A 115343-nucleotide genomic window follows, 5' to 3' on the forward strand; every position below is an offset into this window, starting at 1 on the left:
GAAGAAAAGATAGACGGCGGTGAAGTGGTTGAAACTGAACCCGAGTATTCACCTGAAAATGCAGTAAAGCTTTTAAATATGGGTGATATTGGTGTATCAATCTGGCTTTATATAAGACAAGAAGCAGAAACTATCCAAAAGGAGGCGGATTCATATAAGGAAGAAGTTGTGGGAAAGTCCTCAAGCTCTACAACTGGTCCAAGTTCAACTCAGAAGAAGAAGCGAGCGACTACAGCCAGAAGCAAGCCGCAATCGCCAAAGCCTTAAATCTAAAAAAGCCTCAAGAGTTTGAGAAGCCTGAATATTCGTTTACCTCTCATGCAATACTATCTGCGTACAACGTGATTTCACGTTCAAGACGCTATGAGCAGGGAATTCCTTTAGCTTTGGATATCTCATCAATATCTGCGTACTGTGAACATTACGAATTGCCAGTTGAAAGAGATATCTTTAATGACTGTATTTTTGCGATGGATAATATTTTTCTTGATGATTCGCATAAAAAAATGAAGAAACCCATTAAAAAATAACCCTAGAGGTATTTACTTAAAATAACTCTAGGGTTATAATTGTCTCATCAAGTTAACAAGGTGGTAGTGTGAAAAGTCTGGATTTAATCAAAATGATTGAAGCAGACGGTTGGTATCAAGTTAGGGTTACAGGAAGTCATCATCACTTTAAACACCCTACTAAGAAGGGACTGGTTACAGTTCCACATCCTAAAAAGGATTTACCAAGCGGAACTGTTAAAAGCATTTTGAAACAAGCAGGTCTTAATTGACCTGCTGTTTTCCGACTTTAGGATTATCAATCTAAAAAACAAACCGCATAGGGCGATTTGGTAAGAGCCTACGGCTTGGAGTACATGAGATGTTATATCCGATTGCAATTGAAATGGGAACAGATACCGAGGCATTTGGTGTCATCGTTCCTGATATACCCGGTTGCCACAGCGCCGGTGATACCCTTGAAGAAGCTCTCGATAATATTAAAGAAGCGATTGCAGGGCATTTAGAGATTCTTGCTGAAGAGGGTGAAGAGATTCCTTTAGCTTCATCGGTAAGAAAATTTATGGAACTTCCTGAATTTGATGGAATGGTTTGGTTCGTAACTGAGGTTGATTTAGGTCGTTATCTTGGAACCCCTGAAAAAATCAACGTATCTTTGCCTAGTCGTTTGATTCGTAAGATTGATGATAGCGTGGGTAAAGATAAGCAGTATAAAACCCGATCAGCATTTTTGGCAGCTGGTGCTGAAAAGCTACTACATGCTTAAAATAGAGAAGCCACTCGGTTGAGTGGCTTTTTTATTTCCCACCTGTTAAATTTTATCCATTAAAAATGATGGGTAATTTCATGAAAAAGATTATTTTATTGGGCTTAGTTTTTGGTCTTGGTGGTTGTGCAGCTACAACTGATATGATGAACAATCAATACATGTCTGTTATTCCGACTGCAACGGATCTAAACGGATACTGGTCGGGCAACAATGGTCCATATGCTGTGACTTATTCCTTCAAAAAAGACGGTACAGGGCTTATGTGTTCTAGTTGGAACGGTAAAGATTCTGTCGAAAAATTAAAAGTAAGTGGGAATGAAGTCATCGTTCAATCAGGTTTGAAGCAAACTATCAAAAGTAAAACAGACTCTAAACTTGAGTTAAAAGCTAACTACTATGGTGGAGCTAGTTACCAGTACAGCCCAGATCCAAACTTACAAAATGCATCGCCATATTGTGAGAAAGCACTGAGAAATTAATTCAAATTGAACAATTAACCCGCGAAAGCGGGTTTTTTATTGCCTAGAGGAAAGTTAAAGATGACTCAAGAATCACGTTTAGTCATTACTATTGATTCGAAAAATGCGGAACGAAACGCTAGAAATCTAGGCAATGAACTCGACAACATAGAAAAGAAAGGTGATTTCGCCTCAAAGTCTATGGACAGTGTTTCAGTGGCTACTCGAGCTTTAGCTGGACATATGGCAGGACTAGTAACAATTGGTGCTGCTGTCTCAAAAATGGATACTTATACGGGATTACAAAACCGGCTTAAATTAGTAACTAACAATCAAATTGAACTTAATAAAGCAACTGAAGATACTTTCAGAATTGCACAAAAAACATATTCAGCTTGGGATTCTGTTCTTCAGGTGTACCAACGCTTTAGTGATAATGCGAAAACGCTCAATTTAAATATGGATGAAACAGCTCGTCTAACTGAAACAGTATCGAAAGCTGTTGCAATTAGTGGAGCTAGTGCTCAAGCAGCAGATGCTGCATTGGTGCAATTTGGGCAGGCTTTGGCAAGCGGAACATTGCGAGGTGAAGAGCTTAACTCAGTAATGGAGCAAACACCAGCACTTGCAAAAGCGATCGCACAAGGGATGGGCATTACTGTAGGTCAACTTCGTTCAGTTGCTGCTGAAGGGAAGATTACTTCAAAAGAAATCGTTAAGGCCCTTAAAAATGTTCAAGATGACGTTGATGCTCTTTTTGCAAAAACAGATATCACTATCGGTCAATCACTCACTCTTTTAAATAACGAGATCACAAAATTTGTCGGCGAGTCAGGAAAGGGAAGCGGTGCGGCTCATGTGCTTGCTGATTCGATTCAGCTTCTTGCATCAAATTTAAAGTTGATTTCTGATGGAGCACTGGTGTTAGGGATTGGACTTGTAACTAAGGCAATCGCTACTAAAACCGTTGCGGTATATGCCGATGTTGCAGCAACTGCCGCAAATGTAAAAGCAAGCAAAGAAAAGGTTATTGCAGACGCAGCTGAAGCAGCCGCTGCTGTAAAAACAGCACAGGCGCAAATAGCAAATTCACAAGCAACATTGCAGGTTCTAGCCAGTGAAAAAGCATTAGAAGTTGAAAGACTAAAAGCTCAAATGAATGCGGTCGGTCGCACACAATCAATTACGCGTATGGCCGAATTAAAGAAAATTGAGGCTCAGGTAACGCGAGAATTAGCTGCTGCAGAAACAGCATTAGCAGCTGCACAAACTAAGGCCAATGCTACAAAAGTGACAGCATTAACAACATTAGGGCGACTTGGAAAAGGAGCTTTAGGGCTGGTAGGTGGACCTATTGGTGCACTCGCTTTGGGAGTTTCAGCACTTGCTGCCACATACACTTATTTTAAGGACAAGGCAGAGGAAGCTAATAAGAAGCTTGAGGAGCAAGCTAAGGTTGCTAATCGATCTGCAACGGAATTAAAAAATTTAAAAGGTCAAGCCAAAACAGATGCAATTAATGACTTAACTACTGCATTCAAGGCTCAAAATGATGAGCTTACAAAAATGGAATATCGAGTAGGTGCTGCGTTAATTGATATCCAGAATTATGCACAAGGAAATGCTGAAGTAGCTCGGATTTCAAATGAAGCTCGCTTAGGAACCATTAGTTATCAAGAAGCTTTGCAACAACTAGCAAAAGTGAAATTACCGCCTAGTTTAAGACAAGCGCTTGAGGAACAAATTGAAAAATACAAGGATGCATATGACAAAGCTGATAAGACAAAAACAGCTATTAAGCTATTTGGTATTGAAGTATTCGTAGCTGGAAATAAAGCCCAGAATGCTGCTATTGAACAGCAAAAACATGCTGATGCAATACAAAACACCAAGCAAGCAGCAGATGAGGCACAAAAGTCCTTACAGAAAATGTATCAAGATAAATTGTGGGATTCTCAATTTGTCGAGATAGTTATGAAAAAAGGTTTTTCTGAGTCTCAAGCTAATGATTTACTGAAGCTTTATAAAGATTCTTTAGCTAAGGGTCTTAAGTCAGTAGACCGAGAGGCTCTAAAATCATTAACGGATACTTGGAAATCTGAAGAATCAATCAAAGCTATGACCGATGCTAGAACTGATTCTATACGTGAGCAAAACAAGGAGCTAAAAAATCAGCAAAAAGTACTAAGTGTAAATGCGAAAGTCCTAGCCAATGCTTCAAAATTCGGATTTTCAGATCTAGAGTCTAAATATGAGTTATTGCCAGGCTTACTATCAGCAATCAACATGCAAGAAAGCAAAGGTGATGCAAACGCTATTGGTCCGCATACTAAATACGGGAAAGCCAAAGGTGGTTTCCAGATGCTGGATGATACTGCCAAGCGCTGGGGGTTGGTTGGTAAAGAAGTTTTTGATACTGGTAAAGCTGCAGAAGCAGCTGCGAAATATCTAAACTTTTTGTTTAAAAAGTTCGGTAATTGGGATCAAGCAATTTCTGCCTATCATGCTGGAGAAGGTAACGTAGAAAAAGGTACCAATATTGGTCCAGTTAATAGGCAGTACGTTAAAAACGTAAAAGGATATGTTGCTGGATATAATGGTTTTGATATGAAGGGAGTCTCTGAAAAAGATTTCGATTCATACCTTAATCAATTTCTGAAAACTCAAGAGGAGACCGAAAAGTTACGTGATCAGTATCGAGATAAAGATACGCTTGCTGAGAAAGAATATTTAAAAAGAATTGGTGAGTTAAAATTGCATTTTAAAGATGCAGAGTTAAAGCAGCTCACTGATAAAGAGACAGCACGTTTCAATGCTCAAAAGGAGTTAAACACTGAACAACTTGAATTTGAATTAAACGAGTTCCGTTTAAATGAAGTTCAAAAGCTGGAAAAACAAAAGCAGATTAAATTACTGCAAATCAAAGCATCAACTGATTACTCTGAAACTGAAAAAGAAATTCGAATCAAAGCTGTTAATACAATGTTTGATTATGAAATTTCTGAGTACAGAAAACTCCAAAAGCAAAAATTGGAGGAGTATCGAAAAACAATGTATGAGCAAGCCTCAATACCACAATCAGATGTTATTAATTTACTAGCTAAAAAGAACCTAACTTCTTCGCAATATGATTCATGGAATCTACAGAATCAATATAGTGATGAAATGCAGAATGCTAATGATACATATTCCTCAAATGTTAAAGCAGTTTCAGAAGATAAAACAATCGTTGACGAAGAGAAGCGCTTCCAGGCCTTATTAGATGCTGAAGAGCTATTCCGTCAGCAAAAGTTTGCTATTAATGAAAAATATACGCTTATGGAGCAAGACTTACAGAAATCGGCAAGAGAACGAGAACTCGAAGGCTACGGGCAATTGATGTCTCAAGCATCTACTGTTTGGGGAAATTTGACTGCCATGGTCAGAGAGTCAGCTGGAGAGCAAAGTGGCGCTTATAAAGCAATGTTTTTGGCTCAGCAAGGTATTGCCATAGCTCAAGCTATGATTAATACAGAATTAGCAGCAACCGAAGCTTTAAAGTTAGGTCCGATTCTAGGTATTCCAGCTGCCGCGGTTGTGCGTGGTTTGGGCTATGCCTCTGTAGGCTTAATTGCAGCACAGACAATCGCTGGTTTCTCAGACGGTGGTTATACCGGTAATGGCCTTAAACATACTCCAGCAGGAATTGTGCATAAAGGTGAGGTTGTTTGGTCGCAAGAAGATATCAAACGATGGGGCGGTGTAAGCGTTGTTGAAAGCATGCGTCAAAGCAAGCCAAGTGGTTATGCAAATGGAGGTTATGTTTCTAACAACACAACTGACGTTATAGCAACACGACGGGAGGCACGACAGTTTGATGCTATTAACTCTGGAAGAACTGAGAAGTCTCAACCTAATGTAATTATTAATAATTACAGCACTGAAAAGGTTGAAACTTCGACAAATTCAGATGGAGATCTACTAGTTACTATTGGTAAGATGGTTAAAGAAGTGGCACGTTCTGAAGTGGAGAATCGTTTCAGAATGGCTGCTCGTCAAGGTGGTGAATTTACTAAAATGAGGTAATAAATAAATTATGGATAAAATGCTAGAAAAGTTGGCAGTACAATCAACAGATTTAACAATGGAAGCTTGGGCCAGCGACCGACTTTTAATTGGTTCTTTGGTTATGTATTTAGTCGATAAGGGTGTCATTGATCATGCTGACTATATTCAACATACAAATAAAGTTAGAGATCATCTATTGCTTAACCGAGAATTTTCAAATGATAGAGAACAAAATTTAGTTACTGGAACTTTTGATGCTCATTTAAGTGACATTACTGAACCAGAATGATATTTCCGCTTTTGCGTTAATTACGGTATAGTTTTATTAATCTGGTCATATTTTAAATATGACCCTTAAAAGCTCGCTCAATGCGAGCTTTTTTTGTGAGAAAAATTTATGAGCGATCTTAAATTCACATTTGAATGTGACTTAGATGGGAATAGTAATACTCAACGTTTTAATACTTTGTCATCTAAATTTGGTGATGGTTATGAACAAAACATTGCTGTAGGTATCAATAACCGAGCTGGTGAATGGACTTATCAAAGAACGGCTTATAAAGCCGAAATTATGCAAATCAAAGCATTCTTCGATCAGCACAAGGGCGCAGACTCATTTCTTTGGGATTCGCCGTTAGACGGCGAAGTTCGGGTAAAAACTAGCCCTGAATATCAACCTCGCCAAATTGGCGGTCATACATGGCAAATCTCTACGACATTCACCCAAGTCTTTTACCCTTAATTTAAACCCTTTTGAAGCCCCTTTTTAGGGGCTTTTTTTATGCGAGTAAGAAAATGACGATTCAAACTGTTAATCTTGGTTCAGCTCCGACTGGCGCAGGCGGCGACACATTTCGCTCAACTGGCGCAAAAATGAATGAAAACTTTACAAACAACACTCATGCAGCTAGCCGATATGTGGGTACTGCTGCTGGGAATGTGATGGAAGTTGGTGCATTTGGTTTGGGAAAATCAATTCGACTTGGAACTCAAAAATTATCAACATTGAGGGGAGTTGGTAATGCTTTGTACTGGCAAAATAATGGAGCTAATATTTCAAGTGCTGGAGATTATCCCGATAGCAATTCGCAAGCAATTATTAATTTAGATATTAACGATTCAACTGATGCTTGTGCACAATTAAGCATAACGCATAACTCTGATTTTTATATTAGATCTGTAAACTGGAATGTAAATACTTTTCAGCCATGGCGTAAAATCTTGTCATCAAAAAATACAACTGTGGATGCAAATGGTTTCATCAAGTCAGCATCTCCGGTTGTTAAGCTATTTGCAGATAAAATTGAACCTAACGATGAAGCCGCAGAACAGCCTCTCTCTTTTGAAAAACAAGGCATTGGTCATTACGTTGTTAAAGGATCATCTGGTTTTGCTAAAGAAGGCTGGTGGATAGAAATTCCGACTGACACACATGGCAACAAGATTTGCGCTGTTGAATATCAAACTTTAGAAAACGGTGATCTTGAAATTAAGACCTTCAAGAAAAAGCTAAATGAAGAGGGTGACATTGTTGCCAATCTTGATGCACCAATCGATATTCCGAACAATGCAAATGGTGAGCCACGCTGGATCGATATTCGTTTAAACAGTATCAAGAAGACAATCGTCAGAAAAATTCCACGTACTGAAAAACAACCGCGTATGGTTCAGCAAGTAAAGTATGCTCCTCAGCTTACTTACATCACTAAATATGAAGATCTATTTGATGATGAAGGAAAAGCTGTAATTGTGGATGGCAAGAACTATAAAAAACCAGTGACACATATTCAAACAGATCAAAACGGTACGCCTATTTTGTCGAATCAACCAGTCATTAATGAAAATGGTGAGCCAGTATTCGAATGGGTTCAAGCTGTTGACAGTGAAGGTAAACCAATTTTTGATGAGGTGCCTGTCTTAGACAAAGATGGAAATCCAATCTATGACGAGGTGACTTATGACCCTGAATAGTGATTTCCAGAAGCTTTATGTAGATGGATTAATCCATTTGTATGAACTAGATGCCAGCAGTTTAGGTGCTGGCATTTTACGTTTTCATGGACATATATCATTTCAGGACTGGGAAAAAATTTACTCATCCATTGGATCTGAAGGATTGATCGGTGCCGATTCTGGCAGCATTGGAAAGATATTCGATGTTGGTGACCAGAAGGTATGGAACCGCAATATTATCTGGCAAGGACAAGTTTTTGAGCCGATGGCACTTGAAGTATCTGGTCTTGAAATGCGTTCAGATGGTAAAGCTTCGGCACCCACTTTAAGCATGGCCAACAACATAAATGGCATCCAGAATGCAGTATCTGCTTATTGTTTGCAATTTAAGGACTTTGCCGGAGCTAAGCTTAAAGTCATTACAACACTTGCCAAATATATTGACGCTGAGAACTTTACAGAAGGTAATCCTACTGCATCGAATCAATCAAAAGAGCAAATCTGGTACATCGAACAGAAAACCTCTGAAAATGCCCAACAGGTAACTTTCGAGCTGTCCAATCCAATCGATTTTGAAGGTTTGAAAATCCCAGTTCGCCAAATTACTTCACTTTGTCATTGGTGCATGGTTGGCAAGTATCGTGGTGAGGAATGTGGTTACACAGGTGTGGCAATGTTCACAGATAAAGATGAGCCAACTGATAATCCGGCACTCGATCGATGCGGTGGACGTTTACGTTCTTGCCGCTTGCGGTTCGGTGAAAATAAACCTTTGCCTTTCGGCGGTTTCCCAGCTTCAAGCTTATTGTGAGGTCTAATGAAACTTACAGCAAAAACTAAAAAGGCAATCATGGCGCATGCTGATGAATGCTATCCACTTGAATGCTGTGGTGTGATTGTTGATAAGCAATATATCCCTTGCCGCAATATCTCAGAAAAGCAAGATCAGTTTGAAATTCATCCTGAGGATTTAGCTAATGCTGAAGATCAAGGTGAAATTTCGGCATATGTGCATAGTCACCCAGATGGCACTACACGCGCATCGGAACTAGACTTAATTCAGATTGAGTTACATCAAAAGCCGTGGGTAATTTGTTCATATCCGGATCTGGATTTTCAAGTTTATGAACCTTGTGGTTATCGCGCCCCCTTAGTGGGGCGTAATTATTTTCACGGTTGGCAAGATTGCTATGCACTGATTCGTGATTTTTATAGTCGTGAATTGGGAGTAGAACTTATGGATTTCGAGCGTAAAGATGCATGGTGGGAAGATAAGGACCATCCATCACTTTACCTTGAGAATTATGAAAAAGCTGGGTTTTACGAAGTCGAGAGTCCCCAGTATGGCGATATGCTTGTTTGTCGTGTTGGGCGTACAGAGCATCCTAATCATGCGGTAGTCTGGCTTGGGGATAATGGGCAGCTTAAATCGGAACAAACTGAGCAATGTATAGGTTCAAGTTTAATCCTTCATCATCCGTATAACCGAAAGTCAGTACGCGAAATCTACGGCCAGCAGTGGCATGAACGTACTGTGAAAATCTTGAGGCATAGAGATGTTAAAAACAATTAAACTGTATGGCATCTTGGGTCAAAAGTTCGGTCGTGAATTTAAGCTCGATGTCGCAAATACTCGCGAAGCCATGCGTGCATTATCTGTTCAGATTGTTGGGTTTGAACATTTTATGTTGCATGCACATGAGCAAGGCCTACGCTTTGCCGTGTTTTTAAAATCAAAGAACTCAAGTAATAAGCGAGGCAAGAAACGCCCAGCGATTTATGACCACGAAACTAAGCGGCTCATTACCGGCGATAACATCGGTGAAGAACAGCTTGATATGAATACTGAAGCTGAGGTTATTCATATTGTTCCACGTGTAGTTGGTGCAGGCGGTAATGGAATATTACAGACAGTATTAGGCGCTGTTTTAATCGTCGTAGGTGTTTTGGTGACGGTAGGTACATTGGGCGGTGGTGCCCCACTAGGAGCTGCTTTGATTGGCTCGGGTATTGGGATGATGCTCGGGGGAGTTGCCATGATGTTAATGCCTAAAATCGATAATACTCAAGATCAAAACCAAGATGGAAACAGAGCGAATAAAGGCTTTGGCGGAGCCGTAACAACGGTTGCTCAAGGTAACCCTGTACCGCTTTTATATGGGCAACGTGAGATTGGTGGATTTATTGTGAGTGCTGGTCAATATCCAGAAGATCAGATGTAAATTCAAATTATTAATTAGGCGCTTTCTAGCGCCTTTTTTTATTGCGTGAGATTTCTTATGAATGCAGTAGTAGGCGCAAAAAAGGGAAGTAAAAAACAACGGCAACCCGTAATTTCTCCAGATTCTGCACAGTCGAAAACATATATTAAAGTCCTTTATGGATTAGCTGAAGGAGAAATTGAGGGGCTAGCAAATGGCCTCCAGTCAATTTATTTAGAAGAAACTCCACTTCAAAATGCAGACGGAAGTTTTAACTTTGAAAATGTAAAAGTTGATTTTCGAAGAGGAACTAATGATCAGGAATACATTGAGGGCTTTCCAGCAGTTGAAAGTGAAACCGCCATCGATGTGGAGTTGAAGTCCGAAACGCCATGGGTCCGCGCTTTTAGTAATCTTGATCTTGATGCGGTTCGCTTACGCTTGAAATGGGGGCCATTACGAAGTCAAGATGCCACAAATGGTGATGTATCAGGTGTAACAATTGAATATGCAATTGACTTACAGACTGACGGGGGAATCTGGACTGAAGTTCTAAAAACAAAGATTTCAGATAAAACATCTGCTAATTACGAACGAGCACACCGCATTGATTTGCCTCGAGCTGATTCTGGATGGCTAGTTCGTGTGCGCCGTCTTACTCCTAATTCTACTTCTGAATTTATCAGCGACAAGATGTATATTTCCGCTGTAACCGAAGTTATTGATGCAAAATTAAGTTACCCCAATACAGCATTATTGGGCCTTCAATATGATGCTGAAACTTTTGGAAACGTTGCCAAAATTGCAGCAGATACAAAGGGAAGAATTCTAAAAGTTCCTACAAACTATAATCCCATTACTCGCCAGTATGTGGGTATATGGGATGGTACTTTCAAAGAAACTTATTCTAATAATCCCGCGTGGATTTATTACGATATATGCACTGCTGACCGTTATGCTTTGGGTGACCGCTTAACCCCATTCATGGTTGATAAATGGTCTTTATATCGCTTGGCACAATACTGTGACCAAATGGTGCCAGATGGACTTGGCGGACAGGAACCACGCTTTACTTGTAATGTTTATCTTCAGAGTGCTGAAGGCGCTTTTGAGATTTTAACAAAGCTAGCTGGTGTATTTCGTGCGATAACATTCTGGGATGGGATGAGCATTATTTGTGATGCGGATATTCCACAAGATACTTATTTCACATATACGCGTGCCAATGTCATTGATGGTAATTTTGAGTACGCGGGAACCCGTGCTCGAGATAGACATAATGTCGTTAAAGTTGCGTGGGATAATCCTGCGAATCACTATAAAACAGAATATGAATTTGTTCGCGATGAAAAGGCGATTACTGAAGCTGGCCAAGTTCGTATCTTAGAAATTGATGCTTGGGGATGTACTTCACGTGGACAAGCGCAGCGAGCAGGTTGGTGGGCTTTAAAGTCTGAGCAGTTAGAAACCCGAACCGTTAGTTTCAAAGTTGGTCTTGATGGACATATTCCTTTACCTGGCAAAGTGATTGAAATTGCAGATCCTCTATTTGCTGGTCGAGCAAACGGTGGACGTGTTTCTAAAATCTCTGCAGATCGTAAAAGCATTACGCTTGATCGTGACGATGTTGTTGCAGTTGCCGGTGACAGACTTATTATTAATGGCGAGGATGGAAAGGCTCAAGCGCGTATTGTTCAATCTATCTCTGGTCGAGTTGTTAATGTTACTCATGAGTTTGATGCTATTGCTACTCAAAATGTGTGGGTGATGGATGCTCAAGACTTAGCAACAATGAAGTTTCGAGTGATCTCGATTACTCAAGACGAAATTCATCAATTTTCAGTAACTGCACTTCAATATAATCCAGCCAAGTTTGATGCCATTGACAAGGGTGCTTATTTTGATGAGGTTCCGATTTCGATTGTGAACCCAACAATTCAGGATCCTGTAAGTGATATCGTAATTACTAGTGAAAGCCGTATTGATCAGGGGATCAATGTGGCGACAATGATTGTGTCTTGGGCGCAGGCTAAGGGCGCGGTTAAATATCAAGTTGAGTGGCGTAAAGATGACGGTAGTTGGATCAAGCTGCCAATTATCGGTAATAATTCAGTAGAAGTTCCTGGTATTTATGCCGGTCAATATCAAGCACGTGTAACTGCGATTTCAGCATTTGAGATCGCTTCTTTACCTGTTTATTCAACTTTGACTGAACTTTCTGGAAAGCAAGGTTTACCGCCAAAATTGGCATTTATCCAAGCGACAGGAATCTTATTTGGTATAAAACTTAACTGGGGCTTTCCTGCAACTGGTGCTCTAGATACAGCTTATACCGAGATTCAAGTTTCTCCGGATGGTACCAGCAACATTGCTCAATTGGGCTTATTCGCTTATCCAACGACGACTCATACGATTCAAGGCTTGCAGTCAAATCTGACTCAATTTTATCGTGGCCGCTTGATCGACAGGATCGGGAATATAGGACCTTGGTCGGACTGGACTCATGCGACAACTTCTGCCGATGCTACAGACGTTCTTGAGCTTTTAAATGATCAAATCAGTGAGTCTCAGCTCAACCAGGATCTTAAAACCAAGATTGATCATATTGAGACTATTGATGCTGAAATAGGTCCACTTAAGCAAGATATTCAGAATACGAAAGATCGGATTACACAAGAAGTCATTGATCGTCAAAACGCTATTCAGCAAGCTTCAGATGGCCTTTCACAGCAAATTATTGATGGTGATGAAAGTGTTCTTGAAGTTGTGGAAACGGTCAAGAAATCAAGTGATGATGGTCTTGCGGCGGTTCAGGAAGATATTCGTGTTGTTGCAGATGATCTTTCATTAGTTGCTGAAAAAACAGATGGTGTGTATGCACAACTGAATCCTGCATTGATTGGCTCTGAATCAGATCTAATTGGTAACGATCAAGGTTTTGCTGGCACATGGTCTGTTCAATCGGCAATGATCGAAGGGGATTTAGCACTTAGTAAGCGTATTGATACAACGGCAGTTGAGTTAAATAACTTACAGGCTTATGCACAACGAGAAGTACAAGCGCGAATTGAAGGCGATAAAGTAACTGTTCAAAAGATTGATACGTATATCGCAAGCAATGATAGTGCTCTTGCAACTGTACGCCAGTCGGCACAGGTAGCAGTTGAGCAGGCATCGGCAAATGCCGAAGCGATTGATTCCATTAATCTTGAGCTTGACGATAAAGCTTCAACTGGTGCACTTGAGCAAGTTAAGTCTGATATTAAGAATGTAGATGACAAAGTTATTGCCCAAACTACAAGGATTGATGGAGTTTACGCGCAAATCAATCCTCCGTTGATCGGGTCAGAATCTGACTTAATCGGAAATGAAGGAGGTTATGCAGGCGTATGGACCGAGCAATCTGCTCGTATCGAAGGTGATTTGGCTCAAGCTAAACTTACTGAACAGCTTTCTGCTCAGATGAATGAGAACAATGCCGTATTCAAGCGCCAGCTCGAGGCAAATTCAAGTGCTATTTCTTCAACGATAAAAGTAACGGAAACGTTGCAAACTAAAGTCGGTAAGAATAGTTCGTCTATTCAAAATGTCAGTGAAAGTGTAGATGGCATCTATGCTCAGCAGTTTATCAAGTTCGATGTAAATGGTCATGTTTCAGGCCATGGATCAATGAATGATGGAACTACTTCAACTTTCATTTTTAACTATGACCGTATTCAATTTGGTACTCCAGTGGGTATAGATGGTATTGAGCCAAAACCCTTAATGACATTGCAAAATAAGCCTGTGACTTTGCCAAACGGTACTGTTATTCCGCGTGGTTTGTATGTCGATAATGGTAGTTTTGGATATATCAATGCTAATCGAATTTGGGCAGAAAACTTAAGTGTTATCACTGCAAATCTTGGCACTTTTACCTCACTTGCAGATGAAAACAAACCTAACGGTGCTAGAACTGTTATTAGCGGCAAAAAGATTGAAGTCTATGACGAATTGAATCAAGTCCGAGTAAAAATCGGTATTTTCTAAGGAGAAAAGTTAGTGGATGCTCAGTTCTTGGCTTCTATTGATGGAGCTCAATTAATACCATTCAAGCAAACCTTGCCAATTTCTCATATGGTTGGAGAGGTTATAAATCCAACAGATATTAACTCTTATCAAGATAGCGCTTCATGGCAATTTACCATTCCTGATGGTCTTGCCAAGCCTATTTTGATTGGTGAGATAAAAGGGTGCCGATGTGCCTTTGAGCAAATTTCTACTTCACCTAATACTTGGAGATTTCAAGCTATGGGTTTGTGGTTTCGACATAAACAGTATTCATATTTAGATCAAAAACAGTGGAAAGAACCCATGATTCCAGCAGGATTTAAAATTCGTTATGGTGGATATCGTGGCTAGTTATTTTGAACTTAAAAACGATAACTTCAATGTTGTTATTGATGATACATATAACTCAGCTAAGTTCTTAGGAAAGTATGACGTAACTTTAAATACTTTTATTGATCGTAATACTAGTTCTTATTATGTGGAAGGATCCGATTATACATGGTCGGGTACCGTTACAGCAGCGACAGGCAATACTTTAAGAGAGCTAGGTTTTGACTATGATGAACCAGGTGATGCTGACTATGAAAAATTCTTAGCTAGTTTAAATAGTCAAATTCTTTCTTTTGCTCGGACGCTTTCAGGGCGTCCAATTCGATCAAATTCAATATTAACTAGAATTAATGGTGTATGGAGGTTCAACTTCAATCTCTTTGGTTACCAGCAAGGAGATGTAGGAACAGTTGTAAGCTATACCATTGCTAAAATGATGCCGAGTAAATTTGGCCTACAGGTTTTTAATGCTGAAGGTACCTTAGTATTTGATGCTCTTAAAGGATATTTGCAATTGGCAGGAATCATGACCGGAGGAGTAAACACCTATAATAATCCCGCCGCTACTTATACGATTACTTTGCCTGAGCAGTTATCAAGTGAATATTTGTACATATCTGATACCTTATCTTACCCATGGCGGTGCGGAATGAAATTTTCAGGAGGTGGAGTTACTTATGGTGAAGCAAACTTTTATCCAGTAATGTCTTTTCCAAGCCTAAATACTATCGAAGTTAAACTTGTCCAATGGGGGAATATACCAGGAACAACTGGCGCAAGAAGCTTTAATTATTTTTATGAGGCAGTTATTTATTGCCCATATCCCAAAAATTTCTACACAGGTAAACAGTAATTCAAGACTAAATCTAATTTTTTGAACTTTATAGCACCCATTTGGGTGCTTTTTTATTGTTGCTCCAATGATGGATTGGACAACGAAAGACTACCGCTTCCTAGCGGTCTTTTTATTTCTGGAGATATCAATGGAACCAGTTTCCACTAGCGGCTTAACAGCAATTTTAAAATTTTACGGTGCAGCAATTATGGTGACTTTAGCAGTTGCTTTAGTTGCAGCAGTTGTATTGATGACTCGTATGCCGCGCTCACCTCAAGAGTGGGCAGTTGGTTTGATCTGTACGGTTGTATCAAGTTTGGCTGGCGGCTCATTCATTATTGTGAAGTGGGGACTTCATGAATGGGTTACTGATGTATGGGGGATGATTGCTCTAGGTGGGTTCTTCTTTGTTTGTGGTTTACCCGGTTGGGCTTTAGTCCGTTGGATTTTTAATTTTATAGATAAACAGGAAGGTAAAACGATCGTTGAAGTGATCAAAGAGTTTAAGAATGCCAGAAAAGACATTGAAAACAGCTAATGCCGCCTTCGGGCGGTTTTTTATTACCTAAGGAAAAGTTAAATGAACATTGAACAATATCTTGACGAACTCATTAAGCGTGAAGGCGGGTATGTAAATAATCCCGCAGATCGGGGTGGTGCAACCAAATACGGTATTACTCAATCTGTAGCTCGTGAAAACGGCTATAGAGGCAATATGAAAGATTTACCTCTTGATGTGGCCAAAGTAATTTATCGGAAACAGTACTGGATAGAACCACGTTTTGATCAGGTGAATACTCTTAGCTCTGCTGTAGCTGAAGAACTTTTAGATACTGGTGTGAACTGTGGTATCAACTTTGCAAAACCACTTTTACAGCGTGCTTTGAACTTGCTTAACAACCAAGGTAAAGCTGGGTACGCCGATTTGAAGGTTGATGGTGTTTATGGTTCTAACACTTTAGGAGCTTTAAAAACCTATCTAGCCAAACGTGGGAAAGAAGGTGAGAAGGTTCTAGTGCGAGTGCTCAACATTATGCAAGGCCAGCGTTACATTGAAATCTGTGAGCGTAATAAAAGCCAAGAGCAGTTTTTCTATGGCTGGATCGCTAATCGGGTTGTTATATGAAAGTCTTTCATTGCAGACGTTCAAAGATAGCTTTGACAATCACAGTGCTGTGCATTCTATTATCAGGATGCACAGCTCATACGATCAATAGCAATGTGAGTGTAGGTATTTGTGTGAAAGCTCTCTGAGGAGGGCTTTAAAATTATATAGTTGGCTGTTTGTGGTAAGATGACTGTTTTCCAATATGTATACTAAGGGTAGAAATTAACTCGCTTTCCCATAGTTTAAAAGTTGGAATTTTATCTACAATCTTTTTATGCATTGAATGTTCCCGTAACATATTACTTTTAAATTCAGTTTTATTTCTAACGTTAAATAATTCCCTGAATTTTGATAATCCCATATTGTTACTTTTCATAATCTCATCTTCAAAATCTGCATCTTGCTGTAAAAGTTTTAATTTAAATCCTGATCTTTCTAAATAGGTTAAATTTTGAAGAAAGTTTGTTAGCTTTGCTGGATCATTTTTTAATACATCAGTATCAAAGACTATATAAAGAAAAAGTTTTTTCTTGTTACCTGATAGTCTTATAGTTCTTGCTTTTAATTTATTTAAGGGTAGTTCGCACAAATCTACTTTCTCAGCTTTACCTAACAATGGAGATGACTTAATAAAAGTCATCTCACATTCTCCTTCAACCCAATATAGATTAATATCATTCTTCATAATATTAATCTTCCATCATAAGTTCATCAATTAAATATGTATCTGGTAAAGTGCATAACACATCATTTTTTACATAATTAATAATGGACCTATCATTTTTATTAAAATGATCTTCAGCTTTAATGAAAACTGAATTGTGATTACTATCTCGTTTTATAAATAAATAACTGTGGATAGGTAAATTCATATCTAAAATATCATAATTATGAGTAGTATAGAAAAATTGACTATATTTATTCATCTTTTCTATGATTAAAGCAATAATAGCTCTTTCAATTTCTGATTGAACATGAGACATACCTTCATCTAAAAAGAATGTGCAACCATTTACACCTTTAGTTTTCGTTATACTAGATATAAAACTGGCTATTTTTGTAGCTTCATATGTTCCTAACGAAAGTAAATGTCTTTTATCAGTAGCAATTTTCCCATCATTGCTTATATAAATCTTATCTTTATTATGAAAATTAATAAAAAATCCATTTGTTTCATTTTCACCTTTTTCGATTGCTTCATTGATAGATGTAATACTTGGGTCAAAAGTTTTCAAAACAGCACTAAGAATTTCTTTATTGTATGATTCTCTAAATTTCAACTTATAATCATCTGATAAATCATTATAAAGAAAACTCCAGCCAGAACTGTGATCTAAATTTGAAAATTTGAATAGAGCATCTTTAAACTCATTACTAGAGTACTCATAGTCATAATTACTTATATAGTGTGTATCTCTACCCTTTAAAATAGAATTACAATCCAATTTTTCTAATAATTCTCTCAACTTGATGATATTGTCAGATTTTTTAATTTCAATAGCTTTATATGTGAAATGAAATCCTACTCTTTCATCTTCTTTTAAGAAAACTACCTTGGCTTTTAAATGATGGATATGACTATAATAATTATCCATTATTACAGGATCTGAGTTAGGTATTTTATCTATAAACTCTATGGTGAAATCTAACTCATTTTTATCAGGATGCATTCCTTCCTTAAAAAAGGAATTTAAATTTTTTTTATTAAGAAAAGCTCTAATAGCAAGTATGATTTTAGCTAAAGAAGTTTTACCACTGGCATTAGCTCCAGTTAATATTACTACTCGCTTGTATCTTATATTTTCGAAATTAGGTAAATACTCATATGAAATTGTTGAGTCATTAATCTTTCTTGAATAAGTTAAATCAAGTTCACAATCAACAAAGCTATACCAGTTATTAACATATAGTTTAGTGATGATCATTTTGTTAAATTCCACTTTTTGGAAGATAGAATTATACACTATTTGTGTATAAAAAAGTTCATTTCTTTTTGTAAAAGTATAAGTTTATATCAATGAAAATTATATCTTTATCAATACTTTATATTTAATTTTTATTTAGTCATTGTATCACTTATTTTTCTTCTGTTTTTTATCATTGACAATTGATACCTAACCCAAGCATCTGAAACTTGATGTCGACTTCAAAAAAAAGACGTGTAAGTAAGATTAAATGTTATTTAAGCTTATGTTTTTAATTTTTTTGTGAAAAACGTTTAGCTTAAGCACTTTTCATAATTATTCGTTTTCTACTCTTATAAGTTTTAAGTGCAAGCTACTTTAAAAATTATTTAACGATTGTTAGCTGATCCCACTTAAATGGATTTTTACTCAACTTATCCTGCGACATCGACCAGTTCCGACCCGGCACATAGCATGGACCAACACCGAGTTTTTTCTTTCCAAATTTGTTGTGCACGTTATCCAGTGCTTTCATCAATTGTTCTTTTCTCTCTATGACTTCAAAATCGGTTAATAGGTCATAAGTATGACCAGCTTTAGGTTCTAAGCCTGTTAATATGACACCGCATTTTTTATATTTGATACCTTCTTTATAAATATCAGACACCATCCTTACTGCTGCTTTTACGAAGTCCAGCGCGCTATCCGTAGGCTCAGAAAATGCGCCAGTAATAGACCTATTATAAAATGGAGCGCTTTCATCAAATGGGCTTGATTGAACAAATACAAGTAGACAACCACATAGCGACTCTTCATCACGTAACCGCTTACATGCTTCTTGTGCATGCATGGCTATTGCTTCTTGTAGGTCAATAAGTTCGGTAACTTTCGCACCAAAAGAACATGACTTAATAATTTGCTTTTTAGATGGCGGAGTGTCTTCAATCTCAATACATGAGATGCCTTGTAGCTCGTTAATAGTACGAGCCATAACAATAGAAAAGCGTTTTCGCATTTCACGTGGTTCAGCACAAGCTAGATCAAGCACTGTATTAATTCCCAGGCTTTGCAACTTTTTTGCATGTTTACTGCCGACCCCCCAGACTTCACTCACATCTATTTGAGCAAAGTAATATTCTTTATTGCACGGATCCATGTTTACGAGATCGCAAACGCCGTTAAAGCCTTGATTTTTCTTAGCTATATGATTGGATATCTTTGCCTCCGTCTTGCTGCGACCAATACCTACGCACACGGGCAAACCAATCCATTTCCAAATCTTCGCTCGCATATCGTGACCGACTTTTTCTAAATCAAAGTTTTTCTCATAAGCGGTGAAATCAACAAAACATTCGTCTATAGAGTAAGGTTCAACTTCTTCATCAGTAACGTAAGATGCAAGAATCGTATGAAAGCGCCGTGACATTTCTGCATACATTGCATAATTACTAGAAAGTACGATTACGTTATGCTGCTGAACAATGTCTTTGATCTGAAATAGTGGCACACCCATTTTTATGTTTAGAGCTTTTGACTCATTGCTACGTGCCACGGCGCACCCATCGTTATTTGACAAAACAATAACCGGTCTATCATTCAAAGACGGATCAAAGACTCGCTCACATGAAACGTACATGTTATTTACATCGATGAGAAAAAATACTTTGTTCTCATGTTTCATGACTTAATGCCGTGTCATTTTAATGATATGAGTGACAACGCCCCAGATAATCAGTTCTTGGCCGTCCGCTAAATAAATATTTTTATATTCAGGATTTTCAGCTTTAAGCCATTGACCTTTTTCATCGATCATTAAACGTTTAACTGTGAATTCATTGTCAATTAGTGCAATAACGATATCGCCGTGCTTTGCATCAAGACTACGATCCACAATCAATTCATCATCAATATCTATACCCGCATTGAGCATTGATAGTGATGCAACTTTGACAATAAACGTTGAAGTTGCATTTTTGATTAAGTGCTCATTCATATCGAGCGCTTTATCGATGTAATCTTGAGCCGGAGAGGGGAAACCTGCATTGATTTTTTCTAATGCGTAAGGGATGAGTAGATGAGTTGATGGTACAACTTGTTTGATAGATAAGGCCTCAGATAAAACAATACCTTGTGTAAGATAAGGCTTTATCTGAATGATGGACGGTACAATTTCGCTCATGTGCTTCCCCTAACTTGAATATGTAACATATTCAAGATGATATTCTAGAGATGAGCATAAATTCAAATTTAAAAAGCTGTGGATAAACAAGTAGAAGTCAAAAATTGACGCAGTATCTGGCGCATTTGGTCGGAAATTCTGCAATTCTAAAAGGGTAAACCCTAATTATTGGTTAGAGACTTTAATTTATCCAACCACTTTGCATATGCTTCTGTTTGCTGAGGTAAATATTCATAATAATCATAAGTACCTTGTTCACCAGACATTACATGACCAATCATGAGTTGTGCAACATCACGCGATGTAAATGCACTGAAATTAGTACGAGCAGTTCTTCGTAGATCATGAAGCGACCAATGTTTCATGTGATAATCATGATGTCTTCTAAGGCGTTCCATTACATAACCAGGCAATGAATTTGAAGAACCATGGCTCATAGGGGTTGCTTCACTGTCATTAGTTAAGAAGTACTCACAAGTGCTGTATTCAAAAGCCTCGACAATTAATGCCTCCATTTCAGGCAAAATAGGGCGAATGATTTCACGACCAGTTTTCTTGCCGGTCTTATTGTTTACTACAGGAACAATCCAGACCTTTCTATTTAAATCGAAATCAGTCTTTTTGGCTTTTCTGAGTTCGCCATTTCTACAACCAAACATTAAACATAGTTTTAAGAAAATTTTGTTTTTAGGCAAAATGTTTGATTCTTCAATAGCCAGCCATACCATTTTAATTTCTTCATCAGAAAGAAATCTGGTACCTCTATTTCGTTCAATTCCTAGATCTTCTTTAGCATAGATATCGGATAAGACATTCACTTCAAGCAATTGTCTCTTTTTAGCCCACTTAAGGACCTGTTTTGCATTCGTTAATACCCGATCTGCGATCGAAGGTACATCATCAGCTAATTCTTCAAGTAAGGCCAACCATTGTTGCAGAGTAATGCGGTCAACTGGTAAATCACCAATTTCAGGGATGACATGTTGTTCAAAGGTGTTTTTAATTTGCTGTGCAGAAGTCTTTTTCTTTAGACAATAACTTTCATACCAGTCATTAAAGACATCTTCAAATGTGCTTGCATCGATATATTTTTGCTGCTGTACCCGAACCTCAACTTTAGGATTCATTCCCTTATCTAATAGTGAACGCATTTCACTAGCTTTTATACGTGCATCTTTGAGAGAAATATGAGGGTAGGTGCCAAGGTCTAAACGTTCAGCTTTACCAGCAAAACGATATCTAAGCTGAAAAACTATTTTACCTTTAGGTGAGACTCGAACACTCATTGAGTCTCGATCTGCTATTTCTTCAACCTTATCACGTGCCTTGCCGTTATTAGCTTTCAGCCACACTTCAGTTAAAGCCATAGTCCACCTGTGTACATAATTTTAGTTGAGCGAGAGGTAAGTGCAAATATGTACACCAATGTGTACATAATTAATGAGACTTATTCTGTCCTAAAATGTCTTAGTATGTCTATATTAAAAACGAGGGAAATATTGAGAAATAAGGCTTTTATTATTGTTTTTGTCTTAGTGTGTCTTAGAGTGGCTAAATGGCATTAATTCTTTTGAACGATTAATGCCATAGTTGTTCCATATAAGCCATGACCCTGAGAGGCTTTTCAGGGTCAGTTACACAAAAAGTGAAGTCTTATTTTTGTTCAAGCCATGCAGGCAATGCTGCGATCACTTGTCCAAACTTCTCGTTAAGTGGCGCGCCACCTTGTGCTAAGTCAGGTTTACCACCACCTTTACCACCTAGTTCAGTTGCTAGATGTTTGATGATGTCACCTGCTTTTAGATTTGCAGTGTATTGTGACGCGACTGATGCAAGCAGGCTGACTTTGTCACCCTCTACACCTGCTAACACAATCACTGCGTTCTCTAATTTTGATTTTACACTGTCATGTAAGTTGCGAAGCGCTTTGGCATCAACCCCTTGAACAGTAGTAATAAGCGTTTGACGACCAGCAATGGTTTGAACTTGGTCAATCAAATCAGCCGCTTGGAAGTTTGCCAATTTCTGGTTGAGCTGTTCAATCTGCTTTTGTAATGCAGAAACCAATTCTACATTGGCTTGTACACGCTCAACTGTTTGGTCTTTCTGTGCTTTTAGTAAGCTATTAATGTGCTGAATATCATGATCAGCTTTTTGTACCACTTCTAATGCTTTAGTGCCAGTCACTGCTTCAATACGACGTACACCAGCAGCTACACCACCTTCAGAAGTGATTTTGAATAAACCAATATCACCTGTACGTTTTACGTGAATACCGCCACAAAGTTCGATTGAGAAGTTTTTCTCATCAATAACTGAACCCATAGAAAGTACACGAACTTCATCGCCGTATTTTTCACCGAACAGCATCATTGCGCCTTTTGCTTTTGCTGCTTCAATGTCGAGAAGCTCAGTCGTCACTGGAGTATTGGCAATGATTTCAGCATTTACGAGACGTTCAACTTGTTGTAATTGTTCAAATGAAACAGGTTGGTCATTTGCAAAGTCAAAACGTAAGATATCACTTGCAACTAAAGAACCTTTTTGTTGTACATGAGAACCTAAAATTTGACGAAGGGCAGCATGTAACAAGTGGGTTGCTGAGTGGTTACGCGCAGTAGCTTCACGAATGTCTGCTTTAACAATCGCTTCTACATTTTGATTTGCTTTGAGGTTACCAACAGTCACAATACCTTGATGAACAAAGGCACCACCAGACTTTTTAGTGTCTTGAACTTCAAAAATACCTGTTTCATTTTTGAAGATACCAGTATCACCAATCTGACCACCACTTTCAGCATAGAAAGGAGTTTGGTTTAAAACGATAAGTGCTTCGTCGCCTTCAGAAACTTCGTCAACTTGTACGCCATCTTTATAGATCGCTACAATCTGACCTTGACCAGTTGTGTTGATATAACCGTCAAACTGAGTTTCGCCTTCGACTTTTACAATGCTGTTATAGTCAACTGCAAACTTACCAGCATCACGTGCACGTTGACGCTGTGCAGCCATTTCAACTTCAAAACCGGCTTCATCAATAATAAAGCCACGTTCACGTGCAATATCAGCCGTTAAGTCTGTCGGGAAGCCATAAGTGTCGTAAAGTTTAAATACAGTCGCACCCGGAATAGTTTTATCTTTTAACTGAGCAAGTTCACCTTCGAGAAGTTTTAAGCCTTGCTCAAGTGTTTTAGCAAACTGTTCTTCTTCACGAATTAAAGTTGCTTCAATCACATCACGACGAGCTTCTAACTCAGGGTAAGCCTGACCCATCACTTCAATTAATGGTTGCAACATTTTGTAGAAGAACGTACCTGTTGCACCAAGCTTGTTACCATGACGAACAGCACGGCGAATAATACGACGTAATACATAACCACGACCTTCATTGCTTGGGTTTACACCATCAGCAATTAAGAAGCAGCAAGAACGCGCATGGTCTGCAACGACACGTAAAGAAGGCTGACCTTCATCTTCAATACCAATAATGTTTGCAGCAGCTTTTAATAAGTGTTGGAACAGGTCAATGTCATAGTTTGAATTAACATGTTGCAATACTGCAGAAATACGCTCTAAGCCCATACCTGTATCTACAGATGGCGCTGGAAGAGGGTGAAGTACGCCATCAGCAGTACGGTTAAACTGCATGAAAACGTTATTCCAGATTTCAATGAAACGGTCGCCATCTTCTTCAGGAGAACCAGGTAAGCCACCCCAAATGTGGTCACCGTGGTCAAAGAAAATTTCAGAACATGGACCACAAGGACCTGTATCACCCATTGCCCAGAAGTTATCTGATGCGTATTTTTCGCCTTTGTTATCACCAATACGGATAATACGCTCTGGAGCTAAACCAATTTCTTTATTCCAGATGTCATAAGCTTCGTCATCTGTATGATAAACCGTTACATATAAGCGATCTTTCGGTAAAGCTAGCCATTGTTCGCTGGTTAAAAACTCCCAAGCAAACTTAAGTGCATCACGTTTGAAATAGTCACCAAATGAGAAGTTACCTAACATTTCAAAGAATGTATGGTGACGAGCTGTATAGCCGACGTTATCTAAATCGTTGTGTTTACCGCCTGCACGTACACATTTTTGTGATGTTGTTGCACGTACATAATCACGTTTTTCAAGACCTAAAAAACAGTCTTTAAACTGGTTCATCCCAGCATTTGTAAATAATAAAGTTGGGTCGTTGGCAGGAACAAGAGAACTCGATGCAACACGTGTATGCCCTTGCGTTTCAAAGTAGCGCAAAAATGCTTCACGAATTTCAGCAGATGTCATTAAACGAGTACTCACAACCAAGTCACTCCATATTTTCGAATTTGGCTAAAAGCATCACCACAAGTTTATTTGTTCACAAATCTTGCATGTGATACGGGGCTTATTTTTAAAAAACGCTAAATTGTAACGGAAAAACCCCACCGAACCAACGATTTTAGAGGGAATATCTTACAAAACTGTGATTTGGCTAAAAATCTATATTCAATTGGCCTTCACGTGTTTTACTATATGCCTTCTTTCGTTTCTGGTTTTGTAGATAAGGATAGGTCATGCAACGTATCGCCATTAATGGGTTTGGCCGGATTGGACGTAATGTTTTACGTGCATGGTTTGAAAGCCCGAAACAATTTCATTTTGAAATCGTGGCGATTAACGATATAGCAGATGTACAGACACTAGTGCATTTATTTAAATATGATTCAACTCATGGTCGTTTTAATGGCAAAGTTGACATAGCGATTGAAAATGAAAAGATTTATTTAAATATTCAATCTAACCAAAGAAATTTGAAAGTTGAAGTTTTACAGCAAAAACAGCCAGAACTTTTACCGTGGGCAAGCTTGCAAATTGATGTTGTACTCGAATGTACAGGCTTGTTCCGTTCTCATGCTGATGCAACCCGCCACTTAGAAGCTGGGGCAAAAAGAGTCATTATTGGGGCTGCACCTTTTGACCATGTCGATGCTGCAATTGTCTATGGCGTTAACCATGCCGATGTGAAAGCGTCTGATCAAATCATATCAAGTGTGTCATGTACGACACAGGCTTTAGTGCCGTTAGTAAAAATCATTGATGACGCATTTGGGATTGAAACTGCGCTCATGACAGAAATTCATGCCGTAACAGCAGATCAGTCTGTGCTTGACCATGCGCACCGTGATTTACGTCGTGCCAGAGCTTCTGGTCAAAATATTATTCCAACTACGTCTAGTGCACTGGGTGCATTAAAACGTGTAATGCCTAAAATGGAAGACCGTATTGATGGTTATTCAATTCGAGTTCCCACCATTAATGTGGCTGCCATTGATTTAACTTTTATCGCACAATCACCAATTACTGTTCATCATATTAATAAATTGTTGATTAAGGCGTCTCAAACAGATTATGCGGAAATTATGGCAGTGACTGATGAGCCACTCGTTTCAAGTGATTTTAATCATTCGCCTTATTCACTTATTGTTGATTTAACTCAAACTATGGTTGTTGGGCATCAAGCTAAAGTATTTGCTTGGTACGATAATGAATGGGGCTATGCAAATCGATTATTAGACTTGTGTGATTCTTTCTAAATTTGAAATAACTTAGGAAAGTTGTTCAGCAGTTAAGGTTGGTTAACTGGAAACAAGGTGATAGTTCAGATATTGGCCCATTCTTTGGTCGAACAAGCTCTATTAATAACTAAAGTGAATAAGAGTAAAGTATTGAATAATATTGTTAATTGTTAATCTCTTCTTTTTGACTTTAGAGTTTATTAAGAAAGATTTATGCAAATTGTCAGGTGCATGGCACAAAGTATCATGCTACACTAAGAGAAATCGGGTGTGTTCCCGATTTTTTTATGTGGGGTCGTTCCACGTTGATCAGATTTTAGGCTTGAAATATGACCATTTCAGAGACATGGTTGCTGCCTGACGGGGTAGCAGATGTATTGCCGGAACAGGCGCAAGTCATTGAAAAACTTCGCCGTGAAGCTATAGATTTCCTCTCAGTAAGAGGTTATCAACTGGTATATACACCATTTATCGAATACATCGAATCGTTGTCTTCATTATCAGAATCAAATCAAGACCTGGATTTAGTAACTTTTAAGGTGATTGATCAGCTTTCAGGCCGTTTACTCGGTATCCGTGCTGATATGACGCCTCAAGTTGCACGTATTGATGCACATGTAAGACCTGTTGAAGGGGTTGCACGTTACTGTTATGCAGGGACTGTATTACATACAAAACCACAAAATTTCAATGCGACTCGCGCACCTTTACAATTAGGTGCAGAGCTATATGGCCACGATAGTATTGAAGCTGATGTTGAAATGGTCGATGTAATGCTTGGGCTCATTGAAAATGCTTATACATTGCAAGGTGCACATTTAGACCTAGGGCATGTAGGCTTATTTCGTAGCTTAGTAAAATATGCCGGACTTTCTAAAAATGAAGAGCATGAGTTATCTGATCTTTATCAAAGAAAAGCATTACCTGAGTTAGCTGAATTTACTCAAAATTTAAATATGGGTTCAGACTTCTATGCACTTGGTCGCTATGCAAGTGATTTAGAAGCATTACAAACTCATTTAAGTACAGATATTTTAAAAGATGTTGAATTTGATGCTGCATTAAATGCGCTCAAAACTACACTTGAACAAATTAAAAACCGTTGGCCAGCACTGAATGTTGGGATTGATGTTGTCGAACTTCGCAGTTACCACTATCACACTGGTTTGATGTATGCAGTTTATGCACCGAACCGTGCTGCACCTTTAGCGCAAGGTGGCCGTTACGATGGTATTGGTGAACACTTCGGTCGTGCACGTCCTGCTACTGGTTTCAGTTGTGATTTATATGCCTTAGGTGCAAATCAGTTTGCCGAAATTGAAACTGTAGTAGCGCCTAAAGGTACTGATGCAGATTTACTTAAGGCAATTGCAAATGCACGTTTACAAGGCTTACGTGTAGTCCAATTGTTAGGTAATGATAATTTAGGTTCTATTCCTTATGCGACGCATCAGCTTGTATCGCAAAACGGTCAATGGAATATTGAAAAGATTTAAACGCCAGCAGTAAGTTTTTACTGATGGTTTCCAATTTTAACAGCATGATGTAATGAGGCTATTATGGGCAAAAATGTTGTGGTACTTGGTACCCAATGGGGCGACGAAGGTAAAGGTAAAATCGTCGACCTGCTCACAGATCAAGCGGCTGCGGTAGTACGTTATCAAGGCGGACATAACGCAGGTCATACTCTTGTCGTAGGTGGTAAAAAGACTGTATTACACCTCATTCCATCAGGTATTTTACGTGAAAACGTATTGTGCTTAATTGGTAATGGTGTGGTGCTTTCACCAGCAGCATTAATTGAAGAAATGGGAATTTTGGAAGCTGAGGGTGTTCCAGTTAAGGAACGTCTACGTATTTCTCCAAACTGTCCTCTTATTTTACCTAACCACATTGCTCTTGATCAGGCTCGTGAGAAGAAACGTGGTAACGCTAAAATCGGTACTACAGGTCGTGGTATTGGCCCTGCTTACGAAGATAAAGTAGCTCGCCGTGCAGTGCGTGTTGCTGACCTTGTTCGTGGTGGTGCAGCGTTAGAAGAAAAACTCCAAGAAATGCTTGAGTTACATAACTTCCAATTAACCCAGTTCTACGGTGTAGAAGCAGTTAAATTTGAAGACGTGTTGGCTCTTTGCAACGAATGGCGTGAAGTGCTTGCTCCGTTAGTGATTGACGTGACTAAAGTATTACATGACTACCGCAAAGAAGGTAAGCCTGTAATGTTTGAAGGCGCTCAAGGCTCACTTTTAGACATCGACCACGGTACTTACCCGTATGTGACTAGCTCAAATACAACTGCTGGTGGCGTAAGCTCTGGTTCTGGTATGGGGCCTTTACATCTTGATTATGTATTAGGTATCACTAAAGCTTATACAACACGTGTAGGTGCAGGTCCATTCCCAACAGAATTAGTTTACGATGCAGCAACTGATTCTGGTGACCCAATTGGTAAACACTTGGGTACAGTAGGTCATGAATTTGGTGCTTCTACTGGTCGTCAACGTCGTTGTGGTTGGTTTGATGCTGAAATCTTACGCCGTTCTGTAGATGTTAACTCACTTTCAGGTATTTGCTTGACTAAACTTGACGTTTTAGACGGTTTAGAAGAAGTGAAAATCTGTGTAGGTTATGAAAATACTGATTCAGGTTGTGTAGGTTCTTCTGATGCGGTTTCTTTTGAATGTTTGAAACCAATTTATGAAACTATGCCAGGTTGGAGCGAGTCAACTGTTGGTTTAACGAGCATTGACCAATTACCTGCAAATGCTTTGGCTTATGTAAAACGTATTGAACAATTAATCGAATGTCCGATTGATATCGTTTCAACTGGTCCAGACCGTGCAGAAACAATTGTTTTACGTCACCCATTCTCTGCTTAATTTGCAAAGATGATAAAAGCCTCCTGAAAAAGGGGGCTTTTTTATATCCGACTAAAGTGCAGTTTCTGTTTTGTCTAATTCAGATTAAAACAGAAATATAAGTGATGTCATGGATGATGAACTAAAATGAAATTGCAACCCACTATTTCAAAAACCATTTTTTATTCTTTTTTGTTTGCGATCGGTGGTTCGCCAACGTTAGCTATGCTAGTCATTTATGGCCAAAATTATAACCCTGACTTCTTCATGACAGCATTTATGAGTCTTTCTGTTTTGATTGCTTGTGTCTTAATCCCGGTCGTTTTTATACAAAACAGTTATCTCTTATGGAAAAGGACAAGTCCCTCTCTTGAAGAGAAAGTTAAGCCTTTAAGCCATGTCTATCTTGTCCTAAATATAATATGTTTACTGTTCTGGATTTATTTGATGACTTTATCTGCTTGATCGTTACATAAATACTATGATCGTGAAGAAATGAGAGATTCAAAGCTTATGTGCTATTTCTTATAATAAGTGCAAAAGAATAAACAGTTTTTTTAAGATTTAGGTGACCCATGTTGATGAATAAGAAACTTTTTTTAAGCTTGTGTGCTGCAGGTGTTGTAACAATCTCTGGTTGCGCAACAATGGCTGACATGGCTGGTGCAGATACAGCAACATTAAATGCGCAGTCTGCACAAGGTTTTACTAAAATGGTGCAGGAAGCACGTGCTAAAGGGACTTTAGATACAAGTTCAAGTACCTATAGCCGTATTAATGCTGTTTTCAACCGTTTAAAACCTTATGCTGATCAAGTAAATCAAACAGGGCAGCCATTTAGCTGGCAGTTGGCTGTACTGAAATCAGATACTGTTAACGCCTACGTTGCACCAGGTGGTAAGGTCGTGTTCTACACAGGTATTGTGAATAAGCTCAACCTAACGGATGCTGAAATTGCAGCTGTTATGGGCCACGAAATGACGCACGCTTTAGAAGAGCATGCTAAAAGTAAAATTGGCGCACAGGCTTTAACTGATTTGGCATTAAATATTGGCTTAAGCTATGCAGGTGGCGGTAACGTTAACCAATTAGGTGCGGCTGCTGCACAACTAGGTTCGCAAGTAGGGGTGGGCTTACCATATTCGCGTAGTTTAGAGAGCCGTGCTGACCAAGGGGGCTTAATGTTAATGGCACGTGCAGGTTATAACCCAAATGCTGCTATTACCCTCTGGGAAAAAATGAACAAACTTGAAGGTGCTGGTGGTTCATCTTTCTTGTCTACTCACCCATCTAACGCTCAGCGTATTAATGATATGCGTAAAAACTTACCTGCAGCATTAGCTATTTATAATGGCCGTAGATAAGTTTTAAAACTTTAATATAAGTATAAAAACGGATGCTTAAGCATCCGTTTTTTTGTTTTTAAGGGGCAGGATTAGGCTGTTGTACATGAATAGCTTCTATGCCTTGTAAAATTTCTGGTGAAAGCTCAATTTCAAAAGCCTGAATATTCTCTTTGAGCTGATCTAAGCTAGTCGCACCAATAATTGTACTCGTCACAAAGAATTGCTGTTTAATAAAGGCTAGAGCCAATTGAGTCAGGCTTAAACCATGCTTTTCAGCGAGCTGTGCATATTGTTCCGTTGCCCATTCACTTTGTGGATTGCTATAGCGACTAAAGCGTGGAAATAGAGTAACGCGAGCATTCGCAGGACGTGCCCCATTTCTAAACTTACCAGTTAAGTAACCAAAAGCAAGAGGAGAGTATGCAAGTAATCCTACACCTTCATATTTAGCAATCTCAGACATACCGATTTCATAAGTACGATTAAGCAGGCTATAGGGGTTTTGCACACTCACAAATTTACTTACACCTAAATTTTCAGCAAGCTGTAAAAACTTCATAGTGCCCCAAGGCGTTTCATTAGATAAGCCGATATAACGAATACGTCCTCGATTAATCTCTTTTTGAAGAGCAAGTAATGTCTCTTCTAAAGGCGTAGTGTTGTAATTATTGTGGGCCTGCTGATTACCATAAGCGAGCGTGCCAAAAAAGTTGGTATGACGTTCTGGCCAGTGTAATTGGTAGAGATCAATATAGTCTGTTTGGAGGCGTTTAAGAGAACCATCAATCGCTTGTGAAATATGTTCACTATTAAACTTGGTATGACCTTCTCGAATATGAGTTCCACCAAAGCCAGGACCTGCAATTTTTGAAGCAAGGAATACTTTGTCACGTTGACCATGTTGTGCAAACCAATTGCCTAAAATGGTTTCAGTCGCACCATATGTTTCTGGTTTAGGGGGTACGGAATACATCTCTGCTGTATCCCAAAAATATAAACCGTGCTCTAAAGCGTAATTGAGTTGTTCGAAAGCTTCTTGTTGAGTGTTTTGCTCACCAAATGTCATAGTACCTAAGCAAATTTCTGGAAGGTTAATGCCAGTGTGACCAAGTGGTTTGAATTGCATACTGCGAAATCCTTGAGAAATTTTAAGTTAGCCTAACGGAAAATATGTATTCAACTTAAATCATAAAAATAGAATAGTTTGTAAGCTTTATGTATTAACTCATTGTTGCATATAAAAAAAGCAAACCGAAGTTTGCTCTTTATTAAATCATTACGAATAATTATTCTTCGTCATCATAGTCTTCGTCAGTGACAGGAGTTTCTTCTAATGATGCATCAAAAATAAGAATAGCCTTACCATCTGTCTGGATCATACCTTGATCTTCTAAGGTCTTTAATACACGGCCAACCATTTCTCGTGAACAACCGACAATACGTCCAATTTCTTGACGGGTAATACGAATTTGACGACCATTCGGCAAGATCATTGCCTCTGGTTGTGAAGATAAGTCGATTAAGCAACGCGCAATACGACCAGACACATCAATGAAGGCAAGGTCAGTCATTTTACGAGTTGTATTTTTTAAACGACGAACAAGTTGCGCGAAAACGGCATAGCTGAGATCTGGATACTGTTTGCTCAGTTCATGGAAGTTGTCATATGAAATTTCTGCAATTTCACAGACATCACGGGTACGAACTTCAGCTGTACGTTGAGGGTTCGGTTCGAAAAGCCCCATTTCCCCAAAGAAGTCACCAGGATTCAAATATGCCACAACAATTTCACGCTCATCATCTTCACGTAAAATAATTGAAACTGAGCCTTTTAAAATTAAATATAAAGATTTTGACTCTGTTCCGGCATCAACAATTGTGGTTCGTTTTGGATATCTGTTGATGTGAGCACGCTTTAACAATGCTTTAACGGATTCAGGTAGTTGCCCCGGAGATAAAGCATCTGTGCTGAGTTGTGAAAAATTTGAAGTCATGCTTGATATGTTCCGAATAGGGTAAACAATTCACACAAGCTCGAGATGAGCTATTACACAGAAGAGATGAAATTCCTTATCAACTCATTTTATGTTAGTGTACAAAACAAGGGCCTGTTGACATTTCACAGATGGTTGCGACATAAGACGATTTTTCTAGACGTTACGAAGCAAGAACTATGGAATTTAGTCATTCTAAATAAATAGAGCTTAACAACGAAACGCACAAAAAAATCTGGTCTTGCGCTGCACCTAAGATGCTTAAATCGCACCTCAGATTTTGGCTGAAATTTAACAAACTTTTTTACAAAACGGGACAAAGGATTGCCCTTGTCTGTGTTTTGCGTTTTTATTTGGATTAATTTTTAGCTATTACGCAATCCATAGATGAAATGTCAACAGACCCTGCTTAAATTTATAATTTTTTTTGGGTAGTTGCAATGCAAACAAGTGTACATTGGCTAGAGAATGTTGCTTTTGAAGCGAAATCAGAGAGTGGTCATAGTGTAGTGATGGATGGCTCACCTGAGTATGGTGGCGAAAACCGTGGACCACGTCCTATGGAATTGATATTAATGGGACTTGGTGGGTGTGCTTCGTTTGATATTGTGACTATTTTAAAAAAATCTCGTCAAGATGTGACGAATGTCGTATGTCAGCTTAAAGCTGAGCGAGCAGATGCAATTCCAGCTGTTTTCACCAAGATCCATTTACACTTTGTAGTGACAGGTAAAGCCGTAAAAGAAAAACAGGTTGCAAAAGCAGTAGAGCTATCAGCTGAAAAATATTGTTCAGCAAGTAAAATGCTTTCTGATGGTGGCGTAGAAATTACCCACGATTTTGAGATTATTGAAGCTGCATAATTTTATATGAATAGCTGAAAAGAAAAGCTAACAGTCATGTTGGCTTTTTTTATGATAAGAACAATTCAAAAAATAAAAGGAGAATGTTGGGTGAATATCCGTTTAGCTCAATCAAAAGATACCGAATTTATATGTCACTTACTGAAACAAATGGGATATTCACAGCCATTAAGATTGATTGAGGAACAATTCCAAAGATTAAGTAAAGATTCTAACGCAATTACATTGGTCGCAGCTGACGATTTAAATGTATATGGAGTTTTATCACTTTATTTTATTCCGCAAATTGCCTTAAAAGGGGACTTTGCCAAAATATGTTATTTGTATGTTGACGAGAATATGCGTAGTAAAGGAGTGGGGCATTTGCTTGTACAAGAAGCAGAACGGTTGGCAAGGGAACGTGGTTGTGACCGGATGGAACTGCACTCAGGATTGCAAAGGCCTTTAGCGCATCAATTTTACCTAAGAGAAGGTTATGTCGAGGCGCCAAAGTACTTTCGTAAAGCTTTAAATTAATGAGCTGGGTTTAGAAAAAGTTGAGGGTCTACCCGAGCATTGTTAAGGCTCATTCCCCAATGTAAATGTGGCCCTGTTACACGGCCTGTTTTACCGACTAAGCCGAGTACTTCACCTTGATGGATACGCTGGCCCTTTTCTACTTTTATCTCGCTTAAATGGCAAAACATGCTAATTAAACCTTGGCCGTGATCAATTAATACAGTTTGTCCATTAAAGAAATAGTGTCCTGTTTGAACGACTACACCATCTGCTGGAGCAACTACTTTTTGACCTATTGGTGCTGGAATATCCAGACCTGAATGAGGTGCACGTTCTTCACCATTGAAGAAACGTTTTCTTCCAAAAGAGTTGGTAAATTTTCCCGAAGTTGGACGTATAAATTTAGGCAAGCTTTGCCATGAACTTGTTGTGAAAGAACTATAAACCTCATTTTGTTCTTTCGCTTCTTGAGCATAGCGGTCTAATTGACTTTGGTTGGGGTTCACATAGTCTTGATTGGTAACTTTAATCCTTTGCTCAGCATAAGGATAAGACTTAACTTCTATTTGAATAGGCGCTTTATTGGTATCAAGCTGAATGCTGCCGAGTGGTGTAGATAATGGAATACCTACTACAGCATAACGTTGATGGCCTTCTTGACTGATTAAAACGGGTTTGTGTTGAAAAGTGACTTGAGTAATATCGGTCGATAATGAAACGACTGCAATTCCACCGGATCTTCTTGAGTCTTGGGGTAACTCTGCTATTGCTAGAGTCGAGCTAAAAAGACAAGTTGTTAATATAATATGTTTTAAACGCATTTTAATTTCAAAAACAGGATGGAATTAGCCTAATAAATTAATTCCTATTTTTGGAATTCTCAATGAAGACTTTGTGAAAAGAGTGGAACAGACGAAACCAAATATAAATATTTAAGCGATTTAATAAAATGTAGCTGAAGTGTACTTGAAATATATACAAAACAAACCCATATTATAATCGAGTTTTACTCATAGTATTTTTTATAAGATCATGAAAAATATATAAAAAATTATTTGAAATCCGAAAAAGTGTTCCCATCTATTACACAAGTACGAATTTGTTGTGAGGAATAACAAGAATGCGATTTGAAAAATTTACGAACCGCTTGCAGCAAGCCCTCTCAGATGCTCAATCCTTAGCAATGGGTAAAGACCATACGGCTATAGCAGGTATTCATATTTTGAGTACTTTATTGGAAGAGCCGTCTAATATTAGTTTGTTGCAACAAGCAGGTGCACGGTTACCTGAACTTAAACAAAAGCTAGAGCAGGCTTTAAAAGATGCTCCGACTATTGCTAACCCGACGGGTGATGTCAATTTAAACCCTGAAGCAGTTAAAGCACTTAATTTGGCAGATCGATATGCGCAAAAAGCTGGCGATGAATTTTTGTCGACTGACTGGGTTTTATTGGGCTTAGCAGAAACTGGCGAAACAAAAAATATTTTAAGTGCCGTAGGTGTAACTCCCGACAGCTTACGCAAAGTAATTGAACATATTCGAGGTAGTGACAAAGTCATGAGTAATAATCACGAAGACCAACGTGACTCACTTAATAAATATACAATTGATTTAACTGAGCGGGCTTTATCGGGGAAACTTGATCCGGTCATTGGACGTGATGATGAAATTCGACGCACTATTCAGGTCTTGTCACGTCGTACAAAAAACAACCCTGTACTCATCGGTGAGCCGGGTGTTGGTAAAACCGCTATTGTTGAAGGCTTAGCACAGCGTATTGTCAATGGTGAAGTGCCAGAAGGCTTAAAGAATAAACGTGTTTTATCACTAGATTTAGGCTCATTACTTGCAGGTGCTAAGTATCGTGGTGAGTTTGAAGAACGTTTAAAAGCTGTTTTAAAAGATTTGGCGAAACACGAAGGCGAAATCATCTTATTCATTGACGAGTTACATACACTCGTTGGTGCTGGTAAAGGTGACGGCGCGATGGATGCAGGGAATATGTTAAAACCTGCGTTGGCTCGTGGTGAGTTGCGCTGTGTGGGTGCAACAACCTTAGATGAATATCGTCAATACATTGAAAAAGATGCCGCTTTAGAACGTCGTTTCCAGAAAGTTCTGGTGGATGAACCAAGCGTTGAAGATACCATTGCGATTTTACGTGGTCTAAAAGAAAAGTATGCTACTCACCATGGTGTACAAATTTTAGACTCAGCGATTATTGCAGCAGCGAAAATGTCTCATCGTTATATTACAGACCGTCAATTACCAGACAAGGCGATTGACCTGATTGATGAGGCAGCTTCTCGTATCAAAATGGAGATTGACTCTAAACCTGAAGCACTTGATAAACTTGATCGCCGTTTAATCCAGTTGAAAATGCAGTTGGAAGCGGTGAAAAAAGATGAAGATGCAGGCAGTAAGGCCGAAGTTACTCATCTTGAAAAACAGATCGCTGAAGTTCAGAAAGAATATAACGATCTCGAAGAAGTGTGGAAATCTGAAAAAACTTTGGTAGAAGGCACTAAACAAGCTCAGGTTGAACTTGATAAAGCACGTATTGCTTTTGAGAAAGCTCAGCGTGAAGGTGATTTAGCCGAAGCAGCACGTTTACAATATGGCGTTATTCCAGAGCTTCAAAAACAGCTTGAGCAAGATGAAGTTGCTGAAGAAAACGAAGAGCCAAAACTCATTCGTACTAAAGTAACTGAAAATGAAATTGCCGAAGTCGTTAGTGCTGCAACGGGTATTCCGGTTGCTAAAATGATGCAAGGCGAGCGTGAAAAACTCCTTCATATGGAAGAGTTCTTGCATGACCGTGTTGTAGGACAAGATGAAGCAGTTGTTGCGGTATCGAATGCAGTACGTCGTTCGCGTGCCGGTTTGTCTGACCCGAATCGTCCTAGCGGATCATTCTTGTTCTTAGGACCAACGGGTGTTGGTAAAACTGAGTTAACTAAAGCTTTAGCTAACTTCTTGTTTGATAGTGATGATGCCATGATTCGTATCGATATGAGTGAATTCATGGAGAAACATTCTGTCAGCCGTTTAGTTGGTGCGCCTCCGGGCTATGTGGGTTACGAAGAGGGCGGTGTTTTAACCGAAGCTGTTCGCCGTAAACCATATAGCGTGGTGTTGTTTGATGAGGTTGAAAAAGCGCATCCAGATGTTTTCAATATCTTGCTCCAAGTGTTGGATGACGGGCGCTTAACCGACTCACAAGGTCGAGTAGTGGACTTTAAAAACACGGTTATTGTGATGACATCAAACTTGGGTTCACAAGATGTACGTGAGCTTGGCGAAGGTGCCACTGATGATGAAGTGCGTACAGTCGTGATGAATGCGGTAAGTCAGCATTTCCGTCCGGAATTTATTAACCGGATTGATGAGCTTGTAATTTTCCATTCACTCAAGAAAGCGCAGATTCGTGGTATTGCGGATATTCAGTTAGATCGTTTACGTTCACGTCTTGTTGATCGTGATATGAGCTTAACTGTAGATGACAGTGCATTTGACTTATTGATTGATGCTGGTTTCGATCCTGTATACGGAGCACGTCCATTAAAACGTGCAATTCAACAACAGGTTGAAAACACTTTGGCTCAAAAAATCTTGTCAGGTGAGTTTGTTGCAGGTGATACCATTTTAGTTAAAGGTGAGCATGGTCACTTGGTCTTTGATAAAATGAAACTCAGCTAAGTTTGTTCTGCTAAAACCGAAAAGAGAATATGGAAACATATTCTCTTTTTTTATATTTAACTTTTATGCTGATTGGAAGATATAAGCGCAATAATTGAGTCTGCCACTTTTTGCGTGAGAGTTTTAAGTTTTTGTTCGGCATGTCCTGATAAAAAATAATGGTAATGATAAATACGTCCTAGATAAGAAATACAAATAAAAAAAGTACCTACAGGTTTTTCCGTGGTTTCACTTCCGCCATGTTTGAGTAAACCTGTACAACTTACAATAATATCGGCTTGTTGAAATAGAGTTTGACCAAGCCTGCACATTTCTTCAGTTACTTGTGGTGATTCTGCTGTGTAGGTTTCGATTAACTTTGGTTCAACTTTTAAAACACTGATTTTAATACTGGGGTCATAACTCACTAATCCGCCCAGTAAAATATCAGCGCCACTATTTTTATGAATCGAAAACTGACTGGTTAAGTAACCTGAACTGGCACTTTCAATAAATGCAACTTTAAGTTGAAGATCTTCTAATAATTGACAGCATTGCTGAAGCATTATTCCACCTCGTATGGTGTTTATTTATGAATAAATCTAAATGCAAATACATTATAAAATCACAGTAAGTGATCTGGAGTTATGGTGCAAGTCTGAGATAACAATCTATAAAACTACTTGAATATTCACGAAAGGCCTGTGAAGAATTTCAGATTTTAAAATGATCAATGCTAATTATCGGGAAGTTTCTTTATAACATTGCGACAAGGTTAAAAAGTTGCTAGTTTGATTTCATATAACGAACAATAACAATTTTAGGAAGTAGGTAATGAATAATAAGCAAGGGTATATGCTGGGAGTTTTGAGCGGTGTGTTTGTATTATTATCAAATGCCTGGGCAGCACAACCAATGACAGAAAGTGCGCTAGCCACTCAAACAGGTGCGGTAACCACATCTTTACCCGTCATTATTGCTAAGGCTCAAGATGATGCACAAAAACCTGAAATAGAGCAGCACCAAGCTCGCAAAGAATTAGGAGATAATTATTTACAAGAAGTTCGCTGGAACTCATTAAGATCGAGTGTGTTATCACCTTATCAAGAACAAAAACAAAATCAGGTGATAGATATTAAAGAAAAGAAAAAATTAGAAATGGTGGCGCTACCAGACCGAGCGGACCGTTTTACACGTTATGAGTTTGAACCGAAAAATGTACATGGCGAAGTTATCATTACCGTAAAGTAATGATAACTTCTCGCCAAATTTATATCAGTTCAATCCTAAATGCTGAATTTTCCATGCACGGTGGATTTTTTGATTACGTTTAAAATCGGGTCCAATTGTTTCAGACGTAATTTCTTCAACGTCGTATAGCGCTTCAATTTCTTCATCCATTTCAAAGCCGCGGTAGTTATTTGAGAAGTAAAGCGTACCTTCACTTGTTAAACGGTTCATAGCACGTTTAATAAGAGACACATGGTCGCGTTGTACGTCGAAAGTACCGTAGAACTTTTTAGAGTTAGAGAAAGTAGGTGGGTCAATAAAGATAAGATCGTATTGTTCGTGACCTTCTTTTAGCCATTCAAAACAGTCACTTGCAAAGAACATGTGTTGTTCATCTGCATGATCTACAGTTAAACCATTTAAAACGAAGTTTTCTTTAGACCAGCTCAAGTACGTGTTCGATAAGTCGACACTTGTAGTACTTGCAGCACCGCCTAAAGCCGCATGTAAGCTGGCTGTAGAGGTATAACTATATAAGTTAAGGAAGTGTTTACCACGAGCTTCTTGAGCAATACGTAAACGCATTTGACGATGGTCAAGAAATAAACCTGTATCAAGATAGTCAGTCAGGTTTACTAAAATCTTAGCTTTACCTTCTTGAACGATAAAACGTTTTGAAGCTGTGCTTTGTTTCGTATATTGGTTAGTACCTGTTTGGCGAGCACGCGTTTTAATAAAAATAGCGTCGCGGTTTAAACCGGTAACAGCACGAATTACAGCAAGTGCTAAATTAAAACGTTTTTTTGCTTTTTCAGGATCGATTGTTTTTGGTGGTGCATATTCCTGAACATGTAAACGGTCACCATATAAATCGACAGCGACATTAAAGTCAGGTAAGTCGGCATCGTATAATCGTAAGCAGTAAATATTTTCTTTAGTGGCCCATTTTTTCAAGGCAGTCATATTTTTTTGCAAACGGTTCGCAAAGTCTTGAGCTTCTTCCATTTCAACAGGTTGAGCTTGCCAAGTTGCTAAAAATGGCTGTGTTACTTTTTCTGGTTTGATTGCACCAAAACGAATGTAAATTGGTAACTTACCATTCATTAAACGTAAAGTTTCAGGTGCTTCAAAAGCTAAAACATCTGCTTGTTCAATTTGAGCTGCAATAATGGCTGCATATTGATTTGGGAAATGTTTTTGTAAAAGTGCCGATAACCCTAAGTAAAGAGAACGGTTTGATGCTTTATCACCTAAACGTTCGCCATATGGAGGGTTAGTCACAATAAAAGCTGTTTTCTTTTCAGCAGCAAAATCTGGCCAGTCAGCTAAAGTACGTTCTTCAATTTGAATTTGGCTTAATAGCTTTTCAAAGCCTGCTGCAATAATGTTTTCACGAGTTGCTTTTACAGCTTCCCAGTCAGCATCAAACGCATAGAACTTAGGTAGTGGTTGCTCAAGCGCTTTTTCATGACGTTCTGCTGCTTCAGCTTTGAGTGAAAGCCAAAGTTCACGGTCATGACCATGCCAACCATTAAAGCCAAAACGGCGAACAAGACCAGGTGCGCGGTCAGTTAAAATCATTAATGCTTCAATGATAAAAGTACCTGAACCACACATTGGGTCGAAGACAAGCTCTGGATTACGTTCTTTGAGCTTAGCTTTTTGTAAAATTGCTGCAGCAAGGTTTTCTTTAATCGGTGCATCCGTCATATAACGACGGTAGCCACGTTTATGTAATGAGTCACCAGATAAATCTAGGCAATAAGTATGTTCAGTCTTGCCAGCAAGTACATATAACGTAATTTCTGGTTGTTTAGTATCAATACTTGGACGACGGCCGACAGCTTCCATAAAGGAATCGACTACACCGTCTTTTGCTCTAAGCGTTGCAAATTGGGTATTAACTTTAATTTCACGTTCTGCATGTAAGCGAATAGCAAAGGTACTTTGTGGTGCAAAAATAAGTGACCAGTCAAAGCTCATTGCACCTTCGTAAAGCTCTTCCGCTACATCACGTGCATCATGTGTATGTTCAAGTTCATACGTATGGATTGGAAGTAAAACACGAGAGGCAAGACGGGACCACATGCAAATGCGATAAGCATGTTCAAGTGTCCCTTCAATGATTAAACGTCCAGCTTTACGTTCTGTCACTTTGGTGCCAAGCTGTTCTATTTCTTCTTGTAAGAGGCTTTCTAAACCATCAGCACAAGTAATCCAATAGTGGTTTAAACGTAAAGAGGTATTCATAAACTCGATTGACCAAAACATATAAATATTAACGATGCAAAGTTTAACTTATTTTGATGTGTAAAGGTTTTTAAATTATTGCAACCTATCACTTGGCAACCAATAAACTGATTTTTAAAGCTTAAATCCTATAAACTGGTATGTATTTTGCTAAACCTCTATGAGTAAAGCTTATTTATTAAATGGTTTTTAACCAATTTTATGATTTGAAAGCATAGGGGAATATAAATGAAAGATATGATGGGGAATGGTTTTGTAGCCAATGCGGAAGCTTTTTCAGTGTCCACACAAATATATGTGCGTATGCGTAGGATCACAGGGCGGGTCATAGATGCATTGTATGTGGTCCAAAATAAAGATTACGCAAAGTATGTAATAGCGCTGGCTTTGGAAACAGATGACGATGAATTAAAACGTTATGTTGAACGATTAAACTCATTGACTGACTCCATACCAGAGCTTCCTCAAAAACAAATCGCGGAAAATGTTCAGTTAAACGAAGAAAAAGAAATCACGGCTGAAGACATTTATCGGGCACAAGTTCCGCACCATTATATTGGTGCTTTAAGGTAATATCGGCATGGCCCTAAATTTTCTGGTCAATTTAGGGTCTTATTCTGTAAAGTTCTTCTGCGAAAAAGCTGGAATTCAGCTACACTATGCACGTTTTCGCGATTCGACCCATAGGAATCCATTATGCATATTGCAGCATTGCATCAACCGAGCCAGGTTCAGCTCAATCAAGACGGAAATTTAAAACATTTTTTAACGATTGAGGGCCTTTCAAAAGAAAACCTCACTAAGATTTTAGATACCGCTCAAAGCTTTTTAGACGATAATAATAATTTAATTAACCGCCCGCTTTTAGAAGGACGGACGGTGATGAATCTCTTCTTTGAAAACTCCACACGTACCCGTACTACTTTTGAAGCAGCAGCAAAACGTTTGTCTGCCAATGTATTAAACATTGATATAGCACGTTCAAGCACGTCAAAAGGTGAGACTTTACGAGATACACTTTGGAACCTCGAAGCAATGGCTGCCGATATTTTTGTAGTTCGCCATTCATCTTCGGGTGCTGCACATTTCATTGCTAAAGATGTATGTCCAAAAGTCGCAATTATTAATGCCGGAGATGGACGTCATGCCCATCCAACGCAAGCGATGCTCGATATGCTCACAATTCGCCGTGAGACGAAAAAACCATTTGAAGATTTGAGTGTTGCGATTATTGGTGACATTAAACATTCTCGTGTGGCACGTTCAGATGTGGCTGCACTTCAAACTCTTGGATGTAAAGACATTCGTGTAATTGCACCAAATACATTATTACCAGTTGGCTTTTCAGAATACGGTGACTATGTTCGTTTGTTCAATAACATGGATGAAGGCGTCACTGGTTGTGATGTGATTATTGCGCTACGTATTCAAAATGAGCGTATTGATTCACCAGCGTTATCTTCGCAATCTGAATTTTATAGAATGTATGGCTTAAACAAAGAGCGCCTAAGTTTAGCTAAACCGGATTGTATTGTTATGCATCCGGGACCAATGAACCGCGGTGTAGAAATTGATTCGAGTATTGCCGATGGTGACCAGTCTGTGATTTTAAAACAGGTTACTAACGGTATTGCAGTTCGTATGGCTGTACTGGCGTTGTCTATGCAAGGGCAACTTCAAGAACAAGGTTTAATTGAAGCGATTGCGTTGTAAGGAATGGATCACATGAGTATTGTAAAAATTGAAAATGTACGTGTGTTAGACCCAATCCAAAAAACAGACAGCGTACAAACTGTATATATTCAAGACGGTAAGCTCGTTGCTCCAGTCGAACAAGTTGAACAAACCATTGATGGGCAAGGCAAATGGTTAATGCCGACCATGGTTGATTTGTGTGCACGTTTACGTGAACCGGGTCAACAGCAGCATGGTACGCTTAAGTCTGAGGGAAAAGCTGCACGTGCCAATGGTATTTTGCACGTGATTACCCCACCAGACTCAAAGCCAATTGTACAAGACAATGGTGCCCTCATTCATGGCTTGATTGAAAAGGCTTGGCATGACGGCGGTATTCATCTGCATATTATTGGTGCCCAGACTCAAGGCCTAAATGGTAAGCAACCAGCAAATATGGCAGGTCTTAAAAAGGGTGGGTGTACTGCTGTTTCAAATGCAAATGCTGCTTTTGAAAATGATGATGTTGTTGTCCGCACGCTTGAGTATGCTGCGGGTCTTGGTCTAACAGTCGTGTTCTATGCTGAAGAGCCGCAACTTGCTAAAGATGGCTGTGCTCATGAAGGCTTTATCGCATCGCGTCAAGGTTTGCCAATGATTCCTGCAATTGCTGAAACTGTAGCGATTGCAAAATATCTACTTATGATTGAAGCGACAGGTGTCAAAGCTCACTTTGGCTTGTTGTCTTGCGGTGCATCGGTTGAATTAATTCGTGCAGCAAAAGCGAAAGGTTTACCTGTTACTGCCGACGTCGCAATGCACCAGTTACATTTAACTGAACAATTAACGGATGGCTTTAACTCACTTGCACATGTTCGTCCACCATTACGTTCTGAGCAAGATAAAGAGCTTTTACGCCAAGGTTTAAAACAAGGTGTAATTGATGCAATTTGTACGCATCACGAACCATTAAGCAGTTCAGCGAAAATGGCTCCATTTGCTGAAACCCAACCGGGTATTACTGCATTTGATACTTATGTAGCTCTAGGTATCCAACTCATTAATGAAGGCTTATTTGAGCCACTTGAGTGGGTTACTAAAGTAACAAGTGCTCCTGCACAGGTAGCAAACATGACTGCGCGTTGGCAAGCTGAAGCTGGGTGGGTGTTGGTAGATCCTGAACTAAGCTGGACGTTAACTAAAGACACTATCTTGTCTCAAGGAAAAAACACGCCATTACTGGGTCAAAACCTTACTGGTAAAGTAGTACAGACTTTTGCTGTATAGTTTTTAATAGTTAAAAGCTTATTCAAAATATAAACAGGCAGATCATAATGATTTGCCTGTTTTGTAAATACTAGATGGAAAATTGTATATAAATTATTTAAAAGACAACAAAAGATTTCGAGCGCATTAGAATAAAAAACTATCAGCAAAGAGAAGTATTTGAATAATCAAAAAATTGCTGGTTACGACGTATAAGATTCGGGAGAATAAACAATGTCGATAAACCCTATAGAACTGCTTAAAGAAAAAGTATCATCAACAATATTGAATAATCAGGATGGATTCCTAGGCGAAAAAACTAACGCGCTCTCTAAGTTTTATCCAATTCTACTTTCATTATTAGCTGCTAAACCTGATCTTATTGGACAGTTAAAAAACAGTTTAGCTCCATCATTATCCGATCTTTTTTCTCATAATGACCAAATTAAAAATACGGTACTAACACACCTAAGTGGCACTGCACCATCTGCCGAGATTGAAAGTACACTCAATAGTGCGATCAAACCCAGTCTTAATACGATTTCTGAAGTCGCTGGAAGCGATCAACAAAGCATTGTGAACTATTTACGTCAACATGCGGAAACGATTCGTTCATATTTACCAGGGTGGGCAGTCGGCTTATTAGCTCCATTGGGTATTGGTGCGGGTTTATCATCAGTAACAACATCAACTGCACCTCCGCTTGCAGCGGCAACGGAAACGACTGGTAAATCTCGTGGTTTTTTACCGATTATTGCGCTTATTATTCTTGGTTTATTAATTGCTTGGTTATGGCGCTCTTGCCAGCATAAAGAAGCTACACCTGTACCCGAGACTACTCCTGCAAGTGGTGTAGCGGCCGCAGCAGCTGCACCGGCTACTTTAACTTTAAGTACGGACGATAAAGGGGCAGTAAGTCAATGTCAGGCAGGCATTGGTGATCAGGGCTTCTTGGCAACTTTACAAACGCAAGTTAAAAAAGTTCTTTCAGGGACTAAAGACTGTAATGTTGATACCAGTCAAACTTATGCTGCTGCATTTACCGATAAAGATGCGTTAGCAGGTGTGCTCGGTGCCTTAAAAGGAGTTCCAAACGCGTCTTTAGAATGGGTTGGTGACAAAATCACTTTGAAAGCAGGTGATGCCGCAGCTTTAGAAGCTTTAACTGCAAAAGTAAAAGCACTCGTTCCTCATACTGAAGTTGTTTCAGCTGCACCACAAACAGCTGAGCAATCTGTAAGTAATAGCTTAACTGCTTCACAAACTGCTTTAGGCTCAATTGACCCGAACAATGTAGATGTAAATGCTTTGGTTAAAGCGCTTAACCTACAAATTATTAACTTCGCGAGTGGTTCAAGTGAAATTCCTGCAGATAACAAAGCCATTCTTGACCAAGCTGCAACACTGTTAAATAAAGTGACTAGTGTGAAATTAAACGTAGGCGGTCACACTGACTCAACAGGTAATGCTGCTGCCAATAAAGCCCTTTCTCAACGCCGTGCTCAAGCCGTTGTAGATTACTTGGTTTCTAAAGGCGTAGATGCATCTAAACTTGTTGCCCAAGGCCATGGTTCAGAAAACCCTGTTGCAGAAAACACAACTGAAGAAGGACGCTTTAAAAACCGTCGTATTGAGTTTTCAGTAGCTCAATAATCAATAGATTCACAAAAAAGTTTGATTTTATTGAATTCTGATTTGAAAAAAGCTTCTCATTTTGAGAAGCTTTTTTTATAAACATCAATATTGTTGGGTTGGTATGAAAATCAGTTTGTTAGGAAGTGGCCGTGTTGCTTTTCATTTGGCAAAGGCACTTTTGGCTAAGGGGCATAACATCGCACAAGTCTATGCGCGTGATTTTGAGAAAACCCAGAAATTTGCAGAACAAATTCAAGCAAAAGCATGTCAGTTTCTTCAAGAGTTTCAAGCGAGTGACTTAATTATTTTAGCTGTTTCAGACAGTGCTATTAGTGAACTTGCAATGCAAGTACACGCGTTATTTCCAGAAACGCTTATGGTTCATACTTCGGGTAGTACCAATATTGAAGTTATTAGTAATATTCATAAAAAAGCTGGGGTATTTTATCCTTTGCAGACTTTTAGTTTTGAAAGAGACGTCGATTGGCAAGCCACACCATTATTTGTAGAGGCGACTAATAAAAACGATTTAGTCATACTTTCTGATTTAGCAAATAGCCTAAGTAATCGAGTATATCAATACACCTCAAAACAGCGTTTAACTTTACATTTGGCGGCTGTATTTGTTTGTAATTTTAGTAACTACTGTTTTGATATGGCTAAACAGATTGTAGATGCAGAACAAGTCGACTTTAGCTTGCTTTATCCATTAATGGTAGAAACAGCAAAAAAAGCCACTGAAAATGATCCGAAACAAATGCAAACTGGGCCTGCGGTAAGGGGAGATGAAAATATCTTGGCAATGCATGAGGGTCTATTAACTCAAGCAAATAGGGATGACTTAAAACAGGTCTATCAACTTTTAAGTGATGGCATCGTGAAGCGCCATCACTCGGCTTAAAACTTATTTAAAAATTAAGGTTCGCCGTTATTGCCCCATTTTAAGAAGCCAGCACGCTGATTTAATAGTTCAAAATATTGGTCGACATGTTTAAGTGTTGGATGGTCAAAAGGAGTGGCCTTCCAGCGTTGTACAGATAGACCAATTGGAATATCCGCTAGAGTAAACTCAGTACCTGCAACATAGGCTTGAGTTTTTGCAAGTTGTTGGTCAAGAATCTGCATATGATGATTCCAGTTCTCAATACCTTGTTGCAATAAGTTAGGGTCTTGATGATCTGGTGAATGTCTAAGAAGAGACATAATCGTATAAGTCCAGCTGTTATTTAGCTCGATCGCTTGCCAATCAAGCCACTGGTCAACAAAGAACCTATCTTTTGCTTGAGTAGGGTAAAGCTTATGCTCTTTATCGTAAGCATTGGCGAGATAACGGATAATACTGTTGGACTGCCAAAGGACTAAATCGCCATCTAAAACAACAGGAATTTGACCATTTGGATTTAATTGTAAATATTCAGGTGATTGAGCAGAGCGAAAGCCTCGTCCCCAATCTTCTCTCTCATATTCAAGATTTAATTCTTCACACAGCCATAAGACTTTGCGAACATTAATGGAGTTATCACGCCCTAAAATTTTTAACATGGGTTTTCCTTAGTATTTTTTAGTATGGCAAGTACCAGTCTCTATAAATAGCTAGATTCGTTTAGATTGGCAATCATTAATTAATAAGTGGAAATAGAATATATAAGATATATGTTTATTTTTGATATTAAAAAGAAAAGGCCTAGTTTATTACTAAGCCTTTTTTATTATTTACTTAATCTTTTTAAAGATAAAGTCATTAATCTTATGACCCGACTCAATACCACGGCGTTCAAACTTAGTCACTGGGCGCCAGTCTGGACGAGGGTAGCTATTGCCTTTACCCGCCAAGTTTTCAAGGTTTGGACGGTTGTCTAGTACATCAAGCATCCATTCTGCATACGGTTCCCAGTCTGTTGCTGCATGGAAGGTACCACCAAGCTCAAGCTTCTGTTCGACCAGTTGCATACGCTCATGAATAACAAAACGGCGTTTGAAATGACGTTTCTTTTGCCAAGGGTCTGGGAAGTAAAGTTGTACGCAGTTGATACTGTTGTCTGGCATTTCACGTAAAACTTGAATCGCGTCTGCATCGAGTACACGTAAGTTTTTAAGTTCCGCTATACCTGCTTCATATAAACATTGGGCAATACCAGGTACGTGTACTTCAATGCCTACATAGTTGCGTTCAGGATTTGCTTTAGCCATAAGAACTAAAGAGCGGCCCATCCCAAAACCGATTTCAACAGTTAAAGGGCGCTCTGGATATTCAAAGTGTTGACGTAAGTCACCAACAGGATATTCCAAAATTAAATCGCGATGTTGTTCTAATGCCGTGCGTTGAGACGTATTAAGTGGTGCTGAACGACGCATAAACGTCACAATTTCACGGTGTTCAGGCAAATTGTCTAAGTCTGCAATTTGCGTTTCTAACTGATCGATCGACATAACCTTGGCAATATTGAAATTCAAATGCGGTATTTTAAGTCTTCAGGTGGTCAAGTCAAATATTTCGGTGTTTTTCTTCATGTAGATGTCATGATCAATATTTAATCTAAGAGACTAATTAAAACTCACATGAACAATTTTACTCATGAAAACTTTTCAGTTAAGAACACTTTCGGTTTTTTTAAGTGCATTTGGTGCATTTTCATATAGCTCTGTTGCTCAGGCGCAGCTTATGTTTAGTCAGTATGTTGATGGCAGTAGTAATAAAAAGGGTTTAGAAATTTATAACCCAGATGGTACTACAGTTAACTTAGCCGATTATGAGATTCAACAGTTTAATAATGGTGGCACTGCAAAGACAGCGACTTTCCGTTTACAAGGTACGCTTCCAAGTAAACAGAAGTTTTTAGTAGGTCGCTCAGAGTTGCAAACTGAGCTTGGTAGTAAAGTAAATCAGGTTGCTGCATTATCTTTTAATGGTGATGATGCAGTTGTGCTGGTTTATAAAGGCACACCTGTCGATCGTTTTGGGCGTATTGGTGAACGACCAGAGGCAGGTTGGGGAACAGCCGTTTCAAGTTTAGGAAATAGTTTTAAGCGTATTGAAACGGAAAACCCAGCTTTGAGTATCGATCCAACCGCAGCATTTGATTTGGACCACTCGTGGTCAGCATGGGCAAACCGAAATGATTTCTCAAATCTATCGGGTTCGACTACTCAACCGCCTGTGCAAACGGTCAGTTGTTCAAGCTCAGATACACCAATTGCCGATTTAGCATCTTCCACACAAAATCAAACTTATACAGTACGTGGCGTAATTACTGCTGACTATCGTTATGCTAATGGTTTTTCAGGCTTTTATGTTCAAACACCTGACACTAAAGCACGTGCAAATGTAAGCAATGCCATTTTTGTTTATATACCAAATAGCAGCATGGTAAAAGGTGGGCAAGTTGGTGATGAAGTCATCTTACGTGGTCGTTTAACAAGCTATCAAAATCAACTACAGATCGACCAATTACAACAAGATATTCAGACCTGTAATACTAATATGGCAAATCAGGTTCAGCCAATTAGTTTAGAGTTACCATTTACCAGCTTAACAGGCGGTTCAACCAATTCTCCACAGCGCTATCAAGGAATGTTGGTTAAATTACCTCAGACTTTAACGGTGAGTGAAAACTATAATTATGGTCGTTATGGTGAGTTATCGTTAAGTTTAGGCCGTTTATATATTCCAACCAACTTATATCCTGCCTTGTCGCCAGAAGCAAAAGCTTTAGCTCAGAAAAATTTATTATCGAAAATTATCTTTGATGATGGTTATAACAATCAAAACCGTACGCCATGGTTACCAACAAATTTTAGTGCTGCTAATACATTGCGTTCTGGCTATCAGCTTAAAAATGTTGAAGGGATTTTAGAGTATCGTTTTAATGGTTGGCGAGTACAGCCAGTGCTTGGACGTACGCAACCAGAAGTTGTTACTCAAACAAATCCACGCCAGAGTGTCATTACAAAAAATGCCAATCATATTCGTGTAGCTTCATTTAACGTTTTGAACTATGACAATGGTGCAACAGGTTTCCCAACAGAGCGTGGTGCAAACACACAAGCAGAGTTTGATAAACAGCACCGTAAAATTGTGAGTGCATTAAAAGCGATTGATGCTGACGTATACGGTTTGATGGAAATTGCAAACAATGGTTATGGTCCAAACAGCGCAATTGCTCATTTAACCAGTGCATTAGGTCCTGATTGGAAATATGTTATTCCTGAAAATTTGGATCGTTTAGGTGGCGATGTTATTGCTGTTGCGATTATTTATAACAGCAAGCGTGTTAAGCCTTTAAACAAACCTGTTGTGCTTGATTTGGGTGATAAAAACCGAACAACCTTAGCACAAACTTTCCAAGCTGTTCGTGGTAATAAAACGTTTACCGTTATTCCAAACCATTTAAAGTCAAAAGGTTGTACTGGAGTAGATGCGAACTCTACTGACGCTGATCAAAATGATGGTCAAGGATGTTGGAATCCAACCCGTGTGAAAGCAGTTGACCAAATTGTGCAGTGGCTAGCGAAAAATCCAACTCAAGTTCCTAAGCAAAATGCTTTACTCGTTGGAGATATGAATAGCTATGCAAAAGAAGCACCAATTTTAGCTTTTGAAAAAGCTAACTATAAGGTTCTCCTCAATGATGCTAAGGTTGGACAAGGCGCTCAGGCATATAGCTATGTGTTTGGTGTGGCAAGTGATGCAAATGGTAATGGGGGAGCGGGTAACTTAGACCATGCAATTGCCGATGCAGATTTATATCCAAAAGTAGTGCGTACTTTTGCTTGGCATATCAATGCAGATGAACCAACTGTTCTAGATTACAACGAAGAATATAAAACTGATGAGCAAAAGGCTCTGTTTTATGGTGAAGATGCTTATCGTTCTTCGGACCATGATCCTGTCATTGTCGATCTAGATTTAAATGGTAAAGATTCAAGTCATCCTGATAATGGCAACAAAAATCCTATTTTGGATTTCCTAAACCAATTAGTGGAATGGATTAGCCAACTTTTTAAACGTAATTAACGGTAAAAAATGCGTGATAGGAATGTGTTTTATCATATTTTAAACAATCGTCACGCAAGACAACTTGCAAGGTCAAACTTTTTCAAGAATATTAGGTAGTGTAAGTAATTTATAAATTTACGCTTTTTTACAATTAAGGAATTGTACAAACCTTGCAGGTTTTTTAGAAGCAATTTAAAACGTTAATGTAAGATAAGAAGGATCAGATATGAAATTATATTATTCGCCAGGCGCATGTTCTTTAGCTGCACATATTATTTTAAATGAAATTAATGTTGATTTTGATTTAGAACGAGTAAATTTAAAAACACATAAAACAGAAAAAGGTGCAGATTATTACGAAATTAATCCAAAGGGCTATGTACCAGCTTTAGAAATTAACCCAGGTTTGATTTTGACGGAAAACGTGGCGATTTTACCGTTTCTTGCTCAGCATGATCCTAAACAAGATTTGATTCCTCCTTCAGGCTTAGGCCGTGCGAAAGTGTTGGAATGGTTGGGTTATTTGAACTCTGAATTACATGACGCCTATGCAGTATTTTTTGGCGCACCGTTAACAAGCGAAGAAAAAACCAAAGCTTACGCTGAAATAGACCGTCTTTTAAAATATATCGATAATTATCTGGCTGAGTCAGATTATGACTATTTGGTAAATGATAATTTTGGTCCAGCTGATGCATACTTATTTGTGTTAACAAATTGGTCAAATTCAATTGAGCATGATCTAACGCCATATAAAAATATTATTGCACTACGTAATAAAGTTGCAGAACGTCAATCTGTACAAATCGCGATGCGTGATGAAGGTTTAATTTCATAAGCTTTTAGATGCATTAAAAAAGCCCCTAATCAATAGGGGCTTTTTTAATATTGAATATAACTTAGTGTTGAGCTTTTTCTTTTACATCAGCAGCTGCATGTTCAACAGCTTGAGCTGTATCAGCAGTTGCTTTACGCGCAGTCGCTTCAGTTTGTGCAGCAGCATTTGCAGTAGTATCGGCAGCATGGTCAGCAGCAGCATCAATCTTAGCTGTAGCGTTGTCTGTAGCAGTTGCAATATCGCTCGCAGCTTTGTCACCAGCAGATTTAATATCTGCTGTTGCTTGTTTAGCAGCATTTTCTAAATGTTCACCTGTAGTCGCACCAGTTTCTGGAGCTTTCTCTTTATTACAACCAACAAGGGCAACAGTCGCAGCAAGACCTAAAGCAACAAGTAATTTATTCATTGTGTTTTTCCTTCTAATTCATGGCATCCAAAATTATGGATGTCTAAAATATAAACATAAAGTAACTGATTAATAAAGATCAAAAATTGTTAAAAAGTTGTAACTTCAACATTAAAAAAGCCTAGCATTTTGCAATGCTAGGCTTTCGCTCAATAACAGGATTTAACCAGTTTTATTGCCCAGAACGGATGATGTAATCAAACGCAGAGAGTGATGCTTTAGCGCCTTCACCTGTGGCAATAATGATTTGTTTGTAAGGTACAGTTGTACAGTCACCTGCAGCGAATACACCTTTTACATTGGTTTCGTTGCGGTCATTGACAATAATCTCGCCACGGTTGGTTAACTCAACCTCACTGTCTTTTAAGAAGTCAGTGTTTGGTAATAAACCAATCTGTACAAAGATCCCTGCAAGCTCTACCACATGCTCTTCATCAGTCGCACGGTCTTTATATTTAAGACCGGTTACTTGTGAACCGTCACCCAATACTTCTGTACTTAACGCATTCATAATTACTGTGGTGTTTGGCAAGCTGTTTAACTTGTTTTGCAACACTTGGTCTGCACGAAGTTTAGTGTCAAACTCAACCAGAGTTACATGCTCAACAATACCTGCAAGGTCAATTGCCGCTTCCACACCTGAGTTACCACCACCAATCACGGCAACACGTTTACCTTTGAACAGTGGACCATCACAGTGCGGGCAGTACGCTACACCACGGGTACGGTATTCAGCTTCACCCGGTACATTCATTTCTCTCCAACGTGCACCTGTTGAAAGGATCACAGTTTTCGATTCAAGTTTTGCACCGTTTTCAAGTTCAACTTCAACCAGACCATTTGCTGTTTGGTTGGCACCCGTGATTTTGCTGACACGTTGCAGGTTCATGATATCAACATCATATTCACGAACGTGTGCTTCCATCTCGGCTGCAAACTTAGGACCTTGAGTCTTTTGCACAGAAGTGAAGTTTTCAATGTCCATGGTATCCATGACCTGACCACCAAAGCGTTCAGCTACAATACCGGTGTTAATACCTTTACGTGCTGCATAGATTGCTGCTGTTGCACCCGCAGGTCCACCACCAATCACCAATACATCAAATGCATCTTTGGCATTGAGTGCTGCTGCATCTTTTTCAGCCGAGTTGGTATCAAGTTTTGCCACAATCTCTTCAAGCGTCATACGACCTTGACCAATGTGTTCGTTGTCCTGAAATACCATCGGCACAGCCATGATTTTGCGTTGTTCCACTTCGTCTTGGAAGAAAGCACCATCAATCATGGTTGCTGTAGTGTTCGGGTTATAAATGGCAATCAGGTTAAGCGCCTGTACCACGTCCGGACAGTTATGACAGCTTAATGATACGAATACATCAAAGTTAGCTTTTAGGTTTAAGCCTTTAATTTGATTTAAAACTTCATCCGACACTTTAGGTGCATAGCCAGACACTTGTAACAGAGCCAAGATCAAAGACGTAAACTCATGTCCCATTGGTAAGCCTGCAAAGAACACACGCGGTTGTTCACCTGCTTTAGCCACACCAAAGCTTGGACGACGTGTATTGTTACCGTCAAAACGGGCTGTTACTTTTTCAGAAAGCTCAGCGATTTCAGTTACTAATTCTTTAATTTGGGCAGCTTTATCTGATTCATCCAAAGCAGCAACTAATTCGATTGGACTTTCTAAACGTTCTAGGTAAGCTTTTAATTGAGTTTTAATGTTTTGATCTAACATCTGTTTTTACTCCAATGCATCCAAATTCTTTCAATAGATGCATAGTACGTGAAAACAATGAATAGGTAAAACAGTATGTTTTTATGTATTTGATCGGTTTTTTGAATGTTTGTTTGATTTAGGCATGAGTTGAAAATATTAAAAAGAGAATCCCAATCTCATTTTTACTTTTGCGGTATTTTAAAGTGAAAGTGTTTGAAAATTTATATATGTTATATGGCTGTAAAGATTTTATGTCATAACATTAAAAGGTAGTTTCATGTCATTGCAACGCGGTATTTATCAGCATTATAAAGGTAATCTCTATCAGGTTTTTTCTGTAGCAAAACACAGTGAAACTGAAGAGGAATTGGTCATTTATCAATGTTTATATGGTGATTATTCAACTTGGGTTCGACCACTTGATATGTTTACTGAAACCGTCCAAATGAGTGATGGTAGTGTCGTACCGCGTTTTAAATTAATCCAAAGTACTTAACTAAAACAGCTGTCATATAAAGAAGGAGTAAAATAGATGCCAAATACTATTTTCTTACAAAGAGTTGCTGATTTATATGACACCTTTAAACAGCATGACTCACAGCAGCCTGATCGTTTACAGCGATATCGCAATATTGAAGTAGAGTCTGCAAAATTACTCTCACAATTTATTCGTATGCAGCAAGCCAAAACTATTTTAGAAATTGGCACTTCGACAGGTTATTCAACTTTATGGTTAGCTGAAGCTGCACAGGCAACGGAAGGGCAGGTGACCACAGTTGAAATCGATGAAAAACGAAGTGCAGAGGCAAAACGCCATGTAGCTGAGTTAGAGCTCAGTGAAATTGTTCAATTTTGGGTAGGAGATGCAGCCGATTACTTAAAAGAGGCAAAAGAAACATTCGATTTTATTTTGTTAGATGCTGAACGTGATGTATATGAAAGTTATTGGCCAGATTTAAAACGATTAATTAAGGCTAAAGGTGGTGTTTTAGTGGTTGATAATGTGATATCTCATGCAGCAGAAGTAAATCCTTTTTTATCTTTGATTAAAAAGGATGCAGATTTTATGAGTAGTATTTTGCCTGTAGGTGCAGGTTTATGTTTAGTGGTCACAAAATAGTTTTACTGAAATAATTTCATATTCCAGTCGCGGCCTGTTTTGAGCAGGTCTTTTTTATAGTTGTTATGAGGCAATCACCAAAGAAAGTCGAGTAAAGTGCAAATTAAATTCTAAATATTTATGTACAAAAGCAGCTTTGTCTGTTGAACGTAATAAGTTGTCATAAACAAACTCAGGGACAGGATGATATAGATCTCCAGAACCGTCGCTATAAAAGATTTTTAAATGACGCGATGTAGCATTATATTTCCATGAAGTGACGACCGCTGTATTCACCATAAATGCACCCCTTTATTTCATATCAAACTTACTCAAAAATTAACCAGTTGTTTATTTGACATTACTCAATGTTTAAGTAACGGGGAAGGGCAGAATTGTAAAAGTATCAGTAGAAAATGTGATGTGCTTATTCAAAACAAAAGAACCATCCGATAAAGGATGGTTCTTCGAGTTTTTAAAATCTAAGAGAGATTAGATTTTACCAACTAGGTCGATAGATGGAGCAAGAGTAGCTTCACCTTCTTTCCATTTAGCTGGGCAAACTTCACCTGGGTGAGAGTGTACGTATTGAGCAGCTTTTACTTTGCGAAGAAGTTCAGATGCGTCACGACCGATACCGCCGGCGTTGATTTCAACGATTTGGATTTTACCTTCTGGATCGATAACGAAAGTACCACGGTCAGCTAAACCTTCAGACTCAATTAAAACGTCGAAGTTTTTAGAAAGAGTCCAAGTTGGATCGCCAACTAATGGGTATTGAATTTTCTTGATCGCGTCTGAAGTGTCGTGCCAAGCTTTGTGAGTGAAGTGAGTGTCAGTAGAAACACCGTAGATTTCCACGCCTAATTTTTGGAATTCAGCATAGTTGTCAGCTAAGTCTTCAAGCTCAGTAGGACAAACGAAAGTAAAGTCAGCTGGATAGAAGAATACAACAGACCATTTACCTTTAAGGTTAGTTTCGTTAACTTCAACAAATTGGCCGTTGTGGTAAGCAGTTGCTTGGAATGGTTTAACTTCAGTATTAATCAAGCTCATCATTGTCTCCATGATTGAGGTTTATATTTAAACTTGTTTACGAGATGTAGAATAAATAAAAATTCTTTATTGGGGAAATAGTATTTTTACATGACTAAAATCGGAAAATTGAATAATTGGAAAATTTCCGATTTTTAAGTCCCCAAATACTGTATTCGATTTGACTGCAAAAACATGTAAATCAAATGACAGTTATAGTAAAAGAAACTTGCCTAACAACATGAAGTCTATCTAGATAAAATTCAAGGGTAAAATTTTAAAAAATTAAAAATATATAAAAAACCAACTGTTTTACCTGAGGGGCATTAAAGCGTAAAATAGAGGATTGTTGAATTTTCAGGAAAATTTATCTGTGCTGAATGGTTTAAATATAGATCAATGGGTGATGGCGAGAGATCGTTACCGTTTAAATCGTTTGCGTAAAGATAAAAAAGCCGATACTTCAGAGATTGAAAAATTATTTGAACAGTCTAATGCAAAAGTTAGACAGCGTTTTGAACGTCTCCCTAAAATTAAACTGAATCAGGATTTACCTGTTTCGCAATATGCTGACCGTTTAATTGAAGCGATTCAAAAGCATCAAGTTATTATTGTGGCAGGTGAAACAGGCTCGGGTAAAACTACTCAGCTTCCTCAAATTGCCATGTTAGCGGGTCGTGGCTTAACGGGCATGATTGGTCATACGCAGCCACGTCGTTTAGCTGCACGTAGTGTTTCTCAGCGTATTGCAGAAGAAGTCGGCGAAAAGCTTGGCGAGTCAATTGGTTTTAAAATCCGTTTCAATGAACAAGGTTCACAAGATTCGATTGTAAGGTTAATGACTGACGGTATTTTACTTGCCGAGTTAGGCAATGACCGTTTTCTGTCCAAATATGACACCATCATTATTGATGAAGCGCACGAGCGCTCACTCAATATTGATTTTATTATGGGCTATTTAAAGCAATTGTTGCCAAAACGCCCAGATTTAAAAGTCATCGTGACCTCGGCAACTTTAGATGTAAATCGTTTTAGTAATTACTTTAATGATGCGCCTATTTTTGAGGTAGAAGGTCGTAGCTATCCGGTCGAAGTACGTTATCGCCCAATTTCAGAGATGAATATTGGCGGTAGTGATGATGACGAGTTCGACGATTTTGAAGAAAACCTTCCGCGTGCCGTCGTACAAGCTGTAGAAGAATGCTTTGCCGATGCAGAAGAAAAAGGCCATCCAGAACATGCAGATATTCTGATTTTCTCAAGTACTGAACAAGAAATTCGAGAATTACAGGAAACTTTGCAAAAATATGGGCCAAGGCATACCGAAATTTTACCTTTGTATGCACGCTTAGCCGTTTCCGAGCAACAAAAGATTTTTAGCCCAAGTGGAAAGGGCCGCCGTATTATTATTGCCACGAACGTTGCAGAAACTGCGCTGACTGTTCCAAATATTCGTTATGTAATTGATAGCGGTTTTGCACGTATATCTCGTTATAACTACCGCTCACGTGTGCAACGCTTACCAATTGAGGCAATTTCGCAGGCTGCGGCCAATCAACGTAAAGGGCGTTGTGGTCGTATTGCTCCGGGTGTGTGTATTCGTTTATATAGCGAAGAAGATTTTTTAAGCCGTCCCGAATTTACCGAACCTGAAATTAAGCGAACCAATTTGGCATCGGTAATTCTGCAAATGCAGAGCTTAGGCTTAGGTGAGCTAGAAAACTTCGATTTCATTGAGCCGCCAGATTTCCGTCTAGTTAATGATGGTCGTAAGCTACTCATTGAATTAGGTGCGCTAAACGAGAAGAAAAACGAACTGACTAAAGTCGGTCAAATGATGGCCCGTATGCCGATTGACCCTCGACTCGCGCGTATGATTGTGGGCGGTGCTCATTTTGGTGTGCTCAAGGAAATTTTGGTGGTGGTGAGTGCACTTGCAGTGCAAGACCCACGTGAGCGCCCAGCTGATAAACAGATGCAGGCTGACCAAAAGCATGCCTTATTTAAAGAGGCAGATTCAGATTTTCTGTTTTATTTAAAACTTTGGGATACTTTAAATCCTAAAGGTGAAGTAGGAATGTCGGAAAACAAGCGTCGTCAATTTGCTAAGCAGCATTTCTTAAGCTGGTTACGGTTACGTGAATGGAAACAGACGCACCAGCAGTTAGTTGAGCTGGCTGAAGGTTTAAAACTTAGTTTTAATGAAAAACCTGCAAATTATGAAAACTTGCATCGTGCGTTGCTGACTGGTTTATTATCGTTCATTGCCAATAAAACTGATGAACGTAATACCTTTATGGCAGTGCGTCAGCAAAAGGCTAAAGTTTTCCCTGCGAGTACGTTGCATAAAACCAATACTGCGTGGGTGATGGCTTTTGAGATGGTGGAAACATCTCAAGTTTATTTGCGTACATTAGCAAAAATTGATCCTGAATGGATTTTACTTGCTGCACGCGACTTATTGAAATATCACTATTTCGAGCCGCATTGGTCTAAAAAAGCCGGTATTGTAAATGCTTATGCACAAATCTCATTGTTTGGTTTAATTATTGAACCGAAGCGTTTGGTTAATTTTGAGAAAGTTGACCAACCTGCTGCCCATGAGATTTTCTTACGTGATGCATTAACCACAGGAAATCTGGGGACAGTTCCACCATTTTTAAAACATAACTTGCTTAAACTTGAAGAAGTAGAGCGAGTTGAAGATAAATTGCGTCGCCGCGATTTAGTGGTCGATGAAGAAACGATTTATCAGTTCTATGCCTCTAAAATTCCTGAAGAAATTGCGAGTCGTCGTAGTTTTGAAGATTGGCGTGCAACTGTAGAAGCAAAAAATCCGCGTTATTTATATGTAGAAGATGATGCGCTTTGGCTCAATGATCGTCCGACCACGCAGCAATTCCCTGATCATTTACATAATGGTCAGTTACGTTTGGCAACGACATATCGATTTGACCCAAGTCATGATGAAGATGGAGCAACGGTTCAAATTCCGGTACAGGCATTGCCGCAAGTGGATGAAAACATCTGGTCTTGGGGTATTCCAGGCTGGCGTTTAGATTTAATTGAAGCGCTATTAAAAGCTCTACCAAAAGATAAACGTCGTAATATAGTGCCTATTCCTGACACAGCTCGTAAGCTAATGCAGGGCATAGATGCGGTACATTTGCGACAGCATATTTTTAGCTATCTTGCATTTGCTTTACGCGGTGAGCAAATTACCGATAAAGATTTTTCATTTGAACGAATAGATCCGTATTTGGTGCCTTTTATTAAGGTCATTGATGAAAAAGGTAAATTAATTGCCAAAGGCCGTGATTTAGCTGAGTTGAAAGCTCGCTGTCGTGTTGAAACTCATCGTCCAGTAAAACAGCAAAAAGGCGAGTTTAAAACTTTCCCTGAAAACTTTACCTTTGAAGCTTCACAAAAGGTGACAGGTGTTGTTGTTAAACAATATCAAGCTTTAGTACCGACCAAAACTTTTGCTGAACTTGAAGCGAAAGATGAGTCCGGTGTGGTTATACAAACCTTTAATGATCAGGCTGAAGCCATTAAGCAGCATCGTGAAGGGATTATCCGTCTGGTCCATATGCAACTAGGTGACTTGATTCGCCAGTTGAAAAAGCAGATTTCAAAACCGCTTGCTTTGGCATATTCACCTTTGGGTGATAAAGCTAAGCTTGAGCAGATGCTGGTCTATGCTACGTTGCAAATGGCAATTACAACTTTGCCAATTAATGCTGATGAATTTAATAAGCTGCTAGATCAGGTCAAAAAGCAATTTTTGAGTTATGGTCAGCAAGCACTTGAGCAATTAAGTGATATTTACATTCAATGGCAGCAAATTCGTCGTCAGCTTTTAGTACTTGATCCGGATGTGTTTGGACGCAGTATTGATGATATTGAAGATCAGTTAGATCTCATGTCACTTGGTAACTTTGTTTACTGCCAACCAGTCGATCTTTGGCAGGAATATCCGCGTTATTTAAAAGCGCTGCTATTGCGTTTAGATCGATTGCCAAATAATCTACAGCGAGATCATGCCGCTATTGATGATGTCGATCCATGGATGGACAAGGTATTTAAATTCAAAAACGATCCAAGAATCAAAGAATTGTATTTGATGTTGGAAGAATTTCGCATTTCTTTATTTTCTCAGCCGATGAAAACCAAGATGCCTATTTCACCAACTCGACTGCAAAAGTTATGGGATCGTTTGGGAATCAGTTAAGATAGATCGGGGTTTGTTTATGCGTTTGTTTAGCCTACAACGCAATTTATAAATGAAAGATTAACAGACCCTATTCATTTTTTTAGGAGTTTTACATGGGCATTCGTATCACAGGTACTGGGTTATTTCACCCAACAGAAATCATTTCTAATGAAGAACTGGCCGACAGTTTAAATGCTTATGTGGAACAATATAACCAAGAGAATGCAGAGGAAATTGCAGCAGGTGAACTCGAAGAATTACGTGGTTCTAGTGCTGAATTTATTGAAAAAGCTTCTGGTATTAAGCGCCGCTACGTTGTTGAGAAATCAGGTATCCTCGATCCAACGCGTTTACGTCCGCGTTTGTCTGAACGTTCAAATGACGAACTTTCACTTCAAGCTGAATGGGGTGTAATTGCTGCAAAACAGGCAATGGAAAATGCAGGGGTAACTGTTGAAGATATCGATGTTGTGATTTTGGCATGTTCAAATATGCAGCGCGCTTATCCGGCTGTAGCAATTGAAATCCAGTCGGCACTTGGTATTCAAGGTTATGCCTATGACATGAACGTGGCATGTTCAGCTGCTACTTTTGGTTTGAAACAAGCAGCAGATGCAATTCGTTCAGGCGCTCGCCGTGTTTTATTGGTGAATGTCGAGATTACATCTGGTCACCTAGACTACCGTAACCGTGATTGTCACTTCATTTTTGGTGATGTTGCGACCGCTTCTATTATTGAAGAAACCACTACTAAAACTGGTTTTGAAATTTTAGATATTCATTTATTTACTCAATTTTCAAACAACATTCGCAATAACTTCGGTTTCTTAAACCGTAGCGAAGATGCAGTGGTTGACGACAAGTTATTCCGTCAAGATGGCCGCAAAGTCTTTAAAGATGTTTGTCCGTTGGTGGCAAAAATCATTAATGCCCAGTTGGAAAAAATGCAGTTAACTGCAAACGATATTAAGCGTTTCTGGTTACACCAAGCTAATGCCAACATGAATGAATTAATCTTGAAATATGTGGCTGGTAAAGATGCAGATCTAAGCCGTGCACCAATTATTCTAGATGAGTTTGCCAATACCTCTTCAGCAGGTGTAATTATTGCTTTACACCGTACAGGCCACGAAGTAGATGATGGTGAGTATGGCGTGATTTCATCTTTCGGCGCTGGTTATTCAGTAGGCTCGATTGTTGTACAAAAGCACGTTGCTTAAGTTACTAGATTAATTAAAAAACGCTCGTAAGAGCGTTTTTTTATGGCTCAAAAATAATAAAGCGGACCAAAAGTGGCCCGCTTAAGTTAAATCAAAATGATTAAAACTTTTTAGTGTAGTTTACAAACAGACGATCTTCACCAAAGTCATTGCCATGTTTTACGTTGTAATCAATTCGAATGTATTGCAGGGCAAGACCTTTTAAGAAAGGCTGCTGAAATGCATAGTTTAAAATCACATTCGACTCGGTTTCGTGGTTTTTCTCGCCATTGGCTGCTTTAAAGTCATGGCCATAGACATATTTCACCATCGCGTTTAAGCCCGGCACGTAATCTTTAAAGTCGTAGCCGTACATAACGTGGTAAGACTTTTCTTCTTTTTTAAAGAATCCCGTGGCATTCCAGTTAATGAAATAAGTCTCTGGTAAAAAGCCATCCGGTAAGGGATAAGCCGACTCGCCGATAATTTGTTGGTACCCCAAACCAAAGGTATGATTTTTCACTTTAAGTGTCTCTAATACCCCAATGTTTTGCGCATCAATATCAAAAGCATTACCGTCATTTTTTGCATTGAAGTATTTAAACTTAGAGGTGAGGGCAAAATTAGGTTGTTTCCAATTATGCTCAAGTCCTACATAGTGTTTATTGTAGAGATCTTCCAAATTACCAAAGTAATATTCACCCTTGAGTGTCGGCGTAAATTGATAGCGCAGGTCAATGTAGTTCAGGCCATCAGATTCTTTGGTAATGCCATTTGAAGTGAACGAAAACTTTTTAAAATCCTCTTCATTTCGTGGCGACACTTTTTCAACCCGACCAATTTCAGCATAAAGCTGATCTGAAAGTTGTGACTTAAGATTGGTTCCCCAATAAGAGGCAAGTAATTGTCGGCTGGCATCGACAGCCGTTACAGGTAAATCCAACCAGAGTTCACCCACACTTAAAAGGGTTTTGTCATAGCCTAGTTTTAAGGTTGCACCGTATTTTAAAAAGTCGGATGCTTGTGATTGAGTTTCTTTATTAAAAGGCAAAACCGTGTCCGCAACGTGTTTGTCTGAACTTAAACGCACGGCATATTGAACAGAAGCATCAGCTCCAATGGTTATAGGCTTATCTGCTATGACTAGTGGAGTGTCATGCATTTTTGACTTATAAAATAATGACGCTGCTTGAGACCAGCTACCTGTGTCTTTGAGAGTGTCATTGTCAAAATTACGGTTGATATAGGCATTTTTTAGCGTGAACTTCCATTCATCTTCACTTTGTTGAGTGGTGTCTGCTGCCCATAAACTTGAGCTAGTCAATAAACCTAATAATGTGGCTATTGCTAAATTACATGGTTTAAAGCGGTGTAATAATTCCATAATCCATTTCCAAAAAGATGCGCCAATCCTCGGCGCATTTGTGTTTACTGCTGGGTAAGCGTGTTTTGAGGGTTAAAAGTTGATGGCGTTTGTGCGGTAACAGAGGCTTTTAGATTGACCATAAATATTGCAAGTGCAGCAATCACACCCGGAATTGCAATTGCTAAGAAATTCATTTGGTGAGGAAGCTCAAGTGTGAGTAGCGCTCCAGTTAAAACTGGTCCAATAATCGCACCGATACGGCCAATTCCAGAGGCCCAGCCCATGCCAGTTGAACGAAGTGCCGTCGGATAGAACTGGGCAACGAAAGTGTAGAGTAAGATTTGAGAACCAATTGTGGCAGCACCAGCAATCGCAATCAGGCTATATAAAATAAATTGTGGACTATTAATGCCAAGCAGAATTAAAGCTGCCGATCCCACAATAAACATAATGGTAATGACAGGTTTTAGATGGAATCTGTCCGCTAAAGCACCGCCACCAATTGCACCGACCATGCCGCCAATATTAAGTGCAAACAGGAATAACATGCTTGCACCTAACGAGTAGCCCGCTTGCAGCATGAGTTTAGGTAACCAGCTTCCTAAGGCATACACCATGAGTAAGCACATAAAGAAAGCAATCCAGAACATAAATGTGCTGAAGGTACGACCTTGTTGGAAAAGCGCACGGACAGGGGCATCGGTTGTGGTGCTTTCGTTTAACACCAGTTGTGTATTGGCGTTTACCTGCATTTCTGGCGCAATTTTACAAACAATACTTTTTGCCTGTTCGCTATGGTTCGATTTCACTAAAAAGGCGAGAGACTCTGGCAAAAATTTCCAGATTAACGGGAGTAGTAAAAGAGGAATACCCGCAATTAAAAACATGATTTGCCAGCCCATGTCTTTCACGAGCCATGCACCAAGTAGCGCTGATGTCATGCCGCCAATTGCGTAACCGCTAAACATGATTGCGACCAATGTACTGCGGATTTTTTTCGGTGCGTATTCGGTCATAAGTGCTACAACGTTTGGCATAACGCCACCAATTCCTAGACCTGCAATAAAGCGCAAAATGGCAAACTCAGTTGGTCCTTTGGCAAAGGCACCTATAAAGGTAAATCCGCTAAATAAGGTGACACAAATCAGGATGGTTTTTTTACGTCCAAGTTTGTCTGAAAGTGTGCCGAAAATCATGGCACCAAACATCATGCCGAATAGAGCGGCACTGGCGAGTAAACCAGCTTCAACAGCAGTTAACGACCATTGCTGCATTAATAGAGGAAGAGCAACCCCATAAATAACTAAATCATACCCATCAAAAATAATAATAAGTAAGCACCAGATTAAAACTTTCCAATGAAAAGGTGTAAAACGGGCTTTATCAATTAACTCATTAATATTAACCTTGCTCATATCCATTTTCTTCACCTCCAATTTGTGAAGCATCGCGTTATTTTTTAATAAACTATTTTGTTATTGGAATAGAGTCAAAAACCTAATTGATATATCTTTATGTCTTTAAGGTATTGTGTTTTTAATAAAGTAATATATTGAAATTTATAATTTATTTTAATAATTTTGGTTGTTGCTTCTTTTGTTTTTAAAATGGGGTCAAATATTATATTGTGAGAATTTTAAGGTTTTTATAGATATCTTTTTACAGATTTTATTGCTGAGAATCACAGCTAGAAATATAGCTAAATTTATATTAAGGGTTGAAGTGGAAATAAATAAAAATATTAAAGTCAATTATTTTAGAAACTCATCTTAAAAATGAAATTTAATTTATATTAAATGAAAATTGCCAAATCAGGAATAGCGGATTATTTGCATCCTGATTTGGCATTTGAAGCTTTATTTTAGTGCTGGGCGTTTAGATAAAAATTTAATTTGTGGCTGGATTTGAGCGTGGGGTAAGAATGAAATGGGCGATTACACCAATACAAATGCCCCAAAAAACTGAACTTAATCCAAGAAAATGCATACCTGATGCGGTAGCTAAAAAGGTAATAAGTGCAGCATCACGTTGACCATCATTTTTCATGGCAACAGAAATATTGGTGGCAATAGCACCTAACAAAGCTAAACCTGCCAGTGCTGCCACCAGCTCTTTAGGTAGTAAGCTAAAGAGCATGACAATACTGCCAGCAAATAAGCCTCCTAAAATATAAAAAATTCCGTTGGCAATCCCTGCGATATATCTTTTTTCTTTCAGTTCATGTGCATCTTTACCCATACATAAAGCAGCGGTAATTGAGGCAAGCACAATGGTAATACCACCGACACAGGCAACGGCTAACGAGGCAATACTGGTGGCCGTAATAATGGGTTTGGCTGGCGTGTCATAACCGCTGAGTTTCATAATCGCCATACCCGGTAAAAATTGGCCGGTTAGACTAACTAAAATAAGAGGAACGGCGAGATTGAGTGTTGAATTCCAAGTCCATTCTGGGCTAATCCACTGCGGGATTGCTAAATTAAAACTTACATCAACCGGATTCATCTTGCCTAAAATAAGGCTTAATAAAACTCCGGCAGCTAACACCCAAATCATGGTGTAGCGCGGCATTAAACGTTTGGCAATTAAAAAGACAATGAGCATGCTAAATACAATAAAAGGCATGCTATCAGATGCAGTAAATAGGTTAATACCGAACTGAAAAAGAATACCTGCCATCATGCCCGCAGCGACGTCTTGCGGAATCCATTTTAGTAATTTGTCGAAGTAACCTGTAATACCAATTAAAAAAATAACGATGGCAGAAGTAATATAGGCGGCTACTGCTTCATTCAAGGAGATATTGGGAAATAGGGTAACTAACAGGGCAGTGCCCGGTGCAGACCACGCGGTGATGACAGGAGTTTTATATTTAATCGAAAGATAAATACCTGAAACGGCAGCACCAATTGAAATTCCCCAAATCCATGACACCATCATATCGGTGGACACATGGGCACGCTGAGCAGCTTGGAAAAAAATAATCAGTGGGCCTGAGTAAGAAATTAAAACTGCAAGAAAGCCAGCAACTGTTGCTGATATGGACCAGTCATTTTTTAATGTCTTGAACAGGGTTGCCATGTGTGATTGCCTCCATGCAAATCATGTTATTTACCCAAACATATAAAAAGATCAGGATTAACCCTGATCTCCACCTCCGACCGGAATGACCGATCCCGTCATATACGATGCGTCGTCTGATGCAAGAAATAAAATTGCATTGACTTGTTCTTGAATTGTGCCATAACGGCCCATAAATGTTCGATCTTTTGTTTGATCAACTACTTGTTGCATCCAGTCTTTTTCATTTTGACTTAACGGGTTGGTATTACGTGGTACTTTGCGAGGCGGTGCTTCGGTTCCACCCGTCGCAACGGCATTGACTCGAATTCCGTCTTTGGCATGTTCAAAAGCAAGCGATGCTGTTAAAGCATTTACCCCACCTTTAGATGCCGAGTAGGGAATACGATTAATACCACGGGTTGCAATGGAAGATACATTTACAATAACACCCGCTTGTTGCTTAATCATGGTCGGTAACACAGCGCGGCAGCACCATAAAGTTGGAAACAATGAGCGATTCACTTCCTTAATGATTTCTTCTTCGGAAAACTCTTCAAAAGGTTTCATCCAGATCGCGCCACCTACATTATTAATCAGGACATCGACCCGACCATAGTGTTCAATGGCTTTTACAACTACCGCTTGCGCGCCTGCATAGGTTTCTAGGTCAGCATTAATCGTGACAGCATCGCCACCTGCACGCTGAATTTCTTTGAGAACGTCTTCAACATATTCAGAGCGGTCAGCCATGACGACTTGTCCACCTTCAGCTGCAACTTGTAGTGCCACACCACGACCAATGCCTTGGGCACTACCCGTAACAATCACGACCTTATCGATAAATCTTTGACGGTTTGACATAGATAATTTCTCCACCTGTTAATTCGCAGAGAATTTTTCAAACAAGAAATTTGCTGGTTTGATATTTTCAGTTTCTAACCAACCACGTACAGCCTCTACCATCGGTACCGGGCCACATAGATAAACATCGACGTCGCCACCGTTTAACCATTCACTTTCAATATGACCAGTGACATAGCCTTTACGTTCATGGTTGCTCTCAGGGCTTGCGACCACAGTGCGGTATTCAAACCACGGGAACTTTTCCTGCAACTCGTTGAGCTTTTCTAAAGCAACCAAATCAAAGTCATTGGTTACGCCAAAAACCAAGCGAACAGGCTGTTCTGAACCTTTCTCTTCGAGTACTTGTAACATTGACATAAATGGGGCAATGCCAGTACCACCTGCCAGCATAAGCACTGGACGCACTACATTACGCAAATAGAAGCTGCCGAATGGTCCGGTAAAAGTCATTTTGTCGCCAGTTTTGGCATTCTTACTTAAGAATTCGCTCATTTTGCCATTTGGTACATTACGTACCACAAAGCCCGTTAAGCGATTGCCCGGTTTTGAGCTAAATGAATATGAACGGGTTTCGCCAGTTTCTGGAATGGCAACATTCACATACTGACCTGCAAGGAAATGAATATCCGGTTGGCCTTCATTAAGCTGAATATCAAATGTGATGGTTGAGTCTGATAAGTTTTCAACGCGGGCTAAAGTACCTTGGAAGCTATGAATTTCTGTTTTGCAAACATCTGACGACGCTTGAATCTGGAATACGGCGTCTGAAGTTGGTCGACATTGGCAAGCAAGAATATAGCCTTGTTCAGCTTCTTCCGGGGTTAATGCATCTTCAATATAGCTTTCTTCTGGCATGTCATAACTACCGGACTCGCAAAATGCGCGGCAAGTTCCACATGCACCATCACGACAATCCAAAGGAATATTAATTTTTTGGCGATAGGCTGCGTCAGATAGGGTTTCGCCTTGAGCTACGTTAATGAAACGTGTAACACCATCTTCAAATTGAAGTGCAACATTGTGGTTTGACATGGCATGTATCCTACAAAATATTTGAAACTTTTACCCTCAGCCAACAGTCCGGATAACTGAGGGGGTATGTCTTAAAGGTGGTAAATATCAATCACTTGATTGATATAGTCGTTTTTCAAAACGACATACTTGCTCAAGATTTTTGGTTGATCACCTGAAAAATCGATCACATAACGTGACATACCGAAATAGCTGTAATTTGTCTTGTAACGGAAACTCAAGGTATTCCAGTTAAAGCGAACAGTAACTTTGTCGCCGTCGCGATCGAGAACTTCAACGTTGGCAATATTGTGGCTTGTACGTGTGTCCGGCATGGTTGCGGATGAGCGCTCGGTTTTAATACGGAACACTCGATCTTCTAAACCTTGACGGTCTGGATAATAAATAAGTGAAATTTCAGATTGCGGATCTTCAGTTAATCTATCGTCGTCGTCCCAAGCTGGCATCCAGAAAGAAGCTTCTGGCGCATAGCATTCAAGCCAGTCATCCCATTGTTCATCATCTAAAAAGCGTGCTTCACGATAAAGAAACTGAGCAATATTTTCTAAAGTTGCTTTGTCTTGAGTACTCATGCTGTTTCTCCCTGATCAGCAATTTCTTTCTCTGATGCAATCGCATGTTTCATGGTTTTTAACCAATATTGATGCTGGGCCAGATACAGGCCTTCATCTTCAGTTTTGATACCACTTAACATCGGTTTTAAACCAATTTCGTTTGCTGCATCGTCCGGTCCATAAATCCAGTGTTTTGAACCGCGGCACATGTCATTCCATTCAAGTGCAATACCGGCGTAGCCTGCCTGACAAGCACGGAATTCTTCTAAATCGTCTGGTGTTGCCATACCTGAGGCATTAAAGAAATCTTCATATTGGCGGATACGGCGTGCACGAGCTTCAGGTGCTTCACCTTTAGGCGCGATACAGTAAATGGTGACTTCGGTTCGATTAACCGAAAGTGGGCGAAGTACACGAATTTGCGAACCGAATTGATCCATCAAATAAACATTTGGATACAGACAAAGATTACGTGAACGCTCAATCATCCATTTCGACATCGCTTCACCGTATTTTTCGGTATATTCATCTGCTTTTGGGAAGTTAGGACGGTCTTCTGGGTTTGCCCATTGTGTCCAAAGCAACATGTGGCCATTTTCAAAGCCATAAGAGCCACCGCCTTGTTTACCCCAAGAACCTGCACTCATTGCGCGAATGTTATCGGCAGCTTGAGTTTCTTTACGGTGTTGAGTCGTTGCTGCATAGTTCCAGTGAACAGCAGAAACATGGTAACCATCGGCACCATTTTCAGCGGTGAGTTTCCAGTTACCTTCGTAGGTATAGGTAGATGAACCACGTAAAACTTCCAAACCATGTTCAGATTGGTCAACAATCATGTCGATGATTTTGGTGGTTTCACCTAAGAATTCTTCAAGTGAAGGAACATCGGGATTTAAGCTACCAAATAAGAAGCCTTTGTAGCTCTCAAAACGAGCTACTTTTTTAAGATCGTGTGAGCCGTCTTGGTTAAAACAGTCAGAGTAACCTGCGTCAGTTGGGTCTTTTACTTTGAGTAATTTACCTGAGTTATTAAACGTCCAGCCGTGGAAAGGGCAAGTATACGTTGCTTTGTTACCACGCTTGTAACGGCAAAGTTGTGCTCCGCGGTGTGAACATGCATTGATCATGGCATTAAGTTCGCCGTTACGGTTACGGGCAATGATAATCGGCTGACGACCAATATAAGTCGTATAGTAGTCATTATTATTTGGAATTTGGCTCTCGTGTGCCAAGTAAACCCAGTTACCTTCGAAGATGTATTTCATTTCGAGGTCAAATAAGGCTTCATCAGTAAAAACTGAGCGGTGAAGTTTAAATTCACCTGTATCGATATTGTCTACAAGTAATTCATCAATACGGTCAAGATGGCTGGTATTGATTACAGGAATACGTGGCATGTCCGTTCTCCGACTTTCCAAAGGGTGGAAGTCATCAAGACCTTCGCTACGATTTAAAAGGTCTTGATATCCTAATATGTCAATGAAGCGCATAAACGCGTCGGGTGTTTAACCGCGAATGGATAAAGATAGATAGATCGAATGTTGGCCAGTATGATTTCAATCGGTGCTATACAAGTGATCTATAACTTCATCGGGTTATTGCTTGTATATACCTTAAAAGAATGGTTAAACTGTGTCTAAGACTGAATTTGCATTTTAATATATCTTAAAGGTATGGAAACCTGATGGAACTAAGACATTTACGGTATTTTGTGGCTGTTGTAGAAGAACAGAGCTTCACCAAGGCAGCCGAAAAACTATTTATTGCTCAACCGCCTTTGAGTCGGCAAATCCAAAATTTGGAAAGTGAGCTTGGCATTCAACTGTTTGAGCGTGGAAGCCGCCCTTTACAAACCACACCAGCAGGGCATTTCTTTTACCAGCATGCCGTTAAACTTTTGTCGAATGCTGAAGAAATAAAAAGTATGACCAAGCGTATTGGTCTCATCGAAAGAAGCATGACCATTGGTTTTGTCGGGTCTTTACTCTATGGTTTGCTGCCTCGAATCATTTATTTATTTCGTCAGCAGCAACCCCATCTGAATATTCAGCTCATGGAATTAAGTACTACTGAACAGTTACAGGCATTAAAAGAAGGCCGTATTGATGTTGGATTTGGACGTTTAAGAATTAGTGATCCCGCCGTGAGGCGTATCCTTTTACGTAAAGAGCGTTTGGTCGTTGCCGCGCATACCAGCCATCCAATTGCTCAGCGTACGGAAGGGGTATATCTGGCCGACCTCATTGATGAAAAGATGTTTATGTATCCCACCTCGCCAAAACCTAACTTTTCAACCCAGCTTTTGAACATCTTTGCCGAGCATAGTTTGGTTCCAAAAAATATGCATGAGATACGAGAAATTCAATTGGCTCTGGGCTTAGTCGCAGCGGGAGAAGGGATCTGTATTATTCCAGCAAGTGCCGATACCATTCGATTTCCACACTTAAACTATATTCCGATTTTAGATAACGGCGCGGTCAGTCCAATTTTTATTACTGCACGGGCAATGGACAGAAGTGAAGACTTACAATCATTGTTCGATTGTATTTATCAGGTTTATGACTTAGAAGGGATACCTTATCAACGGACTGTTTTTACACTCGACCAGAACCCGATAGATGATTCAAATGGTATCGACTCTTAAATAAGGGAGGTGCATAGCCTCAAGGTTGAAGCTATGCGTTAAATGGTTCTAGAAAGCCCAAATCAGTTTTAGCCAGCTGGTATGGCCTTCGGGACGATATTCGACTTCGGTTTCTTTTAAAAATTTGGCTTCGATAGACCAGTTCTTATCGGCATATTGAATGCCTGGTCCAATTGCAAAAGCCTGTCCTTTAAAACCAATGTCATTTCCGTTTACTTTGTCATCTGTGATTTGTTTAAAAGCATAGCCTTCAACTGCAAGTTTGAGTTTGGGGTTAATGCGGTAACCTAAGCTATAGTCACCTGCAATGTATTGTCCAGACTGGTAGTCGGTTGCATCGTTACGTGTATTCCAGCTATAAGACAATTTAGTTGAAAGATCTAAACCTGCCGCATTGGCATAACTATAGGCAAGAATAGGTCGAATGGTGTGATAGTTTTTCCCGAGATTAGCTTCAACTGGATGTGTCTCACTTGGAGTTTCATATTCACCTGTCCCCAGTACGGTTTCTAAAGCTGCAATCCAGTGATGATTTCCTTGATGCCAGCCGAGCATACCACCCAAAATCAAGTCTCCGAGTCCTTGGTTTGAGTCAGCCATTCCATTTATTTTGAGTCTTAGATCAACCAATGGCTGGGCTGCATAAAGCCCGAGTTGTCCATCCAGAATTTTTTGATCGGTCATCCAGACCAAACGAGGAACCACAGCATTGACATCAACATGGAACTGATCGGGACCATTTTGAAACTCTGATGCGTGGTAATTTTGATAATAACTGAGTAAGTAGACACCAACAGGTGGTAAGGCACCCGCCATCATACCTTCGGCACCTAATGCAAAAGAGTCTGAGCCATTTTCTGTCGCAAATGCAGAGGGAAGGTAAAGGGCACTGATTACACCACATATGATTGCAGCAATTTTGTTATTCATAGAATGTCCTATTCTGTGTTGTTTGGCTTGTCACTAAAAAACGTTATTCCTTAACGATTTTTAAAAATCTAAGTCTGTTTAACCTAAAAATTTGGGATGCAAACTCCTGTGAGCTTTGTATTTTCTTTCTAAATTACAAATACAAAGCTCATTTGAAAAAGTGGATTGTTGAATGATTTATTTTTAAATATGTTTGAATAAAGCAGAACGCGATTGTCCAGCAGCACCATCGGCTGCACTTAAGAAGCGCTCAGTGTGAATGTCCCGTTCGAATAAGCGACTTTGCATGAGTGTTGAAATTGCAGAGTCGATCATGATTGGTGGGCCGCACAAATAGGCTTTGTGTCCACCACATCGATTTTCAAAATAATCTGCAACGGCCTCGTGCACAAATCCGGTAAATCCAGTCCATTGGTCTTCTGCTTTTGGTGCATTCAGGGCAGGGATATAGCGGAAGTTCGGATAGTCTTTTACGAGCTGTTCAAACAATTCTCGGTTGTATAGTTCTGCCAAGTCTCGTGCTCCTTGGAAGAGGTAAATTGTGCGACTATCTCCAGACTCAAGCAAATCTAAAATCATTGATTGTGGACTTGACAGACCTGAACCACCTGCAATGAAAATAGCATTTTGATCATCTGACTTGCGTACGAAAAATTGACCATAAGGGCCTGAAATATCAAGCTGATCGCCCGTGGCAAGTTGTCCATGTACATAAGTCGTCGCTGCACCGCCTTCAACTTTACGAATATGCAGCTCAACGATGCCAACTTCACTTGGTGAATTGGCAATTGAAAATGCACGAGTTCCTTCAATGTCTGGGAACTGGACATTGATATATTGGCCAGCTTGGAATTCGATTGGGCGATCTAGTTGTAGTCGGATTCCTTTAATGGTTGGCGACAGGTCTTTTATTTCAATGACAGTTGCTTGATAGTCTTGAACCAAATGACCTAAGAAATCTGGGTCTTCATCGACATCGGCCTCAATAACCATGTCAGACTGTGGTTTGCAGCAGCAGGCAAGCACCTTATTTTCATCGCGTTCAATATCCATGAGCGCAAATGGTGAAGCTTCACCAACATCGTAAAAACCGTCGGTGACTTGAACCTTGCATGTCCCGCAAGTACCGTGACCACAAGCAAAGGGTAACCAAACGCCTTGACGTAAAGCGGCGTCTAAAATGGTCTGGTCTTCTTCTACTTCAATCGTTGTTCCGATCGGTTCAATGGTGACTTGATAACTCATGACACACCTCCGAATTAAACGTAGCTGTCGTTATAGCCATTTAACTCTGGCGTAACGAAACGAAGTAATGACTTATGCCCAAAACCAAGCTCTACCAAAGTTTTTGTACTCTCAGGACTAATTGTTTGACTATCTAAGGTGTATTGCACTTTTGACCAATCAATTTTGGAAAAATCTGGATGTTGGGCAAAACCACCTGTAATTTGTTGCTCAATCAACTGTCCAAAAGTTTGTTGAGGCGAGGCAAGCATGGCATGTGCCGAGCAAAAAAGGGTGTGATGATCCCAACCCACGTAAAGTAAGAATTGATCGCCATAATTTTTTTGCAGATCAAGCGGTTCAAATTGATAGTTGTTGTGTATCGCGCGAACAGTCATGTTCAATCTCCTTATTTCCTATCAGGCAGCTTGATGACTGCCTGAACAATTCCTTGTGCTTAAGCTGCGTTGCCTTTCCATTTTTTCCAGCGCTGTTGGTCTGGAGAACCTTCAATATCCAGATTGTCGGCACCGACATTCATGCGGTAATAATCGCGGAGCATGGTTTCGAGGTCACCGCCACCACAGTTACCTTGCAAAATTTGATTTACAGGTAGCCATGCTTGTATATATTTCTCAGGCTCGCGTTCGAAAATGTCATGACAACCATCTGAACAGGTGTGGTAGCGTTCGCCTTGGTAGATGCTATGGCGATAACTAAACTGAGTTGGGTCATCGCCCATTTCGGTAAAGGTCATTGGAATCTGACAAACCTGACAAAGCTGTGGTAAACCTGCGCTATAGAAGCGTTTACCTTCAGCTTCCATTTTGCGAGCCAACTCCCATTTTGGACGGTAGTATTTATCGAAAGTGTCTGGATATTTAGCAGATAACCAATCCATTTCTTCGTCGGTTGGAATCCAAGTATGGAAACCGGCAGCATGACCAAAGTTATAGAAAATCCACCATGCTTGATGTGAGACATGCTCTTTTTCTTTCACAATCACATCGCTATATTTCGGCATACGAATGCCATAACGGCTTAAATCTTTAAATAACGCACCGCCTGCCTGTTCAAAATAAACTTCCCAAGCTTCTTTCCACGACATCACTTTATTTGGCAGCATGTAATCCATCATCATGCCCACAATTGAAAGCAAACGCGTCCCACGCCAGAACCATTTATCAATCCATTCCTGCACAATCGGTACATTGTCTTCATGCTGTTCGAGCAAGAATTTTACGATTTCAAGACCAAGCGTCATATGACGCGCTTCATCTGACTGCGCACTAAAACCAAAGGTCACGGTTGCCATATCGCCGTTATAAGCTGCTCCCGACATAAACGGCACAAACAGTAAGTTGGTAAGTACATATTCAAAAGCAAAACTAATCGCTAATAAAAATTCGAAAGGTCCGGCAGAACGGGCATCTTCAAAAAATGATTTAGGCACAGACAAATACCAAACACGGTCATGCATATGTGCCCAGTCCTGAAAACCATCAAAGAACTTGTTGTAATGGCTCATGGCATGAATTTGGGTCTGTACATGACGCAGCTCATCAATCGACTGCATCTGAGAAGCAATACGTGCTCCAATACCACTAAACTGGCGACCTACATGGGCATAGCCTTGATAGGCCTGATATTCAAGTGGAGTCACCGCCGTTAAAAAGAGTTTGATCGCATTTAAGTAGCGTTCATTGCTGACATTCATCTGACCGTTGTTTTGAGCAAACGCATCAAAAATGGCATAAAGTTTTTTCTCTTTTTCTGCCTGATATTTCCAGTAAGCATCCATGGTTAAACGGAATGGATCTTCCCATTTAGACCAGTCCGTAATTTTGATGCCTTCAAATTCCTCATAAGGGAAGGCGTCTTTACGGTCAGCATAGGAAAAGTCCCAGTCCAGATCACGGGTTAATGCGCGGTAACGATCTTTAGCATTTAACTTTTTGCTGGTTTCTTTCGTTTGAGTTGTCATGATTGATCATCCTTAAATCTTTGTTAAACAACGTCTATGTTGTGATTAATTCCAGTGAAGGCGGAAAGTATCGTCATCTTCTTCGACGTTGCCGCCCAGCGTAATCATGTTGAGTTGTAACGATTGGATGTCCCAATCTTGGCCTAGTTTTTCAGATACAGTTTCGGCTTTAATGACCAAATCAGTTTCACTTTCAATTCGGATCATGGCGGGTAAATACTGAATTGAAGCTTCAGGGTTATCTTCTTCAATCGCTTCGATGATGTAGCGTGAAGTATCGTTATCTTGTAATGCGAGATAGACTTTAGACATGTTGCTTCTCCTTAAGCATTTGTAAGTGGTTGTAGGCCGAGTTTTTTTGCGCGTTCAATAACGGCATGTTCTGCTTGATTGACTGCATCTGCTGATAAGGCTGCTGTTGCCCACGGTGTAAAAGCTGCTTTTACTTGAGTTAAAGACTGAGTGAACCATTCATTTAATAGCTGTTTGTTGTGATCGGATTCTGCTGCCGCAGTTTTAATGACGGTGTCTGACCACTTACGTAAATCACCTAAAGTGTCTTTCATAAACTCAGTCAGCATGGCTAAGTCGCGAGCATTTTGAGTGACTAACCACTGATCAAACTGTTGATAGACAAGCTCTGTCACAAAGCCGTCAATCACAAGGTTCTGTAATAAAAAGAGTTTGAAGTAGTCTTGCTCGGTGAGGCTTTCTTCACACAGACGGCGTAAGCCTTGCCATGCAGGATGTTGCATCCAAGCCTGTTTTGCCTGCTGTAGTGAGTCGCCGCTGTTGCCATCTAAAGCTAAGCCAATACGCGAGATGTACTGTGCAATTCCTAAATGATCCATCGCGGCATAAATACAAGCTTGGGTTAGCACGGTGCCATATCCATAGGCACTGCCAGACATCATGTGTAAGTTTGCAGTTTGTTCAACGTGGCGAAATGGCAATAGGTACTCGATGACTTTAGCTTTGACTTCATCAGACAAATGTTCTGCAAGCTGACGTTTTTCAAAAAAAGCAAAATTACTTTCGGCGGTGTCTTGTAAACGTGCACGGTGTTGAACATAAGTTCCATAATAGAATTGACGTGGATCTTTAAATGCATACCAATCTTGCATTTGCAGAGCAGTATGGGTTTTATCATTTAAAGTCTTTTCAGGTTTCCACAAAGGACGATAGTGGAAGTTAGTTTCAGCTTGTACATCGAAGCTTACTTCTTGATATCGAGTTGCTGGCTTACTACCAAATCGTCTTTCGATATAGGCGTAGTTCTGGCGGATAGGTTCGACATTTGACGTTTTGATTTCTAAAGTCATGGCTTTATCTCCTTATATTTTTTACATCTGATCATCGTGATCGTTGCTATTACGTTGCGTGCCGACTAAGGTTGCTTCAGTGCCATAGCGCCATTTTTCTTCCTGAGCGTCATTAAAAGCTTGTTGCTCTTGGGTCATTTCAACCACTTGATTGGTCTTACAAAAATCATTAAATGCATGTTTAGGCAAAACCAGTTCCACAAATAGACTTGGGTCATGAATGGCAAAATCGAATTCGATAAACTCTGCGTTTAAGTCGCCAGTGACCCGAATATATTTGGTTAATGCTTCGACTTGAGGTTGCGTCATGCTGTACTCCATCAAGACATGGTCTTGAAATTGATGAATGCTCCTTGCTCTCGCTATAAGCTTTACAAAAGCTATGCCAACTTTATTTTTATAATTAAAAACAATTGTTTAGTATTTTTATTAAAAGTACAGCATTTTTAAAATTCACCATTTCATGAATTTTTTTGAATGGTGAAATAGAGATATTCATGATTTGATGAAGTGGGTCGTAAAAATTTCTTTTTAGATTGTTTGGGGCTTTAAAAGGAGAGATTTAGAAATACTTTTTTAGTATGAAGTTATGTCTTTAAGGTACTAGGACATTTATCTGGTTCTTCGATAAGATGAGATAAAACCAAAATGTGTTTAATGGATTAAAACAGATCACTCATGGCTCGAGTAAAATACGATAAAACGGGACGATACGCAGATCATCCGCAAGAAATTCACGATTTGCTCTCTAAACTGCACTTTGATACTGCCCACGGCCAAATCTGGTTTGATGAATATCGAATGCTGCTTTTACACACCAGCATTATGGGATATTTGCGTAAAGACTTAGCGCACATGATTGGGCTTGAGCGAACCAAGCGTTTTTTTATTCGTTTAGGGTATCAAGCTGGGTTAAAGGATGCAGAAGTTACAACAAAAATGCGTCCCGATTTAAATGAACACGATGCTTTTATGGCAGGCCCACAAATGCATGCGATTCGTGGAATGGTGCAAGTACAGGCCAACCAGCTCAATTTAAGCCACGATAAAAAACAGTTTTATGCCGATTTAAATTGGCTTAACTCTTTTGAAGCCGATGTGCATTTAGAGCATTTTGGCCCAAGTGATGAACCTGCGTGTTGGATGCTTCTGGGTTATGCATGCGGATACAGCAGTTTTGCGACAGGCATGACCATTATTTATCAAGAAATAGAGTGTAAAGCTTGCGGCGATGAGCATTGCCGTATTATTGGTAAGCCTTTAGAAGAGTGGGAAAATGCAGATGAGCTGATTCAATTCATGTCACCGGAACCCATGGAGAAAGAACTGATTGCGTTGCAGGCTGAACTTTTTGAACTAAAAAAATCAATTTATAGCGACAGTGAAGCCGATTACCAATTATTTAGTTCTGTGGGTAAGTCAGCATCTTATAAACAGGTCTGTGCATTATTAACCAAAGCAGCAGGTTCGAAAGTTACCATTTTATTACAAGGTGAAACCGGCGTTGGTAAAGAAGCTTTTGCACGAGGAGTTCATGCAAATAGCCAAAGAAAAGACCAACCTTTTATTGCGGTAAACTGTGCAGCGATTCCACCAGAGTTAATTGAGTCTGAGCTATTTGGGGTAGAAAAGGGTGCTTATACAGGAGCACATCAGTCTCGCTTGGGTAAGTTTGAGCGAGCCAATGGCGGTACGATTTTTTTAGATGAAGTGATTGAGCTTTCTCCTCGTGCACAAGCAGCACTATTACGCATTTTGCAGGAAGGTGAATTTGAGCGAGTAGGAGATTCACAGACACGTATTTTAGATGTCCGTGTAATTACAGCCACCAATGAAGACCTTGAACAAGCTGTGAAAACAGGACGATTTCGGGCAGATTTGTACTATCGCTTAAATATTTTTCCAGTTCAGATTCCGCCTTTGCGGGAGCGCCGTGAAGACATTCCTTTACTGGTTGAACACTTTCTTCATCGCTTTGAAAAAATGTACGGTAAAACCATTCAGGGTGTAAGTGATAAGACCAAAGTTTTTATGCAGCAATATGAATGGCCGGGCAATATTCGTGAGTTGGAAAACTTATTAGAAAGGGCGGTTTTATTAACGGACGATCAGCAGTTGATTAAGTTAAATGCCATTTTCCCACAGATTAAGCATGACCCAGAGCAGGCTGTAGCTGTTAAAACTGACTTTGAACAACTGTTGCAGGCAGAGTTTAATTTAGAAGAACACGAGAAGCAGTTAATTTTAACAGCTTTAAAAAAGGCAAATCATAAGGTGTCTGAAGCGGCACGCTTATTGGGACTAACTCGGGCAGCACTGGATTATCGAATTAAAAAATTTCAGCTTTGAGTCAATATCAACAAGCTAAAAAATAAAGGCCTAACTTTAAAAGTTAGGCCTTATTCACTATTGCACTTTCGCTGGGAAACCATCTTCTTCAAGTGCTTCGGTAATTTTATCGACACTTTCACTACTTTCAACAGTTACGATTTTAGTCGCTAAGTCTACATCTACTTTTGCATTTGGATCGACATCTTGAATCGTTGCAGTCACACCACGCGCGCAGCCACCACACGTCATATTTTCAATAAGTAGTTTCATCTTCATACTCCATCAAGAATGAGATATTTGTTTGGATAACACTGAGTCTAAACCTTGTCATGATTGTAAGGTCAAGACCAAATTTTTAAAAAAATATGCTTGACCTTCCCATGATGGGAATCTGTATGCTCAATACAGAATATTAAATTTTGCAGATTTGCAGAGGTGTTTGATGGACTCAAAAACCACAAAATTGCCAGCATATAGTGAAACACTTCCAATCGAAGGCATGACCTGTGCCTCGTGTGTAGGTCGTGTCGAAAAAGCACTTAAGAAAGTTGAAAATATTGAGATTGCCAATGTTAATTTGGCAACAGAAAAAGCTGTTGTTTATTCAAGTCAACCGATTCAGCGTGAAGCACTGGTTAAAGCAGTTGAACGTGCGGGGTATGATGTTCCAAAAGCTGCGCCAGTGGAGTTGTCTATTGAGGGCATGACCTGTGCATCTTGTGTTGCACGTGTAGAAAAAGCCCTAAAAAAAGTAGACGGCGTTCAAGAGGCAACCGTCAACTTAGCAACAGAGCAAGCTTGGGTGCAGGCAGATAATTCAGTCAATGTTGAAGACCTAATTCGTGCTGTTAAAAAAGCAGGTTACGACGCGAAAGCATCTGAAAAAAATCAAGATGTACAACTCGATAAAAAAGCTTCAGAGTTAGATCAGCTTAAAAAAGATTTGATCATTTCGATTGTATTGGCCTTACCTGTGTTTATTTTGGAAATGGGTTCACATCTCATTCCAGCTTTTCACATGTGGGTCATGAACACGATTGGTCAATACAATAGCTGGCTTTTACAGTTTGTTTTGACCACATTAGTTCTCATTTTTCCTGGTCGCCGTTTTTACCAAAAAGGGATTCCAGCTTTATGGCGTTTAGCACCAGATATGAACTCGTTGGTCGCTGTTGGAACCTTGGCTGCCTACAGTTTCTCAGTCGTAGCTACCTTTATGCCGCAGGTTTTACCACAAGGTACCGTCAATGTTTACTTTGAAGCGGCTGCTGTTATTGTCAGTTTAATTTTACTCGGACGTTATTTCGAAGCCAAAGCTAAAGGACGTACTTCACAAGCCATTCAACACCTAGTGGGAATGCAGCCTAAAACGGCTCGTATCCAGCGTGGTGGTCAAGTGGTGGAAGTTGCAGTTGCCGAAGTGGTCAATGGAACTATTGTAGAAATTCGCCCAGGTGAACGTGTACCTGTCGATGGTGAAGTGGTTGAAGGGCACAGCTACATTGATGAATCTATGATTACGGGGGAACCTGTCCCTGTTGAAAAAATAGTAGGGCAACAAGTAGTTGGGGGTACAGTCAATCAAAACGGTACTCTAAACATTCGGGCAACCGCCGTTGGTTCTTCGTCTGTACTTTCACAAATTATTCGCATGGTTGAGCAAGCCCAAGGTTCTAAACTTCCGATTCAGGGGTTGGTCGATAAAGTCACTATGTGGTTTGTACCGGTAGTGATGTTAATTGCTGCAATTACTTTCTTGGTTTGGTTTATTTGGGGGCCAGAGCCTGCGCTCACTTTTGGTTTGGTGAATGCTGTTGCGGTACTGATTATTGCTTGTCCTTGTGCGATGGGGCTTGCAACACCAACCTCAATTATGGTCGGTACTGGGCGTGGTGCTGAGCTAGGTGTCTTGTTTCGTAAAGGTGAAGCTTTGCAGCTTTTACAAGAAGCGCAGGTTGTTGCAGTTGATAAAACTGGAACACTCACCGAAGGTAAACCGACACTCACTGACTTTAATGTGCTATCTGGCTTTGAACGTAAACAAGTGCTGACTTTAGTTGCCTCAGTCGAAGCTAAGTCTGAACATCCAATCGCTTTAGCTATTGTTCAAGCAGCAGAAAGTGAAGGCCTAAACTTATTACCAGTAACAGCATTTAACTCGATTACGGGTTCAGGTATTGAAGCAGAAGTTTCAGGCCAAAAAGTACAAATTGGCGCAGATCGTTATATGCACCAACTTGGTTTAGATACCAGCTCATTCCAAACGATTGCAGCTCAGTTAGGTGAAGAGGGCAAAACACCGCTGTATGTTGCTATCGATCAACAACTTGCTGCAATTATCGCCGTTGCAGACCCAATTAAAGAAACAACCTATGCTGCGATTGAAGCCTTACATCAATTAGGGCTCAAGGTTGCCATGATTACAGGAGACAATCGTCATACGGCGCAAGCGATTGCTAAAAAGCTGAATATTGATGAAGTTGTAGCCGAGGTTTTACCAGAAGGTAAAGTAGACACAGTTCGCCAATTGCAAAAACAATATGGTCGCTTAGCTTTTGTTGGTGATGGTATTAACGATGCGCCAGCCTTAGCGCAAGCAGATATCGGTTTAGCCATTGGTACTGGAACTGATGTTGCTATTGAAGCTGCCGATGTTGTGCTGATGTCTGGTAGTTTAAAAGGTGTACCGAACGCAATTGCGTTAAGTAAAGCAACCATGCGAAACATTCGTCAAAACCTGTTCTGGGCATTTGTATATAACGTAGCGCTGATTCCAATTGCAGCAGGTGCCCTATATCCAGCATTTGGTGTGTTACTTTCACCTATGTTTGCAGCAGGCGCGATGGCACTTTCTTCAGTCTTTGTTTTAGGCAATGCGTTACGCTTAAAACGTTTTCATGCGCCAGTAGAGTAAGCGTGCTGAAAATCAACTTTTAGTTTAAGATCATGACAGCAGGTCTTAAACCAAATTTAATATTTGAGGTGTGAGATGAATATCGGTCAGGCATCCAAACATTCGGGCATTTCGGCGAAAATGATTCGCTACTATGAAGAAATCGGTTTACTTGAAGCAGCTCAGCGTTCAGCTTCTGGCTATCGCATTTATTCAGAAACAGACCTTAAAACTTTAAACTTTTTAAAGCATGCTCGAGAGTTAGGTTTTTCATCTGAACAGATGAAAGAGCTTATTTCACTTTGGAAAAATACCGATCGGCATAGTGCAGAGGTGAAAGCCTTAACAGTAAAACACATTGCTGAATTAAAGCAAAAAATTTCTCATTTACAAGAAATGGTTAATATTTTGCAGGCTTCTGCCGATGATTGCTGTGGTGACCAGCAGGCTTCGTGTGCGATTTTAGACCACATTGAAAAAGGTGTAGGTGTAAGTTAAACCTTATAAAAATAAAAAAGGAAAAATCATGGCTTATACAGCTTCTTGTCTTTGTAATGGCATTCAACTCCGTATTAATGCCGAATTAGAACCCATTATGGTTTGTCATTGTAAACAATGCCAAAAAGCCCAAGGCGCTGCTTTTGCGGCCATCACTCAAGTACAAAAAAGTGACTTAAATGTGGTACAGGGTGAAAACCTTTTACAGGCTTATTTTGCATCGCATAATAAAAAAAGAGTATTTTGTAAAACTTGTGGCTCGCCTGTCTGGAGTGAACGTTTAGATAAACCAGAAGTGGTGCGTTTAAGAGTAGGGCTCATTAATGAAGATATATCGACGCGAGTTATCTCTCATGCTTTTGTTGCTTCAAAAGTGAAGTGGTATCCCATATGCGATAATGCCCGCCAATACCCAAATGCGGTAGAAAACCCTTGAAATATGAAGGTTTGAAAGTATTTTGTTTATTTGTAAAAAAACGTGAATAAGACTAGTCATGAATAAATAATGTGCTATAACTGTACCTAAGGTAATCGTAATATCTCCTCGATCCACAGGGAAACTTGGGACAGGGCAAAAGATACGATAAGACCTTACATATAGCTAGCAAAGAGCATGTAAGAGATGGATAGACACAAATCTTAGATTGCTCACCGTTGCAGAAAAGCCCGTGAAACGGGCTTTTTTAATGCTTGTAAAAACTATTTCTTATTTGGAAAGATTATAGTTTTTTAAACTATTTATGAAAAAGTAATGTAAAAATAACAAAATATTTTAAATATACAGACTATTCTGTATTGCAATTTGTTTTTATTAAGGGTACATTTAGTCAACGGTTTAAAGTTCAAGCTTAATAATGAACTCATGGTCGTTGTGGGAGATCTAAGAGCCTGCATTTTCCCCAAGATGCGGGTTTTTTTATGCCTAAAGAAAAGTAGTTTTTCATCTCATCTAAAAACTTTAATTTTCTAATTGTTTGTTCTTTAAATATTAAAAACCCACGAGCCTAATAGGCCGTAGGTTTCTACAATAAAACTAGAAGTTAAGCACGATATGCCAGACAAGCTTTAGCACATGCTAAACAAGCTTTGGCACAAATCTGGCAATGCTCATGTTCGTGTTTGCTACATTCAGCTGCACAAAGTTGGCACGCGCTGGCACATAATTGCATGGCTTGTTCAGCAAGCTCTGAATGTCTTAATTCTAAAGATGTGCAAAGCTGACAGGTTTCGACACAGGTTAAACAATGTTTAATACATTCACGCATCATATGCACATGTTCTTCTTGCAAACATGCTGAGGCACAATGTTTACAAGCAAACATGCATTCAATGCAGGCTTGAACTGAAGTAGATGCTTGATTAAACAGAGATTGATTTGGTTCTTGCGAGCTATTCATTTTAATATTCTCCTTTTGAAAGGCTATTATTAAAAAACCGAATATTGTTATCTTTTTTCATTTTATAAAATCATTTTTCCTATTGGGCACTTTGAAATGAAAGGTCTACAAATGCTCAATAAGGAATTAACCTCGTATAAGAATGTTACAAGTGTTTTTCTAATTAAATTTTTTAAAAGGTAAAAAATAGATTGCTCAAGACAAACTACAAAATTTATTTTCATATAATACTTTTGGCTAATTTTTTTATGGATGAAAATTAGGCAAATTATCAGTGTGAACTTTAAGGGCACACGTAATGGAAAACATTGAACAGTACGCTCACGGAGCTGAGCATGAAGTCCACGTACACTGCAAACGATCATTAAGCACATTAATACTGAGCCTGTTTGTATTAATCGCAACTGGTCGTTAAAAGAAAAAGCACCCACGGGTGCTTTTTCTGTATCTATTGACTATTGATAGTTTTGTTTAAGAGCCTGTAAAGCCGCGCCGTTTTTTATAGGCTTTACGATCATAAGAGGGAATATTGGACTTTTGAAGATCAATAGACAGTTGTTTTTTGCGTTGAAATTGCACTTCACTTAAAAGTGCATCATAAATTTTGGGACGATCAGTTTTAAACTTTTCTACATCCAATGGAATTTTACTTTCCTGTTTAACAATATACAAAACAGAACCATTGGCATTAGTTTCATATATTGTCCAACCAACTCTTACCATGTAGAGACCGGTTTTTGCATCCTTTCCTAAATAAGCTTTAAAACCATCGGGATGAGGGCGAACATAAGCATTCATCATGCATCCTCCATCAACTATTTAATTCGATGAAAGCGGCGATTAATGAATTGATGGGGAACGATACATCTATTCAGTAAAATCACGATTTTCATGTGTATATATATTGATCAATTTGGTAATTTCAAGGCGTGTGATATTTGTTTTTTTGCTATTTAAGAAGTGGGAAAAATGGCCTAAAAAATATATAAATAATCACTTATTTTAAAAAAAATATATGATTTTGGAGTTTAATATCTTTTTAAGTTAATGCAGTGTTTTTTTATAAATGTGTGACGCATTTTGCAAATTTAAAATTGGAACAAATTTTAATGAATATAAATTCACTTTTTATTAAATTATTAATTTTAAAAAATAAAAAGTATTTGTAATATTTCTTGTTACAACGATTTTGTCGACAATAGATGCTCATTTTTGACATATTTCGCCTAGCGTAATCAATCGAGTTTTTGGCCTATGGTGTCATTTTTATTTATTGGACTTGTGGTCACTATTTTGTTGACTCCAGGACCAACAAATACATTATTAGCCTCGGCTGGCTTGCAAGCAGGGCTAAAGCACTCTCTTAAGCTAATTCCGGCAGAGGTAATAGGTTATCTGATCGCGATTACCTCATGGGGTGTTTTACTTGAGTCGGTATCTCATTTTATTCCATGGCTTCCTGCTATATTAAAATTGATGAGTGCGAGTTTCATTCTTTATCTCGCTTTTAAACTTTGGATCACTTCAACCGAAGATATTAAGTTAGATCGCCCACTGATTACGCCAAAAGCTTTATTTCTTGCAACACTTTTAAACCCGAAAGCTTTGCTCTTTGCTTCGGCGATTTTTCCACATGCAGCGTGGGAAGTTCCGCATTTGTATTTTATTCACATTGTTGTCTTTTTATCTTTAATTACCCCAATTGCTTTTTTATGGATTATGTTTGGAACTGTCCTCATTTCAAATAAAGTAACTTGGTTAAATCAACGCAATTTACAACGTACAGCTGCATTTATTTTAACTTTTTTTGCTATGCCAATCGGCTATTCTGCGATTAGCTCATTTTAAACTTAACCCATTATTTATATTAAAAATTTATTTTTCAGGAGATTTTTATGAAAAGATTAAAAGTAATTATCAAGGACCAGTTTGATAAAGAATCAATCGCTTTGGCAAAAGTTAGACCAATGAATGACCATGCACTTGAACTTCATAAAAGTGTTGAACATATTGAAATTAATGACGATATCATTTTACCAAACATGGATTTGTTATATGAGAATCCTAAAGACGGCAAAATTTATCAATTAATTGGTCCATGCAGTGAGGAATAACTCTTAAATTAAATTTAAAAATAAGCATCAGCAGAGTTTGTGTTTCTTACGGTCTTAGATGGTGGAAATTAAGCCAAACTAACGTATAGACACAATTAAAATATTGAACATCGCAGGTCGTTATGGGACTATGTTTTTGCAAAAATGTGACCTAATCCTCATTTTTGCATTTCAGGACTAAGTGGTGTTCACTAAGCCCATTTCTTCAATGAGAAGTAGAAATGGGCTTTTTTTATGGAAATTTTATTCTTTAAAAGTCTCATCTAAAGCTTGTTGGACAGCTTCAATTCGAGATTTGCAAGCTTTATAAGCGCTAATAGACTCTTCAACAATTTTCATTAAATTATCTATATCAGGACTTTCCTGTGATTCTAACAATTCAGCATTTTTCTTCAAAATGTCATGGCCATCCTTAAAGGTTAACTCTTCATTCTTCATTTGGGATTACCTGTGTAATGTTGGCTTCAACTACGCCATCTTGCATTTCAATGGCAATGGAGGGGCTTGAAATTTGGTGTATAGAGCGAATCGCTTTTCCTTCGGATCTGACAATTGCATAGCCTTTAGCTTGAACCTGTTTAGGGTTTTGCAAAAGGATTTCTTTCATTAATGACTCGATTTGAGCTAAGGAAAATTTAACTTGTTGCTGTGAGCTGAACTGAATACGTTCTTTCATCTGGTCAAGTAGACGATGCGCCGAGTTAAGTTGATTTTGTGCAGAAGAATTAATGTGATGAAGCAATTGATCATTTTTGCTTTGATAAGTCGTGATTTGATGCTGAGAAAGCAGTTTAATCGTTTGTAGACTATCTACCGCTTCTTGTACATGTTCAACAATATGATTACGAATACCAGCAATCACTTTACTTGGAGTATCAAACGAACGATGTGCGATCTCATCAAGGATGGTACGGTCTTTTTCATGCCCGATACCGACCCAAATCGGAACGCTGCGTTTACAGAGAAGTGCGGCAAGCTCATAATCATTTAAGTAAGCTAAGTCATTTACAGCACCACCACCACGAATAATTACAATCAGATCTGGTGGAAAGTTATAACGATTTGCCCATTGCTTTAAACCTGTTGCCAAGGACTCCATAAGGCTAACAGCAGCAGTATTCCCCTGAAAGGTCGCACTTTGATAAACAAAATGACAAACCTTATTTCTTTCTAAAGCATCTGCATCTTTTTTAAAGTCACCCAAACCTGCAGCATTTTGAGGAGCAATCACTAAAACATTTGCAATATCAAAAGGGGTAGGGAGAAGTTTATTTTTATGAATCAAACCTTCTTGGGTTAAACGCTCTACAATTTGTTGATAACGTTTTGCAATTTCCCCAAGTGTAAAACTTGAGTCAATTTCTTCGATATTGACTGAAAATCCGTATTGTGGATCAAAACGCGCTCTAATTTTAATTAAAACGTTTAAATCACTTGCTAACTCAATTCCTGTTTCACGTTCAAACTTTAAAACAATTTTACTCGCTGAAAATTTCCAGATGGTTGCCTTACAACTGGCAATCACTTTATCGGTGTCAACATCTTTCTCTGCAAGTTCTAAATAGTAATGTCCACCTTTAATATTTAAATTCCGAATCTCTGCTCTAACCCATACCGGTTCGTCAAAGGTCAGGCGTATGACTTCCTGCACAGTGCCGAGATATTCGCTTAGAGAGAACTGAGGATCAGACATATAAACTATTAATAATGGGATGAAACTAGATAGTATAAAAGCTATCCAAGCAAGGCAATTGATGTCTATGAATATCGCGTTCTATTTAAAATAAATACAACAATTTAAAGAAACAAAAATTAGAAATTACGATGTCGATTTGGACTGAATGGTAAAAATAAAAATTAATAAAAAGATAATTGTTAATAATTACAACCGATTAAAAAATAAAGTTTGCTTTATAAAATATATAGGCGTATAAAGCATACTTCCAATTGCGGGGTGGAGCAGTCTGGTAGCTCGTCGGGCTCATAACCCGAAGGTCGTTGGTTCAAATCCGACTCCCGCATCCAAAAAATATTATGCTCTGTGATGTACTACTTTTCATGATACGAACTCATGAAAAGCAATTAGCTTATAAATAACCCTATATCAAGCTAAATATTAAATTCTAGACGAACTGTCCATACCTTAAATCTAGCGTTCTAATTAAATACCGTTAAATCACATGAGCTCAGTAATGAGTGAATACGATTGTGAATATAGTAAATGAGTGGCACATTGCCACAGCCGTAAATGGCAATGAAATCAATGTGAGGATTATTCCTCATGTGCGTAAGCAAAATTCGCTTGATGGATATCGTTGGGTAGAAGTTGGAAAGAAAATTCAGCTTCAAACTGGTGAAGAAATTGAGCTAAACCAAGATGGAAAAAGCTTTTATGCTGGTTTTAATCAACTTTATCGTTTAAATACATATTGTTGATAACATCATGGTACTAAAGCAAGAAAACCTATCTCTTTTAAAGGAGATAGGTTTTTTTATATCTATAAGTCATATAAATAATTAAAATTATAAAAAAGTAAGAAATTTGAAAATGATAGAATTATTATTTTAGCTATATTTAATAACTCATTTAACCTGCTCGCCAGAACTGACGGCCCATTACTTTAAAGTTTTTCCCGTTCTCTTCAGTTACACGGCGGTCTCTAAATTTTTCATTTAAACTATGCAAAATTAAAGAGCCATCAGCTTCTTTAAAAATTTGTTTAATCATTCCCTCGCCAGCGAAATAAACAGCATAGATTTCTCCATCAATTACTTCTGTCTGAGAAATATCAATGCCGACCAAATCTCCATCTTTGATGTAGTCAGTCATGCTATCGCCCTTAGCTTTAATAATGCGCATACATTCCTGAGGAACGCGCTTTTCTTTAAAGAAAGAAGCAGGGAAAGGAATTTTTCCATTAATTGCATCAAAATGAAATTCGATTGATTCACCTGTACCACAAGAAAAACTTGCTTCAACTACTTCAATCCAGACATATTGATCTACTACATCACTGCTGACAACGGTGGGACTAAATACATCACTTTCTCTAAAAGAGTCTTCTGTGTTACCAGTAGTAAGCCAATAAGCGTCTACACCTAAAAACTGTGCAATGAGTGGAAGAAAAGCAGATTTTAAATTCTTTCCCGATTCTAAAGCTTGATAGGCAGGCTGAGACATTTTTACTGCTTCAGCAACTTCTGCCTGAGTTTTCTTAGCTTTAATCCTTGAATCTTTTAAACGGTCTTTAAGAGCCATAATGATCGCACCAGCTAACTTATCACAAATATATAACTAAAGTTATATCTAGTAAAACAACTATAGTTATTGACTAATAATAACTATAGTTATAATATCAATTATAAGAGCTCATTGATAGAACTAATGCAATATTTTTACTAAAACATATTTTTATTTTGTATCAATGGCTTGGTAAGTAGTGATCAGTATTCTGCCTCAATGGACGACAGAATATAAAATGGCGATAGTAAATCAGTGGTAGAGATCGGCTATCAAAAAATAAAAAATGAATAAAAAAAGCCCGATTCCGTGGATCAGGCTTAATGTTCGTCGATAAAGGGTATCAAGAACATGAAGAATCTAACAAAGAATTTAATGGCTCACAAAAGTTTCCGATATACGGCAGCGTGTTATCTCAACTTTTTGGTCAAAAAAGATAAGTCATATATGTATGCCAGTTTTAAAAGAAAAAAGAACGGCTAGGCTAAGCACGGGTGTATAGCAATTTTTTATAAAAATATGAGAAATAACAATGTAGTAAGTACGATTATTTTTCAAATTTTAAGTATGAGACAGGATTGTATTATGGAAAATTTTTTAACATTAAATGGACTAGCTTCTATTTTTAAGCTGTATGGTACGGTCATGATGATCGCTTTAGCAGTAAGCTTAGTCGTAGCGGTGGTTTTAATCATGCGTTTCCCACGTTCGCCTCAAGAATGGGTAGTAGGTTTGATTTGTACTATTGTCTCAAGCTTGACTGGTGGTTCATTCATTATCATGAAATGGGACTTACATGAATGGGTGACTGATATATGGGGCATGATCACTTTAGGTGGATTCTTCTTTATTTGTGGCTTACCTGGTTGGGCAATTGTGAGGTGGATATTTAACTTCATTAATAAACAAGAAGGAAAAACTATTGTTGAAGTAATGAAAGACTTAAAAAAAGCAAAAGATGATATTCAAAGTTAATAGCTATCAGCGAGTTATATAAATGAGGACAGGCCCATGAAGGTTGAACAATATCTAGATGCACTTATAAAACGTGAAGGTGGTTATGTAAATGATACGCTTGACTCTGGACATGCCACCAAATTTGGAATTACTCAAGCAGTTGCACGTAGCTATGGATATCAAGGTGAAATGGAGGATTTACCTTTAGAAACTGCAAGAGATATTTATAAAAAGCAATATTGGCTTGAGCCGCGATTTGATCAAATTAATTTGATTAGTCCAATCATTGCTGAAGAACTGCTCGATACAGGAGTAAATTGTGGTCTTGGTTTTACAAAACCACTTCTACAACGTGCTTTGAATTTGTTAAACAGACAAGGAAAAGAGGGATGGAGCGATCTTAAATTAGATGGTCAATATGGGACTTCTACCTTACAGGCTTTATCACTCTATATTAAAAATCGCGGTCAAGAAGGGGAAAGAGTGATGGTACGTCTTCTAAATATTATGCAAGGCCAACGCTATATTGAAATTACAGAGAAAAATCCAAAGTATGAACAATTCTTTTACGGATGGCTTGCTAACCGTGTGAGTTTTTAAAAAGACCAACTTGCTTGAGCTGAATACATATAGCAAGTTGATCCATTCTTCTTTTTATAATACAAATTCTTTATTGAGTAATAAGTAAAATGGCGAGAAGAAAGAAAATACAACCACTCACTTTATTCAGTTTTGCAAAATTATTTCCGGCAAGCATTTTCTCTTTAAAAATTGAAGAAAAATTAGCATAAACTAAATGAATTAAAAATCCGATAAAGCAAAAGGTTAAAGATAAAATGAGAAATTGATTTAATATTTCTTTTTTAATATCAATAAACTGAGGAAAAAGTGCAATAAAAAAGACAATCGTTTTCGGATTAAGTAATGAAGCAAATAGCCCCTGATAAAAAAGTTTTGATTTCTTCACGATTTTATCGTTGTGTTCAGTTTCTAGTAAATCTTGAGTAGGAGATTTGTTTATAAAGTTTTTATAACCTAAATACATAAGATAAAAGGCCCCAATAAACTTTAAAACAGTAAAGATGGTGGGGTTACTGGTAATAATGAGACCAACACCACTTGCAGAAATCACAGCGATAATGAACATACCAATGATTAAACCGCTAATACCGAATAAAGCGGTACGAACACCGTAATTTATTGAATTTGTTACTGTAAATAAAACGCCTGGTCCAGGGCTAGATAAGGTAAGAAAAGCAATGGTTATAAAAACTAAGAGACCGTTCACGTGGCTACTTCCTGTTTATCATCAATATGTTAAGCTGCACACGTACTTTAAATCAGAATACATAAAGTGTATATATACAGGTCTGTATATTTTATAAAAAAGTAAAATATTTTAGTAAGATATTAAAGTAGTTTTAGAGCGTAAAGAGAGGCTTAATAATTTTCAAAAGATAAAATTTTATAGTATAAAAATAAGATATATTTAATTAATATATTGAAGTTAAAACAATTAACTAAATTAAAAAATAGCATTTAAAATCAATAGATAAGTGATCGTTAGAGACGCACAAATTGTGTGGAAAATCAATTAATCAAGATAGAGATTGCAATTCGTTAAGAAGCGTGTATAGTCGACATTAACTACAAAAATATTCATGTTACCCTAAATCTCTCTTTTCGTAGTTTTATTTATAATCCTCCGTATATTATTAGATATTTAAGTAGAGTGTATATTTTTTAGTTCAATTGGAATACCCAATAACAAATGATAATGTTTTTAAAATTAGGATTAATTTATGTCTAATGCTACTGGTACAGTAAAATGGTTTAATGAAACTAAAGGTTTTGGTTTTATTCAAACTGATGAAGGTAAAGATGTTTTTGCACATTTTTCTGAGATTCAAACACAAGGCTTTAAAGTTCTTCTAGAAGGCCAGCGTGTTCAGTTTACTGTGACACAGGGTAAAAAAGGCCCTCAAGCTTCGAATATCACAATTGTGACGAATGCTTAAATAACATAATTTGATGATTTTATTTGATTTATTTTTTGGCCATTTGCTCAATTAAATAACATGAAATCATCTACGTAGTTAAAAAACCCACTTCTTCCTTTGTGGGTTTTTTATATAAAATATTAAATAAGTTGATTATTTGTTTTATATAATATAAAAATTAAATTTGTGTTGTATAAGTTAACATTATAACTGGTATAAAAATGGATATTTGTATTGGCGGTATTTTAAACGGTAAAGTAAGAAAAATTAATGAAGATAGTTTCTGTGTTGGAAACCCTCATTCAGATGATATAAATGAGTACTATAAGCAATACTTTCATTTAGGTGGAAAGCTTTTGTCATTTTGGGTATACAGCGAAATAAATTATCAGGAAGCATCACGAATAGCGGAAAGTTTCTTAAAAAAAGAACAAAGATCTTTAAGTGGATGTTAAATAAAACCACTTTAAGTCTGGCAAGTATATTGCTTAAATCAGATAAGCTATAATTAATTTTTAATTACATATTTTTAACAATTTAGTTTAATTTGTTATTCATAACGTCATAAGTAATAGAGTAATCTTAGCTCAAAATAGAGTTTAGTTGTAAAATTAAACTTAACATTCATAAAAATTTATTAAATTTTTATTGTATTAACGGTCCATGACTTAAGTCATAAATAATATTTCTTTTTGTAGTATATCTAAAGGAAGGAAATAATTCTAAATGTTGAATATAGTACAACCAAATATTTGCTTCATCGGTAGTAGTAATTTGTCTTTAGCTTTAATTGGAGGTTTGGTTTTAAAAGGATTTCAAAAAGAAAAAATTAATCTTATAGAGGAAGGAAAGTTTGATAATGAAATCATTCTAAAGCAAAAGCAGCATGAGGTAAAAAAGGCTGATATCGTTGTTCTATTAGTAGACCCAAAAAATCTAAAAGTCATCTTAGCACCATTAAAAAAATGGTTAGCTGATAAAACTATTCTATCGATGATGGCTGGAATTAATATCAAACAACTCATGAATATTACGGGTTCAAAAAAGGTTATAAGAATCATATCTAACCCACCAGTATTAACTTATACAGGTACTCATGTGTTGATTGGTTCAGAATATCTAGAACCTTTAGATAAAGAGTTAGTTGAGACAATTTATTCAGCCACAGGGCAGACCTATTGGGCAAATTCAGAATCAGAAAGTGATGCCATTATCGCGTTATCGGGTTCAGGCCCAGCGTACTTCTTTTATATCCTCGACAGTATGGTAAAAACTGGTGTTTCTATGGGGCTAGATAAGCAGTTTGCTTTAGATCTGGCACTTCAAGCAGCGTCAGGTGCTGTAGACATGGTGCGTAAAAGTAATGTTCAGCCAAGTGAGTTATGTGGCAAGGTCACATTAGCTAATGGCATTACTGAATCTGCATTACGAATGTTTGAGCTAGGCAATCTTTCCGATGATATTCGACTGGCTTTAAAAGCAGCTTATCATCGCAGTAAAGAAATAAGTCTAGAGATTAATGCTGAAATTGCCAGACATAGCGTTAACTGATGGCTAAGTACCTTTCAATCTTGAGATAACTTAAATTTTGAAAGGTACTTTTCATGCTTAATAATTCATGGAATTTGTAGGAAATATTCCCAAATAACATAGCCTAAGCCAAACCCTAACATTGAATAGAGAGTGATAATAAATAATACAAAACTAGCTTTATTTTTCTTTCTTAAAAAATTCATGTTAGCTACCTCGTGTCTAGATAGTTACTATCATGAAGAAATACAATGTGTAATCATAGATACAGAATTTTTTCAAAAAAATATAACAGATAGATCAGTGTTATAAATTTATCTTTAATTAAGTTTTTTTAAATTATCAACTTAAAGAAAGACAATCTCGATATTGAGTTTTATCATAGAAAAAGCAATTTAAAAAATAAGTTTCTCATTGATTTATAAAACTATTATCTTAGAAGAGTATGTCTAAAAAATAATCATTTACAATTGAAAGAAAACATTTCTAATTAGTTAAAATTATTAAATAAAATTGTGGACCAGTTAACGTAATATGAATTTTTTTGTGGTTCATTCTGGTGCAATTTTACATAATATTGGTAATTTTTACATTGAAAGCTAATTTGATTTCACTCAATTACAATTAATTCTTCATAATCAAAATATGAATTTTTTTATTTTCAATTATTTATAAAAAATTGAGGAGGAAGAAATGCCAAAGTATTTAGCTATAGCGGATAAAGTATATAAGGAAATTAAAAAAGACAATTTATTTACGGATGATATGATTCAAAATTTGAATTGTTTAATTAGCCTGATTCGTAAAGCAATTAAAGGTACTGAGTTCAAACTTAAGTATAATTTTATAAATTTTGAAGAATGCCTAAATCAATTTAATAAAGAAAAATCAGTCCATATAGATTTAAGTTTGATGCCTAAGTTTAAAAATGAAGGCGAGTTTATTTTATGGTTGGCTGGTTTTATTGAACGAATGACGGTAGGCGGAAAGGAAAAGCTGCCTCCAATTTCAAACTATATTCCGAAAGACTTTAAAATGGATAAGATCGAGATTCCAGCTGCTGCTGATCCAAGTAGAGAAGAAAATGCAGAGATGATTATTAATTACTTTAAATCTGAGGACTATATTAAAAATAGTAAACTGTCTTCATAAAATATAGAAGTATTCATCCACCATACTTCTATATCTCGCTGATAGAATTCAGCTACCGCTTTCTGGGGCGGTTTTTTCTGTTAAAACCGTTAATGGTACATATTTATGCCAATTAAAAATGTCAGAAAATATGGAAATGTTTTATGAGAAAATATTAATGATATAAAAAATAGTAGGTTAAGCAATGAATTGTTATTTTTATTAAAATATTTTTCACATAAAAATACGCTTAAATTACGTATAGAAACATTTACTCGTACATAATTTCCAAAAAAATAGGAAGATAACGAGATGAATGAGAATGCTGAACTCATTAAATATTTAGATATTGCTGAAAATGTATACGCCAATATTTATGAAAAGTACCAGATTACTGATAATCCGGTGACTAATCTTAATAGAGTCATGGCTGAAATTAGAAAAGAAGCTGAGCAAATCAATTTAAAACTAAAATATAGCAAAATTGATTTTGAAGAATGTTTAAGTAAGCCTCTTTCTGAAAGAGAGATAAAAGTTGACTTGAGCTTACTTCCGCGCTTTGAGTATCGTGATGAATTTATTTTATGGTTGGCCAATTTTATTGGAAACATTAGCGTTCAGAAAAAATTTATAAAACAAAATTACCAGTTTAATTAGCTTTTCAAATTTTTAGTTCCTTAAAATTTCTACAGATCAGCGATATAAAAAAAATAATAAAGTGCGCTTTTTAGAGGTAACTTTCATGAAGAATATTACTGAAAAATCGCTTTTTGATGTCTTCACACAACATCAAGCCTATCTTTATCGAGCATCTTCCAGATCGGTAAATGAGCTTTTTAGATTTTTTAATACTGAAACAATAACTATGCTTGATCGTTTGGGGCATTTAATAAAAGAGCTTAATGATACTGAAAGGGCGGCTTTAGCAGGTGGAGAATACACAACTCGTCACCTTAAAAATATTCAACTTGTAATTTCAGATTGGTTTAATTCAATTAACACTGTTTTGCCGGAAATCTTTACTCACTCGGCAATTGCTTTGGCTATATATGAGTCAAACTATATGGCCAAACTATTTGGTAAGGTTATTAAAGAATTAAAGGGAGAACAGCTTTATCAGTCAATAAAACGAGTGCCTTTAGCGGGTGGTGCCTTAGTTGGTGAATCCTTAGCTCAAATTAGTGAGAATGCCCTGCAAAGAATTGAATATGCTATTCGCGATGGAATGAATACAGGCATGACACCTCAGCAAATTATTAGGCGTATTACTGGTACGAAACGCCTTAAGTATGAAGATGGATTGCTCAACAGTACCAGAATTGATATTGAGCGTATTGTCAGAACCCTGCGGAGCCATATCTCAAATCAGGTCTATTTATATAACTTCAAAAAATTTAATTTTGAATATGTCAGGTTTGTGAGTGTACTTGATGGGAGGACTTCTAAAGTTTGTGCAGCCATTGACGGTTCAATTTGGAAATTGAATGATCCAGCGAAAAGGGTGCCACCTTTGCATCCCAATTGCCGGAGTATTCTGGTTCCTGTTAGTAAGGACGGAAGGCTTATTGGTAATCGATCTTTTATTATGGATGAAAGAAGGATGCGAGACATTCCTAAAGATGAACGGGCTCAATTAATGGGTCAAATAGATGCAGATATTTCCTTTAAAGAGTTTTTTAAACTGACCGATAATTTTTTCCAAAAAGAATGGTTAGGCCCTAAACGCTATAAATTATATAAAGAAGGGCAATTTGATTTTGACAAATTCTTTGATCCTAAAGGCCGACTTTATACTTTGGATGAGCTAAGGGAGCTCGATGAGCGAACCTTTAAAATACTTGGGCTGTAATTTTAAAGGATAACTTGTTACCCTTGCGCGTGAAATTAAGGTGAGATTATGAAATTTATATTCCTCTTTATGAGCGCGATCACTCTTCCATGCTATGCTGCATCTGAAACTATGGAAACGCATTATTGTTATCTTGTGAAAAATGCTGCAAAAGGCGTTATGGATGCGAGACAACATGATGTACCAGTGATTGAACTACAAGAGATTGCTAATCATCTTGAAGAAGCAGAGGCAAAAGAGCTTTATCAACAAATTATAGATACAGCATATTCTTCTAAGTTATTTGAAGATCCTTTAACCAAGACAAAAGCTGTTGAAGACTTTCAAATGATATGGCATGAAAAATGTTTAGCGAAGAGTTCTATAAGCTGAGCTATATACATAATTAAGACCTGCTCATGGAGTAGGTTTTTTATTTAATTCAAGCAAATAACAATAAAATTATTAGAAAATAAAAACTATAGATAAAGTGAAAGTTATAAAAATAACTACAAAACTTGAGAGTAATAAAGAACAACCTAATATTTATGACATTAAGATGAAAAAGTTTGTATAACAAAGTGTTTGCAACAAATTAAGAACTCATCCTTTCAATTAACAGATCAAAGTATTCATTATTGGGGAACTTTGTAGTTTATTTTTACTCTTAATTTCAGCTTAAGGCTTGATCTTTTAGATATTGGCTAATCGGTGAATATGTTTGGAGAACATGCAGTGATGAGTCATGAAAGTTTATCTAAAAGTTTAAGTAAAGTTCCAGAAGTTACGTTACTGTTCTGGATCATTAAAATTGCTGCTACCACTTTAGGTGAAACTGCTGGAGATGCGCTATCTATGTCCCTTAATTTGGGATATGGAATTAGTACAGCTATTTTCGCAGTGATATTTGCAGTTTTTGTTGGCTTGCAAATTAAAGCCAAAAAATACAATTCATTTTTTTATTGGGCGACCATTATTGCCACGACCACATTAGGAACGACAATTGCCGACTTTGTTGACCGAACTTTAGGTGTGGGTTATGCAGGCGGAAGTTTAATATTGCTTATTTTATTAGGTCTCTCTTTGTTTGTCTGGTATTTAAGCTGCGGCACAATTTCGGTAAAAAGTATTCAATCTGCTAAAAGTGAAGCCTTCTATTGGCTAACCATTATGTTCTCTCAAACATTGGGAACAGCATTAGGTGATTGGACTGCGGATACTCAAGGGTTAGGGTATACCAGCGCTGCTTTAATTTTTGGTACTTTGTTATTGGTTTTAGCAATCTGCTATTTCTATACCAAAATCTCAAGAACATTATTATTCTGGCTGGCCTTTGTTCTTACTCGACCGCTCGGAGCGGTTTTAGGTGATTTCCTCGATAAACCTATCGCACATGGTGGATTAGAGCTAAGCAGATTTAGCGCATCTTTCGTTTTGTTGGCTTTTATTGTGGTCTGTTTAATGGTCTTTAAACCTAAAGCAGCAGAGACAGCACATTAACTTAACTGTTAAAAAAGGCTGCATTATTCTGTTGGAGGATGTGGTCTTTTTTTATTTGAGCGCAAAAGGTTAAATGAAATCTTGTTAACATTTTATTTTGGACGTAAAAAAGCCCTTGCTCGGGAGACTTTGCGATAATATACTTTTAAGCTAATTTTTAATTTCAATATCAATAAAAACTTAATGATGGGTTTAATCATAAAATATTAGACCTCTTGCGAAAGTAAAAACCACCTCAATCTAAATTTCATGAGATATCAGAAATTAAATCGTTTTTCAGATTCTGAATTCCAGCGCTTGGTTGGTGTACCTCGACCAGTTTTTAGTGAAATGATCGAAGTTTTAAAAGAAGTAGAATCACTTAAAAAGAAATCTGGGCGTCCTCATACTTTAGCTATAGAGGATCAATTATTATTAACACTCAATTACTTACGGAATTACAGCACTCAATTGGAGTTGGCTGCAAATTACCATATCGCTGAAAGTAATGTGAATCGAACCATTAAAAAGGTTGAAGATGCATTGATGAAATCAAGACGGTTTACTCTGCCAAAACGAAGCATTACCACAGCAGACGAACAGTTTAACTGGGTCATTATTGATGCGACAGAATGTTCAATAGAACGTCCGAAAAAAAAATCAGAGTAAGTTCTACAGTGGTAAAAAGAAGAAACATACGCTAAAAGCACAAGTGATCTATCATCCGAACAGCAAACAAATCATAGGGCTAGATATATCGAATGGCAGTCAGCATGACATTAAATTGGCAAGAAGAACGGTTAAAAAATTCAAACATTGTAAATATGTTATGACCGATTTAGGGTACTACGGATTAGAGCAAGATGGCTTTAAATTATTGATGCCAATAAAGAAAAAGAAGAATTTACCCTTATTTGATGTTGAGAAAAAGTACAATAAAATGATTGGAAAAATACGAGTTGTGATCGAACATATTAATAGTCAATTGAAAACATTTAGAATATTAAGTGAACGCTATCGAAATAGACGGAAAAGATTCGGTTTACGCATTAACTTAATCGCTGCACTGGTAAATCGGATGAACTTGCAATAACGACTTTCGCAAGAGGTCTATTAATTATATTTTCATTATTCTTTTTTCTTTAGGCATTTAAGTATTTGAACAATTAAGCGGGCACTCTTCATTTTTCTGCCTTCTTCTTGATAGTACTGTTCAAAAAGGGCATAGAAGGAGATATGGATTTTTTCAGGCTCAGGATTAGCATATTCAGATTGTAATTCTAATAATTTTTTAGCGGCGCATTGTTCACACTCACTCGCTGTATCTCGAGTAGGCGTATAACGTTTGCCTAGATAACGAACAGTGATGCGCCACGCCGTCCCCGCGTTTAACTGGCTTTTGCATAATAACACTCCAAATTTCATGGTACTGCAATGGAAATATAAAGCGTTTTTTTAATGCGAATTTTGAATTGACCAATAGACAATAAAAAAACCACCTAATTCTTTCGAATTAAGTGGTTTTTAAATTTTGGAGCGGGAAACGAGACTCGAACTCGCGACCCCAACCTTGGCAAGGTTATGCTCTACCAACTGAGCTATTCCCGCAATGTGAGCACATTATAGAGTGTTTCATTAAACTGTCAACACTCTTGTGATCTAATTGAACGTTTAATCAGCACGACGCCAAACTGTACCTTGACGGGTGTCTTCGAGAACTACACCTTGCTCAAGTAAAGACTGACGAATAGCATCTGCCTTCGCAAAGTCTTTAGCTTTTTTAGCATCAACACGTTGTTGAATAAAATCTTCAATTTCAGCATCAGACAATGCAAGCGCTTCTTGTCCAATATCTGATTTTAAGAAATCATCTACATTGTGTTGTACCAAACCTAAAATGTTGGTGAGGTAACGTAATGTCGAATAAAGCACAGTCGCTTGGTCAGCTTGCTCTTCTTTTACAGCACGGTTTAACTCTTTGTTGAGTTCAAACAATACAGCCATTGCTTCGGCAGTGTTGAAATCGTCACACATGGCGTTGTTAAAACGTTCAATAAAGCCTTGATCAAGCGTTTCAGTTGTCGTTTGACCATATACTTGTTGATAAGCTTTAAATGAATGGTAGAAACGAGTTAAAGAAGTTTTTGCTTCTTTAAGCGCTACATCAGAGAAGTTCACTGGGCTACGGTAGTGTGAAGACACAATAAAATAGCGGATCACTTCAGGGTGGAACTTCTCCATCACGTCACGAATCGTAAAGAAGTTGCCTAAAGACTTAGACATCTTTTCGCCATCAACGTTAATAAAGCCAACATGCATCCAGTAATTCACATACTGCTCACCAGTTGAGGCTTCACTTTGTGCAATTTCATTTTCATGGTGTGGGAACATTAAATCTGAACCACCACCATGAATGTCAAAGTGGTTACCTAGGCAGCAAGTTGACATTGCAGAACATTCGATGTGCCAACCCGGACGGCCATTACCCCAAGGGGATGCCCAAGACGGTTCATTTTCTTTGGCACGTTTCCAAAGCACAAAGTCAAAAGGATGTTTCTTTTCAACTTCTACATCGACACGCTCACTCGCGCCAGCTTGCATGTCATCAAGCTTACGACCAGAGAGGCGACCATACTTTTCAAATTTGGTGACTTCAAAATAAACATCGCCGTTTGAAGCAGGGTAAGCAGCGCCTTTATTGACCAGATTGCCAATCATGTTTTGCATCTGGTCGATATATTCAGTCGCTTTCGGTGCTTCATCTGGCGCTAAACAGCCTAAGTTCGCTGCATCTTCATTCATAGCGTCGATGAAACGAGTGGTGAGCTGTTGAATCGTTTCACCATTTTCATTCGCACGTTTGATGATTTTGTCGTCAATGTCGGTAATGTTGCGAATGTAGCGAACTTTCCAGCCTTGACTACGCAAGAAACGGATAATGTAGTCAAATGCAACCATAACTCGAGCATGCCCGATATGACAGTAGTCGTAAACGGTCATACCGCAGACGTACATATCGATGTGACCTTCTTTGCGAGGTACAAATTCAACTTTTTTTCGTTGCTCAGAGTTATATAAAACAAACGGTTGCATAAGGGTTTTCAAACACTCAACAAAAATAGTGTTACATCATAACTGATGCATCATTTTTAACAAAGTTTTATGCATGAATTTTATAAGCTTGTGAAATCTTATACATTTAAAAACGTGTAACTGATTGAGTTATGCTAGAATGCCCCCAAATCTTTTGATTAAAATCACCGATCTCAATTAAGAGATCAGATCAATTATTTTGAGTCAAACTCGTATGCCTAATCCTACAGATTTCCAAAGCAGTGCATTAGCTACATTGCGTATTGAGCAACAAGCCATAGATGTATTAGCAACACAAATTGATGACCGTTTTAACCGTGCTTGCGAAGTACTGTTGCAGTGTAAAGGTCGTGTTGTGATTACAGGTATGGGTAAATCTGGGCATATTGGTCGAAAAATGGCGGCAACATTTGCCTCTACAGGTACGCCGTCTTTCTTTATGCATCCTGGTGAAGCGGGCCATGGCGATTTAGGTATGCTGGTTCGCGGTGATGTACTTATTGCAATTTCCAACTCAGGAAAAAGCGATGAAATCATGATGCTTATGCCGCTTATTAAACATCTCGGCGTACCGATGATTACGATTAGTCGTGATGATAAAGGTCCAATGCCGCAAAATGCTGATATCGCTTTAACTCTAGGTGAGTCGGATGAAGCTTGCCCTTTAGGCTTGGCTCCTACTTCAAGTACGACAGCGACTTTGGTTTTAGGCGATGCTTTAGCGGTTGCTTTGCTTGAAGCACGCGGTTTTACTGCTGATGATTTTGCACGTTCGCATCCAGCAGGGGCATTAGGTAAGCGTTTACTTTTACATGTAAAACATTTAATGCATACAGGTGACGAGTTACCAAAAGTTTCACCTGAGACTCCAATGAATCAAGTGCTTTACGAGATTTCAAATAAGCGTTTAGGTTTAACGACAATTGTTGATGAACAAGACCACTTGCTTGGTATTTTTACAGATGGAGACTTACGTCGTCTCATTGATAAACAGCAAGGGTTTGATGTGAATTTACCTGTGTCTGAGGTCATGACCAAAAAACCGTCAACTATTTCTCAAGAAGCACGTGCTGTAGAAGCGTTACAACAACTTAACCAGAAAAAAATCAGTCAGTTTGTGGTGGTCGACGACCAAAATAAAGTGATTGGGGTAATTAGTATGCATGATCTTATTCAGGCAGGGGTGAATTAATCCATGGCATCGTATGCATTGTTAGAACAAGCACGTCATTTGCAGGCATTGGTTCTGGATGTTGATGGTATTTTAAGTGATGGCTTTGTGACGTTAACTAACACGGGCGATGAAATTAAATCATTCGATATCCGTGATGGTTTGGGTATGAAACTTGCGCAACAAGCGGGCATGAAAGTCATCATTATTACTGGTCGAAAAAGTAATATTGTTGATAAACGTATGTCTGATTTGGGTGTAGACCTCGTTTTTCAGGGTCGTGAAGACAAAGGCTCGGCACTTCGCGAAGCTTGTGCACAGTTTAATATTTTGCCTTCAGATTGTTTATATATGGGCGATGATTGGCCAGATCTTTCAGCATTTGCGATTGCAGGAATGAGTGTTACCGTTCCAAACGGACATGAAGAAGTGCGCCGCCGTGCGCACTTAGTGACCCAAGCAATGGGTGGTCGTGGAGCTGTTCGTGAAGTCTGTGATATGTTGCTGATCGCAAAAGGCATTTACCAGGAACTTCTTGAAAAATATCTTGCAGTACCGCATTAATAACAAGATTACTTAAAAAGGTAGGCTATTCCTGCTCATGGATACCAGAGTTTTATATATTGTTGCTGTAGTAGTTGCTGCTGTGAGTGGTGGTTATTACTACTATAGTGGCAAGGCAAAAAAACTGGACATTGGTTCGGCGAAGAATATGACGTATTCGGCGCAGGGCGTCCATTTGACTCAAACTGATGACAAAGGCAATTTGTATATTCGTGCTGAAGTTCGTCAGCTTGAGCAGGATATGCAACAAAAAACGTCAAAGTTGGATCAACTTAACGCCTCTATGTATAAATTAGGTAAAGTTGATGCAACATTCTTTGCTAAACAAGCTTATGGATATGATGATAATCAAAAGGTTGTGTTATCGGGCGATGTGGTCGCAACCAAGATTGCACCTCAAGGAACCATTGAGTTCCAAACCGATGAACTAACAGGTTATCCAAAAACCAGAGACATTGAAACAAACCATCAAGTGGTTGTTCAGTCTCCACAAGGCGAGTTTGTGAGTAAAGGATTAAAAGGCAATTTGAATAACGGTCAGTACGAATTTTTTAATATTCGAGGAAAGTATGCACCAAAGTCTTAATTTAAAACGTTCTTCAGCTTTCCTAAAACAAGCTGCGGTAATTACATTCGTTGCTTTATCATCTGCTTCGACTTTTGCTTTGCCGTCTGACCGTAATCAACAAATTTCATTGGTCGCAGACCGTGCAACTTATAATGACAAAACTGGTTTGACCACTTACACGGGTAATGTTGTGATTGAGCAAGGTACGATGAAGCTTCAAGCTGACTCAATTGTTGCCAATCTAAACTCGAAACGTGAAATTCAAGTGATTACTGCCAAAGGCCGACCAGCTAAGTTCCAACAGCAAATCAATGCCAATAAAGGTGTTGCACGTGGTGAAGGGCAAACGATTGTCTATAATGCAGATACAGGCATTATTACTCTGTCTGGCGGCGCATACTTATACCAAGATGGTTCAAGTATTCGTGGTAATTCTCTGAAATATAGTATGAACAAAGGTGATGTTGAAGCTCAAGGTTCTTCTTCAAACCGTGTACAAATTATTATTCCACCTTCAAGTTCTAAAAGTTTCCCAGGAGCGCGTGACTAATGCAGCAAGCTCTTCAACAACCGCAAACTTTGTGTATTAAGCACTTAGCCAAAAACTATAGTAAGCGTTGGGTTGTCAAAGACGTCTCTTTTAGTATGCAAAGTGGACAGATTGTTGGTTTGCTTGGTCCTAACGGTGCCGGAAAAACGACCAGTTTCTATATGGTCGTTGGGCTTGTGCGTATGGATAAGGGCGAGATTCATCTTGATGACCTCGATATGTCAGATCTAGCGATGCATGAGCGTGCGCGTAAAGGTATTGGTTATTTGCCTCAAGAAGCTTCTATCTTTAGAAAGTTGACGATTGCTGAAAATATTATGTCGATCTTAGAGACGCGTAAAGATTTGAATAAGCAACAACGCCAACAACGTCTTCATGAGTTGTTAAACGACTTTAAAATTAGTCATATCAAAGATTCATTAGGAATGAGTGTATCGGGTGGTGAACGCCGCCGTGCGGAAATTGCGCGTGCTTTGGCAGCAGACCCTAAGTTTATGCTATTGGATGAGCCATTTGCGGGTGTCGATCCAATTTCAGTGGGCGATATTAAAGATATTATCCAAACATTAAAAGATCGTGGTATTGGTGTACTCATTACCGATCACAACGTTCGTGAAACTTTGGCAATCTGTGAACGTGCTTATATTGTAAGTGAAGGCTCGGTAATTGCTGAAGGCACACCACAAGAAATTTTAGACAATGAACAGGTACGTAAAGTCTATTTGGGTGATGATTTTACAGTTTAATTAAAGTCATTAATCTAATTGGTTAAAAAGAGGTCAAGGCCTCTTTTTTGTTTTTTGATGTTTTATAAATAAAAACAATTACATATACCACTCATTTAATAAAAAAATAATGTGTGATTTATTCGACCAATTATGCTGTTTTCATTGAAAAACTATGTAGAATGGAGATGCTTTTAAACGATAACAAACAAGATCAACAAGATCAACAAGATCAACAAGATCAACAAGATCAACAAGATCAACAAGATCAACAAGATCAACAAGATCAACAAGATCAACAAGATCAACAAGATCAACAAGATAAGCATGATTGGATATAACCAGAAAAGAGTGAAAGGGAAATGTAGAAAGCAGGCTTTCCTGAAAGGGCTGATGCTTTTAAGTACACTACATGTTCCTGTTGTGATATACGCTGCTAAACCAAGTGAGCAATACCACACCCTGAAAGAAAACTTGTCACAACTTTTTGTCCCTAAAAGTAGTGATGATTTTAAAGTTGCCAAGATGCACGAGCTTAGTAATTTCAAGCTAGATCGTTCTATTGTGCAGGAATTTCCAACTGTTCAACTTAATGATAAGTCGGCTTCATCTTTTTCCAACTTGCCATCTCGAACGATGACATTGCAAGATGCGGTAAAAATTGCCATTCAGCGTAGTCCAGATATTTCACAATCTATTGCAACTTTAGCAGGTCAAAATTCAGGAGTTGACGTTGCTAAAGCCGGTTACTATCCCCAGCTGGCTGGAGGAATTTCAACTGGTGATTTAAGCACTGGCGAGCGTGGTAGGCAGCTACTCACTTTAAGTGCTACTCAAATGCTCTATGACTTTGGTAAGGTCAAATCAGGTGTGAATGTTGAACAGGCTAAAGTTCAGGTTGAACAAGCGAATGTTTTAGTCAGTGTTGATACTCTAGCTTTGGATGTTGCACAAACTATTGTGAATATTCAGCGTTATCTTCAACTTAATAAAATTGCTGAGCAGCAAATTGCCGGTATTCAACGCATTCAAGACATTGCTAATCTACGAGCAAACGCCGGTGTCGCGAGTCAGGCAGATCCAATTCAGGCGCAGTCATACTTACAAGCAGCGCAGTCGACCTTAATTGCGCAGCAATCATTGTTACGTCAATATCAACAGCATTTAAGAACGTTACTCGGCGCAGATGTTACTCGTACTGGATGGATTATTTCCGAAGACCTCGTAAAGCAATCTGACCTTTATGGTGAACCTGAGTTTAATACTATTCCTAAAATGATTGCCGCACAGGCAAGTGTAGAGGTTGCTAAAGCACAAAAAGAACAAACCCGTTTAACACGTTATCCGACCTTAGCTGTTAAAGGCTCGGTCAGTCAGGCGATTAACGGTAAAAATCCAAATAATGATAAGGATGATGGCTTATATAGTTCAGTCATGTTGGAAGCAACAAGTCAGTTTTATCAAGGTGGTGCAACCGCTTCACAAGTAAAAATGGCAAGTTATGCTGAAGAAGCGGCTAAATCTAAAGTCAATTCCGTTTATCTGGATGTGCTGGATCAAATTAGAACAAGTCGTGAACAAATTGAAAATAAACAACGTCAAATGCAGGTTTTGGCAAGTCGCCAAGCAACGACGGTTCGTACACGTGAACTCTACCAAGAGCAATATAAGCTCGGTACCCGTTCACTGGTCGATTTATTAAATGCTGAACAAGCCATTCATAGTGCCAACTCAGAACTCGAATCAGCACGTTATGACATTTATAACAGCATTGTTCAATACATTGCAGCAACAGGACGTTCCCGCCAAGCCTATGGCTTAAATAATATTTCAATTCAGGGGTTCGAAGTACAACCATGATGACAAAAATAAATTACCAGCCTTGGTTACAGGCGGTCTTAACTATTGCCAAACACTACCGAATCGAACCGTCAGAAGAAAGAATTCGTTTACAACTCGACTGGAACCAAAACCAGAATCTAGATGATGTCTTGCAATTAATGACGCGTCAGGTCGGTCTTAATCTTCGTAAGGCGCCATTTTCTTTAGACTTATTAAACCCATGGCGTTTACCGGTTATGGTGGAGTTTAATGATGGACAAGTCGGTGTAATCGATAAAGCAGATACGCAAGGTAATGTGAGTATTCAGTTCAGTGGAGATCAAGGTCTTTCACAAAACTTATCTTTAGACGTTCTAAAAACGACACTCAAAAATGTCTATATTTTACGCCCTGAAACGTCTATTCCAGACGCCCGTATTGATGAATATATCAAGCCATACGAAGCTAACTGGTTCTGGTCGATTGTTTTAAGAGACTGGAAACGTTATATCGATATTATGTTTGCCTCTTTAATTGCCAATATTTTGGCATTGGCAGCCATTATTTTCTCGATGCAAGTCTATGACCGTGTTGTGCCATCTCAGTCAATCCCGACCTTATGGGTGCTGGCAGGTGGTGTACTCATTGCGGCTCTTTTCGAGTTTACCTTACGCGTTTCGAGAGTGTATTTATCCGATATTATTGGTAAGCGTGCCGACTTACGTGTCTCAGACCGTGTATTTGGCCATGCTTTACGTATCAAAAATAAAGATCGCTCTAAATCTACCGGTAGTTTTATTTCCCAGATTCGTGAACTCGAAGGTGTTCGTGAGTTAGTAACCTCAACTACTATTAGTGCAATTGCCGATTTCCCATTCTTTTTCTTGTTCCTGATTATCTTTGCGATTATTGGAGGAAAATTATTCTGGGTTATGTTGCTTGTTGTGCCGCTTATGATTTTGCCAGGTGTTCTAGTACAGAAGAAATTGGCTCAACTTGCACAAGAAGGTATGAGAGAGTCTTCAATTCGTAACGCAATACTTGTAGAAGCAGTACAGGGTATTGAAGACATCAAGCTATTACGTGCTGAATCACGTTTCCAAAACCAATGGAACCACATGAATGAAGTTTCAGCCGACATTGGTATGAGACAGCGTAAAATTGTTGGTACTTTAATGGCTTGGACCCAAATGGTTCAGGGCTTAACTTACGCTATTGTGGTGTTAGTGGGCTGTTTTGCGGTAATGGATGGGGAAATGACCACGGGTGCGCTCGTTGCGTGTTCAATTCTTTCTTCACGTATGTTGGCACCGATTGCCCAAATTACAGGGGTATTAGGTCGTTTACAGCAAGCAAAAGTTGCTAAACAAAGTCTTGATGAACTCATGCAGCGCCCAATTGATCAGGCTGATCGTGCACATTTGGTTCATAAAGCTGTTTTAAACGGTAATTACGAATTAAAAAATGTCATGTTCCAATACGGGGATGATGACCCAAAACCAAGTCTGGCAATTCGCCATTTGCAAATTCGTGCGGGTGAAAAGATTGCAATTTTAGGTCGTAATGGAGCAGGTAAATCGACATTACTTCAACTCTTATCTGGCATGCAATCTCCGACTCAAGGTGCTGTGCATCTGGACGGTTTAGATCTGTCTTTAATTGACCCATCCGATGTACGTCGTGATATGGGATTACTCAACCAGAATGCTCATTTATTTTACGGAACAATCCGTGAAAACCTGACCTTAGGTGCACCACTTGCGACCGATGAAGATATTCTTCGTGCTTTGGTCGTGACAGGCGCATTACCTTTCATTCAAGAGAAAAAAGAAGGGCTGGATCACCTCATTTTAGAAGGTGGTGTCGGTTTCTCTGGTGGTCAAAAACAAGCTTTATTACTTGCACGTTTATTAATACGTCAACCGAATATTCTATTACTCGATGAACCAACAGCAGCCATTGATGATGTTGCCGAGAAGCAACTCATTGATCATCTTAAAGGATGGTTGGCGCATCGCACATTGATTGTGGCAACACACCGCCGCGCTGTTTTAGAACTGGTCGATCGTATTATTGTCGTGAATGAGGGCAAGATCGTGATGGATGGACCAAGAGATCAAGTACTTAATCAATCAACAGCCCAACAAAAACAAGTAAGCCAAGGGGGATAATTCATGAGCGAACAACAACAAGAACTCACCCGTTCAATGAATGTATCTTATAGTGAACCACCATTACCACGTGCCAGTTTGGTCATTTGGATTGTGGGAATTGGACTCGTTATTTTCTTTATTTGGGCATGGTTTTTCCAATTAGAAGAAGTGTCTACAGGTACAGGTAAAGTCATTCCATCATCTAAAGAACAGGTTATTCAGTCTTTAGAAGGCGGTATTTTAACTAAATTAAATGTACAAGAAGGTGACATTGTTCAAAAAGGTCAAATCCTTGCTCAGTTGGATCCGACTCGTTTTGCTTCGAATGTAGGTGAATCAAGATCTTTATTAATTGCCGCTCAGGCAACAGCGGCACTTTTGCGTGCAGAAGTGAATGGTACACCGTTGGTTTTTCCTGAAATTGTAGCGAAAGATCCGAAGCTTGTACGCGAAGAGACTGCTTTATATGAGTCTCGCAAAGCTGATTTACAGCAAACGCTTTCTGGCTTGAAGCAAGCATTACAGTTGGTTCAACAAGAATTAGCGATGACTGAACCCTTAGTTGCCAAAGGCGCTGCCAGTGAGGTTGAGGTTTTACGTTTACGCCGTGAAGCAAATGATTTGCAAAATAAAATGAACGATGCACGTAACCAATATTACGTTAAAGCACGTGAAGAGTTATCTAAAGCAAATACTGACACTCAAACTCAACAACAGGTCGTGATGGGCCGTAATGACAGTTTAGAGCGTGCCGTATTTAGAGCACCTGTACGCGGTGTTGTAAAAGAAATTACAGTAACAACTCATGGTGGTGTCGTTCCGCAAAATGGTAAGTTAATGACGATTGTTCCAATTGATGAACAGTTACTGATTGAAGCTCGCATTTTGCCACGTGACATTGCATTCATTCGCCCTGGTCAGGAAGCTTTAGTAAAAATTACAGCTTATGATTATTCAATTTATGGTGGTTTAAAAGGTAAAGTTACCGTTATTTCTCCAGACACGATTCGTGATGAAGTTAAACAGGATCAATTCTATTATCGCGTTTATATCCGAACTGATACAGACAAGCTCTACAATAAACAAGGTAAGGCTTTTGGTATTACACCGGGTATGGTGGCAACGGTAGATATTCGTACTGGTGAGAAAACTGTACTCGATTACTTGCTTAAACCATTTAATAAAGCGAAAGAAGCATTACGAGAAAGATAACAGAAGAAGCCCCGAAATTCGGGGCTTTTTTTATAGGTTCGCTTCTATTAAATTCACGTTATAATTTGATTTTTATTATGCTTTATTTAATTTATGGCTTTTACGATTGCAGCACCGGTTACATTTGAAGAAGAAATTAAAAAAAGTAGATTTCAGGCTATTGCTGCGCCAGTAGAAAATGAACAGCAAGTGAAAGAATTTTTAGAATTAAATAAAGATATATCGACTACCCATCAATGTTGGGCGTGGAAAATTGGGCATAACGTTCGCTTTAATGATGATGGTGAGCCATCTGGTACAGCAGGGCGTCCAATTCTGGCAACTATTGAAGGCAACGACTTAACTAATATTATCGTCATGGTGAACCGCTGGTATGGGGGTATAAAACTGGGAACTGGTGGTTTAGTACGGGCCTATGGCGGTTGTGCTGGGCAATCCTTATTGTTAGCTGAGCGAATTGAACTTATTGAAAAGAAGACCATTCACTTTTCTTGTCATTTTAATGAATGGGCTATTTTTCAATATGAGCTTACGCAGCAGCAAATTGATTTTCAGGAAACCTATACTGCAATAGGGGTAGATATTGAAGCTAGATTACAAATCCACCAGATTGAGCCACTTGCTTTAAAGCTCCGTGATGTCACTCGTGGCCGAGAAGAATTAAAAGTTGAGGAGGAGTTAGCAGATGACTGATTCCTTACTCAAATACCGTGATCAACATAAGCACCGTTTAAATTATATGCCATGGCTATATTGGACTTTAAAGCCCAAACACCGTGCCTGGGCAGAAGAATGGCAAAAAGAATATCAGGCTTATTTAATGGATATGGAAACAGTCGAGATCGGGGAGAACTGTTTTATTTCACCGTTAGCCCATATTTTTGCCGAGCCGGGTAGGAAAATTAAGATTGGTGACAATTGTTTTATTGCGGCAGATTGTAGTTTACATGGACCGCTTGAGATTGGTAACGAAGTCGCTATTAACCACCACTGTATTTTAGATGGTGGTCGAGCTGCTATAAAACTACACGATCAAGTTCGTATTGCTGCTTATTGTCATCTATATGCCTTTGATCATGGTATGCAACTAGACCGTCCGCTTTATCAACAGCCTGTTCGTTCGCAGGGAATCGAAATTGAAAAAGATGTTTGGTTAGGCGCGCATGTTGGAGTTAAAGACGGAATTAAAATTGGTAAACACGCTGTAGTTGGTATGAATAGTATGGTGACAAAAGATGTGGAGCCGTACCATATAGTGGGTGGAAACCCAGCAAAATTTATCCGTTTAAGAGAATAATACAGTCTTAAGAATGTAATAAAATGTTTGATCTTTAAACAAAAAAGTGGATTTTAATACATAAACCTTAACATACGGATTTTTATCTATGTTAAGTTAAAGCTAAGTTATAGAAAAATCTCCAAGGCAAATAGACCTGAAGAAGAGAGGCAAAAATGAACCGTGTTATTGCGTGTATTGATTCATCACCTTGTATTAATGCTATTGCAGATGCAGCGGCTTGGGTTGCGAAAGCAACTGGACGAGAGCTTGTGTTATTACAAATTTTAGATTACTACCCAGCAAGTTATCACTTAGGTGAAATAAGTGGTGTAATCGGCTTTGAAAGCAATGCAATGTTGCTTAAAGAGTTGGCTGAATTAGAGCAAAAACAAAGTGAACTCGCTTTAGATTACAGCAATAACTTACTCAAACATATCTCTGATCTAATTAAAGAAAAACACGGAATTACATGCTCCAAAATTCAGGAAAAAGGGGATTTTCTAGAGCAAAGTTTCAATCTCTTGCATGAAAATGATATTGTTATTTTAGGGCGAGTGGGCGAAAGGGCTGCCGAAAAGCATAAACCAATTGGTAGCAATGTCGAAAACTTCATTCGAGGCGCAAATTGCACGGTTCTGACTATTGGTGAAAACTTCAAAGTACCGACACGTTTTATATTTGCTTATGAATACTCTCCTACGTGTCAAAAAATGATGCGCCGTATTGCACAAAGTGATTTATTACGGACTTTACAGTGCCATTTAGTGTATGTGGGCGATCATCCTGAAATATTGAATGAACCAGAACATTTCCTTAAAGAAGCCGGCCTAGATGTCGTCACTGTTTACCGATATGGTGATGTTGCCCAGAATATTCTTGAGTACCAACAAGAACACGGTATTCAGATTATTGTGCTCGGTGCTTTTAGCCATAGCAAAATTCATCAGTTCTTCTTGGGAAGTATTGCAACGACCATATTCCGAAACGCGACTGTGCCATTACTTGTGGCTAAATGATGAGATCAGCATATAGTTATCCGCAAATCTTGTGGATAACTATATGGAAAAGCAAGGGTAATAAAAGTAATTATTTGATTATAAATAATAAAATAGAAAAGATGATTTTTTGATCACTATTTAACAATTGCAATCGCGAAGCCGTCATGACCTTTTGAGCCAACCGTTTGTAAAGCTGTACAAGACAGAATTTGCGGATGGTTTTCTAAAGCTTTAAAGGTTTCACGAATACCTTCAATACTCGGTTTTTTGTTTTCAGGATTCAAAATATCGCCCGCACGGATGACGTTGTCTAGCACGATAATCGTACCTGATTTTGAGAACTTAAGGCTGAGTTCTAAATATTCCGGATAACCCTGTTTATCTGCATCAATGAAAATAAAATCGAAAGGCTCAATCGACTGTGGATCTATCGCTGAAAGTATATCGGCAGCACGGCCAGCTTTTAGTTCAACTTTTACAGGAAGATTCGCATGGTCGATATTTTTTTTGGCCATTTCTGCATGTGTATCGCGACCTTCAATGGTAAGCAAATAGCCATCTTCAGGCAGGGCACGTCCTAGCCAAATTGTACTGTAGGCAGCAAAAGTTCCAATTTCTAAAACTCGCTTACACTTATTCATCTGAATAAGCATTTGTAAAAACATGCCTTGGTTTGGAGCAACTGCAAGATGATTTGAAAAGCCGTGTTCGTCGGTATTTTTTAATGCAAAGTCGAGTCGGGGATCTTCGGGAATTAAATGTGAGTCGATATATTCGTCAATGTCTGTCCACAACTGCTGCATAGTCAAATTTACCTGTATATTGATAGGCGTATTTTAAACGTTTATGACTAGAGTGCAAAAATCTTCGGATTAAGAAATTTTGGTTGATTATAGAATGAGCAAATCCCCTTAAACTGAAGCGCACAAGGGGATTTATATTTTAGAAATTACACATGGAAGTATTACGGGTTAGGTCAGGTCCCCAAGTACGATAGCCTTGAGTATCAATATGGATTTGTCCTGAACTATATAAACCAATACCTAAGTTTAAACTTTGACCATGTTGGGCCCAGAACTGACACAATTTAAACTTGGTATTTTCAATAAACGCATAGTCTTGCGGTTGTGGAACTTCTGGTCCAATACGGAAATCGATGGCAGAGTTAAACAAATGTTTAGAAGAACTTGCACCACCAGCACATTGGTTTAAAGGTAAGTCACGATAAACCGAAGTCACTTCAAAGTCGGTTAAAACTTTTGCAGCAATTAAATATTTAAAGACGCGTAAGGTCGATAAAGAGTTATTCCAAAGTTCACGGTTTGGAACAGCATATTCTGAACTGCCACATTTTTGCCAATCGCGAGCTGATCTTAATAATTCAAAACTTGGTACGATGCCAGCAACATCATGACGCGCTAGAAATTTTTCGTATTCGCGTACACGTTCATAATGATCGCCAGTATTTAACCAAGCACGATAAGAAGCAGGCTCAACTTTAGGTGGAATTGGACGTTCGATAATAACGCGTTCTTGAGGAATAAAGATGCGTTTACTTGGAGAGGTTTTGCCTGTTGTTGTGTGTTGGGGAGAGCTGGCGCAACCTACCATAACCGCAGGGATTATGCATAGGGGCAGCAGACTCTGCAAAAACTTCCGCATAAGAAAAATCAAAAGCTTAATAAATATTGCGCCTATTTTAATGCAAAACAGTGCACAAATTACGAGGAATTTGCAATGAAATGTTTGAATAGGGTATAAAAAAGATCAGCGGTTGCTGATCTTTTTTTGAAATTATTTTTCTAGATACTGTAACTTATCTGGTTTGCCGTTCCATTCTTCACGGTCAGCAGGTTGATCGCCAATTTGAGTAATGTTAGGCCATTTTTGAGAAAGTTCAGCATTTAACTCAATAAATACTTCCTGACCTTCTGGTAACTCATCTTCAGAGAAAATTGCATTTGCAGGGCATTCTGGTTCACATAATGCGCAGTCAATACATTCATCCGGATTAATCACTAGGAAATTCGGACCTTCGTAAAAACAGTCTACAGGACAAACTTCTACGCAATCTTGGTATTTACATTTAATACAATTTTCAGTGACAACAAAGGTCATGGCGACAGCTACCTAAAAAATATGGTTTCATTTCGAATAGCTTATTTTAGGCAAAAAAGGGGTAAACAAACAATTGCTTTTATTGATATTGTTTATTTATACATATGAAGATAAGTTAAAACTTTGATATTCAAAGGAATGTTCTGGCCTTAAGATTGGTCAGATTGTAAAATTGAGATAAAAATATATTTTTAAAAACAAAAGGTTAAATAAATTTTTTCTGATGGGTTTAAATGTCATTTGGGTCAAGGTATCTATTTGATTAGATACCTTAAATCCGACTCTTGCGCTTAAATGCTGCTTTTATGCTGCTTTTATGCTGCATTTATAGCTAAAAAATCCTTAAATTATGGGTCTTAAAGCATACAGAGCAAATGAATGTCTTCTGGTTCTAACTCCCATAATTCCCGATCTGGATGTTTCAATACTGCCGCACCATACTTCATATAAAAGTCGACTGTACGTTTACTTGGCGTAGCTGAAATATAAAGTTGATGAACGCCCAATTGCTTGGTCGACTCTTTGGCTGCTTGCATCAGCTTTGCGCCAATACCTTGGCCTTGTTGATTGGCATCGACATAAAAATATTGCAGTAATTTAGCAGCAGGATAATCACCAATGTGTTGGTTAGATACGACACTAATGCCCACTAGCTGTTCAGCCGTATTAAAAGCACCTACAAATGAAGCACCTTGTTGATAGAGTTCTTTTAATTTTGGTGGGTCATTTTCTAAATGATAGGCATCCCAATTTTTAACATCATAAAAACAATCTATTAATTCGAGTTGATCTTGTTTTTGTATGTAGAGTTGGGTAATCAGTTCACGTCGACTAATGTGTTGCCAAATTAAATCGATCTCTTTGTATTGTAGTGGCCTTAAGAAAATAGAAATTTTATTCTCCTTAAAGTAAGAGCAAACATGCCTATACACATGTTTGCTCAATGAGTGATTATGAATTAAGCGCTGCTTTTAGCTCATAAAGCTGTTCAAGTGCCTGACGAGGGGTCAGGTTGTCTACTTCGATTTGCTTAAGTAAATCGAGGGCAGGTGAAGAGACTTCAACTTCAATCACTTTCTCTATGACTTGAGTACTTGGTGTAACTTCTGAATCTAAAGTTGCAAACAAATCACTTTGAACACTAGTTTGTAAGTGCTGCTGTTGTTGCTTCTCTAAAATACGTAAACGCTTCTGAGCTTCTTTAATCACGTTAGCTGGAATACCAGCTAATTTTGCAACCTGTAAACCATGGCTTTGGCTTGCTGGCCCTTGTTGGACTTTATGCAATAAGATCAGATTACCGTTTAACTCTTGAGCAGTGACATGATAGTTATCAATACCAGGTTCGCTGCCCAACTCTGTTAATTCAAAATAGTGAGTCGCAAACAAGCAAAGACATTTAATGCGTTTGGTTAAATCAACCACACAAGCCCACGCTAAAGAAAGTCCATCATAGGTACTGGTTCCGCGACCAACTTCGTCCATTAACACAAGCGATTGATTCGTCGCATGGTGCAAGATTTGTGAAGTTTCAGTCATCTCAACCATAAAGGTCGATTTGCCTGTCGATAAGTCATCGGCTGAGCCAATACGGGTAAAAATACGGTCGATTGGGCCAAGTTTGGCAGCTCGTGCCGGAACGTAACTACCGCAGTAAGCAAGCAAACTAATTAATGCTGTTTGGCGCATAAAAGTAGACTTACCGCCCATGTTTGGACCGGTAATAATTGCCATACGGTGCTGGGCATCAAGGAAAGTATCATTTGGTGTAAATGGCGCTTTACTTAACGCTTCAACTACAGGATGACGGCCACCTTGAATCTTAATACCTGTTTCTGGTGTAAATTCAGGGCGTGCCCAGTTGTTTAAACGCGCTTGATGAGCAAAGTTTGCAATTACATCAATTTGTGCGATTGCTGAACTCATCATTTGTAGATGAGCAATATTTTCACGAAGGTTTTCAAGTAAAGCTTCAAATAACGCTTTTTCACGTGCTAATGCACGAG

Annotated in this window: 111 protein-coding genes, 2 tRNA genes and 3 pseudogenes (2 of these 116 cut by a window edge); 69 read left to right on the top strand and 47 right to left on the bottom strand. The window is 38.6% G+C overall.

Annotated elements, in window-relative coordinates:
• From CSB87_RS15750 to CSB87_RS15830, 16 genes are all read left to right on the top strand, one after another.
• Positions 1-267 carry the final stretch of a hypothetical protein gene (locus tag CSB87_RS15750; protein ID WP_106105098.1) on the top strand. It extends 267 nt beyond the left edge of the window, so only the last 267 of its 534 coding nucleotides appear in the window; its start codon lies off the left edge, out of view; it ends in the stop codon at positions 265-267.
• Between the two features lie 331 nt (positions 268-598).
• Complete coding sequence (locus CSB87_RS15760) at positions 599-781, top strand: type II toxin-antitoxin system HicA family toxin (protein ID WP_032810518.1); 183 nt, start codon at positions 599-601, stop codon at positions 779-781.
• Positions 782-870: 89 nt separating this feature from the next.
• Positions 871-1275, top strand: a complete 405-nt coding sequence (locus tag CSB87_RS15765; RefSeq protein WP_106105099.1) for a type II toxin-antitoxin system HicB family antitoxin — start codon at positions 871-873, stop codon at positions 1273-1275.
• An 80-nt stretch (positions 1276-1355) separates the two neighbouring features.
• On the top strand, positions 1356-1757 hold the full coding sequence (locus CSB87_RS15770) for a J517_1871 family lipoprotein (RefSeq protein ID WP_106105100.1): 402 nt from the start codon (positions 1356-1358) through the stop codon (positions 1755-1757).
• 60 nt (positions 1758-1817) lie between these two features.
• Positions 1818-5801: a tape measure protein gene (locus tag CSB87_RS15775; protein ID WP_106105101.1), complete on the top strand. Its 3984-nt coding sequence runs from the start codon at positions 1818-1820 to the stop codon at positions 5799-5801.
• A gap of 10 nt (positions 5802-5811) precedes the next feature.
• On the top strand, positions 5812-6072 hold the full coding sequence (locus CSB87_RS15780; protein WP_106105102.1) for a hypothetical protein: 261 nt from the start codon (positions 5812-5814) through the stop codon (positions 6070-6072).
• 108 nt (positions 6073-6180) lie between these two features.
• Entirely contained in the window at positions 6181-6525 is a 345-nt protein-coding gene (locus CSB87_RS15785) for a phage tail protein (RefSeq protein ID WP_106105103.1), read from the top strand.
• Between the two features lie 53 nt (positions 6526-6578).
• A complete protein-coding gene (locus tag CSB87_RS15790; protein ID WP_106105104.1) occupies positions 6579-7754 on the top strand; it encodes a pyocin knob domain-containing protein in 1176 nt (391 codons plus the stop codon).
• Positions 7741-8547, top strand: coding sequence for a phage minor tail protein L (locus tag CSB87_RS15795; RefSeq protein ID WP_106105105.1), 807 nt, complete (start codon positions 7741-7743; stop codon positions 8545-8547). The genes CSB87_RS15790 and CSB87_RS15795 overlap by 14 nt, the downstream gene beginning before the upstream one ends.
• Positions 8548-8553: 6 nt before the next feature.
• A complete protein-coding gene (locus CSB87_RS15800; RefSeq protein ID WP_106105106.1) occupies positions 8554-9309 on the top strand; it encodes a C40 family peptidase in 756 nt (251 codons plus the stop codon).
• A complete protein-coding gene (locus CSB87_RS15805; protein WP_106105107.1) occupies positions 9293-9958 on the top strand; it encodes a tail assembly protein in 666 nt (221 codons plus the stop codon). The genes CSB87_RS15800 and CSB87_RS15805 overlap by 17 nt, the downstream gene beginning before the upstream one ends.
• Before the next feature lie 57 nt (positions 9959-10015).
• Positions 10016-13966 carry a host specificity protein J gene (locus tag CSB87_RS15810; RefSeq protein ID WP_106105108.1) on the top strand — a complete coding sequence of 1317 codons (3951 nt, stop codon included), beginning with the start codon at positions 10016-10018 and terminating at the stop codon, positions 13964-13966.
• A 12-nt stretch (positions 13967-13978) separates the two neighbouring features.
• Positions 13979-14338, top strand: a complete 360-nt coding sequence (locus CSB87_RS15815; RefSeq protein WP_057048996.1) for a hypothetical protein — start codon at positions 13979-13981, stop codon at positions 14336-14338.
• Positions 14331-15170 carry a hypothetical protein gene (locus tag CSB87_RS15820; protein WP_106105109.1) on the top strand — a complete coding sequence of 280 codons (840 nt, stop codon included), beginning with the start codon at positions 14331-14333 and terminating at the stop codon, positions 15168-15170. Before CSB87_RS15815 ends, CSB87_RS15820 begins: the two co-directional genes overlap by 8 nt.
• A gap of 130 nt (positions 15171-15300) precedes the next feature.
• Entirely contained in the window at positions 15301-15690 is a 390-nt protein-coding gene (locus tag CSB87_RS15825) for a hypothetical protein (RefSeq protein WP_004714964.1), read from the top strand.
• Between the two features lie 42 nt (positions 15691-15732).
• Positions 15733-16278, top strand: coding sequence for a glycoside hydrolase family 108 protein (locus CSB87_RS15830; protein ID WP_005070345.1), 546 nt, complete (start codon positions 15733-15735; stop codon positions 16276-16278).
• A gap of 142 nt (positions 16279-16420) precedes the next feature.
• On the opposite strand, the gene CSB87_RS15835 is transcribed toward CSB87_RS15830, so the two are convergent.
• From CSB87_RS15835 to alaS, 6 genes are all read right to left on the bottom strand, one after another.
• Entirely contained in the window at positions 16421-16945 is a 525-nt protein-coding gene (locus CSB87_RS15835) for a hypothetical protein (RefSeq protein ID WP_106105110.1), read from the bottom strand.
• A 4-nt stretch (positions 16946-16949) separates the two neighbouring features.
• Complete coding sequence (locus CSB87_RS15840; protein ID WP_106105111.1) at positions 16950-18185, bottom strand: AAA family ATPase; 1236 nt, start codon at positions 18183-18185, stop codon at positions 16950-16952.
• A 364-nt stretch (positions 18186-18549) separates the two neighbouring features.
• Positions 18550-19845 carry a Y-family DNA polymerase gene (locus CSB87_RS15845; protein WP_106105112.1) on the bottom strand — a complete coding sequence of 432 codons (1296 nt, stop codon included), beginning with the start codon at positions 19843-19845 and terminating at the stop codon, positions 18550-18552.
• A gap of 3 nt (positions 19846-19848) precedes the next feature.
• Positions 19849-20343, bottom strand: coding sequence for a LexA family protein (locus CSB87_RS15850; protein ID WP_106105113.1), 495 nt, complete (start codon positions 20341-20343; stop codon positions 19849-19851).
• A 161-nt stretch (positions 20344-20504) separates the two neighbouring features.
• The gene (locus CSB87_RS15860) at positions 20505-21710 is read right to left on the bottom strand and encodes a tyrosine-type recombinase/integrase (protein WP_106105114.1); all 1206 of its coding nucleotides are present in this window, start codon (positions 21708-21710) and stop codon (positions 20505-20507) included.
• Between the two features lie 286 nt (positions 21711-21996).
• Positions 21997-24633, bottom strand: a complete 2637-nt coding sequence (gene alaS, locus CSB87_RS15865; protein ID WP_004709855.1) for an alanine--tRNA ligase — start codon at positions 24631-24633, stop codon at positions 21997-21999.
• A 269-nt stretch (positions 24634-24902) separates the two neighbouring features.
• On the opposite strand from alaS, the gene CSB87_RS15870 reads away from it, so the two are divergent.
• The 5 genes from CSB87_RS15870 to CSB87_RS15890 all read left to right on the top strand — a co-directional run bounded on the left by CSB87_RS15870 (position 24903) and on the right by CSB87_RS15890 (position 30126).
• Entirely contained in the window at positions 24903-25922 is a 1020-nt protein-coding gene (locus CSB87_RS15870; protein WP_004888037.1) for a type I glyceraldehyde-3-phosphate dehydrogenase, read from the top strand.
• A 311-nt stretch (positions 25923-26233) separates the two neighbouring features.
• Positions 26234-27400, top strand: a complete 1167-nt coding sequence (locus tag CSB87_RS15875; protein ID WP_004888036.1) for an ATP phosphoribosyltransferase regulatory subunit — start codon at positions 26234-26236, stop codon at positions 27398-27400.
• A gap of 63 nt (positions 27401-27463) precedes the next feature.
• Positions 27464-28783 carry an adenylosuccinate synthase gene (locus tag CSB87_RS15880; protein WP_002156866.1) on the top strand — a complete coding sequence of 440 codons (1320 nt, stop codon included), beginning with the start codon at positions 27464-27466 and terminating at the stop codon, positions 28781-28783.
• Between the two features lie 126 nt (positions 28784-28909).
• Positions 28910-29227, top strand: coding sequence for a hypothetical protein (locus tag CSB87_RS15885; RefSeq protein ID WP_002156849.1), 318 nt, complete (start codon positions 28910-28912; stop codon positions 29225-29227).
• A 116-nt stretch (positions 29228-29343) separates the two neighbouring features.
• Positions 29344-30126, top strand: a complete 783-nt coding sequence (locus tag CSB87_RS15890) for a M48 family metallopeptidase (RefSeq protein WP_017393664.1) — start codon at positions 29344-29346, stop codon at positions 30124-30126.
• Between the two features lie 58 nt (positions 30127-30184).
• Here CSB87_RS15890 and CSB87_RS15895 read toward each other — a convergent pair whose 3' ends face one another.
• Together CSB87_RS15895 and crp are read right to left on the bottom strand one after the other, a co-directional pair.
• Entirely contained in the window at positions 30185-31234 is a 1050-nt protein-coding gene (locus CSB87_RS15895) for an NADP(H)-dependent aldo-keto reductase (RefSeq protein WP_004888034.1), read from the bottom strand.
• A 160-nt stretch (positions 31235-31394) separates the two neighbouring features.
• Entirely contained in the window at positions 31395-32102 is a 708-nt protein-coding gene (crp, locus tag CSB87_RS15900; protein ID WP_002156798.1) for a cAMP-activated global transcriptional regulator CRP, read from the bottom strand.
• Between the two features lie 440 nt (positions 32103-32542).
• Between crp and CSB87_RS15905 the strand changes: the two genes are divergently transcribed.
• Together CSB87_RS15905 and CSB87_RS15910 are read left to right on the top strand one after the other, a co-directional pair.
• Positions 32543-32965 (top strand): OsmC family protein, encoded by a 423-nt coding sequence (locus tag CSB87_RS15905; RefSeq protein WP_001195082.1) that lies wholly within the window; start codon positions 32543-32545, stop codon positions 32963-32965.
• A gap of 90 nt (positions 32966-33055) precedes the next feature.
• On the top strand, positions 33056-33481 hold the full coding sequence (locus tag CSB87_RS15910; protein WP_004888033.1) for a GNAT family N-acetyltransferase: 426 nt from the start codon (positions 33056-33058) through the stop codon (positions 33479-33481).
• On the opposite strand, the gene CSB87_RS15915 is transcribed toward CSB87_RS15910, so the two are convergent.
• Positions 33478-34284 carry a peptidoglycan DD-metalloendopeptidase family protein gene (locus tag CSB87_RS15915; protein ID WP_004888031.1) on the bottom strand — a complete coding sequence of 269 codons (807 nt, stop codon included), beginning with the start codon at positions 34282-34284 and terminating at the stop codon, positions 33478-33480. The genes CSB87_RS15910 and CSB87_RS15915 overlap by 4 nt on opposite strands.
• Before the next feature lie 299 nt (positions 34285-34583).
• On the opposite strand from CSB87_RS15915, the gene clpB reads away from it, so the two are divergent.
• Positions 34584-37163, top strand: coding sequence for an ATP-dependent chaperone ClpB (clpB, locus tag CSB87_RS15920; protein ID WP_002156879.1), 2580 nt, complete (start codon positions 34584-34586; stop codon positions 37161-37163).
• Between the two features lie 56 nt (positions 37164-37219).
• Here the strand turns inward: clpB and CSB87_RS15925 are convergent, their stop codons facing one another.
• Positions 37220-37708, bottom strand: a complete 489-nt coding sequence (locus CSB87_RS15925) for a CinA family protein (protein WP_004888028.1) — start codon at positions 37706-37708, stop codon at positions 37220-37222.
• Positions 37709-37976: 268 nt separating this feature from the next.
• Between CSB87_RS15925 and CSB87_RS15930 the strand changes: the two genes are divergently transcribed.
• Positions 37977-38393 (top strand): hypothetical protein, encoded by a 417-nt coding sequence (locus tag CSB87_RS15930; RefSeq protein WP_004888026.1) that lies wholly within the window; start codon positions 37977-37979, stop codon positions 38391-38393.
• Between the two features lie 24 nt (positions 38394-38417).
• Here the strand turns inward: CSB87_RS15930 and rlmKL are convergent, their stop codons facing one another.
• Positions 38418-40622, bottom strand: coding sequence for a bifunctional 23S rRNA (guanine(2069)-N(7))-methyltransferase RlmK/23S rRNA (guanine(2445)-N(2))-methyltransferase RlmL (rlmKL, locus tag CSB87_RS15935; RefSeq protein ID WP_006582054.1), 2205 nt, complete (start codon positions 40620-40622; stop codon positions 38418-38420).
• Between the two features lie 228 nt (positions 40623-40850).
• Here rlmKL and CSB87_RS15940 point away from each other — a divergent pair, with 228 nt between their 5' ends.
• The 5 genes from CSB87_RS15940 to CSB87_RS15960 all read left to right on the top strand — a co-directional run bounded on the left by CSB87_RS15940 (position 40851) and on the right by CSB87_RS15960 (position 46098).
• The gene (locus CSB87_RS15940) at positions 40851-41195 is read left to right on the top strand and encodes a hypothetical protein (RefSeq protein ID WP_004709834.1); all 345 of its coding nucleotides are present in this window, start codon (positions 40851-40853) and stop codon (positions 41193-41195) included.
• 123 nt (positions 41196-41318) lie between these two features.
• Positions 41319-42335, top strand: coding sequence for an aspartate carbamoyltransferase catalytic subunit (locus CSB87_RS15945; protein ID WP_004888022.1), 1017 nt, complete (start codon positions 41319-41321; stop codon positions 42333-42335).
• Between the two features lie 12 nt (positions 42336-42347).
• Positions 42348-43583: a dihydroorotase gene (locus tag CSB87_RS15950; protein WP_004709832.1), complete on the top strand. Its 1236-nt coding sequence runs from the start codon at positions 42348-42350 to the stop codon at positions 43581-43583.
• A gap of 213 nt (positions 43584-43796) precedes the next feature.
• The gene (locus tag CSB87_RS15955; RefSeq protein ID WP_004709830.1) at positions 43797-45215 is read left to right on the top strand and encodes an OmpA family protein; all 1419 of its coding nucleotides are present in this window, start codon (positions 43797-43799) and stop codon (positions 45213-45215) included.
• A 103-nt stretch (positions 45216-45318) separates the two neighbouring features.
• Positions 45319-46098 carry a Rossmann-like and DUF2520 domain-containing protein gene (locus tag CSB87_RS15960; RefSeq protein ID WP_004888020.1) on the top strand — a complete coding sequence of 260 codons (780 nt, stop codon included), beginning with the start codon at positions 45319-45321 and terminating at the stop codon, positions 46096-46098.
• Positions 46099-46112: 14 nt separating this feature from the next.
• On the opposite strand, the gene CSB87_RS15965 is transcribed toward CSB87_RS15960, so the two are convergent.
• Positions 46113-46739 (bottom strand): glutathione S-transferase family protein, encoded by a 627-nt coding sequence (locus CSB87_RS15965; protein ID WP_004888018.1) that lies wholly within the window; start codon positions 46737-46739, stop codon positions 46113-46115.
• 171 nt (positions 46740-46910) lie between these two features.
• Positions 46911-47627: a tRNA (guanosine(46)-N7)-methyltransferase TrmB gene (gene trmB / locus CSB87_RS15970; protein ID WP_004888016.1), complete on the bottom strand. Its 717-nt coding sequence runs from the start codon at positions 47625-47627 to the stop codon at positions 46911-46913.
• Between the two features lie 145 nt (positions 47628-47772).
• Here trmB and CSB87_RS15975 point away from each other — a divergent pair, with 145 nt between their 5' ends.
• Both CSB87_RS15975 and CSB87_RS15980 read left to right on the top strand, forming a co-directional pair.
• Entirely contained in the window at positions 47773-50211 is a 2439-nt protein-coding gene (locus CSB87_RS15975; RefSeq protein ID WP_004888014.1) for an ExeM/NucH family extracellular endonuclease, read from the top strand.
• Between the two features lie 208 nt (positions 50212-50419).
• Entirely contained in the window at positions 50420-51031 is a 612-nt protein-coding gene (locus tag CSB87_RS15980; protein ID WP_002156856.1) for a glutathione binding-like protein, read from the top strand.
• Between the two features lie 61 nt (positions 51032-51092).
• Here the strand turns inward: CSB87_RS15980 and CSB87_RS15985 are convergent, their stop codons facing one another.
• Together CSB87_RS15985 and ahpF are read right to left on the bottom strand one after the other, a co-directional pair.
• A complete protein-coding gene (locus CSB87_RS15985) occupies positions 51093-51437 on the bottom strand; it encodes a hypothetical protein (RefSeq protein ID WP_002156827.1) in 345 nt (114 codons plus the stop codon).
• Positions 51438-51609: 172 nt separating this feature from the next.
• Positions 51610-53175, bottom strand: coding sequence for an alkyl hydroperoxide reductase subunit F (gene ahpF / locus CSB87_RS15990; protein ID WP_004841771.1), 1566 nt, complete (start codon positions 53173-53175; stop codon positions 51610-51612).
• A gap of 259 nt (positions 53176-53434) precedes the next feature.
• Between ahpF and CSB87_RS15995 the strand changes: the two genes are divergently transcribed.
• The gene (locus tag CSB87_RS15995; protein ID WP_004888012.1) at positions 53435-53653 is read left to right on the top strand and encodes a DUF1653 domain-containing protein; all 219 of its coding nucleotides are present in this window, start codon (positions 53435-53437) and stop codon (positions 53651-53653) included.
• A gap of 36 nt (positions 53654-53689) precedes the next feature.
• Positions 53690-54277: an O-methyltransferase gene (locus tag CSB87_RS16000; protein WP_004888011.1), complete on the top strand. Its 588-nt coding sequence runs from the start codon at positions 53690-53692 to the stop codon at positions 54275-54277.
• A 63-nt stretch (positions 54278-54340) separates the two neighbouring features.
• On the opposite strand, the gene CSB87_RS16005 is transcribed toward CSB87_RS16000, so the two are convergent.
• Together CSB87_RS16005 and ahpC are read right to left on the bottom strand one after the other, a co-directional pair.
• On the bottom strand, positions 54341-54556 hold the full coding sequence (locus tag CSB87_RS16005; RefSeq protein ID WP_002049514.1) for a KTSC domain-containing protein: 216 nt from the start codon (positions 54554-54556) through the stop codon (positions 54341-54343).
• A 192-nt stretch (positions 54557-54748) separates the two neighbouring features.
• Positions 54749-55312 carry an alkyl hydroperoxide reductase subunit C gene (gene ahpC / locus CSB87_RS16010; RefSeq protein WP_002049519.1) on the bottom strand — a complete coding sequence of 188 codons (564 nt, stop codon included), beginning with the start codon at positions 55310-55312 and terminating at the stop codon, positions 54749-54751.
• Positions 55313-55664: 352 nt separating this feature from the next.
• Between ahpC and hrpA the strand changes: the two genes are divergently transcribed.
• Together hrpA and CSB87_RS16020 are read left to right on the top strand one after the other, a co-directional pair.
• Positions 55665-59522 carry an ATP-dependent RNA helicase HrpA gene (gene hrpA, locus CSB87_RS16015; RefSeq protein WP_004888010.1) on the top strand — a complete coding sequence of 1286 codons (3858 nt, stop codon included), beginning with the start codon at positions 55665-55667 and terminating at the stop codon, positions 59520-59522.
• 95 nt (positions 59523-59617) lie between these two features.
• Complete coding sequence (locus tag CSB87_RS16020) at positions 59618-60724, top strand: beta-ketoacyl-ACP synthase III (protein ID WP_004888009.1); 1107 nt, start codon at positions 59618-59620, stop codon at positions 60722-60724.
• A gap of 100 nt (positions 60725-60824) precedes the next feature.
• On the opposite strand, the gene CSB87_RS16025 is transcribed toward CSB87_RS16020, so the two are convergent.
• The 7 genes and pseudogenes from CSB87_RS16025 to benA all read right to left on the bottom strand — a co-directional run bounded on the left by CSB87_RS16025 (position 60825) and on the right by benA (position 68979).
• Positions 60825-62087 (bottom strand): OprD family outer membrane porin, encoded by a 1263-nt coding sequence (locus CSB87_RS16025; RefSeq protein ID WP_004888008.1) that lies wholly within the window; start codon positions 62085-62087, stop codon positions 60825-60827.
• Positions 62088-62131: 44 nt separating this feature from the next.
• Positions 62132-63490: an aromatic acid/H+ symport family MFS transporter gene (locus CSB87_RS16030; protein WP_004888007.1), complete on the bottom strand. Its 1359-nt coding sequence runs from the start codon at positions 63488-63490 to the stop codon at positions 62132-62134.
• A gap of 466 nt (positions 63491-63956) precedes the next feature.
• Positions 63957-65150, bottom strand: coding sequence for a benzoate/H(+) symporter BenE (benE, locus tag CSB87_RS16035; RefSeq protein ID WP_004709804.1), 1194 nt, complete (start codon positions 65148-65150; stop codon positions 63957-63959).
• A 57-nt stretch (positions 65151-65207) separates the two neighbouring features.
• Entirely contained in the window at positions 65208-65993 is a 786-nt protein-coding gene (locus tag CSB87_RS16040; protein ID WP_004888006.1) for a 1,6-dihydroxycyclohexa-2,4-diene-1-carboxylate dehydrogenase, read from the bottom strand.
• An 18-nt stretch (positions 65994-66011) separates the two neighbouring features.
• Positions 66012-67028, bottom strand: coding sequence for a benzoate 1,2-dioxygenase electron transfer component BenC (gene benC / locus CSB87_RS16045; RefSeq protein WP_004888004.1), 1017 nt, complete (start codon positions 67026-67028; stop codon positions 66012-66014).
• A 10-nt stretch (positions 67029-67038) separates the two neighbouring features.
• Positions 67039-67600, bottom strand: a pseudogene (gene benB / locus CSB87_RS16050) (benzoate 1,2-dioxygenase small subunit).
• Positions 67597-68979 (bottom strand): benzoate 1,2-dioxygenase large subunit, encoded by a 1383-nt coding sequence (gene benA, locus CSB87_RS16055; RefSeq protein ID WP_001137400.1) that lies wholly within the window; start codon positions 68977-68979, stop codon positions 67597-67599. Before benA ends, benB begins: the two are co-directional and overlap by 4 nt.
• Before the next feature lie 174 nt (positions 68980-69153).
• On the opposite strand from benA, the pseudogene CSB87_RS20290 reads away from it, so the two are divergent.
• Positions 69154-69222, top strand: a pseudogene (locus CSB87_RS20290) (hypothetical protein); the annotation flags it as partial.
• Positions 69223-69266: 44 nt separating this feature from the next.
• A complete protein-coding gene (locus CSB87_RS16060; RefSeq protein WP_000423281.1) occupies positions 69267-70226 on the top strand; it encodes a LysR family transcriptional regulator in 960 nt (319 codons plus the stop codon).
• A gap of 48 nt (positions 70227-70274) precedes the next feature.
• On the opposite strand, the gene CSB87_RS16065 is transcribed toward CSB87_RS16060, so the two are convergent.
• From CSB87_RS16065 to CSB87_RS16095, 7 genes are all read right to left on the bottom strand, one after another.
• Positions 70275-71156: a SphA family protein gene (locus CSB87_RS16065; protein WP_004887999.1), complete on the bottom strand. Its 882-nt coding sequence runs from the start codon at positions 71154-71156 to the stop codon at positions 70275-70277.
• A gap of 183 nt (positions 71157-71339) precedes the next feature.
• On the bottom strand, positions 71340-72401 hold the full coding sequence (locus tag CSB87_RS16070; protein ID WP_004887997.1) for an NADH:ubiquinone reductase (Na(+)-transporting) subunit F: 1062 nt from the start codon (positions 72399-72401) through the stop codon (positions 71340-71342).
• Between the two features lie 14 nt (positions 72402-72415).
• Complete coding sequence (locus CSB87_RS16075; protein ID WP_004887996.1) at positions 72416-72778, bottom strand: phenol hydroxylase subunit P4; 363 nt, start codon at positions 72776-72778, stop codon at positions 72416-72418.
• 59 nt (positions 72779-72837) lie between these two features.
• The gene (locus CSB87_RS16080; protein ID WP_000211828.1) at positions 72838-74364 is read right to left on the bottom strand and encodes an aromatic/alkene/methane monooxygenase hydroxylase/oxygenase subunit alpha; all 1527 of its coding nucleotides are present in this window, start codon (positions 74362-74364) and stop codon (positions 72838-72840) included.
• 45 nt (positions 74365-74409) lie between these two features.
• Entirely contained in the window at positions 74410-74676 is a 267-nt protein-coding gene (locus CSB87_RS16085) for an MmoB/DmpM family protein (RefSeq protein ID WP_000049448.1), read from the bottom strand.
• Between the two features lie 11 nt (positions 74677-74687).
• Complete coding sequence (locus CSB87_RS16090) at positions 74688-75686, bottom strand: aromatic/alkene monooxygenase hydroxylase subunit beta (protein WP_004887991.1); 999 nt, start codon at positions 75684-75686, stop codon at positions 74688-74690.
• Between the two features lie 21 nt (positions 75687-75707).
• Positions 75708-75995: a phenol hydroxylase subunit gene (locus CSB87_RS16095; RefSeq protein ID WP_000193471.1), complete on the bottom strand. Its 288-nt coding sequence runs from the start codon at positions 75993-75995 to the stop codon at positions 75708-75710.
• Positions 75996-76364: 369 nt separating this feature from the next.
• Here CSB87_RS16095 and mobR point away from each other — a divergent pair, with 369 nt between their 5' ends.
• Entirely contained in the window at positions 76365-78035 is a 1671-nt protein-coding gene (gene mobR, locus CSB87_RS16105) for a phenol degradation transcriptional regulator MobR (RefSeq protein ID WP_004887989.1), read from the top strand.
• 57 nt (positions 78036-78092) lie between these two features.
• Here mobR and CSB87_RS16110 read toward each other — a convergent pair whose 3' ends face one another.
• Positions 78093-78293, bottom strand: coding sequence for a heavy-metal-associated domain-containing protein (locus CSB87_RS16110; protein WP_006580764.1), 201 nt, complete (start codon positions 78291-78293; stop codon positions 78093-78095).
• Positions 78294-78459: 166 nt separating this feature from the next.
• Between CSB87_RS16110 and CSB87_RS16115 the strand changes: the two genes are divergently transcribed.
• The 3 genes from CSB87_RS16115 to CSB87_RS16125 all read left to right on the top strand — a co-directional run bounded on the left by CSB87_RS16115 (position 78460) and on the right by CSB87_RS16125 (position 81844).
• Positions 78460-80931 carry a heavy metal translocating P-type ATPase gene (locus CSB87_RS16115; protein ID WP_004887987.1) on the top strand — a complete coding sequence of 824 codons (2472 nt, stop codon included), beginning with the start codon at positions 78460-78462 and terminating at the stop codon, positions 80929-80931.
• Positions 80932-81006: 75 nt separating this feature from the next.
• Positions 81007-81408: a Cu(I)-responsive transcriptional regulator gene (cueR, locus tag CSB87_RS16120; RefSeq protein WP_004887985.1), complete on the top strand. Its 402-nt coding sequence runs from the start codon at positions 81007-81009 to the stop codon at positions 81406-81408.
• A gap of 28 nt (positions 81409-81436) precedes the next feature.
• Positions 81437-81844, top strand: coding sequence for a GFA family protein (locus tag CSB87_RS16125; RefSeq protein WP_004887983.1), 408 nt, complete (start codon positions 81437-81439; stop codon positions 81842-81844).
• A gap of 604 nt (positions 81845-82448) precedes the next feature.
• Here the strand turns inward: CSB87_RS16125 and CSB87_RS16130 are convergent.
• Both CSB87_RS16130 and CSB87_RS16135 read right to left on the bottom strand, forming a co-directional pair.
• Positions 82449-82805 carry a four-helix bundle copper-binding protein gene (locus CSB87_RS16130; protein WP_004709792.1) on the bottom strand — a complete coding sequence of 119 codons (357 nt, stop codon included), beginning with the start codon at positions 82803-82805 and terminating at the stop codon, positions 82449-82451.
• Between the two features lie 471 nt (positions 82806-83276).
• On the bottom strand, positions 83277-83606 hold the full coding sequence (locus CSB87_RS16135; protein ID WP_004887981.1) for a hypothetical protein: 330 nt from the start codon (positions 83604-83606) through the stop codon (positions 83277-83279).
• 453 nt (positions 83607-84059) lie between these two features.
• On the opposite strand from CSB87_RS16135, the gene CSB87_RS16140 reads away from it, so the two are divergent.
• Positions 84060-84653, top strand: a complete 594-nt coding sequence (locus CSB87_RS16140; RefSeq protein ID WP_002048762.1) for a LysE family translocator — start codon at positions 84060-84062, stop codon at positions 84651-84653.
• A gap of 47 nt (positions 84654-84700) precedes the next feature.
• Positions 84701-84919 (top strand): hypothetical protein, encoded by a 219-nt coding sequence (locus CSB87_RS16145; RefSeq protein ID WP_004887978.1) that lies wholly within the window; start codon positions 84701-84703, stop codon positions 84917-84919.
• Between the two features lie 243 nt (positions 84920-85162).
• On the opposite strand, the gene xseB is transcribed toward CSB87_RS16145, so the two are convergent.
• Both xseB and xseA read right to left on the bottom strand, forming a co-directional pair.
• Entirely contained in the window at positions 85163-85357 is a 195-nt protein-coding gene (gene xseB / locus CSB87_RS16150; protein WP_004709785.1) for an exodeoxyribonuclease VII small subunit, read from the bottom strand.
• Entirely contained in the window at positions 85347-86612 is a 1266-nt protein-coding gene (gene xseA, locus CSB87_RS16155; RefSeq protein WP_004887976.1) for an exodeoxyribonuclease VII large subunit, read from the bottom strand. The genes xseB and xseA overlap by 11 nt, the downstream gene beginning before the upstream one ends.
• Before the next feature lie 255 nt (positions 86613-86867).
• On the opposite strand from xseA, the gene CSB87_RS16160 reads away from it, so the two are divergent.
• Together CSB87_RS16160 and CSB87_RS16165 are read left to right on the top strand one after the other, a co-directional pair.
• Positions 86868-86944: transfer RNA gene (locus CSB87_RS16160), tRNA-Met, on the top strand.
• 180 nt (positions 86945-87124) lie between these two features.
• Positions 87125-87355, top strand: a complete 231-nt coding sequence (locus CSB87_RS16165; RefSeq protein ID WP_025466846.1) for a hypothetical protein — start codon at positions 87125-87127, stop codon at positions 87353-87355.
• Positions 87356-87506: 151 nt separating this feature from the next.
• On the opposite strand, the gene CSB87_RS16170 is transcribed toward CSB87_RS16165, so the two are convergent.
• Positions 87507-88178: an XRE family transcriptional regulator gene (locus CSB87_RS16170; protein ID WP_002048763.1), complete on the bottom strand. Its 672-nt coding sequence runs from the start codon at positions 88176-88178 to the stop codon at positions 87507-87509.
• A gap of 627 nt (positions 88179-88805) precedes the next feature.
• Between CSB87_RS16170 and CSB87_RS16175 the strand changes: the two genes are divergently transcribed.
• Positions 88806-89135, top strand: coding sequence for a hypothetical protein (locus CSB87_RS16175; protein ID WP_272480772.1), 330 nt, complete (start codon positions 88806-88808; stop codon positions 89133-89135).
• Between the two features lie 36 nt (positions 89136-89171).
• Complete coding sequence (locus CSB87_RS16180) at positions 89172-89717, top strand: glycoside hydrolase family 108 protein (RefSeq protein WP_004887974.1); 546 nt, start codon at positions 89172-89174, stop codon at positions 89715-89717.
• Positions 89718-89787: 70 nt separating this feature from the next.
• Here the strand turns inward: CSB87_RS16180 and CSB87_RS16185 are convergent, their stop codons facing one another.
• Positions 89788-90405 (bottom strand): LysE family translocator, encoded by a 618-nt coding sequence (locus CSB87_RS16185; RefSeq protein ID WP_004887973.1) that lies wholly within the window; start codon positions 90403-90405, stop codon positions 89788-89790.
• 514 nt (positions 90406-90919) lie between these two features.
• On the opposite strand from CSB87_RS16185, the gene CSB87_RS16190 reads away from it, so the two are divergent.
• The 3 genes from CSB87_RS16190 to CSB87_RS16200 all read left to right on the top strand — a co-directional run bounded on the left by CSB87_RS16190 (position 90920) and on the right by CSB87_RS16200 (position 92668).
• On the top strand, positions 90920-91135 hold the full coding sequence (locus CSB87_RS16190; RefSeq protein WP_002048761.1) for a cold-shock protein: 216 nt from the start codon (positions 90920-90922) through the stop codon (positions 91133-91135).
• Positions 91136-91338: 203 nt separating this feature from the next.
• Complete coding sequence (locus CSB87_RS16195; protein WP_002048783.1) at positions 91339-91572, top strand: hypothetical protein; 234 nt, start codon at positions 91339-91341, stop codon at positions 91570-91572.
• 271 nt (positions 91573-91843) lie between these two features.
• Positions 91844-92668 (top strand): pyrroline-5-carboxylate reductase family protein, encoded by an 825-nt coding sequence (locus tag CSB87_RS16200; protein ID WP_004887972.1) that lies wholly within the window; start codon positions 91844-91846, stop codon positions 92666-92668.
• 65 nt (positions 92669-92733) lie between these two features.
• Here CSB87_RS16200 and CSB87_RS16205 read toward each other — a convergent pair whose 3' ends face one another.
• On the bottom strand, positions 92734-92853 hold the full coding sequence (locus CSB87_RS16205; protein WP_002048755.1) for a hypothetical protein: 120 nt from the start codon (positions 92851-92853) through the stop codon (positions 92734-92736).
• A 487-nt stretch (positions 92854-93340) separates the two neighbouring features.
• On the opposite strand from CSB87_RS16205, the gene CSB87_RS16210 reads away from it, so the two are divergent.
• The 6 genes from CSB87_RS16210 to CSB87_RS16235 all read left to right on the top strand — a co-directional run bounded on the left by CSB87_RS16210 (position 93341) and on the right by CSB87_RS16235 (position 98178).
• On the top strand, positions 93341-93799 hold the full coding sequence (locus tag CSB87_RS16210) for a hypothetical protein (RefSeq protein WP_004887971.1): 459 nt from the start codon (positions 93341-93343) through the stop codon (positions 93797-93799).
• Positions 93800-94090: 291 nt separating this feature from the next.
• Complete coding sequence (locus CSB87_RS16215; RefSeq protein WP_002048765.1) at positions 94091-94435, top strand: hypothetical protein; 345 nt, start codon at positions 94091-94093, stop codon at positions 94433-94435.
• Between the two features lie 85 nt (positions 94436-94520).
• Entirely contained in the window at positions 94521-95627 is a 1107-nt protein-coding gene (locus CSB87_RS16220) for a minor capsid protein (RefSeq protein WP_004887970.1), read from the top strand.
• A gap of 48 nt (positions 95628-95675) precedes the next feature.
• Positions 95676-95999: a hypothetical protein gene (locus CSB87_RS16225; RefSeq protein ID WP_004887969.1), complete on the top strand. Its 324-nt coding sequence runs from the start codon at positions 95676-95678 to the stop codon at positions 95997-95999.
• 345 nt (positions 96000-96344) lie between these two features.
• Positions 96345-97106, top strand: coding sequence for a membrane protein (locus tag CSB87_RS16230; RefSeq protein WP_004709759.1), 762 nt, complete (start codon positions 96345-96347; stop codon positions 97104-97106).
• A 249-nt stretch (positions 97107-97355) separates the two neighbouring features.
• A protein-coding gene (locus CSB87_RS16235; protein WP_076611894.1) for an IS5-like element ISAba27 family transposase occupies positions 97356-98178 on the top strand; the annotation gives its coding sequence in 2 pieces (ribosomal slippage) (positions 97356-97736 and positions 97738-98178; 822 coding nt in all).
• 44 nt (positions 98179-98222) lie between these two features.
• On the opposite strand, the pseudogene CSB87_RS16240 reads toward CSB87_RS16235, so the two are convergent.
• The 3 genes and pseudogenes from CSB87_RS16240 to cysS all read right to left on the bottom strand — a co-directional run.
• Positions 98223-98490 (bottom strand): annotated as a pseudogene (locus CSB87_RS16240) (site-specific integrase); the annotation flags it as partial.
• A gap of 127 nt (positions 98491-98617) precedes the next feature.
• A tRNA-Gly gene (locus tag CSB87_RS16245) sits at positions 98618-98693 on the bottom strand.
• A gap of 63 nt (positions 98694-98756) precedes the next feature.
• Positions 98757-100178 (bottom strand): cysteine--tRNA ligase, encoded by a 1422-nt coding sequence (cysS, locus tag CSB87_RS16250; protein ID WP_004887966.1) that lies wholly within the window; start codon positions 100176-100178, stop codon positions 98757-98759.
• Positions 100179-100392: 214 nt separating this feature from the next.
• Between cysS and CSB87_RS16255 the strand changes: the two genes are divergently transcribed.
• From CSB87_RS16255 to CSB87_RS16305, 12 genes are all read left to right on the top strand, one after another.
• The gene (locus CSB87_RS16255) at positions 100393-101370 is read left to right on the top strand and encodes a KpsF/GutQ family sugar-phosphate isomerase (RefSeq protein ID WP_002051059.1); all 978 of its coding nucleotides are present in this window, start codon (positions 100393-100395) and stop codon (positions 101368-101370) included.
• 3 nt (positions 101371-101373) lie between these two features.
• Positions 101374-101913, top strand: coding sequence for a KdsC family phosphatase (locus CSB87_RS16260; RefSeq protein ID WP_004709751.1), 540 nt, complete (start codon positions 101374-101376; stop codon positions 101911-101913).
• Between the two features lie 37 nt (positions 101914-101950).
• Positions 101951-102499: an LPS export ABC transporter periplasmic protein LptC gene (lptC, locus tag CSB87_RS16265; RefSeq protein ID WP_002051045.1), complete on the top strand. Its 549-nt coding sequence runs from the start codon at positions 101951-101953 to the stop codon at positions 102497-102499.
• The gene (gene lptA, locus CSB87_RS16270) at positions 102483-103031 is read left to right on the top strand and encodes a lipopolysaccharide transport periplasmic protein LptA (RefSeq protein WP_002051027.1); all 549 of its coding nucleotides are present in this window, start codon (positions 102483-102485) and stop codon (positions 103029-103031) included. Before lptC ends, lptA begins: the two co-directional genes overlap by 17 nt.
• Entirely contained in the window at positions 103031-103777 is a 747-nt protein-coding gene (gene lptB, locus CSB87_RS16275) for an LPS export ABC transporter ATP-binding protein (protein ID WP_002051056.1), read from the top strand. The genes lptA and lptB overlap by 1 nt, the downstream gene beginning before the upstream one ends.
• A 167-nt stretch (positions 103778-103944) precedes the next feature.
• Complete coding sequence (locus CSB87_RS19895; RefSeq protein WP_171338747.1) at positions 103945-104097, top strand: hypothetical protein; 153 nt, start codon at positions 103945-103947, stop codon at positions 104095-104097.
• Between the two features lie 52 nt (positions 104098-104149).
• Positions 104150-105616, top strand: a complete 1467-nt coding sequence (locus tag CSB87_RS16280) for a TolC family protein (protein WP_009498825.1) — start codon at positions 104150-104152, stop codon at positions 105614-105616.
• A complete protein-coding gene (locus CSB87_RS16285) occupies positions 105613-107748 on the top strand; it encodes a type I secretion system permease/ATPase (protein WP_106105115.1) in 2136 nt (711 codons plus the stop codon). Before CSB87_RS16280 ends, CSB87_RS16285 begins: the two co-directional genes overlap by 4 nt.
• 3 nt (positions 107749-107751) lie before the next feature.
• On the top strand, positions 107752-108942 hold the full coding sequence (locus tag CSB87_RS16290; RefSeq protein WP_004887960.1) for an HlyD family type I secretion periplasmic adaptor subunit: 1191 nt from the start codon (positions 107752-107754) through the stop codon (positions 108940-108942).
• Positions 108943-109035: 93 nt separating this feature from the next.
• Positions 109036-109635 carry an IMPACT family protein gene (locus CSB87_RS16295; RefSeq protein WP_004887958.1) on the top strand — a complete coding sequence of 200 codons (600 nt, stop codon included), beginning with the start codon at positions 109036-109038 and terminating at the stop codon, positions 109633-109635.
• Positions 109628-110239, top strand: a complete 612-nt coding sequence (locus tag CSB87_RS16300; protein WP_004887956.1) for a chloramphenicol acetyltransferase CAT — start codon at positions 109628-109630, stop codon at positions 110237-110239. Before CSB87_RS16295 ends, CSB87_RS16300 begins: the two co-directional genes overlap by 8 nt.
• 155 nt (positions 110240-110394) lie before the next feature.
• Positions 110395-111237: a universal stress protein gene (locus CSB87_RS16305; protein WP_004887954.1), complete on the top strand. Its 843-nt coding sequence runs from the start codon at positions 110395-110397 to the stop codon at positions 111235-111237.
• 116 nt (positions 111238-111353) lie between these two features.
• Here CSB87_RS16305 and CSB87_RS16310 read toward each other — a convergent pair whose 3' ends face one another.
• The 5 genes from CSB87_RS16310 to mutS all read right to left on the bottom strand — a co-directional run.
• The gene (locus tag CSB87_RS16310; protein WP_004887952.1) at positions 111354-112022 is read right to left on the bottom strand and encodes an O-methyltransferase; all 669 of its coding nucleotides are present in this window, start codon (positions 112020-112022) and stop codon (positions 111354-111356) included.
• Positions 112023-112161: 139 nt separating this feature from the next.
• A complete protein-coding gene (locus CSB87_RS16315; protein WP_006580609.1) occupies positions 112162-112881 on the bottom strand; it encodes a D-Ala-D-Ala carboxypeptidase family metallohydrolase in 720 nt (239 codons plus the stop codon).
• A gap of 132 nt (positions 112882-113013) precedes the next feature.
• A complete protein-coding gene (gene fdxA / locus CSB87_RS16320; RefSeq protein WP_002051033.1) occupies positions 113014-113337 on the bottom strand; it encodes a ferredoxin FdxA in 324 nt (107 codons plus the stop codon).
• 356 nt (positions 113338-113693) lie between these two features.
• Positions 113694-114224, bottom strand: coding sequence for a GNAT family N-acetyltransferase (locus tag CSB87_RS16325; protein WP_079377141.1), 531 nt, complete (start codon positions 114222-114224; stop codon positions 113694-113696).
• A gap of 64 nt (positions 114225-114288) precedes the next feature.
• Positions 114289-115343, bottom strand: the 3' end of a protein-coding gene (gene mutS / locus CSB87_RS16330) for a DNA mismatch repair protein MutS (RefSeq protein WP_004887948.1). The gene runs 1591 nt beyond the window's last position; the window shows 1055 of its 2646 coding nt (coding positions 1592-2646); its start codon lies off the right edge, out of view — the gene reads right to left on this strand; its stop codon occupies positions 114289-114291.

Origin of the sequence: Acinetobacter sp. AR_0276 (genome assembly GCF_003000705.1) — a bacterium.
Lineage (GTDB): Bacteria > Pseudomonadota > Gammaproteobacteria > Pseudomonadales > Moraxellaceae > Acinetobacter > Acinetobacter nosocomialis.

Bases quoted from the DNA above. Each gene is read 5' to 3' on its own strand.
- CSB87_RS16085 (WP_000049448.1), bottom strand. From the start codon at position 74,676: ATGTCTAAAGTCTATCTCGCATTACAAGATAACGATACTTCACGCTAC.
- CSB87_RS16025 (WP_004888008.1), bottom strand. From the start codon at position 62,087: ATGGAATTATTACACCGCTTTAAACCATGTAATTTAGCAATAGCCACA.
- CSB87_RS15830 (WP_005070345.1), top strand. From the start codon at position 15,733: ATGAACATTGAACAATATCTTGACGAACTCATTAAGCGTGAAGGCGGG.
- CSB87_RS15810 (WP_106105108.1), top strand. From the start codon at position 10,016: ATGAATGCAGTAGTAGGCGCAAAAAAGGGAAGTAAAAAACAACGGCAA.
- CSB87_RS15985 (WP_002156827.1), bottom strand. From the start codon at position 51,437: ATGAATAAATTACTTGTTGCTTTAGGTCTTGCTGCGACTGTTGCCCTT.
- mobR (WP_004887989.1), top strand. From the start codon at position 76,365: ATGGCTCGAGTAAAATACGATAAAACGGGACGATACGCAGATCATCCG.
- CSB87_RS15770 (WP_106105100.1), top strand. From the start codon at position 1,356: ATGAAAAAGATTATTTTATTGGGCTTAGTTTTTGGTCTTGGTGGTTGT.
- CSB87_RS16065 (WP_004887999.1), bottom strand. From the start codon at position 71,156: ATGAATAACAAAATTGCTGCAATCATATGTGGTGTAATCAGTGCCCTT.
- CSB87_RS16210 (WP_004887971.1), top strand. From the start codon at position 93,341: ATGCCAAAGTATTTAGCTATAGCGGATAAAGTATATAAGGAAATTAAA.
- benA (WP_001137400.1), bottom strand. From the start codon at position 68,979: ATGCCACGTATTCCTGTAATCAATACCAGCCATCTTGACCGTATTGAT.
- CSB87_RS16255 (WP_002051059.1), top strand. From the start codon at position 100,393: ATGCCTAATCCTACAGATTTCCAAAGCAGTGCATTAGCTACATTGCGT.
- CSB87_RS15795 (WP_106105105.1), top strand. From the start codon at position 7,741: ATGACCCTGAATAGTGATTTCCAGAAGCTTTATGTAGATGGATTAATC.
- CSB87_RS15945 (WP_004888022.1), top strand. From the start codon at position 41,319: ATGCATATTGCAGCATTGCATCAACCGAGCCAGGTTCAGCTCAATCAA.
- CSB87_RS15955 (WP_004709830.1), top strand. From the start codon at position 43,797: ATGTCGATAAACCCTATAGAACTGCTTAAAGAAAAAGTATCATCAACA.
- CSB87_RS15875 (WP_004888036.1), top strand. From the start codon at position 26,234: ATGACCATTTCAGAGACATGGTTGCTGCCTGACGGGGTAGCAGATGTA.
- CSB87_RS16115 (WP_004887987.1), top strand. From the start codon at position 78,460: ATGGACTCAAAAACCACAAAATTGCCAGCATATAGTGAAACACTTCCA.
- CSB87_RS16305 (WP_004887954.1), top strand. From the start codon at position 110,395: ATGAACCGTGTTATTGCGTGTATTGATTCATCACCTTGTATTAATGCT.
- cysS (WP_004887966.1), bottom strand. From the start codon at position 100,178: ATGCAACCGTTTGTTTTATATAACTCTGAGCAACGAAAAAAAGTTGAA.
- CSB87_RS16205 (WP_002048755.1), bottom strand. From the start codon at position 92,853: ATGAATTTTTTAAGAAAGAAAAATAAAGCTAGTTTTGTATTATTTATT.
- CSB87_RS15845 (WP_106105112.1), bottom strand. From the start codon at position 19,845: ATGAAACATGAGAACAAAGTATTTTTTCTCATCGATGTAAATAACATG.
- CSB87_RS15765 (WP_106105099.1), top strand. From the start codon at position 871: ATGTTATATCCGATTGCAATTGAAATGGGAACAGATACCGAGGCATTT.
- CSB87_RS15870 (WP_004888037.1), top strand. From the start codon at position 24,903: ATGCAACGTATCGCCATTAATGGGTTTGGCCGGATTGGACGTAATGTT.
- CSB87_RS15835 (WP_106105110.1), bottom strand. From the start codon at position 16,945: ATGAAGAATGATATTAATCTATATTGGGTTGAAGGAGAATGTGAGATG.
- CSB87_RS16220 (WP_004887970.1), top strand. From the start codon at position 94,521: ATGAAGAATATTACTGAAAAATCGCTTTTTGATGTCTTCACACAACAT.
- CSB87_RS15840 (WP_106105111.1), bottom strand. From the start codon at position 18,185: ATGATCATCACTAAACTATATGTTAATAACTGGTATAGCTTTGTTGAT.
- xseB (WP_004709785.1), bottom strand. From the start codon at position 85,357: ATGAAGAATGAAGAGTTAACCTTTAAGGATGGCCATGACATTTTGAAG.
- CSB87_RS15885 (WP_002156849.1), top strand. From the start codon at position 28,910: ATGAAATTGCAACCCACTATTTCAAAAACCATTTTTTATTCTTTTTTG.
- CSB87_RS15915 (WP_004888031.1), bottom strand. From the start codon at position 34,284: ATGCGTTTAAAACATATTATATTAACAACTTGTCTTTTTAGCTCGACT.
- rlmKL (WP_006582054.1), bottom strand. From the start codon at position 40,622: ATGAATACCTCTTTACGTTTAAACCACTATTGGATTACTTGTGCTGAT.
- CSB87_RS16075 (WP_004887996.1), bottom strand. From the start codon at position 72,778: ATGACTGTTCGCGCGATACACAACAACTATCAATTTGAACCGCTTGAT.
- CSB87_RS16315 (WP_006580609.1), bottom strand. From the start codon at position 112,881: ATGCGGAAGTTTTTGCAGAGTCTGCTGCCCCTATGCATAATCCCTGCG.
- CSB87_RS16080 (WP_000211828.1), bottom strand. From the start codon at position 74,364: ATGACAACTCAAACGAAAGAAACCAGCAAAAAGTTAAATGCTAAAGAT.
- CSB87_RS16225 (WP_004887969.1), top strand. From the start codon at position 95,676: ATGAAATTTATATTCCTCTTTATGAGCGCGATCACTCTTCCATGCTAT.
- alaS (WP_004709855.1), bottom strand. From the start codon at position 24,633: ATGACATCTGCTGAAATTCGTGAAGCATTTTTGCGCTACTTTGAAACG.
- benC (WP_004888004.1), bottom strand. From the start codon at position 67,028: ATGTCAAACCACAATGTTGCACTTCAATTTGAAGATGGTGTTACACGT.
- CSB87_RS16000 (WP_004888011.1), top strand. From the start codon at position 53,690: ATGCCAAATACTATTTTCTTACAAAGAGTTGCTGATTTATATGACACC.
- ahpF (WP_004841771.1), bottom strand. From the start codon at position 53,175: ATGTTAGATCAAAACATTAAAACTCAATTAAAAGCTTACCTAGAACGT.
- CSB87_RS16125 (WP_004887983.1), top strand. From the start codon at position 81,437: ATGGCTTATACAGCTTCTTGTCTTTGTAATGGCATTCAACTCCGTATT.
- cueR (WP_004887985.1), top strand. From the start codon at position 81,007: ATGAATATCGGTCAGGCATCCAAACATTCGGGCATTTCGGCGAAAATG.
- CSB87_RS15995 (WP_004888012.1), top strand. From the start codon at position 53,435: ATGTCATTGCAACGCGGTATTTATCAGCATTATAAAGGTAATCTCTAT.
- CSB87_RS16060 (WP_000423281.1), top strand. From the start codon at position 69,267: ATGGAACTAAGACATTTACGGTATTTTGTGGCTGTTGTAGAAGAACAG.
- CSB87_RS16190 (WP_002048761.1), top strand. From the start codon at position 90,920: ATGTCTAATGCTACTGGTACAGTAAAATGGTTTAATGAAACTAAAGGT.
- CSB87_RS15800 (WP_106105106.1), top strand. From the start codon at position 8,554: ATGAAACTTACAGCAAAAACTAAAAAGGCAATCATGGCGCATGCTGAT.
- CSB87_RS16040 (WP_004888006.1), bottom strand. From the start codon at position 65,993: ATGTCAAACCGTCAAAGATTTATCGATAAGGTCGTGATTGTTACGGGT.
- CSB87_RS16175 (WP_272480772.1), top strand. From the start codon at position 88,806: ATGATGATCGCTTTAGCAGTAAGCTTAGTCGTAGCGGTGGTTTTAATC.
- CSB87_RS16135 (WP_004887981.1), bottom strand. From the start codon at position 83,606: ATGATGAATGCTTATGTTCGCCCTCATCCCGATGGTTTTAAAGCTTAT.
- CSB87_RS15825 (WP_004714964.1), top strand. From the start codon at position 15,301: ATGGAACCAGTTTCCACTAGCGGCTTAACAGCAATTTTAAAATTTTAC.
- CSB87_RS16295 (WP_004887958.1), top strand. From the start codon at position 109,036: ATGGCTTTTACGATTGCAGCACCGGTTACATTTGAAGAAGAAATTAAA.
- CSB87_RS16310 (WP_004887952.1), bottom strand. From the start codon at position 112,022: ATGCAGCAGTTGTGGACAGACATTGACGAATATATCGACTCACATTTA.
- CSB87_RS19895 (WP_171338747.1), top strand. From the start codon at position 103,945: ATGCTTTTAAACGATAACAAACAAGATCAACAAGATCAACAAGATCAA.
- trmB (WP_004888016.1), bottom strand. From the start codon at position 47,627: ATGTCGATCGATCAGTTAGAAACGCAAATTGCAGACTTAGACAATTTG.
- fdxA (WP_002051033.1), bottom strand. From the start codon at position 113,337: ATGACCTTTGTTGTCACTGAAAATTGTATTAAATGTAAATACCAAGAT.
- CSB87_RS15960 (WP_004888020.1), top strand. From the start codon at position 45,319: ATGAAAATCAGTTTGTTAGGAAGTGGCCGTGTTGCTTTTCATTTGGCA.
- ahpC (WP_002049519.1), bottom strand. From the start codon at position 55,312: ATGAGCTTGATTAATACTGAAGTTAAACCATTCCAAGCAACTGCTTAC.
- lptB (WP_002051056.1), top strand. From the start codon at position 103,031: ATGCAGCAAGCTCTTCAACAACCGCAAACTTTGTGTATTAAGCACTTA.
- CSB87_RS16090 (WP_004887991.1), bottom strand. From the start codon at position 75,686: ATGACTTTAGAAATCAAAACGTCAAATGTCGAACCTATCCGCCAGAAC.
- CSB87_RS16145 (WP_004887978.1), top strand. From the start codon at position 84,701: ATGAAAAGATTAAAAGTAATTATCAAGGACCAGTTTGATAAAGAATCA.
- CSB87_RS16020 (WP_004888009.1), top strand. From the start codon at position 59,618: ATGGGCATTCGTATCACAGGTACTGGGTTATTTCACCCAACAGAAATC.
- lptA (WP_002051027.1), top strand. From the start codon at position 102,483: ATGCACCAAAGTCTTAATTTAAAACGTTCTTCAGCTTTCCTAAAACAA.
- CSB87_RS15805 (WP_106105107.1), top strand. From the start codon at position 9,293: ATGTTAAAAACAATTAAACTGTATGGCATCTTGGGTCAAAAGTTCGGT.
- CSB87_RS15930 (WP_004888026.1), top strand. From the start codon at position 37,977: ATGAATAATAAGCAAGGGTATATGCTGGGAGTTTTGAGCGGTGTGTTT.
- CSB87_RS15950 (WP_004709832.1), top strand. From the start codon at position 42,348: ATGAGTATTGTAAAAATTGAAAATGTACGTGTGTTAGACCCAATCCAA.
- CSB87_RS15780 (WP_106105102.1), top strand. From the start codon at position 5,812: ATGGATAAAATGCTAGAAAAGTTGGCAGTACAATCAACAGATTTAACA.
- CSB87_RS16130 (WP_004709792.1), bottom strand. From the start codon at position 82,805: ATGAATAGCTCGCAAGAACCAAATCAATCTCTGTTTAATCAAGCATCT.
- CSB87_RS16180 (WP_004887974.1), top strand. From the start codon at position 89,172: ATGAAGGTTGAACAATATCTAGATGCACTTATAAAACGTGAAGGTGGT.
- CSB87_RS16110 (WP_006580764.1), bottom strand. From the start codon at position 78,293: ATGAAGATGAAACTACTTATTGAAAATATGACGTGTGGTGGCTGCGCG.
- CSB87_RS15775 (WP_106105101.1), top strand. From the start codon at position 1,818: ATGACTCAAGAATCACGTTTAGTCATTACTATTGATTCGAAAAATGCG.
- CSB87_RS16280 (WP_009498825.1), top strand. From the start codon at position 104,150: ATGCTTTTAAGTACACTACATGTTCCTGTTGTGATATACGCTGCTAAA.
- lptC (WP_002051045.1), top strand. From the start codon at position 101,951: ATGGATACCAGAGTTTTATATATTGTTGCTGTAGTAGTTGCTGCTGTG.
- CSB87_RS16005 (WP_002049514.1), bottom strand. From the start codon at position 54,556: ATGGTGAATACAGCGGTCGTCACTTCATGGAAATATAATGCTACATCG.
- CSB87_RS16095 (WP_000193471.1), bottom strand. From the start codon at position 75,995: ATGACGCAACCTCAAGTCGAAGCATTAACCAAATATATTCGGGTCACT.
- xseA (WP_004887976.1), bottom strand. From the start codon at position 86,612: ATGTCTGATCCTCAGTTCTCTCTAAGCGAATATCTCGGCACTGTGCAG.
- benE (WP_004709804.1), bottom strand. From the start codon at position 65,150: ATGGCAACCCTGTTCAAGACATTAAAAAATGACTGGTCCATATCAGCA.
- CSB87_RS16230 (WP_004709759.1), top strand. From the start codon at position 96,345: ATGAGTCATGAAAGTTTATCTAAAAGTTTAAGTAAAGTTCCAGAAGTT.
- crp (WP_002156798.1), bottom strand. From the start codon at position 32,102: ATGACTTCAAATTTTTCACAACTCAGCACAGATGCTTTATCTCCGGGG.
- CSB87_RS16215 (WP_002048765.1), top strand. From the start codon at position 94,091: ATGAATGAGAATGCTGAACTCATTAAATATTTAGATATTGCTGAAAAT.
- CSB87_RS16290 (WP_004887960.1), top strand. From the start codon at position 107,752: ATGAGCGAACAACAACAAGAACTCACCCGTTCAATGAATGTATCTTAT.
- CSB87_RS15965 (WP_004888018.1), bottom strand. From the start codon at position 46,739: ATGTTAAAAATTTTAGGGCGTGATAACTCCATTAATGTTCGCAAAGTC.
- CSB87_RS15850 (WP_106105113.1), bottom strand. From the start codon at position 20,343: ATGAGCGAAATTGTACCGTCCATCATTCAGATAAAGCCTTATCTTACA.
- CSB87_RS15890 (WP_017393664.1), top strand. From the start codon at position 29,344: ATGAATAAGAAACTTTTTTTAAGCTTGTGTGCTGCAGGTGTTGTAACA.
- CSB87_RS15880 (WP_002156866.1), top strand. From the start codon at position 27,464: ATGGGCAAAAATGTTGTGGTACTTGGTACCCAATGGGGCGACGAAGGT.
- CSB87_RS15975 (WP_004888014.1), top strand. From the start codon at position 47,773: ATGAAAACTTTTCAGTTAAGAACACTTTCGGTTTTTTTAAGTGCATTT.
- CSB87_RS15895 (WP_004888034.1), bottom strand. From the start codon at position 31,234: ATGCAATTCAAACCACTTGGTCACACTGGCATTAACCTTCCAGAAATT.
- CSB87_RS16195 (WP_002048783.1), top strand. From the start codon at position 91,339: ATGGATATTTGTATTGGCGGTATTTTAAACGGTAAAGTAAGAAAAATT.
- CSB87_RS16300 (WP_004887956.1), top strand. From the start codon at position 109,628: ATGACTGATTCCTTACTCAAATACCGTGATCAACATAAGCACCGTTTA.
- CSB87_RS15940 (WP_004709834.1), top strand. From the start codon at position 40,851: ATGAAAGATATGATGGGGAATGGTTTTGTAGCCAATGCGGAAGCTTTT.
- CSB87_RS16140 (WP_002048762.1), top strand. From the start codon at position 84,060: ATGGTGTCATTTTTATTTATTGGACTTGTGGTCACTATTTTGTTGACT.
- CSB87_RS16285 (WP_106105115.1), top strand. From the start codon at position 105,613: ATGATGACAAAAATAAATTACCAGCCTTGGTTACAGGCGGTCTTAACT.
- CSB87_RS15785 (WP_106105103.1), top strand. From the start codon at position 6,181: ATGAGCGATCTTAAATTCACATTTGAATGTGACTTAGATGGGAATAGT.
- CSB87_RS16170 (WP_002048763.1), bottom strand. From the start codon at position 88,178: ATGGCTCTTAAAGACCGTTTAAAAGATTCAAGGATTAAAGCTAAGAAA.
- CSB87_RS16030 (WP_004888007.1), bottom strand. From the start codon at position 63,490: ATGGATATGAGCAAGGTTAATATTAATGAGTTAATTGATAAAGCCCGT.
- CSB87_RS16200 (WP_004887972.1), top strand. From the start codon at position 91,844: ATGTTGAATATAGTACAACCAAATATTTGCTTCATCGGTAGTAGTAAT.
- CSB87_RS15925 (WP_004888028.1), bottom strand. From the start codon at position 37,708: ATGCTTCAGCAATGCTGTCAATTATTAGAAGATCTTCAACTTAAAGTT.
- CSB87_RS15905 (WP_001195082.1), top strand. From the start codon at position 32,543: ATGCAAACAAGTGTACATTGGCTAGAGAATGTTGCTTTTGAAGCGAAA.
- CSB87_RS16070 (WP_004887997.1), bottom strand. From the start codon at position 72,401: ATGAGTTATCAAGTCACCATTGAACCGATCGGAACAACGATTGAAGTA.
- clpB (WP_002156879.1), top strand. From the start codon at position 34,584: ATGCGATTTGAAAAATTTACGAACCGCTTGCAGCAAGCCCTCTCAGAT.
- CSB87_RS16260 (WP_004709751.1), top strand. From the start codon at position 101,374: ATGGCATCGTATGCATTGTTAGAACAAGCACGTCATTTGCAGGCATTG.
- CSB87_RS15790 (WP_106105104.1), top strand. From the start codon at position 6,579: ATGACGATTCAAACTGTTAATCTTGGTTCAGCTCCGACTGGCGCAGGC.
- CSB87_RS15860 (WP_106105114.1), bottom strand. From the start codon at position 21,710: ATGGCTTTAACTGAAGTGTGGCTGAAAGCTAATAACGGCAAGGCACGT.
- CSB87_RS15980 (WP_002156856.1), top strand. From the start codon at position 50,420: ATGAAATTATATTATTCGCCAGGCGCATGTTCTTTAGCTGCACATATT.